Here is a 115,343-nt window from a genome sequence, read left to right on the forward strand (position 1 = left end):
TCAAGCTGTTGATCATCAATACCAGGTTGGAATAACAATAAAAACGAGTCGCCATCTAAGCGCGATATTAACTGTGCTGTTGGAGATAAGCTTTCTAAGCGACTGGCAAACAATACCAACAGATCATCGGCATTGGCAAAGCCAATAATGTTATTCAAATGACGAAAGTTTTTGATGTCTATCATCACTAAGTTGCCATGCATTTTGCTTAGCAGCTGACTAAGGAGCTGTTTAGCTGCTACGCGGTTATACAAGCCTGTGAGGTTATCGTGCTGTGACTGGTACACTAAGTCATTTTTGCGTGACTCAATATTTTCACGCATTATCGATAGGGTGTTGGCTAATACTTGTAACTCTGCGGGAGCACCTTTAATTGGCGGAGGATTTTCGCCTTGGCCCACTTTGCGGGCAAAATTAACCAATCCATAAATAGGTTTGGTTAAGCCGCCAGCAAACCAGGCTGCAATCATAAAGGCCAGTAAACAGGTTATCGCGAATACAAGTAACATGTTATTGCGTAAAGCATCGTAATTTTGCTGCCACTTAATATTCGATTGGTGTAATACCGCTAATTGATTATCGCTATTGTTGTCTAATGCAATGGTGGTAGATAAATAGCCCAGTGGTACGTCGTCGCTGACCACATCGATAGTTTGGTCTAATTGATCCATCTGCGCTAAAACATCTTGTTGCTGAGCGGTTGGCAGGGTGGAGACTATTTCAACTCTGTCAGCTGACTGGTTAATGAAACTAATATCGATCCCGGTAATAGTTTTTGCTTGGTCGGCGACGTTTTTATCCATCGCAAAGCCCATACCAACCCAAGCGATTAATGTAGGTGCTTTAACGGGCTGCAAAACAAATTGGTAGCTACTGTGATCATAATTAAAAATTTCGAACGTGGTTGAGCGATTTTTTGTTAATGCAAATAACTCATCAATATTCGCTTTAGTCAGACCTTGTAAACTTGATGACAGCAGGGTTCCCTGCGGAGAGAGTAAAATAGCGGCATCGGCATTAATCCGACGGCCGTGGTTTGCTAAAACGGATGATATTGTATCTTGCTCGCCGGTCGCGACCGCGCGCTTAAAGCCAAAGTCAGCACTTAATAATGACAAACTTTGGTTAAGCTGCTTGTTGCGATTTGACAACATTTCGACAAAAACGTTAGAGCCAATTTTAAGATTTTGAGTTTGTTGTTGGCGGAAATCTCGTTGAGTTGCGCTTAACACAAACAAGGCAGTAGTTAACTGCATTAAAGTTAATATGAGTAAAAATGCAATGATCAATCTGCTGCGAAAACTATTTGGCATGTTGTCCCATCATATGGCTGGCATGATCAGAAGCACCAAATCCGCTAGGTGGCGATGATGGTTTATTTTGGTGTTCTATATCGACACTAAGCGCTAATTGATTAGCGCCATCATTAAGGATAATCGAAGATGATGCTGGTGCAACAATTTGCCAAGGATGCCAAATCTTAACTTGATATTCTCCTGGCGGTACATCCGTTAATTGTATTTCCCCCGACGCATCACTTACCGAGAAATAAGGACTTTTAGCAACGTAAATAAAGGCTTGCATATAGTCATGAATATTACAGCCGATAGCGACTAGACCCGCTTTATCAAAGGTAATCGGATCTGCGGTCGTGCCTACGTATAATTTTAGCTCAAATTGTTTGGCTTCAGAAAATGAATAAACATGGTGTCGAGTACGATCTAAATTAGGAAAATCAACATTTGCCCCTTGTGGCACAGCTAATACAAAAGGGTAAAATACGCGATCTTGTTGACGCATTTCGTAATGGGCTGTAGCAGGCAGTGTTATTTCTGATGTCGAGGTTGCTTCAAGTGGCGCAGTCGAAATAAGTTCTACCACGCTATCACTGAGCATATTACCTTGAGCATCGGTAACATCAACCGTTAAGGTTGCCGCAGTCACTGATGCTGAAATAATATAAGTTAACCAGAGTAAGTATGTAGTAAACCGGAACATTGGCATGTATTCGCCTCATTATTAGACAGTAGAGCGGGTTGCAACATAATGGCTAATCATATGAACAATATGACATCATAACTTAGCATACTCAAAATACATCATTATCACAGTAAAATACGACCATTTGTTTTGCTACAAATTATTAACCGAGGTGTTCATGAAAGTGTATTTATCGATTAGTTTAGTATTGATATCGTTAATATTACTCATTCCCGGTGTAACAGAGCCCATGTTAACGATGACAGGAACGATTGAAAAGTCACAGTTGCTTGATACGGGTAAAGACATGTTAACCCAAAACCTCACCGAAGATTCTCGTGCTAATACCCGTGGAATACTCGATGTTGCGGCCAGTCTGTTTGGCCTAGATACACTTGAGGGAGAGGTGGAGGTGTTTCGCAATAGCCGCAGTATCATAGATACTATAGTGGCTCTGTACCAGTCTCATAATCTAATCGTCGCCATGTTAGTGGGGTTATTTAGTATTGTGATCCCCGCAGTGAAGTTAATCACTATGCTGATATTACTGCTGCCAGTGCCCCAGCGAATCAAACAACAGCTTAACAGTATGATTGGCGCTATCGGCAAATGGTCTATGGCCGATGTTTTTGTGGTTGCTATTATCGTGACCTACATGGCAGGTAATGCTTCAGCCGGTATGGGCGATATGCTTAAGACTCAATCTCAGTTTGAAATCGGTTTCTATTATTTTCTAGGCTACTGTATTTTTTCAATCGCCAGCCAGATGATGATCGACATGACACAAACGCGAAAGTCACAGAGTACCTTTGTTAATATTGACGACTGATGCTGCTGGGTTTTTGGGCTGACGACGATAATATCGACCTTAAAATAAAAAGAGCGTAAATCAGTTTCTTATTATCTTGATGAGTCGTGAATAACACGAAAATAAGTCATTATTGTTTTGGATATTCAAAGTCGTGATATTTCGCGACTTATGTTTTGCAATGGTTATAATGAGCATATGCATTGGTAACCTTAAGATTGACTATGACTGACTCTACAACCACTGACTATATTGGCTCTGATCATTTTCTACCCGAAAATACTCTATTGCTTAATGCCATGACAGAGGGTGTATATGGTTTTGATTTAGCGGGTAATGCTGTATTTATCAATCCCGCGGCAGAACAAATGACCGGCTGGAAAAGTGCCGAATTAATTGGCAGAAATATTCATGACTGTCATCATCATAGTCATGCTGATGGCAGTCATTATCCTCAGCATGATTGCCCCATTTATCGTACCTTACATGATGCTATCCCTCGGCAAGTGACCGACGATGTATTTTGGCGTAAAGATGGCAGCAGCTTTCCAGTGTATTACAGTTCCACCCCAGTATATGATCAGCAACAACTCGTCGGTGTTATCGCGATATTTCGTGATGTAAGCATGCAAAAACATACCGAGCAATCATTGAGACAAGCATTGGCACAAGTGCAGGCCTTGTCAGAACGTTTAGCATCAGAAAATCAATACTTACTCACTGAGCTTCAAGGTCAGCAAGGCGCCTCAGGAATATCGGGTAACAGCCAACCTATCAATCAACTCATTCAACAGATCCACTTAGTCGCAAATACCGACAGTACGGTATTAATTTGTGGTGAAAACGGCACCGGCAAAGAGTTAGTTGCGCGTAACTTACATAGGCTAAGTCATCGTAAAGACCAGCCTATGGTAAGTGTTAACTGCGCCGCATTTTCGACGGCCTTGCTAGAAAGTGAGCTGTTTGGGCATGAAAAAGGCGCATTTACTGGTGCCACAGCGCGTCGCAAAGGCCGATTTGAATTAGCCAATAATGGCACCTTATTTTTAGATGAAATTGCCGAGCTAAGTTTATCGGCACAATCTAAATTGTTGCGAGTGATTCAAGAGCAAAGCTTCGAGCGTGTTGGCAGTAGTGAAACCATTAAGGTTAATATTCGCTTAGTTGCTGCCACTCATCACGATTTAGCCGCACGAGTAGAACAGGGCTTGTTTCGCATGGACTTATATTACCGCCTGAACGTATTTCCAATTACCGTGCCTCCTTTACGAGAGCGCCGTGAAGATATTCCACAATTGGTCAGTGATTTAGTCACATCACTGAGTAAAAAGCTTGGGAAAAAAATCACTAAAGTGAGTGCTAAAGGGCTGAAGAACTTACAGCAATATGCTTGGCCAGGTAACGTGCGTGAGTTACAAAACCTGATTGAGCGAGAAATGATTTTATCGCAAAGTGGCCATTTACTGTTTAATACTTTGCCCGCAGTGGTTGCCCCTCCGTTAGCAATCAGCACGTTAACCATGGCCCAAGCCGAAGCCGCGCATATTATTACGGTATTAAATGCTAGCCATTGGCGTATTTCTGGCCCGTTTGGTGCTGCTGCAATGCTAGATATGCCGGCGAGTACCTTGCGATCTCGGATGAAAAAGTTAGCCATTACGCGCTAATTTTTATTACTCACTTTATTAAGTCACGATATATCGCGTAAAAGATGATATATCGTGATTTTTATTTATGGGATTTTTGTTTTAGTTGTTTAAAATCATGCTGTTAATATAATTATTGAGTTGGCTTAGTCTTTGCTATAACAGGGCAATATTGTGTTATAGGAATATCTTCATGCCTAAATTATCATCTCAAACACCGGCAGTGATTATGCCAGTCGATAACGCTGCCATTTCACAACGGATCCCAGTGGTGCAAATTGCTACGCCGTCGACAAAAATTCATGTTCGAGAACAGAAGGGCGTTTTTCAACGACTGCGTCAGCACAGTAATACTTTACTGATTACGATTTTTTTCCTGATCCCATTTATCAATTACCAAGGCCGGCAAGCCATTCTGTTTGATGTAACCGAACAGCAATTCTTTTTCTTCAATATCACCTTGTGGCCACAAGACTTTACCGTATTAGCATGGTTTTTTATGGCTGCTGCTTTTGGGCTGTTTTTTGTTACTGTTTACTGGGGGCGGGTGTGGTGTGGTTTTTTGTGTCCACAAACCGCGTGGACCTTTATTTACATGTGGGTTGAAGCCAAAGTAGAGGGTAATCATCATCATCGGGCGGCGTTAGATAAAGCCCCATGGTCGTTGAGTAAAGTGCGTAAACGAGTGACTAAGCATGCGGTGTGGATGGTGTTTGCCTTGCTGACCGGCTGCGGATTTATTGGTTACTTTATGCCTGCTCGCGAGTTGTATGTTGATATTTTTAGTGCAAGCAGTGGCTTTTGGACTGGCACATGGGTGTGGTTTTTTGCCATCTGCACTTATTTAAATGCCGGCTGGATGCGTGAAATGATGTGTTTGCATTGCTGTCCTTACTCACGTTTTCAAGCGGTGATGTTTGACGCCAATACTAAAACGGTTAGCTATGATGCTGCTAGAGGTGAGTCTCGTGGGCCACGTAAACGTTCACAAAAAACGGAGCTAGGTGACTGTGTAGACTGTAATTTGTGTGTTGATGTTTGCCCAACTGGGATTGATATTCGTAACGGCTTGCAATACGAATGTATTAACTGTGGTGCCTGTGTTGATGCATGTAATCAGACCATGGAAAAATTTGGTTATGCCGCTAATTTAATCAGCTTTACCAGCGAGAATGCTTTAACAGGACAAGCAAAAGCCAGTTTGTGGTCACTAAAATCTCTCGGTTATGCCAGTGCACTATTAATTATGATTATTCTGATCATTAGCGATTTAAGCCACTTAAGCCATATACAGCTTAATGTGATCCGCGATCGCCAAACCTTGTATCGTCAAGTGGGCGTCGACCAGGTTGAAAACAGCTATCAGCTCAAAATTCGCAATAAAACGCAACAAATGGCTTTTTATCAAATCAGTATCCACAGTGACGATGCTAAAGAGCAAGTATTGCAAATCGTTACCGACAGCTTGATTGCGATAAAACCTGCAGAACAACTGGATTATCCGTTGACCGTCAGTGGTCGCTTAAGTAACCGAGCGAGTGAGAGTACGCAACAAACAGTGCAATTTAGGGTCACCCAAATTCAAAGCTTGGAAAATCCAACGCCAACGGAACCAGCGAACCAGACCTCGCAAACATCACGGTTCTTTTGGCCATAATCTCGTAATCTCTGTATCTCAGTATGACGACATAAAGAGGTGCTGACCTTACTCGATGCTACGCCGCAACATGGTTAAGTAACAAAAAGGCTTGTCGCATTATTAATGGGACAAGCCTTTTTTGCTAAATGGTCGCAGTGTTATCGCGCTAACGTATTAACGCTGATGCAGTGCGTAGTCGCTGCCGTCTTTAGCAGTAAACACTTTACAGTTGCCTTCAGTTGGCTGACAGCCTGTATGGATTAAGCTAATCCATTGCTTGTATGGCGTCGGCAAATTCTTAATTGGAATCGCAACCTGAATGTCTTCAATATTAGCTTGGTCTGTGGTGCCCATTTGTCCTTGGCGGTCGAAGCTAATCTCAACATGGGTATCATTATTCTTTAACACCACTGAAGTCGGTTCACTTTTATGACCCGTCAATGCCACAAATTGACATGGATTTTGTAAACCACACTGAGAACCATCTTTCAAAAATGCTAATAAGTGGGTGTAGTAAACAACATAGCTGCTGACATCTTGGTGTGAGCCTTCGGCTAATGGAAATTGTGCATCCAAAAAGTCTTTTGCATTTGTGCTGCGATCCTGTGGATTGCTCGTTGCCACAAATTGCTCACCAATGAAGCGGTTAAGGTTTTGGGTGGCTGTTGCGCTTGCTTGAGTAGACATATTCATCGCCTTATTCCTCTTCGTGTTGTTGTCGGTCAGAAACCTTTGTCATTATTGTTTATCATTAAGCTCTGTTAGCAGCTTGATTTTTAGTCTATGCTATTTTTACAAACAATTTCACAATAAAAATTTTACAGTGTGAATTATACAAAATGAGAAATGAAAAAAGCCTAATGCGAAAGACCCATTTTTTGGGCACAAAGATAAGAAACTTGCGTAAACGCAATAACTTAACCATGGAAGACTTGTCAGCTCGTTGTGTACGTGTTGATTCAGGTAATTCGCCATCTGTGTCATATTTGTCGATGATCGAACGCGGAAAGCGTGTTCCGAGTGCAGATATGTTGGCGGTAATTGCGGTCGTTTTTCAAAAAGAAGTGGAATGGTTTCTTGATGATGTGCCAGAAGATGAAGCCATTACGCCGGAAAAAGGCAACAAAGGTGGCATTAGTGGTATGCCGCTGGAGCCGAGTTTTTTGTTTTCTAATGACATTCTGCAAATTGCTATTCCTGAAATGTTGTCGCAAACCGGTACCAGTGGCCGCCAGTTTGCTCATTTACTCATCCGCGCGCACCAAGAGCATCATCAAAATCATTTTCCTGATTTAGAGCGCGCCGCCGAAGAGGTCGGCTTAAAACGCATGCCGCTTGCCACTGAAGATATAATCGATATCGCCAAAGGCATGGGCTTAAAAATTAAATGGATCGACCGGGTTCCACAAGAAGTGATCAACGAAATGGGTGTCAGTGCTAAGCAGTTAGTGACTTCATTTTTTGAGCCGCCGGGGACTATTTACATTAGTAATATGTTGAAAAACAGACCCAGTAGATTGCGCTATGATTTGGCCGTGCACATAGGTCATTGTGTATTACACAATAAAGATGGCTTAAAGAGTGTGATGATGTCGGGTCGCCGTGATGACTTTGATGATGCTCTTGTCCCTCAATCCAATACATTGAATGCACAAGATATTTTACATGCATGGCGCGATTTTGAATCAAGCTTCTTTGCCGGTGCTTTATTGTGTCCAAAAGTGCCGTATCGACAGTTACTGGATCGTCATGGCTATGAGATTAGTGTGCATAAGCAATTGCAGGTGTCAGCTTCAGTGGCTATGCGCCGCATGACAGTGGTATCACCTTATCCCCATTGGCATTATTTTGATGCCTATGCGCCGGGTAAGTTAAAAGCTGTGTATCGCGGTAATGGTATTCCTTTGCCTTGGGGCAACATGCGCCTAGTGGAAGATCCTTGTCAGCATTGGGCTGTATTTAGGATGCTTAACGAGCAAGTCGAGGGTACCTCTGCGCAAATATCGATTTTAAATGTTGGTAATGAACCACGTATTTATTGCTGTGAATCGATTAAAGTGGACGACTCGGCGGGCAATGCACATGTGTTATGTGCTGGAATAGATTTAAATCCGGCGATTGAAGCGCAAGGCAAAGACGCTCAGTCGATTGCTCATGATTTGAAACAGGCTTGTGCTACGGGCGGCGGCTCTATCGTTATTCCTAAACACATCCAAAAAGATCTCACCAGTGTGGCAAAAATTCTGAACATTAATTGGATTGAACGTGGGATTAAAAAAGATGCCCAGTTAATTTGTTCGCGTGGTGCCGTTTGTCCGCGTCAGCCAAGTTGTTATGCCGCCGGGCGTAATTTATGTGAAGAAAACCAAGGTTAAGTCGTCCTTGGTGTATGCCGCATCAACATAAGTTGATGCGGCTTCAAGCAACATATGATGTACCTAAAGGGGAAACTGTACCGTCACGCAAAGCCCGCAGTTGTTTACAGGATCTGCTGGGGTTAAGCTAATTTTTGCATCCATCTGCTGCACAATACTCGCCACAATCGCTAAGCCTAAACCTGAGCCATATTCATTACTGCCTAATATGCGATAAAAAGGTTCAAACACTTTTTGAACTTCAGTATTTGCGATACCTGGGCCTGTATCCTTGATGGTCATCTCTATGCCTTGCTCGGTTTCAATAATACTCAAATCAACTTTACCGCCACTAGGTGTATAGCGGATAGCATTGTCGATCAGGTTGTGAATTAAGGTTTTTAAACGGACAGGGTTGGCGTTGAGCTGGGCGTTGCTATCTTGGCTAAAGCCCAAATCAATCTCTTTCGCTTCCACAAGTGGGTATAGCTCTTCAATCACCTCAGTGAATACTGTTTTTAGTGAGGTTTGTTGATGTTGTTGGATGCTGTTGTCTTGTTGACGCGCCATCGATAATAGTTGTTCTAGCAGATGGATACTGCGACTGATCCCAGCTTGTAATGCATTTAGTTTCTGACGCGCATCGTCGGTTAACTCGGTTTGCTGAAGACGTTGAGCCTGCAACGACAGCGCCGTGATAGGCGATCGGAGTTCATGGGCGGCATCGGCAATAAAGCGCTTTTGGCTAGTAATAACCTGGCTGTTTTTGCTGAGTAAGCGATTAATCGCCTCAACAAAGGGCACAATTTCACTCGGCAATTGAGTAGTGGGAATTAACTGTAAATCGTGCTCAGTTTGACGGTCTACATCGTGGGCTAAAATGCTAATTGGACTCAGAATTTTACCTAGAATATAGCCGAGTAATAATAATAAAATCGGAATTAATACTAACAATGGCATTAGGGTATGCAGCGCGGTTTCAAAGGCGATGTTGTCACGAATGGCGGTCTCTTGGGCGACGGCTATTCGCTGCGAGGATGATAAGGTGCGCACAAATACTCGCCATGACTGTGTGGCTAAATTAACCGTGTGAAATCCATCAGTTAAATTGTTCGGCAAGGCTAGGATATTTTTCGCTATAGGATTGCTTGCTGGATTGTCACCCAATAACTGCACCGAAACTTGAAACTCCAACTGATCTTGGCTTAACGGGGTTAGTGTGCTGTCGTTTGGGGTCAGCGAGTAACGGTCAAATAGCACAGCCATTTGTTGCAATACATCATCTTGTAGCTCATGGGCTTCTTCAAAAGCACTGCTAAAAGTAAAGCTGGCAGCAATGATCGCAACAGACAAAATTGCTGCTGAAATCCAATAAGATAATCGCGTTTTTAACGAGTTACGGGGGCATTTTTTGACACCATCCATCCTACACCTCTGACATTTTTAATGGTTTCTGTACCCAGTTTTTTACGCAAACAATGGATTAAAAACTCTACCGCATTGCTTTCTACTTCTTCACCCCAGGCATAAATACGTTCTTCTAAATCACTTTTTGAATGAATTGAACCGGGTCGGATAAGCAATGTTTGCAGTAAAGCGAACTCACGGTTAGACAGTAAGATATTATCTTGATCGAGGGTTTTGGCTTCATGTGTGGCAGGGTTTAGCCACACAATATTATTGGTTAATTCAGGCGTATGCTGGTTGGCATTGCGCCTTGCTACCGCGCGGATGCGAGCCTGTAGTTCGCTCATATCAAAGGGCTTAATGACATAATCATCGGCACCTAAATCGAGCCCTTTGACTCTGTCTTCTAAGCTATCTCTGGCGGTAATAATGATCACCGCCAGAGCGGGGTGCTGAGCTCGAATATATTGCATCACTTGCAAGCCATCCAGCTTAGGTAAGCCAAGGTCGAGCAACACCACATCATATTGCTGGCAACGTAAACTGTGCAGCGCCGCTTCGCCATCGCATATCCAATCAACCGCATAGGCGACATCTTTTAAGGCACTTTGCATGGCATCACCAATCATTTTATCGTCTTCTACTAATAAAATACGCATAGCACCTCAATCGAACACAATGACACACAGTGGAAAGTCTTAATTAATGATTCTTTGTTGCAGCTTGCTGCTTAAATAGCATTAAACACAACACCATACCAAAGAGTAGTGCCGCCGATGCAGTAAAGCGACTAAATTCTAATCCACCATGGCTAATGGGTTTATCTAAAAAGTCACCGACTACAGCACCTAAAGGTCTGGTTAAAATAAAGCTAAGCCAAAACAACAGTGTGCGAGATATTGGGCTCCAAAGATAGGCGGCTAATAATACTAATAGCATACTACCAAAGATAAGCGCGCTGGCATCGTAACCTAAACCGGCGCTATCCACAGTCCAGTCGCCTAAAGCTGTACCTAGGGTTTGTGACAGTAAAATCGTGACCCAATAAAAGCATTCGGTTTTGGTATTGTTTATCGATTGATTAGACAGGCTACCGGCACTGACGTACCAAATTGAAAATGACATGCACAATAAGCTCACCAGTAACAGTGTGCCCCCGGTATAGCCTATGCCTAATGAGCGGTCGGCAAAGTCTGCCATGGTAGTGCCTGCAGTCGTTGTGGCGATAATGGTGGCCCAATAAATACTCGAAGAATAATGTTTACTGCGAATTTGTATTGCTACCGCTATCGCGAATAAACCGATAAAAATAACTGAGCTCACTAAATAGCCGAGGTTAAGCGACATCGATAAAGCATCACCTGCCGTTTCGCCTAAGGTGGTCGCCAGTATTTTAACCAGCCAAAATATTAAGGTGACTTGTGGCACTTTAGCCCGCGCCTGCTGTTGTAGTGTTTCCATATCGATACTCACTTATGTTGATCCATTATTGGCTTTTTTGCTGTTTGGCGCGCACTGAAAGGTAAGCTACAAGTGCAACAATAATCGCTAAAAAAACAATACTGGTGCTGGTGGTGCCAAACCCAAAGCCACCTTTACGAACCGGTTGTGACAATAAATCACCGATAGAGGCACCCAGTGGGCGGGTTAAGATATATGCCAACCAAAAGCACAATACTGCATTGGCTTTGAAGCGATAAAAAGCCACGCTAATGACGGTGATTAAACCACCAAATATCAAAGCCGAAAGGCCGTAGCCAACATTCATGTCTTCAGATACCCAATCACCGACTGCAGTGCCTAAAGCAAAGGTAATGAGAATGGCCAGCCAATAAAATAATTCACGCTTAAGAGTGACAATGGAATGAATCGATAAAGTACGTTCTTTGCTAAACCAGTATGCAAATGTTGCCGCTAATAATAGGCTAAACACCGCAGTCGATACTGGCAAAGGCACATCAAGTTTGTCTGTGAGAATGTCGGTGACTAAGGTGCCAAAAATACTGATAAGTACCACTACACCCCAATAAGCATATGGGCGATAGCGAGTTTGCTTAAGCTGCACCAATAAGGCGACAAGTAATAATATCCCCATGATGATGCTGGTATTAATCATGCCTACATGAAGATGGAAGCTAAGATAATCTGCTGCGGTTTCTCCCACCGTGGTCGACATCATTTTTATTACCCAAAAGATCAGCGTGATTTCGGGCACTTTATTAAGCCAAGTATTTGGTGATAGGTCATTCGGTGTTGTATGAATAGATGATGCTTTGGTTAAAGGTTTCATAAGGACTCCTTATCCAACAGTGAAACTGATTTAGCACTATCTTGCCGCGCAATACTTAGGCCAAACATAGGGCGGTGATATCAATCATAAATATGTTAGCCAGATGAGTTCAACGTTTGGACTGCATTCCAATATCTCTGCTTGGTAACAGATCCCGCTAAAATTTCTACTCATAATTGATAAGTCGATATTTGTTGTTATTTTCAACAAACATTAACAATAGTTCCCGTTTTGGAATTGATTCCATCGATATGATGAAGCGTCAATAATATAAAAAGGGGTGATAACCTATGAGCAATATCGATCTATTAGGGCGCCGTAAGTTTATTGCAGGTCTAGGCATTGCTGCTGGTGCAGCGATGGTAGCACCAGCAATGGCTGTGTCTGAAAAGGCAGAAGGGGTTAAATGGGACAAAGAAGTTGAAATCGTCATTATTGGTTCTGGTTTTGCGGGTTTAGCTGCCGCAATCGAAGCCACCAAACATGGTGCAACAGACGTCCATATATTTGAAAAAATGTCCTATTTTGGCGGTAACTCGGCAATTAACGGTGGGCTTTTCGCCGCACCAGGCACGCCGATGCAAAAGAAAGAAGGCGTTGAAGACTCAGTAGACAAAATGGTTAATGACCAATTATTGTCTGGCCGTGGCATTGCCGATGAAGGGTTATTACGCCATGTCGCATCTCATGCGGTTGAAGCGTTACAAATGACCTTAGATGCGGGTTCTGAATACCATCCTTACTTACAACAACTAGGCGGTCACTCGGTTGCACGTACTTACCAAACCTCAGTAAGTTGTGGTGCTGGTATTACTCAGCCATTGTACAAAGAGTGCAAACGTATTGGTGTAAACACCCACAATCGTTCAAAATTTGAAGGATTCCTCGTCGGTAATAAAGGCGAAGTTGTTGGTGTTAAAATGCGTCAAAACTATCACTTTGGCGAAGACCAGCCTGGTAAGGTTCTCAATATTCGCGCCAAACGTGGTGTGATTATGGCTACTGGTGGCTTTGCGCAAAACGTTGATTTACGTATGGCGCAAGATCCAACCTTAACTGCAGATGTGGGTTGTACCAACGCACCAGGTGCAACAGGCGAGGGAATGTTCGAAATGTTCCGTTTAGGGGCTATCCCTGTGCATTTAGCTCACATTCAATCTGGTCCTTGGGCTTCACCTGATGAAGGTGGCTTTGGTTATGTGTCTAACTATTCAATTTTCAATTTACCTCACTCAATTGCCGTTAGCCGGACAACCGGTAAGCGTTTCATGAATGAGATTGCCGATCGCAAAACACGTGCTGATGCTGAATTAAGTAACCGTGATGAAAAAGGCAATCCTGTACCACCACTGTTGATTTCAAGCTTTAAAGATTCTAAAGCACATCCAAATACCGAAAAAGTGATTAAGTACAATGTCGGCTGGAAGTTTGATTCAGTTGAAGAGTTGGCAACACACTTTGGTGTGCCTTTAGCGGGCTTAACAGCACAAATCGCTGAATACAATGGCTATGTAAAAACGGGTGAAGATAAGCAATTTGGTAAAGATATGACCTTGGCGAAAAATAAAATGATCGAAGCGCCATTTACTGTCGTTCGCTTGTGGCCAAAAGTGCATTACTGCCAAGGCGGTGTAAAAGTAAACACCAAAGCCGAAGTAACAGATAGTTTTACTGGTAAGTCTATTACTGGCCTTTATGCCGCTGGTGAAGTGTGTGGTGGTATTCATGGTGTTAGTCGTCTAGGGAGTTGTTCTATTCCAGAATGTATGGTGATGGGTATGACTGCAGCTAGAAGTCTCATGAAAGTTTAATTAGACCAGTGAACAAGAGGAATCATTAATGAAAAACTTTAATATTATACTTGGGCTGGTACTACTTGGATTAACCAGTTTATCAGTACAGTCAGCAGAGATCCGTGACTATCATAAAGAGGTTATCGGTAAAGACTGTAAAACCTGTCATGACAATGGCATCAAGCAGTTTCCATCTGATCAATCCTGTTTGCAGTGTCATGATGTTGATGACTTAGCAAAGAAAACCGCCCGAAGTGAAGAAGACAAGTGGCAGAACCCACACAATAACCTTCACTATGGCAAAGATGTACCTTGCCAAGAGTGTCATGGCGAACATACACCTAAAAAACCATTATGCAGTAACTGTCATACGTTTAAGTTTGATAAGCATAAAGGCTAAACTAATTTAAATTTATATTAGTTCAATAAGCCACATATTAAGTATTTAATGTGTGGCTTTTATGTTTTTATAATTAGTATTCTATTAATTTTTATATATTTAGCGTTTTATTAATTTAGACTTTTAATAATTAGGTTTTGTTTAACGAGTTTGTGTTGTTAATGACTTAAGTTAATGTGTGGCATTAACTTTGGTTTTGGTAAATATATTTGTTGTAAATAGGTTGAATGTAAGTTTTTGGAATTAATTCCATAGTTAATATCTTGCTGACGTTAATAATAAAGCAAGAGAGATGTGATGAAGTATAATACGCTATTAATCATGATGATGTTGTCTAGCTCAGCTATGGCAGGTGAGTTACCTAGCTTTTTAGATTCTAATGATATTAACAATGCAGAGTTTGCCTGTTTAGGAGAGGAACCTCAGTACGATAAAAATGATCAAAAATATGTCGATATTTTATGGAATGAAACCCTGCAATACTTACAATCTTACGCGGTAGCATTAACCAATAGTGAAAACGGCCCTTGCTTAAATTCAGATCAAGCAATGTACGATTCTACTGAAGGTGGTAAGAATATGTGCATTATGGATCGCACAGACATGAAGCTATTAGTTAAAAACATTTATCAAGTTATCAATAATCCAGACAAAGCTAAAAAGTGTTTTGGTGCACGCCAAGACGTCGATTGGATATACAGCCCTGGTGGCCAATTAGCCCAAAACTCCCCCGTAGCGAAATGGCTTAAACGCACAACATTTGAGACCTTTTTTGATACTAAAGTGACTAATAAAGAAGTCCGTAAACTTGGTAAACAGTTTACTAAAAACTTTACCAAAATGGTGACGGGTGATGAAGTGAAGATGCCCTCAGCGTTCCCAACAGATATTAGTGCCAATGCATTACCTAACTTATGGGCTGCTGCAGGTTGGTACCCAATGTATGCCGAAGAAAGTAAGCGTAATGATAAAAACTTCAACAACATACGTGGTGGTTATGCCTATGCCGAAATTTTTGGTCACTGGGGACTATTACGCATAGACGAAATTAACGGAGAAAAGGTTGGTGCAGAAGTCGGTATGACAGTGCAATCAGTTGACACTTTATACCCATATCATAACCATGCAATATCTGAAATTTATTACAATATGCGAGTGCCTGCGTGTGCGAATGAATTTAAGAGTTTTGCAGTGCGCGAAGATTCACCGTTAATTAACACTGTTAAAGAAGACGACAAAGTCAGACAAGTTCAGTTTGATGCAGGCCAACACAATGGGCAGACCATGTGGCTGTCAGGCAGTGCTGTTATCGATCCACTCATGTATTTTCATCAAAACACTATTCATGCCTTTGAAGTCGATGGCAGCTGTGAAGCTAAACCACAAGAGCGCGCAATCGTATCTGTTTGGGCAAGAAGCAATGCAAACGACAAGCGTAATGATTATGGCACCACATTGCTTTGTGAGTCAGCTAATAAACCCGGTACACCCGCTCATAAAGATGAAGTTATTCAATGTGACTTAACAAAAATTAAATGGTAACTGCCAAATTATTAATTATCGAATTAGGAATACAATAAAATGAAATTATTAAAGTTATCTTTATTATCTTCTTTAGTATCACTGAGTATGGTTTCTTGTTACTCAATAGCACAAGATGTTGAAGATGGAATTAACGTTTCCGGTACGTTAAGAGCTAATTATTCATATAAACAATATAGTGATAGTTCTAAAGATAAATCAGGTGATTTAACTTTTGAAATGGCGTCAGTTAAATTCAACGGCAAATTAGATGATTGGGGTTTATCTTCTGAATATCGATTTTATGATGGTTGGGAGGCATTAAGGTATGGCTATGCTTTTTATGATTACTCACCAGAGTGGCAAGTTCAAATTGGTATAAATCAAGTGCCATTTGGTAACCCGGGTTTTATTTCAAATAGTTTTTGGTTTGGCGTACCGTATTATTTAGGTTTTGAAGACGACTATGATGCAGGTATTAAAACTGTTTATTCAAATAATGGTTGGGGGACTGAGTTTGCATTTTATAAAGGCGCTGAATATGGTGCCAGTCGTAATGAACGATATTCAACAGACTTATATTCTGGTCAGGTCAACGGTACCGACTATTACAATGAAGAAACTAACCAATTAAACTTACGTCAAACCTATGCTATGGAGTATGAAGGCGGTAAAACCGTGGTCGGTGCTTCGGTCGAGGTGGGGCAAATTTATAATAGTAATACGGGTAATAATGGTGATAGATATGCCGTCGCCTTACATCTTGACAGTAGTTATAAAGGTTGGGCGTTGCAGTTACAGGCAATGCAATATGAGTACAATGCAGCAGATGCGTTAGACGATAACAAGCTTGCGGTATCGGCTTATAATTGGCAATACGAAATTGCGTCTAAAGCGCAAGCTTATAGCATAAACATTGCTAAAACGATCACTACCAGCTGGGGCAGTGCAAAAATCTATAATGACTTTGGCGTGGTAACCCCCGATGTTGACAATGAAGACTACGATAGCAGCTACCAAAATGTTACTGGGGTTGCGTTATCTTCCGGACCAACATACACCATGATTGATTTTATTATGGGTAAGAATATGTATGCCTCTACGCTTGATAATGGCCATGTTGGCCTACCTGAAATCGGCGACAGCTGGGATCATCGTATTAATATCAATTTTGGTTACTATTTTTAATTGCTAGTTGATTCGTTAGATAGTCACGTTTCACTTTTATCTCTTAAATGCCAATCCTTGGATTGGTATTTTTCTATTTCCACTAACACTAACCGCTGTCTTTTATTACATCATTAGCAAAAAATGGTTAATAAAACTGCTAATAAAACTCATCTTATGCCTTTCAGTAGCGTTAATTGATCCAGGTCTACATTCGGCCAAGCTCAACAGAGTAATATCGCGATCTTTAAAGTAGCAATCGCTGCTATTTCATTGACGTATTTTGGTTTGAATAGAGTTAACACTATGATGATAATAGAAATAATAATTGTGCTTGGGTCTATTTACCTTGGTGCAAGAATGGGCAGTATAGGGATAGGTTTTGCTGGCGGCGTAGGGGTATTAATTCTTACCGTCGGTTTAGGATTAACACCTGGTGCGATCCCTATCGACGTGATGCTGATTATTATGTCAGTGATCACCGCGATTGCTGCGATGCAAGAGGCAGGAGGAATGGAGTATTTGGTGTCAATAGCGGAGAAACTACTGCGTAAACACCCTAAGCACATCACATTTTTAGCGCCAATGGTAACGTATTTTATGACCTTATTTGCCGGAACGGGCCACACTGCATTCTCGACATTACCAGTTATAGCCGAAGTCGCCAAAGAGCAGGGCATACGACCATCTCGGCCTCTATCTATCGCAGTTGTCGCCTCGCAAGTTGCCATCACGGCCTCTCCTATTTCTGCCGCAGTGGTGTTTTTCTCGGGTATTTTAGAACCGTTCGGGGTGGATTATTTAGTGCTATTAGCCGTATGCATCCCTTCAACCTTTATTGCTTGTTTAATTGGTGCCGCTGTTGCCTCGATGCTCGGTAAACCGTTAGCGCAAGACCCCATTTATCAACAGCGTTTAGCCAGCGGACTCGTCAATATTCGGGGTGAAACCCAAGTCACTTTGCAACCTGGCGCTAGAAGGTCGGTGGCTATTTTTCTAGTCGCGATAGTGGCGGTAATGTCTTACGCCACAGCCATTTCTGACAAAGTGGGCTTAATTGTGAACCCAGTGCTGTCGCGCGATGTGGCGATTATGTTGTTTATGCTATCTGCCGCAGCGGCGATCACTTGGTTTTGCCGTTTAGATGCCAGCAAGATTTCTAATGCATCAACGTTTAAGTCGGGCATGTCAGCGTGTATTTGTGTGTTGGGCGTAGCTTGGTTGGGTGACACCTTTGTGTCTAATCATATTGACGAGATAAAAGCGGTTGCGGGAACCTTGCTTCAAAGTCAGCCATGGTTATTATCGGTGGCATTATTTTTTGCTTCTATGTTGCTCTATTCTCAAGGTGCGACCACTAAAGCGTTAATGCCAGCTGCATTGGCAATTGGGGTGAGTCCATTAACGGCAGTTGCTTCGTTTGCGGCGGTGAGTGCGTTATTTGTATTACCGACTTATCCGACGTTATTGGCGGCGGTAGAAATGGATGACACTGGCTCCACTCGTATTGGCAAGGCGGTGTTTAACCACCCATTTTTAATCCCAGGCGTAGTGACCATAGTATCGAGTGTGTTATTGGCCTTTTTGTTTGGCAGCTTGATTCTGTAACCTCACAGTATGCGGCTTGGTATAGTAGTGATGTTAGTTGATTTGATAGCCTTTATGCTCAACATTGGCTTTTATTAAATTAATTAATTGCAAGGTCGCATAGGTTTGAGTCTCTGGGTTGAGGTAAAGTGATTCGTTAAACATCGGCAGTGGCGGTAAGCCATGTTCAAGTGGATCTAAAATTTGCATTTTATCGTTTATTCTAAATTCGGCTACCGGTGCAATCACAAGATCATTTTCGACCGCCATCGATAACGCTTGTGGGGATGGTGTTGACAGTAATACCCTTATCGGACGCATAGATAATTGATGATTGGCGAATACTTGTGCTCGAATAGGGCAGTTTTCTGGGTATAAGCCCACGGGGATGGTTTTGTTTTTATGGGCGTTACCGTTAGCTGCTGCGGCCCAATGAAAGCGGCGCGTAAATAACAGTTCGCCGTTGACGGGGGCTTGCCAGTGAGTTGCGACTATCACGTCAAACTCGCCTTGATGGAGTCGTTTATATAAATTGCCACTTACATCGGTATCGATAACTAATTCAATATTGGTAAATTCACGAATAAACTCTAATAAGCAGCTGCTTAGGTAGCACTTGATAAAATCGGTTGGCACACCAAGGCGGATCACTTCGCGATTTTGACAATCTTTTAACTCATCAAGTGCCTGTAAGTTAAGTTGCATCATTTTATAGGCATAGCTCAGCAAGGTTTCACCTGACTCGGTCAAGGTGACGCCTTTGTTGTCCCTAATCAGCAAAGTTTGACCGACACTTTCTTCAAGCTTTTTAACTTGTAGGCTCAACGTTGATTGGGTTCGGCAAATTTTATCAGCCGCTTTTGACAAGTTGCCACATTCAGCAACAGCGATAAAACTTTCAAGTAAGTCAATTTTTAACATGGGCTATTGAGTAAGTTCATAGTGGTATAAGTATTACTCAATTTAGGCTATCCACAAAGCTTGCTATAGTGTAACTGTGAGGTGTTAATGGTTATTTAATTAAAATATCTTGGAGTAAGGAATGGGTAGCTGGGAGGATCGTGGGAACTACTTGATTGAAGTGTCACAACGTTGTTTAAAAGGCCATAAAACCTTTGATTTATGCCGCTCGCATCTAGTTCAAGCCAGCCAGATATCCAAGGGCACTATTTATAATCACTTTACCTCAGAGGCCGATTTAATTGTGGCCGTAGCCAGTGCAGATTATCGTCATTGGTTAATTCAAGCCGAACAAGATACACAGCAATATAGTGATCCCTATTTACGGTTTATTTTTCATCATTGCCAACGTTTGTACCGTATTTTATCAGAACAATCATTTGTTATTGCTAGAGTGATCCCCAACGAGTCAATACTAATACAAGCCAGCGATTATTATCGTGCCCGTTTTGAGCGAGTACTTAAACAATATCAACAATGGAATGCACAAACCCTGACAGAGATTGGTGAGGTTGGTGGCTTTAATCGTGGTGAGTTGCTTTGTGACTATTTACGCGGTGCTATGATCAACAGTGACGATGCACAAAAGCATCCCGACGATGCTGAAATGTACTACCAGTTTAGTTTTGCCATGACCCAGCTCATGGGCCATTCACACAAACGCATGCCCACGATTAATACATTCTTGCAGTGGCTAGCCGGTAAACCCGCATAAATAATTTATCTTCGCTCTTGAACTCTAAATGCCATGCACGGCATGGATCCCTTAACTTCAGTTAACGGCTTGCTCTGGAGCGCATTTGGCCAGCTTGGGACAATTATTAATCGCAGTCATTTAAGCGTTTTCTAAACTAAAATCGATAATGGCCCACCTACCTATCTACTCACACAATCGTGTTTTAGTACATCAGTAAAATATGGCGATGCTATGTTTACAACAGCATGAACCTGAGCTCCTAAATGCTAGAGAGTAGCAGATAAAAATCATGTCGCCTTGAGCCCACGCCAACACTGAATGTACTTTTTAAGTGTTTGTATTTATTGTTTTTATATTTTTTGACACGGTTGATATTTGTTGTTAGGTTAGTCGTGTTAGTTGATACCTTGTTATAAATAGCGTTATCACCAAGCTAACACTCATAGTATTTGGCAAACTAATTGAAAAGTTAGGACGCAAAGCTTCCGGTCTAAGGTGGTAAATTAATTTTTACGAAACTAAGATAGCGGAGTTGCCGCAGAGCTCAGGTTCTGCGTGAAACGAACAGCCGTTTTTTTAACGCTGTTGTTTGCCAAAATACCACTTTGATATTGATATCGAGGCCTATCACTTATTTTTAAGTAATAGGTAACCAATGGAGTGCATTTAAGTGGCAAATCTTCCTGTTTTACCTCATGTTTCTAAATTAAGCCTACTCGCAGCCTCACTCATGGCTGCAAATTCTTTCGTCAGTCTGTCTGTTGAAGCGCATGGTTATGTGCTATCGCCAGAGTCACGCTCATACGCTTGTAAAACTGGCAATAATGCAAGCTGTGGCGCCGTTCAGTGGGAGCCACAAAGTGTTGAAGGGCCTTCGGGATTCCCTGAATTAGGCCCTGAAGATGGTAAGTTAGCGAGCGCTGCAAATGGTGCCTTTTCTCCTCTAGATGTTCAGAGTCCGGTCCGTTGGTCTAAAACGGATATCAACGCCGGATGGCAGCAATTTACTTGGCAGTTTACCGCTAACCATGTCACCCGTAACTGGCGCTATTATATTACTCGCCAGGGGTGGGACCAAAACCAAGCCTTAAGCCGCGCGAGTTTCGATTTAGAGCCTTTTTGTGTGGTCGATGGTGGCATGGTTCAGCCACCTAAATTAGTTACTCATGACTGTTATGTGCCAGAGGGACTAAGTGGTTACCACGTTATTTTAGCCGTATGGCAAGTCGGTGACACCAGCAATAGTTTCTATAATGCTATTGATGTCAATTTGAGTTCAGGCCCGGGAATCCCTAACGAATGGCAAGATGTGGGTGACATTAATCCGTCACTGGATCTCAAGGCTGGTGACAAAGTGATGACCAGGGTATTTGATGCTAATGGCGAGCAGCTCTCTAAGCAAACCACGATTACAATTACCGATGCGACTCAAGGTGATAAACAGAATTGGCCTTTCCTTCTTGCCAGCACTATTAATGCGCAGCAATCACAACTCAAAGCAGGACAAAAGAATGCTGCTGGCAGTATCATGCCGGTTTACGGTAAAAATGATATTTTTACCCTAACTGACTCAGGTATTGAGCGTGTCGAAGTCGAGTTTGATTTAGCGCCTGCCCCAGGGAATCAACTCGATGTGACCTCGCTTGCTGATGCAATTCAAATCAACGATGGTGCGGCTCAAGTGAGTTTTGATGTGACAACCAATTCCGCTATGCAAGTGTCAGCTTATTTATTTAATCATGATGGCGTTGCATCTGGATTTGTGAGTCAAGCGGTTAATAATACCAATGCGAGTTTAGTGCTGGAGGTTGTAGCACCTAAAGTTGGCCATTATCACTTACAAGTTAAAGGTGAACCTCAGCAAGGGGATGTCATCCAGCAGAACTTTGATGTGTTTTTAAAGGATGAGCTACCAGTACCAGAAGCCGACTTCGTGTTTCCAGCTGAAGTGACGCGTTATGTTACCGGTACTAAGGTTTTGCAGCCTAAGACAGGTAAGGTTTATCAATGTAAACCTTTCCCATACGGCGGCTACTGTATGCAGTGGTCAGCTTCTGCTACCAGTTATGAGCCGGGCGTAGGAGCCTCTTGGGCGGTAGCATGGACTGAATTGTAAAATCGGAACATCATATTAAGAGATTCAAATAGGTTTAAAGCTCTTTTTTAGGTTTAAATAAAGATAAAAAAACCGTGAATATCGATTAAGGAGTTCACGGTTTTTTATTGATTATCAGTAGCTTATCTCATGGTAACAAATTCTTCAGCACCCGTTGGGTGTATTGCTACTACTGAGTCAAAATCTGCTTTAGTCGCGCCCATTTTCATGGCCACGCCAAAGCCTTGTAGTATTTCGTCCATACCAAAGCCGATACCGTGAATACCAACGACGACTTCATTATCACCTGCACACACTAGCTTCATTTTACAGGCTTGGCGATGTGCGGTTACTGCAGAGTACATTGAAGTAAATGTCGAGGTATAAACCTTAATATTGTCTTGGCCATATTTTTCAGCCGCTTCAGGCTCTGTTAAGCCCATAGTACCTATGGGTGGATGGCTAAAGACTACAGTAGGAATTAAGCTGTAATCCATTTTTGCATCGGGCATGTTACCGAATAAACGCTCTGACAATAAACGACCCGCTTTAACGGCAACAGGGGTTAATTCAACACCACCTGCCATAATGTCGCCAACACAATAAATCCCTTTTGCGGTAGTATTTTGTTGTTCATCAGTAATGACGTAGCCTTTTGCATCTAACTGCACGTCGGTATTTTCTAGACCGATATTACCCGTTGATGGTGAGCGGCCAATGGCCCAAATTAAGCAATCAACTGTTAAGCTTTCGCCATTTTCTAATTCTAAGGTGACACTGCCATCGACATTCTTACTGACCGACTTAGGTACACTATGGGTGTGCAGCGTTGGACCATCAGCGGCCATAGCATCGACTAATGCATCCGCTAGAATAGGATCGAAGTTGCGAAGTGGAGCATGCTTACGCACCAATAAATGTGTCTCGCTACCTAGGGCATGTAATACCCCGGCAACTTCAACCGCAATATAACCCGCACCTACCACAGCAACGCGTTTAGGTTGCTCGCGTAAAGCGAAGAAACCGTCTGAGTCGATACCGTATTCGGCGCCTGGAATATCAGGAATCGTCGGTGCACCACCAGTAGCAACCATAATATGGTCGGCTGTGTAATGCTCACCATTGACTTCAATGGTGTTGTTATTGACGAAGCGGCCATAGCCGTCTAATAAGGTCACGTTATTGTTGGCAAAACCACGGCCATAGGCATCATGAATGCGCCTAATATATGCTTCACGGCTATCAACTAGAGTGTTCCAATCGAATTTGTTGACGGTAACGTCAAAACCATAGTCTTTGGCGTAAAGGTTAAGTGCTTCGGCAATATGAGCGCCATACCACATGACTTTTTTGGGGACACAACCAAGGTTTACGCAAGTGCCGCCAACCTGATTTGCTTCAATAATTAATACTTTTGCGCCACGCATTGCTGCACGGTTTGCAGAGGCAATACCACCACTGCCTGCGCCAAGCGCGATATAGTCAAAATGTTGAGCCATGATGATCTCCACTACGGTTAATGCGTCCATTGTAGGGGGGATTGTGTTTGCAATCTAGTCGTTAGCTCAATGCTTTATGCTAAATGAGTCAGCGTTTATGTTGGCACTCCCCTCGGTCAACGTCATTGGGGCCAGTAGTTGCGCACTTAAGACAGGTCCATTCGCTTTTTCTAATATCAATTTCATCTTGATAATGACTAAATTGACTGTTTTGATTTTGTCTTTGTTGTTTGGTTAAGTGCTTTATACGGTTATTTAGCCAACGACAGCTAGGATCGTCCACAACATTGATGCCAGCTTGGCGTGATGAGGTATTGGTTTGTTGGTTGGCTTTAATAAGCCTTTGTAGGCTAGGTTTGAGGTAGATTTCATCGGCGCGATATTCTAATGCTGAGCGGGTGTCGCTGGGTAAGCTAATCGTATTACCTTGGCTATCACTGGCAGATTGTAGTGGTAAGTTTTTGGCGTTGTCATTAGTGAGTGATACGGCTTTATTCGTCGATGCTTGAGTTAACTCACTGAGTTCTCCAGCATATAATATTGGAGCACTTAATAAGGTTATCCATTGCACGACACATAAGGTGGCGAATTGCACTTGGCGGGTAAACATATGCGTTCCTTGCATAGCTTAATCTTGGTCATTAAGTGTAGTCGCAGATGATTAAATTGCGAGCCTAATGCTTCAAAACGTCCAGCCTATGTGCACGCCAGTATAGGTTGTATCTAGACTGCCTTGATGATTTTCGGTACGGGCTTGCAGCTTGATGTCCTCTAGAGCAATAGTGCGGCTAAGTTGTGCTGAGACCGTTAGGTTAGCTGTTAATTGGTACAGTGCTTCTAAACCAAATTGCACATGGTTAGCGCCATTGTGTTGTTCGCTGCTGTACTGAAAATCAACGCCATGTACTAAATAGGGGGTTAATGTGAGCCGCTCGTTAATATCCCATGGACTGTGTAAACTGAGCTCCACAAAGTAGCCCGCCGCTTCAGTGGCAAACGTGTAGTTAATGGTTGGTACCAGCCAGCGAATACCGTTATAGGTTAATGAACTGAAAAATTCATTGTCAGATGTGCGTTCAGCGCCATAACACTCTACGCGCTGATAACCCAGGGAGAGATCAACTTCATCATGAAGTTGGAGGGTGTATTCTAGACCTGCATTCCATTCAATATAGTGAACTTGAGTCGCGCGTCCAGCAATGGCAAAAGCGACTAAGTTATCTTGTGCAACACTGGCGACACCCCAAACAATCCCACCGTTGGCTAAGTTATTGCGTCCTTGGCTAATATAATGATCATTCCAGGCAACATCGAACGCCATTATTGGCTGGTCTTCCGCCATGGTAAGCGCGGATGTTAAGGGAAACGTTATTACAATAAAGAGAGCAACCCAAAAATAGCAGACACAATGCTTCTGACTTGGCAGGTAACAATCAAAGGGCATATTTATCTTGCTCATAGTTACAATGTTGCTAGAGAGATATTGATGCCGCGTATGTTAGCCTTTTTAAAAATTAATTAAATGATAATAAGTCTTATTTGAGACTTCTGTTCAATATTAGATATTTTGCTCAAGTAGCAAATTAAAGTGGGAGCTTGGTCATTCTATTCCCTTGATAAATCGGTTAAGCAGAAAGCATATGCTGTAATGGATCTGCGAGAGTACCCTCGAAAATGGGCAATGGAAATATCATCGGGTGTATTAGAAATGCTGGTTATATTTGTTAGGATAAATTGCTCCAATGCTTGAAAATGGCATTATTTAACCCAATATAAGCTAAATACTCACGCGAAATATTTCGAGGAATCTTTATGAGCAATCCATTGCTAAGTGGCGCAGAATTACCAGAATTTTCAAAAATCAAACCTGAACACATTCAGCCTGCTGTTGAGCAAGCGATTGCCAAATGTCGTGAAACCATTGATGAGCTATTAGCTAAAAATAGCTCATACACTTGGGATAATCTAATTGCACCCCTTGAAGAAATCGATGATCAATTAAGTAAAGCATGGTCACCTGTGTCGCACATGAACTCAGTGATCAGTAGTGATGAATTACGCGATGCACACGATGCTTGCTTGCCGCTTTTGTCTGATTACGGCACTTATGTTGGTCAACATCAGGGCTTGTACGAAGCGTACAAATCGATCCATCAATCTGCTGAATTTACTGCGTTAACCCAAGCGCAAAAAATGGTCATAGAGCAAAGCTTACTCGATTTTGAATTGTCTGGTATCGGCTTAGACGATAACCAAAAAGCACGTTATGGTGAGATTGTTAAACGTTTATCTGAGTTAACTAGTCACTTTTCGAATCAACTGTTAGATGCTACCGAAGCGTGGACCAAGTTGATTACTGACCAAGCCGATTTAGCCGGTTTACCGGAATCAGCGATTTCAGCTGCCAAAGCAATGGCGGATGCCAAAGAGCTAAAAGGTTGGTTATTCACACTTGATTTCCCGTCTTATTTACCTGTGATGACCTACAGCGAAAATCGTGAGTTACGTGAAGAATGTTACCGTGCATTTGTGACTCGTGCGTCTGATCAAGGCCCTAATGCTGGTGAGTTTGATAACACCAACAATATGAATGAAATCGTCGCACTGCGTCACGAGTTAGCTAATTTACTCGGCTTTGCTAGCTACGCTGATAAATCATTAGCCACTAAAATGGCAGAAAATCCAGCGCAAGTACTGGGCTTTTTAAATGAATTAGGCGAGCGTTCTAAAGATCAGGCAGCCACTGAATTAGCCGAGCTACGTGCGTTTGCTAAAGAGCATTATGACGTGAGCGAAATGGCATCATGGGACTTAAGTTTTTACGCTGAAAAACTGCAACAGCATAAATACCAAGTGTCACAAGAAATATTACGCCCGTACTTCCCTGAAGATAAAGTCTTGTCAGGTTTATTTTATACTGTAAACCGTTTATTTGGTTTAACCATTAGTGAGCAGAAAGGTGTCGACACTTGGCATAAAGACGTGCGTTTTTTTGATATTTTTGATGATCAAAAACACCACCGCGGTAGCTTCTATTTAGATTTATATGCTCGCAGCGGTAAGCGTGGCGGCGCATGGATGGATGATTGTCGCGGTCGCCGTATGACCTCTACGGGTTTGCAAAAACCGGTAGCGTATTTAACTTGTAACTTTAATGGCCCAGTGGATGGCAAACCGGCATTATTTACCCATGATGAAGTAACCACTTTGTTCCATGAGTTTGGCCACGGCATTCACCATATGCTCACCAAGGTAGATATTGGTGGCGTGTCTGGTATCAATGGTGTGCCTTGGGATGCAGTAGAGTTACCAAGCCAGTTTATGGAGAACTGGTGCTGGCAAGAAGAGGCGTTAGCGGAAATTTCTGGTCATTATGAAACTGGTGAACCATTACCAAAAGCCTTGCTGGATAAAATGCTAGCAGCTAAAAACTTCCAGTCTGGCATGATGATGGTGCGCCAACTTGAGTTTTCATTATTTGACTTTAGAATGCATCACGAATTTGACCCAGCAAAAGGTGTCGATATTCAAGGCATTTTAGACCAAGTACGCAGCCAGATTGCGGTATTAACCCCACCAAGCTTTAATCGTTTTCAGCATGGTTTTGCTCACATTTTTGCTGGTGGTTACGCGGCAGGTTACTATAGTTATAAATGGGCCGAAGTACTCTCCGCTGATGCTTTTTCGCGTTTTGAAGCCGAAGGTATTTTTAATGCTGACACTGGTAGAAGCTTTTTAAACAACATTCTTGAGATGGGCGGCAGTGAAGAGCCGATGGCGTTATTTAAACGCTTTATGGGCCGCGAACCAAACACTGATGCGTTATTGCGTCACAGTGGTATTGCGGTGTAATTGGATGGATTCAAACATAAGAGGTACTTAACTCGTGCCTCTTATTAACTGACTAATTAATTTGGCGACATCTTTTTAGTTTTAAACTGTGTATAACGATTGTTTTGGTTTTATTCACAGCATATTTAAGGTTGTAAATTTATCATTAAACTCCCATGGATCCAGAACATTGACAACCACACCCAACGCTATATTTTTCGAGTTAACTCCCGGAAAAATTGTTGATTTACAGATCGACCATCCCGTTAAATTGCGTCTTAAAGCAATGTTGGTCGGGTACGATCTAGGTCAATATATTATCCTCAAGCATCCAGCTCCTCAGAATATGAGTAACTACAGTGATGTGCTTGTGGAAGGTAATGTTGTGGTGGTTCGTTATTTATTGGAGGGCCAGCAAGGCGAGTGTTATGCATTTCGATCGACAATTAGAAATATCACTAAAATCCCTGAAAAATTTATCTTCTTAAGTTATCCCGCTAAAATAGAAAACCGTCAGCTTCGCACTCATCAACGTTTTGTGACTCATATACCTGCATCTATTGTCACAAGAGACGATGATGATGTAAAAAAAATATCCCAATTAAAAGGCATTATTTCGGATATTTCTGCCAAAGGCTGTGGTTTTGTATTCAAAACTGATAACTCGAAAGTTAAAGTTAATCCGAAAGATATTTTCATCATTATGCGTTCACCCAACGATACTGAAATAACCATTCCCGCGAAGGTGTGCAATAGTCGCTTTGAGAACGGAAAAGTTAACGTAGGTATTCAATTTGCAGAGGATGATGAACAAGTTAGGGCCATATTGAATCAGCTTTCTATTGAGTTATAAGCTAGAGTCTTGGGCATAATCATTTCGTTAACGTCAGTGTTGGAGCATAAGCGGCTCTTAAGCTGGTCCTTGTTATGGACTCACAATTAATCGCAACTTGCTTATTCTGGTTTTCGCTCTTGAAGCACTTCTTTAAAGGCGAACATAGCGTTTAATGCCGCAGGAAAACCAGCATATACTGACATTTGTAATAATACTTCTTTTACTTCCTCTTCGCTGCAACCGACATTTAAAGCCGCACTCAGATGAACCTTGAGCTGAGGTTTACAATTACCTAATGCGGTCAGTGCGGCAACAGTGGCTATTTCTCGCGACTTTACATCCAAACCGGGTCGGGTATATATATCGCCAAACGGATATTCAATGGTAAATCGAGCTAAGTCGGGGCAAATATCTTGTAGGCTTTCGATAACATTATGACCTGCTTCACCGTCAATTTTGGACAACTGTTCCAGACCTAAAGTGAATCTTGAATTTGACATTGATGTACTCCTATTGATAAGTAGAAGTCACACCGTACAAGTTAGAGTTAACTCTAAGTCAACTGACTTTATTAGCTTTATACAAATTAATTTTGTTTTCTAGCGCCAGTAAATGTTGTTGCTGGCGTTCAATGTGAGCTTGCAACTGGTCTTTGTGATGCTCAAGTAGTTGTTGGCGATCTAACACTGTACTTTGCCCTAATGCTCGCAATTGGGCGTATTCTTGAATTTTTACTAAAGGCATGCCAGTGTCTTTCAGGCGTTTGATAAACGTAATCCAGGCTAAGTCTTTAGCTGTGTAGACTCGATGGCCACTGCTGTTTCGCTGAATCTTGTTGAGTAAACCGACTTTTTCATAATATCGCAGCGTATAAGAAGATAATCCGGCTAACGTCGAAAATGCTTTCATGTTCATCATTTATTTTTTACCCTGAAAATGGCTACATTCAGCATTATTATTGACCTAAAGGCGGTTGCCATAATTCGACTTTATTACCTTCAGGATCGATCACCCACGCAAACTTGCCAAATTCAGACTCATCTATCTTATCGAGGACGTTACAGCCTTCAGTTTTTAGGGCTGCGACGACAGCTTTGAGGTCTTCAACTCGGTAATTGATCATAAATGGGGCTTGGCTTGGGGAAAATTGGTCGCTTTTCTCTGAACTCACCGCCCAGATAGTCGTTCCACCTACGGGCTTGTTATTTGAGTCGCTCCAAGAGAAAGTCGTGCCGCCCCATTCCTGAACATCAATGCCGAGATGACGCTTGTACCAAGCTTGTAATGCAGGTGCATCTTTTGCTTTAAAAAATATGCCGCCGATACCTGTGACTCGTTTCATGTGAACCTCCCATGTACCATGTTTAGAGATGTCTTTGTGTTACCTAGTGATGTATTTTACATTCCATTATTGGCTTACAGTATGATGTAGCTAAGGCGTCTATTAATCTTTTTAGCTCGTTGAGTTATGTTGTTTTTTTACTTTCGTTATGATCTCGGCATGCTCTGGTTTAATGGGCATGACTTTTACTAGGCTAACATTGCTACTGCCAGTGTTCCCCGTTGGTACGCCTTTTATTGCAGTGAATAAAACCGCCCCAATGATACGAATCATTTGACCTATGGCTTCATTCATATCACGCTGTTTTATTGCCCAACGCAGCATTAAATAGTGCACTTTTACATGCCAATAGGTTGATTCCTGCCCAAGCACGTGAGCATTCTCAAGGTAAACAAATGAATCTGCAACATTACCTAAATGGTCGGATTGATCTGCTTTAGATAACTGCTCTTGCACGTAAGGAGTGATATTTTTGGTATAACTATTCAATGTTACCTCTCCGATTTATTATCCTCAGTTGAATTTTCGTCGTTATTTTTTGAACTTCAGAGTACAACCAGTTAAAAAGTTGAGCAAAAAAATAATAAAGCGCTGTCATTAGGGCGGCATAAATACCGATATCAACGATACGGGGTAAGTCAGATAACCCGGTAAAATTATCTTCCAACGAATATGTCACAAAACTGACTACACTAATTGAGCAGATTAGCGTTAAGTACAGCGAGAGTGTGCTAGTGGTATTCCATTTACTCTTGAGCGTCCTTTATTTCATGTTGGCTAACTCTCAAGGGTAGCCGTGAGCAATATATTTTGAGGTTATTTATCCTGCTTTTTTCAGTCAGCAATGTAAAGTGTTGCATAGCGTAAACATACTCGTTGAGTTCAAATGTGAGATGTGCGGTGGTAGTCATTGGGGTGAGGGGGAGAGGTTATGGATGGCAAATAATAAGTCATACAAGGATTAACTCATAAGGCCTTATTTTCTATAATCTTCATGATTTCAAGCATAAAAAAAGAGGTGCTTAGCACCTCTTAATCTTGTTATTTCATCTTCATTCACTGCAGATAAGTTTGCTTATGAATGACGTATTAGTAACATATTATGCCAGTTTTAAATCGTACTGGTTGCGGTACATCACCATGTCTTCGATGGTGAGTACAGGCATGTTGTGCTTAAGGCCAAAGGCGATAATTTCTGGTGTTTTGGCCATGCTGCCATCTTCGTTGGCCAGTTCGCATAATACGCCAGCTGGCATTAAGCCTGCCATTTGCATTAAGTCGACGGTGCCTTCGGTATGACCACGACGAGACATTACTCCGCCAGCGCGAGCACGTAATGGGAATACGTGTCCAGGATGAGCCAAGTCTGATGCTTTGGCATCGCGGTTTGCCGCAGTTTTAATGGTGGTAACACGATCTTGAGCGGAAACGCCAGTGGTCACTCCATGCTTTGCTTCAATGGAGATGGTAAACGCAGTTTGGTTGGCGCTGTTGTTATTGATAACCATTGGCGGCAATTGTAACTTGTTGGCGTGTTCGTCGGTTAAGCATAAACACACAATCCCGCTGCATTCACGGATCATTAATGCCATTTGGGCTGTGGTTAAGTGCTCGACAGAATAAATAATGTCGCCTTCATTTTCGCGGTCTTCATCATCGAGTAGTAATACACCTCGGCCTTCTCTAAGCGCTGCTAATGCATTTTCTACACGGGTGATTGGTTCGCCAAATTCGGCAAGTAGTGATAACTGATTCATGGTTGTACTCCTAAAATGACCAGAATCAGGGCTTGTAAAGAGGGATCTAAATCCAAAACAAATTGCATCAATAGCCTAGGCTAATTGATGTATCTCTATTCTCTCTCATCCGGACTATAACCGTCGGCTCTGGACTGTTAGACATTACTCATGAGTAAATACCTAAGTCACCAGATCTGCTGACCTCGACGAATCGAGCGCTCGCGGGCTCACTTTTTCAAGTATACCGCCGGTGGGGAATTGCGCCCCGCCCTGAGAATTAAAAACAATATGTGTGTGTTAAACATCTAAGCTCAGACTGCTGGCTCAGCAAAACACGCAACTATGTTAATCAGTTAAGATTAAGATGAAAAGGGGTATCGGTCTCATTAATGTAATAAAGCATTACTAATGCTTATTTTACAGCGCAGCAATACCTAGGTTCAGTTATCTTAATCACTGGATGCAAATATCTATTGTTTACTGAGTTGAACGAGCTTGCTCACTGGTATGACCTTTGTTAGCCTGATGCGTTTATATCAGGAGTCACAGTTAATGAATTTGTATTTTCGTTTTATTTGGTTGTTTATATGGCGGATAGGGCATTGTAAACGCATCGGTTTTTTAGGTACTAGCCGGATTGATTATCGTGTGTTGCCTTTAGATTGTGACATCAATTTACACCTGACTAATTCCCGCTATCCAGCCTTTATGGATCTAGCCCGCACTTATTTGATAGCCGAAATGGGCTTGATGAAGGCATTTTTAAAAAACAGATGGTTACCCATTGTGAATGCTGCTGAGTTTACTTATATCCGCGATATTAAGCCATTTGAAAAATTTACCATAAACACCAAAATTGTCGGCTGGGATGAAAAGTATTTTTATATTGAGCATCGGATGCACACCGTGCGCGGCTTACATTGTATTGCTCATGTACGCGGTGTATTTATGTGTCGGGGTAAACAAGTGCCGATAGAAACCTTAATTGCGGCGGCCGGTTTCACTGGCGATGTGCCAGAGATGCCAGCGGAAGTGGTTAAGTGGAAACAGTTTTTACAGCTTAAAAAACAACGTAATATTTAATTATCACTATGTGAATAACATTCTAAAGTAAACTGGATGGTACAAGATTACGTACCAGTGATGAGTGTTTATATAATTGATATTGTAGTGAGGGTGAAGCGTGGCAAGGTTAGAAAAATTCAGCGATATTTGGGCTCGAGCCTGTGAGCGTAAAGGCGGACCTGCGGTAGTGAAGTCGATGTTACCGGATACTCTCGATATTGACGAAATCAGCCAATATACTGATGCTCAATTGCTGTCTGTGATGAGCAAGCGGGTGTTTCAAAGTGGATTTGTGTGGCGAGTGGTTGATAACAAATGGCCTGCCTATGAGAAAGCTTTTTTTGGTTTTGAGCCGATGAAGGTACTGATGCTTTCACCCGATCAAATTCAACAGCGTGCAACCGACCCTGAGCTTATTCGTCATCAAAAGAAAACACAGGCGATTGTTGATAATGCCTATATGATCCAACACATTAACCAAGAGCATGGAAGTTTTGCGGAGTTTATTGCTCATTGGCCAAGCGATGATATTACCGGTTTATGGCAAGTGCTTAAAAAGCGCGGCACTCGTTTAGGCGGTAATACTGGGCCCTATTTTTTACGGGCAATTGGTAAAGATACCTTTTTATTAAGCCAAGATGTTCAAGCCTATTTAACTGGCCATAACGTGGTTGATGCTGGCTTTACATCGCAAACTGCTTTACGCCAAACCCAAGCGGCTTTTAATCATTGGCAACAAGAGTCGGGCATGAGCTTGGCGCAAATTAGCCGGACGATTTCATTGGGCGTGGGCGATAATCGCGTTTAATTTTTCATGCTTTAAACGATGCGGTTAAACCTTATAACGACATAAAAACATGGCAGTAATATTGGCGGCAATCTGTTGTTTTTGTTCGTCGTTCAGTGGCTCTTCAACTTGAAAGATTAATGGCCAAAAACATTGGCCTTTTATCAAACTCTGCAATTCTGCTTGCGCTTGCTCGACATCTGTCACGCTTAATCGCTCATCTTGCGTGGCCGCTTTAATCCAACGTAAAATGGCATTCTCTTCTTTGATCACTTTTTGTAATTCTTGCTGCATTTCAGTGGTATAGAACAAATGACCAATTAACATACGCGACACTTCAATGTGTTCTTTTGATTGTAAGTAGTCCATATCGTCACGTACTAACTGCTGTAATTGTGCTTCTAAAGGTTGATGCGCGTCATACGCTACAGTGGGTTGAGATAATGCTTGCTCCCACAAATCAGTCATTAAAGTCATGACTAACGCTTCTTTAGTCGCAAAGTGATTATAGACTGTTCGTTTAGACACCCCAGCCACTTCGGCTAACTTATCCATACTGGTAGCCGTAACCCCTAATGATTTAAAGGTTGTTCTGGCGGCCTCTATAATCGCAGCACGTTTTAATTGGCTACGTGTTTGTTTTTCTGAGTTCATTGGTTTCATCTAAGCGATCTTATTGTAATATTTTACACTGAGCAGTTTACTTTTCAACAATGGATTATTAAACTACACTGTGTAGTTTACTTTTTGAAGCAATAGTTAAAAATAGTTGCAGATTTAAGGGTGATAAACACTATCATTATGTTCCTCAAACTTTTAATCAGACTGCTTTGAGCTATTGGTGGTGGCAGAGGATCATCTTAGTCAGCCACAAAGGGCATTGAAATTAAATCGCCTGATGGCATGTAAGGCTAATAGCACAAGATATTGTTTAACAGTGGCTATTTTAATGGCTTTTACAAATTGATGACTCTTTTTGGCTGTTTGACTCAGCATGTTTGCTATGGGCGCCTATAATAAATTACCACGCGATATCCAGATGTTGTCATTGCCATGCTCACAGACTCATATTGATGTTAACGCTAAGGTGATAAAGTCAGTAAAATAGCCAGTTTAATTTACCATTACATGATTGGTTTGAGTCTTTTGGGCGTATCAGTCAATTAACTAAATATAATATGAGCTTGCTGACTTTTAATGATGCTCAAATGGTTGGCTAATTATCAAGCTGGCGAGTAATGCTGGCTATAGTATGCTTGCAGCATAAAAGATTGATGGTTTAAATAAGCTTGTCATCAACAACCACTAGGTTAGTGTATTACTGGTGAACATTGGTGCGGTTGTTAACCCACAAATTGATCCTGCTGAGATGTTAATAAATAGTGTTAATAATGAAATAATTGATCGAGCTTGTTTTATTACTCACTCGAATAGCACAATTTGTTAACTTTTTAAGTATATATAACGTAAGCTTATTATTTATTTACAATTTATTCGCATCAGCTAAGTTGTTTGAATTTTATACCTATGCGATAAAGTACACAGAAAATTTTAAAGTTTAATATTAGCTATTTTCAAATCGGCTACTCAAGATCGAGTGGCGCATATTGAAAATAAATTGGAGTAGGAGCACTCATGCACAAAGCATTGAAAGTCGCCGCAGTTATTTCTGCTGCATTATGGATTACCGCTTGTGGTAAAGGGGATGAAAATGCCCAGTCACAACAACCGCGACCACCTACACCTGTTGGCGTGATGACCGTTGAAGCGATTTCGCAAGCGATTCAAGTTGAGCTACCTGGCCGCAGTCGTGCGTATTTAGAAGCCGAAGTACGACCGCAAGTCACAGGTATTATCACTAAACGTGCCTTTACTGAAGGGACTGAAGTTAAGCAAGGTCAATCACTGTATCAAATTGACGCCGCAACCTATAAAGCAGCACTGGTAAGTGCGCAAGCCGATCTTGCGAGTGCCAATGCTGGTTTAGCTTCCGCTAAAGCCAAAGCCGCGCGTTATGACAAGTTAGTTAAAACCAATGCGATCAGTAAGCAAGATTTTGACGAGACTGAAGCTGCATATAAAGAAGCACAAGCTGCGGTTGTGGTTGCTAAAGCCGCGATTAATACTGCGACAATTAACACTGAATATACTGAAGTTAAAGCACCGATTTCTGGTCGTATTGGCAAATCATCAGTGACTGCCGGCGCCTTGGTGACGGCAAACCAAAGCAATACGTTAGCGACAATTCAACAGCTTGATCCCATTAATATCGACATAGTGCAGTCAAGTGCGCAGCTGTTACGTTTAAAAGCTAACTTACGTTCTGGGCAGTTACTGGAAAGTGAAAATGCTAAAGTAACCTTAATCCTTGAAGATGGTAGCACCTACGAACAACAAGGCATTCTTCAATTTGCTGAAGTTAACGTTGATGAAACGACTGGCTCAGTAACCCTTCGCGCTGAGTTTCCTAACCCAGACGGAATACTGTTACCGGGTATGTATGTTCGTGCATTGCTCAATGCTGGCCAAGATCCACAAGCGATTTTAGTGCCACAACGTGCCATTACACGTAACTCTAAAGGTGAAGCTGTCGCAATGATAGTTAATCAAGACAGTAATGTTGAAATGCGCGTGGTAAAAACAGCTGAAGTGATTGGTAATCAATGGCGCATCGTTGATGGTTTGTCTGTTGGCGATAAATTAATTGTCGAAGGATTACAAAAAATTCGTCCTGGTGCACCTGTTTCAGCTCAGGCGTTAACGGCTGACCAACCACAAAAATAGGGAATCATTATGGCTCGCTTTTTTATTGATCGCCCTATTTTTGCTTGGGTGATTGCATTATTAATTATGCTCGCGGGTGTGTTAGCCATTAAAGGCTTGCCCATTGCACAGTATCCGAGTATTGCACCGCCAACAGTGGTGATCAGTGCTTTCTATCCAGGTGCTTCGGCTAAAACCATGGAAGACACGGTTACTCAGGTGATTGAGCAGCGCATGACCGGGCTGGATCACTTACGTTATATCTCATCGACCAGTGACAGTTTTGGTAATGCGAAGATTACCCTGACGTTTAATGCTGAGGCCGATCCTGATATTGCTCAAGTACAAGTTCAGAATAAGCTGCAAGCGGCTACTCCGTTATTACCCACTGAAGTTCAGCAACAAGGTGTACAAGTTAACAAGTCCAGCTCGGGCTTTTTAATGGTGCTTGGCTTTGTGTCTGCTGATGGTTCAATGGGGAAAAGCGATATTGCCGATTATGTTGCTGCCAACGTACAAGACCCAATGAGCCGTGTACCTGGTGTGGGTGAACTGACACTTTTTGGTGCGCAGTACGCAATGCGTATTTGGTTAGACCCGCTTAAGTTAACCCAATACAAACTAACCAGTATTGATGTCATTGCTGCAATACGTGAGCAAAATGCTCAGATATCAGCGGGTCAATTAGGTGGTGCGCCTTCGGTTGCGGGTCAAGAGCTTAACGCGACGGTATCAGCACAAAGCCGCTTACAAACACCAGAGCAGTTTAAGAAAATTATTGTTAAATCTGATTCGTCGGGCGCCAACGTTTTTCTAGCCGATGTTGCCAGAGTGGAATTAGGCGCAGAAAGCTACGCGGTAGACTCATATTATAATGGTAAACCCGCATCTGGTTTAGCGTTTAAATTAGCCACCGGTGCGAATGCGTTAGACACTGCAGAGGGTATTAAAGCCAAAGTTAATGAGATGAAAGAGTTTTTCCCTCAAGGGCTTGAGGTGGTTTATCCCTATGATACAACGCCGTTCGTTGAGCAATCAATCGAAGGTGTGGTGCATACATTGATAGAAGCCATAGTGTTGGTGTTCTTGATCATGTACCTGTTTTTACAAAATTTTAGAGCAACACTTATTCCAACAATCGCTGTACCTGTGGTGTTATTAGGAACATTTGCTGTGTTATCTGCAGCCGGTTTTACCATTAATACCTTAACCATGTTTGCTATGGTATTGGCGATTGGTTTACTAGTAGATGATGCGATTGTTGTGGTTGAAAACGTTGAACGCGTAATGTCTGAAGAAGGCTTAAGTCCGCTTGAGGCAACCCGAAAATCAATGGATCAAATTACCAGTGCCTTAGTCGGTATCGGTTTGACCTTGTCGGCGGTGTTCGTTCCAATGGCATTTATGTCTGGCTCTACCGGGGTCATTTATCGTCAGTTCTCTATTACTATTGTTTCAGCGATGGCTTTATCGGTGTTTGTCGCCATCGTGTTAACGCCGGCATTATGTGCCACCATGTTAAAACCGATCGAAAAAGGTCATTCCTACGCAGATACTGGGTTCTTTGGCTGGTTTAACCGTAAGTTTGATGCAATGACATCGCGTTATGAATCAAGTGTCGGCAGTATTCTTAAGCGTTCTTTTAGAGTTATGCTGATTTATGTTGGTTTAGTTATTGCTGTGGGTTGGATTTTCTTACGTATGCCAACGGCATTCTTACCCGATGAAGACCAAGGTATCTTGTTTACACAAGCGATTTTGCCAACTAACTCCACCCAAGAAAGCACGGTTAAGGTATTAAAAGACGTTTCTAATTATTATCTTACTGAAGAAAAAGACATTGTGAGATCAGTCTTTACTGTTTCAGGTTTCAGTTTTGCTGGTTCTGGGCAAAATATGGGACTTGCGTTTGTGGGTTTAAAAGATTGGTCTGAACGTGAAGCACCGGGTGAAGATGTTAAATCATTGGCAGGACGAGCCATGGGTCACTTTGCGCAAATTAAAGAGGCGTTAGTGTTTGCCTTTGTGCCGCCATCAGTGATTGAGCTTGGTACTGCAAATGGTTTTGATGTCTACCTGAAAGACCTAAATGGTCAAGGACACGCCAAGTTAATTGAAGCGCGTAATCAATTATTAGGCATGGCTTCACAAAACTCGAATCTTGTTGGGGTGCGTCCAAATGGTCAGGAAGATGCGCCGATATACAAAATTAATATTGATCACGCTAAATTGCGTGCTTTAGATATTGATATTAATAGCGTCAACAGCGTGCTGGGTACCGCATGGGGCGGGTCATATGTGAATGACTTTATTGACCGTGGCCGAGTTAAAAAGGTTTATGTTCAGGGGGACGCTAAATATCGTATGCAACCCGGTGATTTAGACTCTTGGTATGTACGTAACAATAATGGTGAAATGGTACCGTTTTCGGCATTTGCATCGGGTACTTGGGAATTTGGCTCACCACAATTACAGCGCTTTAACGGTGTCCCCGCAGTCAATATTCAAGGCTCAACAGCACCGGGTTATAGTACTGGTGACGCGATGGATGCATTAGAGGAGATGGCCAAGCAGCTTCCTCCAGGGTACGGCTTAGAGTGGAATGGTTTGTCGTACGAAGAACGTTTGTCGGGTAATCAAGCACCTAGTTTGTATGCTTTATCTATCCTAATTGTGTTCTTAGTATTGGCTGCACTGTATGAAAGCTGGTCAGTGCCTTTATCGGTGATTTTAGTGGTACCACTGGGGATTATTGGGGCGCTATTGGCAATGAATGGTCGCGGTTTACCTAACGACGTATTCTTCCAAGTCGGTCTGTTAACCACGGTGGGCCTGGCGACTAAAAACGCCATTCTAATTGTCGAGTTTGCCAAGGAATATTACGAAAAAGGATCTGGGCTAATTGAGGCAACATTACATGCGGTACGTGTGCGTTTACGCCCAATTCTAATGACTTCATTAGCATTTGGTTTAGGTGTTGTGCCATTAGCGATTAGTTCTGGAGTTGGCTCTGGTAGTCAAAATGCCATCGGTACTGCGGTATTGGGCGGTATGATGACCTCCACCTTCTTAGGTATCTTCTTTGTGCCGTTATTCTTTGTGGTGGTTGAGCGCATTTTTAGTAAGCGTGAAAAACCAACGGAAGAGGAAGATGAAAAAGTCGATAACGATAGAAAAAATATTTAATTTTTTACATTATTGATTGTAAAAAGCCCAGTTTAGCTGGGCTTTTTTATGACTATTGTTTTTGAAAAGATGCAGAGAGTGAAAACTGACTCAAAAGGTATTAAGTCGGCATTATTAAACGGTTTTTTGGTTTATATTCAATAGAAAACTGAAAATGTGTTTAAAAAACACTCTGGTTAAAATTGTATTAGGTATTTGATAAAGTTAGCTATTTAATTGTAAATGGTACGGTTTTAGGTCACATATGTGCAGATTTGTTGTGTTATAGTCAAAATGTTAATTAAAACAGCTTATTAACATCTATTCGTGCTTTACTGATACTTTAATGGTTATTTTTTAGCTAAGCTATCATCGATAAAGATGAACTTTTGATTAAATTATGATTATGATAGTGAATAACAATAATAAAGGATGTCACCATGCAGGCGCTATTTATTAGCCTCACTTTAGCCGCTATTCTGGCTTATCTTTGGTATGCCAGTTTACTTAAAAAGCGCACTTCAGCCATTGAAGCGCTGAAAGTGATCGACGCAAAAATTGATAAAAGATTAATGTTGTTCACTGAACTGTGCCAGGAAAAAAAGTCGTATCAACACCCCCTAACTGATGATCAACAAGCTCAATTGTTGCAACTTAAACAAATGCAGCCCCAACATGATTGGGAACAACCCATAGAAGAATCAAACGTAGCGGGCGGCTCCTTGTCGGTATCTATTGCTGCGTGGCAACAGATTGATCAAGGTTTAGAGGCGTTATTATCAACGGTAAATAAAGACAAACTGTGTGCTGACCAGCTTGCCGAGTATTTACAGTTAGAACTCGATTTTGTCCATGCAGAGGATTTTTACCGCAAAGCCGTCGACGAGTTAAACAGCGGTGTTAAAATTTTTCCTGGATCTGCTGTGGCTAAATTTGCGCGTATCGCGCCGATGCCAATATTCGATCAAGTGCAGGACTAACCCAATGATATGGGGTAATCGACAGACGCTATTGGGTATCATGGGATTGTTGGCTTGCGCTGGTTTACACATGCAGGTGCAAGCCAAACAAGTGATTTATCCCGCCGTAGAAGAAGTTGACAAGCCACAACTCAAAGCTAAGTACTTGCCTGAACAAGCTGCAGTTAAAAAACAGTTATCGTTACAACCTACACCCGTTGCAGAAAACACCGCTCCGGCATCAGAAATGGATAAGATGACGAGTCGAAGCAAGGTTGATTCAATCAAAGATCCATTGTCATTAACAGCAGGCTATGTCGATGAAAAACCGCAGCCGCGCACCTTAACGAATGACTACCCGTTAAAGCCGTCGGCCAGTGTACCGAGTAAGCAGCGCATTAAGGCGAGTTATTCCGACAATGGTATCGTGAGTGATTTAGGCGTTGAAAAACGTAAAGTTTACCAATATAAGCAAACTAATGGCGTGATGGTATTTAGCGATGTACAACCGCAGGGTGATGACTACCAAGTGCTGTTGTATGAATGTTTTGCATGTCGTGTCGACTCGGTTATCGATTGGTATAAAATTCCATTATTTACTTCACCTTTTGCTGCCGATGTTGCTTTAGCAGCGCGCCAATATCAGCTGGATCCTGCACTTATTAGGGCCGTTATTCATGCTGAGTCGGCTTTCAAAATGGGTGCACTATCAAAAGCGGGTGCCAAAGGCTTGATGCAGTTAATGCCAGCGACCGCTAGCGATATGGGCGTTGATGATCCTTTTAATGCTCAGCAAAATATTCGCGGTGGCAGTCGTTATCTTGCACAGTTACTCAGCCAATTCAACGGCGACATTGACCTTGCGTGTGCAGCATACAATGCTGGCCCGACTACTGTGATGCAATACCGCGGCATACCGCCCTATCCTGAAACACAAGCTTATGTAAAGCGTGTAAAAATATTATTAAAACGCTATCAAAAGGCATTAGCCAGTTAATTTAAGGTAATTATTAATGAATCATTTACTTGATAAACTTCACTCCAAGCGTATCCCGTTCCGTCGCACTCAGGGCTATGGCCTTGCTAGTATGGCCGGATTACTGATATTGGGCGCTGTAGCTGTCCCCGCCGTTGCTGCCGATAAATCATCAGCTGCGCCATCGCAAGAAGATGTGCGTTTATACGACATCGCTACTGCACCACAAGCCCAGCGGATTGAGCAAGATATTCGCACTTTAGTCGGTTTCGGAACCCGCCATACCTTGTCTGATACTCAATCTGATACCCAGGGTATTGGTGCTGCAAGACGTTGGATTGAAGCTGAATTTAATCGTATATCTAAAGAGTGTGGCGGCTGTTTAGAAGTGGTGACTGTGGCTGATACCGTTCAAGGTAAACGAATTGCGAACCCAACCGAAGTGGTTAATGTTATTGCTATTCAACGTGGTCAAACAGATCCTAAGCGCGTAGTGATGATGAGCGGTGATATTGATTCACGTGTCAGTGATGTATTAGATGCCAGCTCAATTTCTCCTGGCGCTAATGACAATGCGTCGGGGGTTGCGGGAGCGCTAGAAGCTGCTCGTGTATTATCAAAATATCAATTTAACGGCACTATCGTTTATGCTGCGTTGTCGGGCGAAGAGCAAGGCCTGTATGGCGGTAATATTTTAGCTGACTATGCTAAAGCGCAAAATTGGCAGGTTCAAGCAGTATTAAATAATGACATGATTGGCAATATATCAGGCATTAATGGCGTGGTGAATAACAGTAGTGTGCGGGTCTTTTCTGAAGGTGTACGTATTGCCGAAACCGCAGATGAAGCCAAAGAACGCTATTTTAGTGGCGGCGAAAATGATTCTGCTTCACGTAATTTAGCCCGTAAAATTAAATCGTTAGCAGACCAGTACATGACTAATTTAGAGGTGATGTTAGTGTATCGCCTCGACCGTTTTGGTCGTGGTGGACATCATTTACCGTTTAATCAGGCTGGCTTGCCTGCCGTAAGGATTATGGAAACCAACGAGAACTATAACCGTCAGCATCAAGATATTCGCGTTGAAGATGGCATTGCGTATGGTGATGTGATTGAAGGTGTCGATTTTGACTTTACAGCCAAATTGACTGCACTTAATGCACTGAGCTTAGCGTCTCAAGCGTGGGCACCAGCACCGCCAACCAAGGTTACCATTGCAGGGCAAGTATCACCGAGTACCACCTTAAGTTGGGCAAAAAGTGATGATAAAACTGTTGTTGGATATCGCGTCTATTGGCGTTTAACCACAGTGCCACAATGGACTCAAAGTCGCTATGTCGGCAAGGTTAATCAGTTCACGTTGGATAATATGGTTATCGATAATTACTTATATGGCGTGGCCAGCGTTGCCGCGAATGGCAATGTCAGCCCAGTGGTTTTTCCGGGTGCAGCAGGTGCATTCTTTAAATAACGCTCAGTAACAGCTTTGAAGATAACCAACAAAAATGCCCAAACCGTTGCTGCGGTTTGGGCATTTTCTATTATCTACTATCAGTAATCAGTAATCAGTAATCAGTAATCACATTGCACTGCAACATAAAGCCTGCAGAGGCTAAATTATTCACCGACTTCCCACTTCACAGTCGTATGGCCATCGGCATGACCTAGATTTAATAACGGCGTTAAATAATCTTAGCCACTAAATCATTAATCATTTACACGCCACAGCAACATAAAGCCTGCAGAGGCTAAATTATTCGCCGACTTCCCATTTCACAGTCGTATGGCCATCGGCATGACCTAATAATGGGGTTAAATAATCTAATGCTTCTTTAGCTAATACATCTAATTGCCAAGGTGGGTTAATGACCCATAAGCCAGCAGCTGTCATGCCAAACTCGTCACTGTCAGCGCTAACGGCTTGCTCAATACGCAACTGTTTTTTAATTCCGCTGTTTTTTAGCAAGGTTAACATAGCTTCTGTTTGCTCACGTTTTACCACTGGATACCATAAAACAAATGTTCCAGTCGCAAAACGTTTATGAGCTTTAATAATGGTTTCAGCCACATCCTGATAGTCAGTTTTCATTTCATAGCTGGGATCAATTAATATGACTCCACGGCGCTCTAATGGAGGAACCGCGGCAATTAATCCTTTTAAACCATCGCCTCGAATGACTTTTACTTGCTTGTCGTCAATGAAATAATTTTCCAGTAACTCGTGGTCAGTAACATGCAGTTCGTGCAATACCATACGATCTTGTGGACGCAGTTCGACATCGACAATCGCAGGTGAACCAGGGTAAACCGTTAATTCACCATCAAATTCAGCGTTAAAGTGCTTTACTGTCTCAACGTAATCAGCCAATGCAGTAGGTAAATTTGCGTGGTCCCATAATTTAGCCACGCCGTCTAAATACTCGCCCGTTTTCTGAGCAAATTCATCGGTCAATGAGTAGGCGCCGGCACCTGCATGAGTATCGATATACACATAAGGTTTATCTTTTTTCTGCATCGCTTTTAATACTTGAATAAGCATTGAGTGCTTAAGCACATCGGCATAATTGCCTGCATGATAACCGTGGCGATAACTGAGCATGGGCATTTCCATTTACTAAATGAGACAGCAAAAACTGTGTAATAACGACATTATAAGTTTTCTAGCGCGCGAGGTATAGGTGTTCACTGGTGATGGCTTTTGGCATAATGGCGTAGTTTCTTATATTGGCATGGTAATCATCTTGTTGCAGACACCTATCTTCTTTAATCAGCAGTATCCTTCATTAGTCGATATTGCCCAGCGCTGGCAGCTTGTGTGGGACCAGCATGCTGCTTTTGAATTGCGCTTTGAGCAAAACTGCCTAAGTTTGCATAAACGAGATGAGCCTAAACTAGACGGCATTAGTGTTGATTTTGTTTCTGGTGCGGTTGCTCATCGGCGTAAGTTTGGTGGCGGGCGAGGTCAATCTATCGCCAAAGCGGTTGGATTAAAACAAGGCTTAACGCCAACGGTTGTGGATGGAACTGCCGGCTTAGGCCGTGATGCATTTGTATTGGCCAGCCTAGGTTGTAAAGTCATTATGGTTGAACGAAACCCCGTGGTTGCCGCGCTACTCGAAGACGGTTTACGCCGCGCGTATGATGATGCTGAAATTGGCCAATGGATGCATGAGCGTATGAGCTTGTTCCATGGTTCTAGCCTCAATGCATTAGCCGATGCGGTGAAAACGAGCACTAACGTCAGCGAGATTGATGTGGTTTACCTTGATCCCATGTACCCACACCGTGAAAAGTCAGCGCTGGTAAAAAAAGAAATGCGAGTATTCCAAACCTTAGTTGGGGCTGATCTTGATGCCGATGGATTACTGGCACCTGCTATCGCATTAGCCACCAAGCGTGTTGTTGTAAAACGCCCTGATTACGCTGAGGATTTAGACGGTGTAAAGCCACATTCTGTGATTGAAACTAAAAAAAATCGCTTCGATTTATACATCAAATCCGCGATGAAATAGCATCAAGTCGAGCATCGAATATTAGTGTTTTAGGTTATTACTATTGGCTTTAGATTACGAATCTTGATTTTGTTGAGTCTTTGAGGAAAGCTAACTGGCTTTTACCTCAAAAGACTCATTCAAATGTCGTTGGAACTCGGCAGGATATTCTTGCTTAGCAATATGCCTGCACTAGCCTAATAAAACATGGTTACAAAATAAAGGTGGCGACTTTGTTACTCAAATCTGTCGCACGGTCTTTGAGCATTGTCGCTTGGTCTAAATGAGTCATCGCCGATGAGGTGATCTCATCGGTGACATCTTTTATCGCAACAGTATTCTTAGTTATTTCGTTCGTCACCTGTGTTTGCTCTTCTGCTGCTATGGCTATTTGACCCGCCATATCAGAAATCATATTGACCGCTTCAGTGATTTCTTCCAGAGCGTTTGCCGCAGCGTTAACATCATCAACACTGTTATTGGCTAATGTTTTACTACTGTCCATCAAGCAAACTGCTTGTTTGGTTGTGCTTTGTAAGGTTTCGATAGTGGTATAAATCTCTGCCGTTGAGTCTTGAGTCCGACGAGATAATACTCGTACTTCATCAGCCACTACGGCAAAACCACGACCTTGTTCACCCGCACGAGCAGCCTCAATGGCTGCATTTAATGCCAATAAGTTAGTTTGCTCAGCAATCCCTTGAATTGTTGTCAAAATGCTAGAGATGGCTTGTGCATGTAGGCTTAATTTACCAATGACGGTAGTGGTTTCATCTATTTCTGATGCCAACGAATTAATGGTCGTGCGAGTTTTATCAACTAAACCTTTACCTTGAATACTGCTTTGGGTTGACTGTTGTGCCGCCGCAGCAGTACTTTCAGCATTGGCTGCAATTTCATGGGTTGCGCATGACATTTCCGTCACTGCAGTCGCAACCATTGCGACTTCTTGCTGTTGGCGTTGTAGCTCATCAACACTTGTTTGATTTGTACGTAAACTCTGCTCTGCATCTAAATGCAGTTCGTGCGCCAGATGACGAATATGGCTGATCAGCTGATGTTGACTACTCACAAAGCGGTTAAAGTTATCGGCTAGCACCCCGACTTCATCCTGACTGTCGACAGTGATGCGTTGGGTTAAATCACCATTGCCGTCAGCGATGCGGGATAATGCTTGTGATACACGGCTTAATGGTGCAAGTAACAGGCTTAATAACCATGAAATTGATAACACACTGATAATCAGTACTAATACAGCCAATCCTAGTTGGGTAAACATTAAACTGGCAAGTGGTGCTTCTAGGGTTTGTTGGTCGAGTACAAAAACCAGTTGCCAATCAGTATTCGGTATCTCTTCGCTCCAGAGTAATTTATCTCTGCCTTCAGTATCAAAATAGACAGGTACTAATTTGCCTGTTTGACGACTTGATTGGATCAATTGACTGCTTAACTTATTATCAATAGACGTAATTTTGCCCATCAATTTATTTGCGTCTTTATAAGCAATCACAGTGCCGTCTTTATGCATCATGATGGCATAACCATTGGCTGGCAGGGACATGCTGTTGACGCTATCGACTAAGCTAGCAATTGAAACATCGCCAGCAACTACGCCATTGTTGGTCGGTTTAGCGATAGTGACGACCAATACATTAAAGGCGACATCTACGTAAGGTTTGGTAATAATTGTTTTACGTGCTTGTTGTGATTGATGGTACCAAGGACGCGATCTAGGATCATAGCCGGTACGATCAATACTCGGGTCTGAATCAATCATTATGCCATTATTATTACCGAAATAGGTTAGCTGAAAATCGCCGGAGATTTTTGCTTGTTGCAAAGCATTAAGCGTATCACCTTCGACCTTAGTGGCAACTGAGCTGATGATCCGTTTACGATCAGCCAACCATCCTTCAATTAGTTTTGCCTGTTGTTTACCAGATTCACTTACCTGATTAACACTACTTTGCAGTAACGAGCTTTTTTGGGTTGAATAGCTGTGCCACGATAATAGTCCAATGACAACCGCAAGGGCGAGGACAACCGATAGTAATATCTTTTGCTTTAGTGAATATGACTTCATATGGGATGTTAATACTGTTTATTTAAATTGAGATACGAAAATAAATACAGCTTTGTGGTTGCTGAATTTAGAATATGAATTGAGATAAGGGAGAGTCATCTCAATCTTGCTTTTATTTTCGCACACATAATAAAGCAACAAAATTAAAATCAATGTATAACAATATTAATGTCGCTTTTGTCATGTTTATAAAATATTCACTGATTCTGAATGTTAATTTTTAATTTAAAATTCTATTAATGTAAATATAAAAAAGACATATAAATCCAACTTGTATTTTTTTTGTTTAAAGTATTCACATCTAGTGTATTTATACTAAAAAGGCTTTAAATCTGTTTATCAGGATAGATTGATATTTATCCATTACTGTAGCTTGCGGTCATAAGCATACTGTTACATATTGCTATTAATCGCTAAGTTTAGCAAAAGCTACTAATTGCTGAACACAGCACAGTCTCTACCTTGTCCCTTTGCGAGATAAAGTGCCTCGTCTGCGCGTTGAAGCCAAGTATCAGCCGTTGTACCCGGTACCCATGGGGCAACGCCAAATGACACGGTTATTTCTTTGCCATCTGGTGTTTTCAACTCTTGCTTAATCGCCGTTTTAAGATTATCAATAAACACATGTTGATCACTCATATTGGGAATTAATAATACAAACTCTTCGCCCCCGAACCGATAAAGTCGATCGTATTTACCAATATGTGAGGTGGTGATAGTTACAAAATCTTTTAGTACTTGGTCTCCAACAGCATGGCCGAACTTGTCATTGACTGTTTTAAAGTAATCTAAATCTAGAATAGCCAATAATTGCTCAATACCATTATTTTCTGCATTAGATAAAGCCGCTTTTATATCTGAGCTCATGGCGCGGCGATTAAATGCGCCAGTGAGTTCATCAATAGTGTTGAGCTTTTTTAGTAAGAGAAACTGCTTCACGCCATGACTGGCATGAATAAATGCACTCATTGATAACATCAAGATTGTTATAACAAAGGAGTTTAATGAAATTGTATTAAAAATATCAGACATGGCCACCATAGCAACGCCAGCGACGAAATTAATACATAAGGCCTCAAGCGGTCTGACCAGAATAAAAGTACTTGCGAAGACAGGATAAACCCACAAAAAACTGTCGATTCCATTCGCTATCACTATGGCTACAACACCGGTATTAATAAATACCGCTGCTATTGCGCTTACTATGCGGATTTTTTTAGAGAAATATGCATAAGCGACCAATGCGACTATGCCTAGTATGAGCGTTATATCAATACCAGCAGCAATAAAGTTACCATCGAGGTAACGTATTACTACAAATGGAAAAACACCCATTATAGCCACAGTACCCAGTAGCAAAAATAATGACAGTTGATATTTTTGCTGTAGTTGATTGATCATAATGCTCTCGCAGTAAAATGAATGATTATTCTTATCAGGCTACATATTACCAAGTGGAAACCTTTTTTACTTGAAAATATGTCAGCAGCAATCTGTTTACATAAAAATGCTATCCAATTGAGATTCAATGCTGATGCCTAGATACATGTCTGTTTCTGTCACTTTACTGTTCGGTGAGGTTAGCAACGTCATTGGGAATGATATAACCAAGCTAGGCCACACTCAGCTGTTAACGATAATTTAAGGCGATAATAAATGAGCAGGGGGTATTCAAATTATTCTGCTTTAGTGATTTAGAAAACTGATTATTAAGCCTATATTTGAGCGGTTGCTCGCTAACTATTATCGATATTGTCTATCAGAATGCTTGTTCTATATTGTCGGTATAAATACCACCTGAATGTCATCTGGGCGGTATTTGGCCACAATTAAATTACAGCTATGAATAATAGTTAAAATGGATGATTATCGTTTATTCAAGCCGACATTTTGAGCATAATCGTGCAGAGTGAAATCGGATAAAGACTTTTATAGTGACGAATAAACTTGCGCTAAAGCGGCAAATGTTTAGTGAAAAAATACCGTCTACTTCAATCTGAAATAGCCGGTATTTTTTACTTCTCGTTTAAGGTTATTTACTCATAGTTTGCTACTAGGTTTACCCCCGAATAGTTAGTATAACCTCTTAGCATCACATGATAAGTCGTTTCAACCGTTGGGGTGAAAGAACAGCTTTCATTGTTACCATTTTTGTAAGGACGACAATCAAAACTGCCTGTGGTCGGTTGTGTGCCGGCTTTGACGTATATATCGGCATCACCGCTACCACCACTCATGGTCACATTGAGAGTGTTATTAGCTGGTACGACGACCTTATAAAAGGTTTGTGAACTGCTTGCACCGCTTAATCCTGTTCTTGGAACACCATTAGCAAGACAATCACTGTCTGTACAACTACTTCCGCCACCTAGATTGTAGTCCGCAGTAAGGTTAGCATTAGCGAAGGCTGAGTAACCTTGGATCATAACGTACCATTTACCAGCAGCAGGATTAGTGAAGTCGCAGCTTTCATTATTACCATTTTGAAATGGACGACATTGATAGCTGTTAATGGTCGGTTTAACCCCTTGGCTGACATACATATCGGTATCACCAGAACCACCTGCTAAGGTAACCGCAAGGCTGGTTGCATTGGTTGGCACATCAATGAAATAGTAACTTGTTGAGCCCTGACCCCCGCTTGTTGCAATAGCTTGACCATCAAGAAGTTCAGTATCAGAAGGCGGCGGAGGACAGTTATCACCACAACCACCATCGCCATCCAGTGAGAACAGCAGTGAATTTGGCGATCCAGTTTTTGCATCAGATACCTTACCGCTACTTGCTCTTGTCGCCAGCAAGTTAGTCACTTGTGTTGGAGTCATACTGGGGGTTTCATTAAGATATAGCGCAGCAACCCCCGCAACATGTGGCGCGGCCATTGAAGTACCACTAATGGTGTTAGTTGCACTGTTTGAAGTGTACCAAGCCGAGGTGATGCTTGAGCCTGGGGCATAAATATCAAGACAAGTACCATAGTTTGAAAAGCTTGAGCGTGAATCGGAGCTGGTTGTTGATCCTACAGTAATCGCATCGGCGGCACGAGCTGGAGAGTAATTACAAGCATTGCTATTGTCATTACCTGCAGCAACCACAAAACTAATCCCTGCAGCAACCGCAGCATTAACGGCATCATCTGTTGCTTGTGATGCACCACCACCTAGGCTCATGTTGGCTACAGAAGGACCAGAGGCATTATTTTTGACCCAATTAATGCCTGCAATCACTCCAGAGTTACTGCCTGAACCACTACAACTGAGTACCCGTACCCCAACAATATTGACATTTTTTGCTACCCCATAGCTGGCACCACCGATTGTGCCCGCAACATGAGTACCATGGCCATTACAGTCTGTGGTATCTGAGTCGTTATCGATAAAGTCATATCCACTGGTGGCTCGTCCACCAAATTCATTATGGCTATTGAGTACCCCTGTATCGATAATATAGGCGGTGACCCCCGTACCATCATAATCGTAATGGTAGTTGTTATCGAAAGGCAGATCTCGCTGATCTATTCTGTCTAAGCCCCACGTTGGACTGCCTTGATCGCTACTGGCAGACATAATAGGGGAGATCGACATCATTTGATCTTGTTCTATGTATTTAATTTTAGGGTCATCTTGAAGTTCAGCGATCTGCTTGGCATTGGCTTTAATCAATACGCCATTTAGTGCGTTACCGAAGTTTTTCACCACGCTAATATTGTAATCATTAGCGAGAATGTTGGCTTGTTGAGTGGAAAAATTAGCCAACGCGGATGTATCTTGTAGATTTAAAATACTCGGGGTATTAAAGACCACTATATAGGTATCTTTAATGGCTTTGTTACTGTTCACAGGAAGTAATTGTGCTGCTTGGGATTGCATTGGAAGTGTGCTCAGGGCTGCCAATACTGCGAGGGCTATTTTATGTTTGTGTTCCATACGATTCTCCATTTTTTTTATAGTCTCCATAAACGACGAGACCTCTAAAAAGTAGGATATGCAGCCATATTTTTATTAAAAATGGTTTGATTAGTAAATGACAAACGATTATCAATTGTAACTATTTAGTTACATCTCGAGCTTAAAATACCTTATTAGGATAAACGCGGTAAAAAAAGTCTTAGTACAAAAGTAGGTGGCAACGAAATACTCAAAAAATATCAATAATGACAATGAATTGCATATTAAGGTTTAGTATTCTGATGTTAAATTTTTTAAGTTAGCTTGAAATTTGTCAGCCTTTAGGTTGAGTAAGTTTTTATGCCGTCATACATAAGTTGTAAATGCATCGTTTTGTGAAATCTTTTACACTTAATAACATAACGTCGCCTGCTTACTCTCAAATTTGTCATCCTAAAGTTGTGGACTTAGTGATACTCAGTCGGTAACTTTCAGCCCGAATCATTTTTATCTAGGCTTAACTTATCACTTTGATTTTATATTAAACGGATCGTATAAAAGTTTACTGACTTTATTGAATAACTAACTTATTCAGGAATAACTGCTAAAGAAAAGCTACTCGAATGAGTAGCTTTTTTGTAACGCATTGACTAGGTAAAAGTATAAGGTATTTTAATTATTTAACATGACTTGGTTTGATTTCGAAATATTCAGATTTCTGATTAAACCATCGTAGTCATCATTTTGGATGTCACCGACAGTCATCTGAATATTGCTATTAAGTCCTGATCTTTGTAAATTTTCGGGACGGTTAGCGATATCTTCAGCTGTTAGTGGATATGCTTCACTAGCATCAATATTAAATTGACTCGAATCGATAGCGGTAAACTTACCACTAATAGGCGCACCATGTTGTCTACTAATATTAGCCAATATCCATTCGAAATTGTTTTTACTGTTTGCGGAGTTAACTGCAGTAGGCCAATCCCATACACCGTAACCGTTAATATCCTGATGAAGATATTGATCAACTAAGGCTTCTGGCCCATTAAGATTATTCGCATTCGCTCCACCAAAAGTATAAGGGAAGTTAGGTCTATTTGTCGGATGATCAATATGCGCATTACCACCCCATTTTAAGAAATTCTCATATTTTATATCGTACATCATGAATAAACTGGAGGTATAAGGAACATCTGCCTTCTGTTTAAATAGGGTGATTGATATATAACGTTTACTACGAGGCGGCATCATTGCTCGATATTGTGCTTGGCTAGAAATCGTTGTACTTTTGCCGTCGGTTTCACTCCAGCCTTGGCTTGCAGAAAATTCTGCACTGATTTCAGAACTCGCTCCGCCAATTCCAGGAATACCCACTTCGTATTTATTGGTGACACCAATTTTTTCAGAGAAGGAGAAATTATCAGTTTTTGCCCAACTGGTGGTGTAGTCATAATTTAGGGTGGCTACACCGGTATCTTCGGTGTCTCCCCAGTTATAAATCACCACGGGAGCAGTATAAATAGCTTCGCGATCATAAACTTGAGCAGAACCTAACCGTAAGTCTTGAGGGTTAGTTACAAAATGTATATTTTGTAAATTAACCTTCAAACGCTCACTTGAGCGGTAGCCGCCAGCATGTGGATCATTGCTATTATAGCGTGCTTTGAGACTATACTCGTTGCCCGATTCTCTTCTTACTTCTATATCCTGACCAACATACTGTGATGCGGTACCACCAGCCCAAGCATACCCAAGGTGATGACCTAGGGAGAATAGTGAGCTGATAAACGATGGGTTAGAAATAACATCATTTTTAAGTGAATCAAGATCAGGGGCGGCGTGCTCTACCATAGACAGTTTTGGAATAGTATTAGGGATAGCAGCTTCCACAAAGTAAGAGGTTGCTCCTAAAGCAGTTAAACAGGATAAGGTTAATATTTTTATATTTGATTTTGTTCTCATGATTATTCCTTTATTTTAATTAAAAGTGTCCTTCATTGAGCGCGCAAATAGATATTATATGTACTCAGGAAACATATAATTAATCATTACTACTATGCGCATTTAAAAGCTAACACTTTTATATTTTTTAAACAAAATAAAAATATATTAAATCTAAAGTTGTTTTGTTATTGTTAAATTTGTTAATTAGTGTGGTTTTTAAATTGATTCCGGTTTATTTTAATAGTGTATTTACTTTATTTTTAATGATTTATTTACGCTGTAATTAGTATGTTTAATTTAAAGTAAGTTTTATTCTATATTAAATAATACGGCGTGCTTAATATCTTAGGTAATATAATCGATTTAACTCATTAAACAATATGATGTGTTATATGAATTTAATAGCATGGCATACTTAATATGTTAATTTTCATGGTTTACTTATCTATTTTAAGAGAAGGCTATAGTAGTAGCATAATTAGGGTAATATATTGATAGGTTTTCTAATATTATCTAAATAAGTCTTTTATTATTTATCTTCGTTTAGTGACTAAAATTTATAAGAGTATACATTGCCGTCGAAAATCGTAGCGACGATAGCTAATAGGTCACTGCGAATTATAATAATCCAATACCTTGCCCTAAAATACCTACCACATTAATAAACAGCTTGATCCACACAGCCATAACCGCTGAGCTAGCAACCTAATGTTATTCGCTGTCACTTTCAACACAGTTATCTGGCTGACAATGCTGATGTGCTAAGGTTATAAACGCCTTCGCCGCCGCGGTTTGGTAGGCTCCTTTTCGCTGGAGCAATACTGCTGTACGTTGCAGTAAAGAGGGGGTTAGGGTGATAGCGACGAGTTCATCTCGCTCGCCAGTAATGTTTGACGGCAGTAAAGTGGCAAGCTGAGTATTGCGCACAATTTCAATAACTGCACTGAGTGAGTTAGCCTCCATCAACACCTTTGGTTGTACTTGATGCTGACGGCAATAACGTTCAATTTGTTCACGGGTAGCAAATTCATTACTTAATAATACCATTGACTGCTGGTCTAATATTCGCAGATTAACGACTGACTCTTGCGCAAGAGGGTGATCTTTTCTCACGACTAATGCCAAGGTTTCTACCAGAAGAGTCTGCGATTCAATATCCGCAGAATGCACATTTTCAAATGCGATACCGACATCAAATTCGTCGTCCAGCAATCGCTGTTCCATTTGCTCCTGTGACATTTCCTTCATGCTCAGTGTCACCTTGGGGTAACGCTCATGAAATACTTTTATCAAAGGACCGATAAGGTAGGTCGTAAAGGTTGGTGTAATAGCAATACGCAGTTCTCCACTACTGAGGTTTTTCACATCATTAATCGCTCGCTTGCCTTCTTGTAGATCCTGGAGGGCGTTACGCGCATAGCGGGCATACATTTCTCCAGCATCTGTTAGACGTACGCTGCGTCCTGAACGATCAAATAGCTGGCAACCTAATTGTTCTTCTAATTGTTTAATCTGCTGAGATAACGCCGGTTGTGAAACATACAGTGAAGTTGCAGCCCGAGTGAAGCTGCGATATTCCGCCACCGCGAGAAAATAGTTGATGTGTCGTAATAGCATATGCGATCCGATGTATAAGTATTGCTTATCGATATCATAATAAACCAGTATTTTACCTTATTCTAGTGTGGGCGTAGCATTCACTGTATTGCAAGGCAGAGGTCACTATGATGAAAAATATTATTGAAGGTTTTTTAAAGTTTAAAACTGACGTATTCCCCGAACGTGCAGAGATGTTCAAGAGTTTGGCTACCAGCCAACATCCACGCACATTATTCATTTCTTGCTCGGACAGTCGCTTAGTGCCTGAGTTGGTGACCCAGCATGAACCGGGTGGCCTGTTTGTTATTCGTAACGCCGGTAATATTGTACCGTCTTATGGGCCTGAACCCGGCGGTGTTTCGGCATCGGTGGAGTACGCCGTAACCGCATTGCAAGTCACCGACGTTGTTATCTGTGGACATTCTGATTGTGGAGCGATGACCGCGATTGCCACCTGCAAGTGTATGGATCACATGCCTGCGGTGGGCAGTTGGCTGCGCTATGCCGACTCTGCTCGTATCGTCAATGAAGCCCGCCAGCACACAAGTGAACGCGCACGGATTGAAGCTATGGTGCGAGAAAATGTCATCGCCCAGCTTGATAATATTAGAACGCATCCCTCGGTCCGCCTCGCGTTAGGAGAAGGCCGTCTGGCTTTGCACGGCTGGGTCTACGATATCGAGTCAGGCAGTATTGATGCCTTGGACTACCACACCAATACTTTCGTTTCCCTTGCGGACTATCCTGATGTCCGCGCAACCCACACACAGCTAAAGGTTGCTGTGTAAATAAAACACAATAGAGGTATTATTATGATCCAATCACAAATTAGCCATACTGCTCGCCAAGCATTAACCGATCTCATTATTGCAGCCAAAGCAGAAAAGAATCTTTCATTTGAACAAATCGCCCAGGGTACTGGCTTAAGTGATGTATTCGTTACAGCGGCTTTGCTAGGTCAGCAGCCTTTGCCAGCCGACGCCGCTAAGCAAGTTGGCGAAACGCTTGGTCTTGATGCTAGTGCGATTACGTTGCTGCAAGCTATCCCATTACGCGGCAGTGTTGAAAATAGTATCCCTACAGATCCGACGATTTATCGTTTCTACGAGATGATGCAAGTATACGGTACGACCTTAAAATCCTTAGTGCACGAACAGTTCGGTGATGGGATAATCAGCGCAATCAATTTTAAAATGGATATCAAGAAGGTTGAAGATCCTGAAGGTGGCTCGCGCGCAGTGATTACCCTTGATGGTAAATTCTTACCCTACAAGCCTTTTTAAAACCAAATCATTTCACCATAGTCGGCACTTAGTGCCGATTATTTTTTTCACCAATAGGATTATCCATTACTCATGAGTGAAGATCATACTACCGCTGCACGCCAGTCGGTATTATCCATGTTGTGGCCGATGCTCATTATTGCTGGGATGGCAATCAATTTACGGCCGACACTTACCGCCATAGGCCCTTTGCTGGACGACATTACTGCCACTACCGGTTTAGGCTTACAAGCCGCATCCTTACTTACAGTGTTACCTATGTTATGCATGGGAATATTTGCCTTATTGCTACCTTGGTTAGGCAGATTGTTTAGCGAGAGTGTGTGGATAACAGCAGGCCTTGTTGCAATTGCTTTGGCGAGTTTTTGGCGTTTATGGCTCAACGATAGCGGCGCGCTGATTGCCAGTGCATTGCTGGCGGGTACAGGCATCGCAATTGTGCAGGCGATACTCCCTGGTTTAGTTAAACGCTGGTATCCACAACGTGTGCCACTAGCAATGGGAGGATATTCTGCCTCACTTATGGCTGGTGGAGGTATAGCCGCAGTCATTAGCCCGCTAGTGGCGAACCATCAAGGTCATTGGCAATCTGGGCTTGGTATTTGGCTAATACCGGCCTTGATAGCACTGTTATTGTGGTGGATAAGACCTAGAGAAAATCTACATATTAGCGACAATAGCGTTAAGATTAATTTTTTTACTAATCGCCGTGCATGGTTACTGGCATGCTACTTTGGGCTGGCTAACGGCGGTTACGCCTGCATGATTGCATGGTTACCAAGTTATGCTCAGGAATTAGGTTGGAGCGCCCAAGATAGCGGTGAACTCATTGGGATTATGACGATATTTCAGGTAATTGGTGCTCTGGCAGCTCCGGCATTATCTGCTGGTCGTCTTGATAGACGTCCTTGGTTATTTTTTGCGGTCGGTATTCAACTAGTTGGATTTTGCGGATTAATGTTAGCGCCTGAGTTAATGTTAACCTCATGGGTTGCAATGATCGGCTACGGCCTTGGCGGCTGCTTTGCGCTGACTCTGACCGTAACGCTTGACCACTTATCTTCACCTAAGCTGGCCGGAGCATTAACCGCTTTTGTCCAAGGTGTTGGTTTTATCGTGACAGCGGTTATCCCTTACATCGCAGGAGCTCTTCGCCAATGGAGCGGCAGTTTTCAAACTTCCTGGCTTATGGTGATAGTGACCCTTACATTTATGTTTTTGGTTACCATAACGTTTTCGCCTAGCAGATATGCTAAGGCAATGAATTTAACCGCCGCTTAAAGGCTTATGGTTAGAGTTACATACTACAGGGAGGCTTTGAGCGCGCCAATTAAAGCTGCTGAGCTTGGGCAGAGCGATGCTCAATATGCTTTGGGGACACGATTAATTGCCAACCAAGATCAAGCTGAGGGTGATAAATGGATAAAACAAAGTGCTGAATTAGGCAATAAAAAAGCGCGTAAATATCTCAACCGCAGTCTGTAATATTTGCTAATCACATAACGGCTATAACGATGTTGCAATAGCCGCTTGGTGATTTTTTATCCACTAACTGACTTGCTTAAGGTGGTGTTTCTGCCACCACCTAAACCGCATAAAGCACACAATACGCCTGCAATCGCACATAACCATAACGGAACATCCCAACTGCCGGTTGCAGTGTGTAGCGCGCCTGCGACCATAGGTCCAACGGCTGCCAGTAAATAGCCGACACTTTGTGACATACCAGAAAGTGATGCGGCTTGGTGCGGGTTATCGGTGCGCAAACTAATAAACGACAATCCTAAAATAAAACAAGCCCCAGAGCAAAAGCCCAGCATTAGTGTCCACACAAAAGCAAAGTGAGGCATATACAGCAGACCAAGGGCACTGAGCGCACTGAGTAGCGCCAGAATAAAGCTCAGCGCACTTTGATCTTTTAACTTAGCCAGTAACGGAATTAATACTAAGCCTGGCAGTGCTGTCGCAATTTGAAAAGCGCCATGATACGCCCCGGCTTCAACGGCTGAGTGGCCAGTATCAGTCAGTATGCTTGGCAACCAAGTAATAATGATGTAATTCAGAAATGAGTTTAGGCCTAATAACAAACTAATTTGCCAGGCTAAAAGATAACGCCAAACACTTTTTGAGGCAGCCGATTGATGTGCCCAATAGCTTGGTTTAGTGTGTTTACCCAGCTGAGCTGTCCAGACGATTAAGCTGGCAATTGTGATGATGGCTGCCGAGCCCAAAGCAAATTGCCAGCCTAAACCATTGAGTTGGCTAAGGGGAAATACCAAGGTTGAAAACCCACCAGATGTGACTCCCATAGTCAGCACGTACGCTGAGGTCATCAGTGCTACTTTCGTGGCAAAATCACGTTTAATCAGACTGGGTAATAACACGTTGGCAATCGCGATTCCGACACCAATAATAGCCGTACCGATAAAGAGCATGGTTGAGGAGTCGATAAACCGAGCGGCAATACCTAAGAAGATCAAGATTAACGCGGTAAATAATGCGTGTTCTAAACCTTGTTTTCTGGCAAACACAGCCGCCATTGGTGAAATAACGGCAAAGGCAATTAACGGCAATGTAGTTAAAAAGCCTGCTTGCGATCCGGTCAGGCCAAAGTGACTAATAACTTGCTCCAGTACTGGGGCAATCCCAGTAAAAGGCGCGCGTAAATTTGCCGCAATAAGCAAAATGCCCAGCACAAGTAATATGCCAGAGAAGCGCGATTTCGTTTTGTTATGTAAGATAGCTGAAGTCATACCGTGTTTTTGTTTTTAGCGTCAATAATGGTCGCTAGTATAAAGATTTGCCGGACGTTATAATTTAGAAATAGTGACATTTAATGATTGAAAACTGACAAAACGATGTTTGATGCAATTGGCTGGGATGAAATCAAGAATTTTGAAGATATGCCGCAAGCTATTATCGCCAAAATTGAGCATACCTGTGCCAGCCACGAAATTCCGTTACACACTCACCCTAAAGGGCAGTTGATTTTAGCTTTACATGGTTATGTCACCTGTGAGGTGTCTGCAAAAATGTGGATGGTGCCAACCCATAGTGCCATTTGGATCCCGGCAAATAAAGTCCACAGTAACCGCGCATCAGACAACGCCCAGTTATGTCACTTATTTATTGACAATACCATGTTCAAAATGCCGCTCAATACTTGTACTTTGGCGATTACGCCCTTAGTAAAAGAGCTGATGTGTGAGCTTGCAGGGCGTGATCAGCATTATGATTTATCCAGTAACACGGCACGATTAGCGCAGGTTTTATTGGATCAACTGATTGAGATGCCTATTCAGAATTTAGATGTTGCCTTGTCTAAACATGTTGTTATTCAGGCGATGAGTCAACAATTGATAAGCCAACCTAGCGACAGAAAAACACTACCACAATGGGCCGAACAATTTGCATTAACCGAGCGTACATTGGCGCGGCTGATCAAAAAAGAAACCGGTATGACATTTGGAAAGTGGCGCACCCAAATTCATATTATTACCTCACTGCAAGCGCTGTCAGATAAGCACAGTGTGCAGCATGTTTCTGAGTTATTAGGCTATGAGTCGGTCAGTGCTTTTATTACCATGTTTAAAAAAGTCATGAAAAAATCACCAATGAAGTACATGAGCGAATTAAAGGCTTACTAGCCTCAATCTAGGCTTATCAAACAAGCAACGCGGCTGCAATTTATTGGTGATGTTTTAGCATAAAATGGTATTTGAATAACGGATAAAAAAGCCCCAACATTTGTGTTGAGGCTGTGTTTTATATAGCCGTTTGGTATGCGATGAATTTGCTCGTTGAGCTGACAATACTCATCTTAGCAATCTTGCTTGATTAGAAGGTATAACCAACATCTAAGCTAAGTGAACGACCTGCCGCGGCAACTCGTCCAGCGGGAGAAACATCTAAGCCTCTAAAGTAATACTGGTTATCAAATAGATTGTTAACCGATAAACCGACTTTTAAGCCGTGATTATCTTGTTTAAAAAACTCAGTGCCAATATTAAAGTTAACCACGGTATAAGCAGGCACTTCGCCTGCTGTGCCTGAAACATTTTCTTCTACTGTGTTAGCCAGATCAGAAAATGACTTACTGTAGTAGAACGCCATCAAGCCTAAATCTATCTCGTTGATGCTATACATGGCACTGGCAGACAGTTGATGTTTAGACACATATGCTAATTCGTTCCCCGCAAATTCGCCGTCAAGTTGTTCGGTATCTAAATAATTATAGCTGCCACTTAATATCAAATCTGGAAGAGCCATTGGTGAATATGTGCCTTCTAGTTCAATACCTTGGTTACGCGTTTGGCCAATATTAACAAACATTCTGATATCGTTGTCGTATTCAATTTTATTTTCAAAATCGATACGGTATGCCGCAATACTTAGGTTACTTCTTGGTGTGGGGGTAAAGCGCACACCGGCTTCATAGTTCCAAGATAGCTCTGACTCCAGAGTTTGATCTTTAGGCCATAACTGTGAAATTTGTGGTGTTCTAAGTGAACGTTGCGCATTGGTATAAGCAAACCAATTTGAACTGAATTCATAACCTAAGGTGATCCCAGGTAGCCATTCGGTAACATGGTTATCTTGGCTATAGTCTTGACCAAGATTGCTAAAGGTCATATGAACATCTTCATATCTCAGGCCTGGGGTAATCGATAATGTATCATCAAAAAAGCCCAGTTTGTTGCTGACATAGTAAGCCATGGCATTGGTATCCATCTGCCAGTCACGTGGTCGAGTTGCGACTTGTGACGATTTGTCTATGTGGTTAAGTTGATAACTAATGTCTTCATTAACGTAACGTACACCAGCAATAATATGCTGACTGATATCGCCATCAATAAGAAGACTTGTCGTGGGTTCGATACCAAACACGGTAAAGTCTCGTGGGGAGTTACGCAAATGAGTGGCTTCTTGTGTGGTATCACTCCAACTTGTTCCTAGATTGCCGTCGGTGTCTTGGCTAGCATCATAAAAGTCCCACTGGAAATTACGTGAGCTTTTATTACCAAATACGCTGAGATCAACTTCACCATAGTCGATGATGCTCGAATCATCGAGAACATGATTGTATTTTAATGCGATCCGTTTAGTGTCTGCGTTAAATTCATCATTAGGACGTAATGATTGCTCTCGATCGGCTTCATAGGCTGGTGTGTTCAGTGCACCTGGTAGTTCAGAAAATGCATCGTAGTATTGTAATGTCGCATCTAAGCTATTTTGCTCATCGATATTCCATACGGTTTTTAACATCAGGTTTTTAATATCGGTTTCTGAGTGTTCACGAAACGATTCACCCTTGGTTATGTTGCCATCAAAACGCATCGAAAAGTCATCATTAACGGCACCGCCAGTACTAATGTTGGTATCAAATAGGTTACGGCTGTCACCAAAGAAGGTCATCCGTTCATTGACGCTGGTTTCCCAGTCAGTTGGGATCGACTTTGAAATAAGATTAATGACTCCACCGACGTTATTCGGGCCATATTGGATTGATGCGCCACCGCGAGCAACATCGATTCTATCGATCATAAATAAGGTTGCCGGGAATAATGACTGTCCAGTATGGCCATATGGCGCCAGTGTCATTGGAATGCCATCCAGTAATACTTGAGCGTAGCCGCTGCGGCTGCTGTCTAAGCCACGTACAGAGATATTAGGCAGAATACCGGTTCCGGTTTCATCCTTAATTTTGATCCCCGGGACTTGTTGTAATGCGGTATCGATTGATCGTGCCGCCGTTCGTGATATTTGATCCGCTGTAATGATAGAGCGGTTACCGGTATAGGTTTTTAAATCTGCTACTTCAGAATTGCCTAGCAGGCTGCCCGTTACCACAATCACTTCAGGCTTGGTTTTAGGCTGACTTTTGTCAGCAAACGCTGAAGAACTGGCAAGACTGGCAGTGATTGCGACAGCAATGGTGGTCAAAGTAAATCTGGTTTTTTCAGTTAACATGCATATTCCCTATGTATCATTTAGTCTGTTTTAATGTGTCAAGTTGGTGCTTAAACGTTTTGAAAATCATGCCGCGGTCTTCACCGATTAAAAATGCTTTTGTGCCTTTTTCATGCCAGCTCGCTTGTTGTTCTGGAGTGCGAGGAATGGCGCAAAAGGTGACATTTTGGGCTTGGCAAAGGTGGGCCATTTTATGGATTTGGGCTTGAACATCGGCGTGGGTAATTTGTGTGCCATAACCTAGAGATAAGCTGAGATCTAATGCGCCTTCGATAATCATATCGACTTGCGCTAGCTTGACGATGTCAGGTAATGCCGCCATGCCATTGATGCATTCAATCATCAGACACACCACCACTTTTCGATTCGCTAAATCGATATAGTCTTGGAGGGCAAGGGTGCCAAAACCGGTATTACGTCCTCCCGAAATACCTCGTGTACCCAAGGGGGGATATTTAGCGGCTGCAATCGCATTGTTTGCCATTGCCAGGCTAGATACTCTCGACACCACAATTCCAGCCGCTCCAGCATCTAAAACTCTACCTATGGTTGCGGCGTTGTCGTCTGGCACTCTGACTAGCAGTGGCAGCCCTGAGCAATTTGCTGCACGAATGCAGTGTGCCAAAGTGTCATCTGAGATAAGCACATGCTCAGTATCTAGAACGGCAAAATCAAATCCTGCATAAGCAAACATTTCACATATGACTGGAGAGGGAACTGAATTTAAGATCCCAAAAACCGTTTCTTGGTTGCTTAGTTTTGATTTGAGCGAGTGGAAGAACAGCATAATGGTCAAAATATTTTTTTGTTAATGATTTCGATAATTATTCTCATTTGCGTTTGCCGGGTCAAGTAGTTTATGACGACTTGCTTACGATGCCGTTACACAATTTCCTGCTTTAGTAATATTTTTCCTTATTTTCCAATTAGTTTAAGCCAAGTAGTCATTTTTTATTAATGTCATTGTCGAATGTAAATTTTATTTAAGTAGTAATGATTATCATTTACATTGTTTCGGTGCAGCGAGAATCCTCATCCTAGTTACCGTGATTGAGGACCATATTGCCGTTAAATAGCGTTAGTATTTTTTGAGTATAGGAATGTAAGTTATGCAACCTAAATTAGTTTTGATTACACATGTGGAAAATCGAGCTGTGGTGGAAGGTTTTGTACCAGCAGCACTCAATTTAGGCTACGAAATATGGTTACTGACCGATCATGGTTTAGCACATAAACAATATTTTGTCGGCCAAACACAGTCTCCAGATCATATTATCGAATGTGATGTATTCAACCCTCTTGCCATTATCGATTGCTTACATACTTTAGGTGTTTCACCCGATATCGTTTTTTCTAATAGTGATCACTTGCAAACATCAACTGCGATGGTGGCTGATTATTTTGCCTGCGCAGCGAAAAATTGGCATGTGTGTTACCAAGCTAAAAATAAAGCGGCGATGCGCGCTAAGTTATTGGCGCTTGGTTTACCCAGCACATGGGCTTTTAGTTGGTCTGTAGGGCATGACTTACCTAGTAATATGCCCTTTCCTTTAGTCGCGAAACCTCGTGAAGGTGTTGCGAGTATGGGAGTGGCTTTATGCCAAAATACTGAAGAATTAATGGCATATGCGGCCAATATCGGTTGTTCAGAGAGTGTGATTTTGCTTGAGTCTTATTTGCAAGGGCCACTATTTACATTAGAAACCCTAGGCGATGGCCAGACCTTGCATGCCATAGGTGGGTTTGATGTGTCTTTATCGCCCCCGCCTTATTTTATTGAAACCCAAGCCTGTTGGAATGGGGCAATTTGCACGCAATATCGTCAACAAGCATTGGCTCAGATTAGCGCTTTTGGGATTAATTTTGGGGTGTGCCACAGTGAATTTATATTGACAGACAGCGGACCGGTTTTAGTTGAAATGAATTACCGTAGTATCGGCGATGGCCGCGAGTTTCTTCTTAATGATGTGCTTAATTTTAACTGGTTTGAAACGATTTTATTAGTCCACGCAGGTAAGGAGTTAGCTGAATTAGATACCGACACCAGTGATGCCTTAATCCGCTATTTCCCGGCTAACGAAGAGGGCAGTCTTAGTGCGTGTCCCTTGCCATTAGCGGTGGATCATTTAACCCATCATGCACACTATTTGCCTATTAAGTCGATAGGCGATGAAATTCGACTCAGTCATTCCAATAAAGATTACCTTGGCGTGCTTACGGTTTGGGGGCGGGATTTTTTGAGTCTTCAGGCCACGGCTGATGTGTTATCGCAGGATTTAACCTGGGAGTTTAACTAATGACCACGGATAAACAGTATATCGGCCAACGTATTATCGATGCCTGCCTCAGAGAAAATGTCTGTGAACTGATGTCTAAAGGCGAGATTGTTGCGGCAATACCGCCAGCATTGAACCGACACTGGCCCGACGCTATGCCTGCCGCTTGGCTTAAGGTCAGTCATTTTTCGCAGCGAGTTATCTATGTGCCAGTGATCGCCAGTCAATATATGCAGCCATGGCGAGCCGTCTCTGATACTTGGCTAAGCCACAAGCTGACTAACAAAAATGATACCCCATTGTACCAACAAGGTTATCGAGCTTGGCTTACGGAATTGGCCGCAGATTTACCGCCAGAATCTAACGCCCTGTTCCTCGACTATATTGCAGAAGCGGACTGTGCGGTATCCCATAGGGCGCTTTGTCGACAAGCATTTAACGCTCGGAAAGAGGCATTAAGTGTCCCATTGAGCACCATGAAAGATTGGCATAAAAGTATGCTGTTTAGCGATCAGGTCGCATCGTATTTAGACCATCCTTATTATCCAACCGCACGAGCCAAAGTCGGTTTTGACTCTCAAGCGATGACATTATTTGCACCAGAGTTTGCCGCCCAATTTGAGCTTTATTGGTTAGCGATTTCTAAAGAGTTAGTGACGTTAACCTCGTTAGTGCCAGAGTGTTGGCCAAGTATGACTGAGGTTGGACTCGATGAGTCGCTCACAGACACACATTGTTTATTTCCGTTACATCCGTTAACGGCTCTCAGTTTGGATGTCTTGCCAGAGGGAGTGCTTCTTGCTCCTCAATCGGCGCTTACGGTGCAGGCCAGTTTATCCGTCCGAACATTAGCTGTGGTCAATACTCCAGGCGTGCATATTAAGGTGCCATTATTGATGGCGACCTTAGGGGCTAAGAATATTCGCTCCATAAAACCGAGTACTTTATATGACGGACATTGGTTTGAACGCACGTTGACAGCATTGGCGCAACGCGATGGTGTATTAGGTGAGAGCATTGAGCATGTGGATGAACAACATGGTGGTCACTTAGGCGACCATAAATTGTTTGCTTATATTGTGCGTCGTTATCCACCAACCATGCAAGATAAGCAGTTAGTTCCAGTTGCTGCACTTGCCAGTGTCATGCCTGACGGACGCCTATATTTAGCGCATTTAGCGGATCGATATTACCAAGGCCATTGGGATGTTTGGTTTAGCCAATATTTACAGCTTATGCTCAAGGTGCATTTACGTTTGTGGTTAAAGTATGGCATCGCATTAGAGTCAAACCAGCAAAATGCTATTTTGGCCTATCATCAAGATTCACGCTTATCCTTAGTGATGAAAGACAATGACTCAGCCAGATTGCTGGTGAGTCGTTATCAAGCGAGTTTGTCAAAAGCCGAAGCGCTTGAACATGATGCAGCACAACTTATCGATCGCAGGATCATAGTTAATGATGATCAAGCCTTAGCACAAATGTTTACCACGATTACCTTGCAGCTTGATATAGCCGCCATTATTGAAGCGATTGCCGAAGCGGGAATGGCACCAGCATGGCAGCTTTATCGTCAATTGCGTGATTGCTTAATCGACCAATTAGCGTCGCTCCAGGCGCAGGGAATAGAGACTGACTATGCTCGGAATTATTTGCTAAATCAGCCCATGCTGCCAGTTAAATACCTGCTTTGCTCTGGCAGCTTGCTGAGTAAAGCGCAATCAGGCGCGACCGATGTCAATAAATTTTATGGCCAAAGTGCGCCAAACTTTTTACGTGCTTCGCGAGAGCAATCTCAGCTTGAACAGCACGATGAAGACGTTTTTGCATTGGGTGAGGCCGTAGTATGAGAGTGATTTCAGTTGTACTGTTTTGTCACTTTCTCACGGCATTTACTGCTCTGGGCATGCCTCTTTTTCTCCCTCGGATGCTGGCGAGTTTAGGGGGAGATGAATCAGGTTATCTGGTGGGGCTAATGTTTATTGTGCCGACGATCTGCACCGCATTATCGGCACCTTGGTGGGGCAAGTTTGCCGATAGGTATGGCAAGAAGACTTCATTGTTGCGGGCTCAAATCGGTTTAGTGTTGGGGTTCTTGTTATCCGGTTTTGCTGATTCCGTATCTATGTTTGCTATCGGCTTAGTCGTACAAGGGATCAGTGGCGGTACGCTTGCAGCATCGAATGCTTATTTGAGTCGCTTTTATCAAGGTAAGGCTTTAGCTAATAACCTTAATCTGACTCAAAGTTCTGCACGATTAGCTTTAGTGAGTGCACCAATCATCTTAGGTCTATTTACTCATATTGATGATCCATTAATGATTTATCGTGTGCTGGCATTACTGCCTTTGCTGGCATTGTTTATTTGCATCGGCTTACCAAAAGATGACGTGGTCGTCAGTCAGGCTGTTGTGGCTATATCAATCATTGCCCCACCGGCAAGCGCTCAGAGTCAGACCTTCTATAAGGTACTTTGGTTACAGTTTTTCTTCTGTTTTGCCATGGTTGTGACCTTTCCCTACTTTCTGCCATACAGTGAACAGCTGGGCATTGAGGGTGATGCATTAAGTGGTTTTTACTATAGCCTGCCACACCTTATCTATTTGTTATTGGCCTTTAATATTAAATCCATAACCTTGTCTGCTAAGTCGCAAACTCAACTTGGACTCGTCCTGTTTGCGGGGGCGTGTTTAGGGCAATTTTTATTGCATAACAGCACTGGCTTATGGGCTCTGCGGGTTTTGTTTGGATTAGGTATGGTGCTTATTTTCAATGGTCTGCATCTCATTGTCAGCCGCAGTATTGAGCAAGGTAGCGCCGGACTTTCCTTTGGTCGTTTCGATGCTTGGGGCAAATGGGCCGGTGTGATTGCGGGGATTGGTGCGAGCAGCGTGACTCAAGTAGCCGGGTTGCAGTTTCCTTTTTTACTCGCAGCATTGAGCTGTGGTTGTGCACTAGTAGGGCTTAAGTTTTTTTACAAGGAGGTAGAGCAACATGTTTATGCAATCCAAGAGTGATATTAAGCCAGTGCAGGCTAAATATAGCCTGCAGATTTACCGCGAACAGGCCGAATTTAATGCAATAAGCTGTTTGCTTAATTGCTACTTACGCGAGTTTGCCATTGTACGTCAAGAGGTTGATTTTGATGATACTCATCCAGATTGCCCACTTTCCTTGTCGCAGTGTTTAACGCGCGACCAGCAAAAAGTTCGTCTCAAGCTTCCTGAGTCGAATGCCACATTGCTGTTCGTTGCCGACAGAGTGAGCTTGCTTGGTCGAATTCGTTTTACCCCTCAGCTCTATTTAAAAAAGTTAGGCTGTGTTTGGCAACTCAGTAGTGCTGAACAGATAACACAACTGCTGTTAGCGCACCTGGCCAAGATCACCTGTACTGAGTTTAATCATGAGTTATTAGCCCAAATAGGCAACAGTATTGCGGTAACCCAAGCATTCTTGCAGCGGTTATCGCAGCAGGCTCCCACTGAAAATCAGCTGTTAAGCTATGCTGGCGCGGGGCTTATTGCCTCTGAGCAAAGCTTGCTTTGGGGGCATGCTATGCATCCGACCCCAAAAAGTCGTCATGGTGTGGCGTTCGATGACATGTTGGCTTGTTCGCCAGAGATTAAGGCTAATTTTTGCTTATATTGGTTTAAAGTTGATCCCAGTTTGGTTAAGCAGTTGTACTGCACCGAAGTAAAACCGATGGACTGGATTAACAAAATAAAGCCACAGAAAGCTTGCTTATACCCTTGTCACCCCTGGGAAGTTAACACCATCTTTGAGCAGCCGTTAGTGCGCAAAGCCATCGCCGCAGGCTTAATTGAACCCTTAGGACAAATCGGCACAGAGGTGTATCCAACCTCATCGGTAAGAACCACTTATTTACCCGACATTAATCAGTTTATGAAGTTTTCTATTCATGTCCGCTTAACCAATTGCGTGCGTAAAAATGCTTGGTATGAACTTGAAAGTGCAGTGATCTTAAGCAAAATCTTGATGACAGTGGCCGCAGAGGCCCGTATGCATTGCCCGCATTTTACTTTGATGGCAGAGCCGGGTGCCAGCACATTAGATTTAAGCGGATTGCTGGATGAAGACGAGGATATGCACAGCAATCGGGCCCAAAGTCTTATGGTGTCGGAGTGTTTCGGTATTCTCTACCGTGAGGGTATAGAAAATCACTTGCTTGAACGATATAAGCCATTGATGGCTGGTGCATTATTTGCTTGGGATCATCAAGGCAAGAGTGTGTGCGAAATGCGCCTTATGGCACTATCTAAGCACAGACATCAAACTTATCAGCAAACCGTTATTCAATGGTTTAGCGCCTATGTTGACGTGTTACTCCCCGGGATATTTTACTTTTTCTTTAAGCGAGGCGTGGCATTTGAACCTCATTTACAAAACACAGTCGTAGGGTTTGAAGAGGGAATACCAGCCTATATTTGGCTGCGAGATCTTGAAGGAACCAAACTCGTGCCTGAGTTTTGGCCGAGCGAGTCGCTTGAAGGATTATCACAAGAAGCCAAGGCTTCTGTTTACTACAGCCGAGACCAGGGCTGGAACCGAATAGCTTATTGCAGCTTGATTAATAATGTCAGCGAAGCAATATTTCATTTAGCTGCTGGCAGCCAGCAATTAGAAGCTAAATTGTGGCAGGTCGTCGCCAATGTGATACGTCAGTGGCAGCACATCGAAGGTGAGCAACCTGAGCTTGCAGGTTTATTACAAGGTGATCCGATTCCCTCAAAAAATAACTTGAGTACCCGTCTATTTATGCAGGCCGATCGATTATCGGGTTATACCCGCTTGCCTAATCCAATGGTTCATCGTCGAGATGATAACGCAGAGGCAACGACATCCGAGCCAGTCGACATTGCAGCATCAGAGATAGCCACATCCCAACTACTGCCTGGAGTTTATTGTGGATAAAATCATTAATGCGATTTCGACTTTAACGTCACAACAAGATCCGCACGCTCCTTTGTGTGCTTATATTTACGATCTCGAACAACTTAAGTCCCATGCCAATGCGATGGTAAAAGCGTTACCGAGTAATTGTGAACTTTACTATGCCGCTAAAGCTAACCCTGAAGCCGAAGTATTGGCTGCATTAGCACCGATAGTGCATGGTTTTGAAGCGGCTTCAGGTGGCGAGCTTAATTGGTTGCATCAATGTCAGCCGCAGATGCCGTTGATTTTCGGTGGCCCAGGTAAATTAATATCAGAGCTCTCTCAGGCAATCGATCTAAAGGTTGATGCTATTCATGTTGAGAGTCTGACCGAGCTGCGACGTATTATTGCCCTTTGTCTGCAAAAACAATGTCACTGTCGCATCTTATTACGGATGAATATTGCATTAGAGGGCATTGCCGAAACTCGTCTCACGATGGGCGGTAAACCCACGCCATTTGGTATCGACGTGAGTGAACTCGATGCCGCCATGGATCTTTTACGTGACCAGCCCAAATTATCCGGCATACCTTTAGTCGAGCTGGTGGGCTTTCATTTTCATTTAATGTCACATCAGTTGGATGTTGAGCGTCATCTGGCTTTGATGGCATTGTATTTTTCAACCTTTAAAACATGGTGCCATCAATATGGTTTGCGTTTACCGTTACTGAATGTCGGCGGCGGTATAGGCATTAATTATGCCGATCCTCAGCAAGTATTCGACTGGTCGTCTTTTTGTGTTGGACTGGCTCATTTGATTGCCGAGTTGAACATGGAAGAGGTGAAGATTAGGTTTGAGTGTGGCCGATTTGTCAGCGCCGCAATGGGATACTATGTCATGCAAGTATTAGACATTAAACACAATCATGGTCAATGGTTTGCCATTGGTCATGGTGGTACTCATCACTTTAGAACTCCAGCAGCCCAAGATCATAACCATCCTTTTTTTGTACTGAACCAAGATGGATTGTCGGCGCATAAGAGACAGCGTGTTGACACTGAATTGGCTTTGGATGCATCGATAACGCCGGTGCTGAGCAATCAGCTGGTGACGCTTGTTGGGCAACTGTGTACTCCTAAAGATGTGCTGGCAAAACAGCAGTATGTTAAATCACTAGGCGTGGGTGATTACCTAGTATTTACTCATGCAGGTGCGTATGCATGGAATATCTCACATCAACACTTTTTGATGCATGCCGCGCCTAGGCGGTTATTTATGTAAACAAGATACCCGTTCAGGCTATGTTATTTTCGGTTACGGTAACTAGCCTAAACGGGTCAATGGCACGGCGATGAGTTAATCGATTGGATAGTAGATTAAGGCTTGATTAACTCAGGATGATTAACAAACACGGTTAAGCGTTTTTGTTCATTCGGGGTAAATTGCTGTTGTTGATATTGTGCTAAAGCTTGTTGCTGTTCAGTGTCTGGCAAATGGGCTATTTGTTGTTGATAATTCTGATACAAGGTCACTTTATTTTGCCAATCTAGATTAGTTTTTTGAGTTGCTTGTACTCGTTCAAGCACTTCTTGGCTCATGTCTGCGTTTATCCCTGTAATTAGGTCGCTGTGTGGTGATGTGCCCTCTAAATAAGCGCTGATATCATTGGCCATCAGTGTTGGTGTAATGGCTCGGCGTTCTTCTTCATCCAGTTGGCTGATTTGATGCGCGAGTAACTCCGCTTTTTGTTCTCTGGTCAAACTGCTATCTTGTCGAATTTTCAGCCGCTCAAATGCTTGTTGATCATATTTGTTGTCCTTGGCAAAAAATGCATCTATTTCGAGTGCCGAAAAATAGCGTTGCTGCAATAGATGGGCCTGCTCGATAAAATCAAATGTCATGGTTAAATCAATATCGCCGTCTATTGCAGGACTGGCATCTTTTAAAGAAGCTATCGCGATTTTATAGTCACGGTAACGCTGAAACAATGCTGCAAGTTTAGCGTGCGCAGCGTCACTAAGGTCAAGTTTACTGGCTAATGTAGACAGTAGGTTTTCCAGTGCGGTTGCTTTATCTTGATGCTGCAAAATAATGTCGTCAAAATCCCAGCGTAGTGCTTGAGATAACCGCAGTGGCTGACCTAATGTGTCTTTGCCAATAGGCGCAGTTATCACTGTAGTTTCTGGTGTGAATAATGTTGAGTTAGACTCAAAGGTAGGTAATTTATTAGAGGCCAATAGCTCTGCTTGGTGTTTATGCATCAATGATGCGGTCAATAGCACGATAAAAAGGGCGAGCAAAAGTATGCCCACCCATAATCGTGGATTTTGAGCGAGTGAAAATCCACTTTTCATCTTGTTTATAAACCTAATTGCTGTAAACGATTAAGATGCTGGCGATATAAGGTTTCTGGATTAGTTTCAAACCAACTAACTAGCCCCAAGGTTTGGTTTACTTCATCTAAGTGGTTCATTTTATAATTGTCTTTAATCACTTTACCTAGATGAGAACTACAGCCAGAGACAAGGCCGTCGTTAGGTTCACCAAAAACTAAGCTGGTTAAGCTCAGTGGGTAATCCGATGGATCAACAACATGCGTTAATGGGCTGGTACCTGACCAAGAAAAATAATACACACCATTGTTTGCTCGTTGTTGGCCCTGACCACAATATTGGCTCGGAATACCTTCAGGATAAGCTTGGTTAAATGCAATAGAGCCCCGGGTGGTGAGTGATGTCAGCGCTGCGATGCTATCTGTCGGTAGGCCGTTATTGCCTGATATGCCAGAAATAATACCGGCTAACAAATTAATACCTTGTTGCGCCAGATATTCTGTATTGGAGTTTGCGGGAATGATCCCACGTGCTAAGTCGGCCACACGGCTACCCCAGTTAACACCACCAATTGACGTTACCGAAGCCACCATTTCTGGACTGACACTGGCGACATAGCGAATTGTTGGACCGCCATGGCTATGGCCAATCAAGTTAACTTTTTTTGCCCCTGTTTGTGCTAGTACGGCTTGAACAAAAGTACGTAACTGCTCCCCTCTGACTTCGCTTGAGTTGGCGGGTGACACGCTAGCAACAAAAACTTGAGCGCCTTGCTGACGTAAGGTTTGCGGTATTCTGTAAAAATAATCTACCCCCCAAATATCATCAAAACCAAATAAACCGTGAACGAGCACCACAGGGTATTTTGTTCCTTGAGCATAGGCTTGCTGTGGCGCAAGTGACAATAGCGAAATACCGGCTAAAAATAATGCGCTAAGTGTTGCGGATTTAACCTGAGATACCTTTATTAATATTTTTAACACACTGGTTTTCATCATTTATCCTCCCCAAAGGTGCAATGATGTATTGCATAAAATGTTTAAGTCTTGTTGGATCCCGATTCTATGTAATGCTTGATCGAGTAAATTAGTATTAACGTATGTTTAACAACTAAACAAGGGTTAACATTTGTACAGCCGGGCAAGGGAGCCCAGGTTTTTTGCTGTTTAAAACAAGGCTATGGGTTGGTTCCTATGTGTCATCTTCATTATTGATGTTTTTAATACGACAGTATGCTAGGGTTACTTTTTTTGATAATTCGAAATAAAAATCTAATGAGTATGCAGGCATTTTTGAGGCGGCAATATTCGATGGGATTAACAAACCCCAGTCTTATGTTGTGAAGTAATAAGGGCTATTTTTGCGAAACCTCGCACTTTATCGCTGATAAATGAATGAATTGGCTAAGCTATCGCTCTGCTGTATCGGGCCTTAGAATAAAAACGCAGCCTATATGGCTGCGCTTAATCATTTACCTATAATGGCTAATACCTACTGGCACGATGCGCCATATAGCTCACTTGCCCAGCCGCTATTATCAATAAAAGGATTACGATTTTTCTGCCATTCGAATATACGGTTATTTCGGCGGCGTTCCCAGTCACTGACGGGATCTTGCTGGTGCCAACTTAACAAGGTACACAGATCGCCCAATAACGCAGCGCCAGTATTGGTTGTGCCATTTGCGATGCTTAAATCAGGCGTGCCGCTGTTATCATTGCCTTCATAACGCACATCCATATAAAAGATCATTCGCGCCACATCGCCTTTCACTTCATCCATTGGCTCGAAGCTATCAGCATCGGTATGGTTGCCTGGTGCTTCTGATATTTCGCTGCCACCCACATCAAAATCTTTGTTACCACGGCTGCTGTTAACAGAGACATCGGCTGGTCGAAGATGATGTAAATCTGTATAGGCATACTGACTGCTGTCAGGAAATCCATGACTTTTAGCCCAAACATGTTCACGATTCCATGCATCTTGTGAGTTACTCATACCCGCACGATTGGTTTTGGGTTCTGAACGGCCGGTATACAATAAAATGACATTGTTACTATTGGCTGGGTCTTCGTCGGCATAACCCAATCCATCCCATACTTGACTATAACTAAAGCGCGTATGGCCTTTAATTATCTGATTCAGACTCGCTTTAAGTGCTGCACCAGATTGGCCAATGGCAGCAGCATAGTAGGTGTTGAACGAATAACTGCCGTTATCTCCAGCGGATCCGTCTCCCTCACCAGTGCCTGTGCCACCACCCGTATCCGTGTTAACGGTATAATTAAGTACAATGCTGACGCCACTAAAGGCAGCATAAGATTGAAGGTTAATGTAGTAACGTCCTGCAACAGGGTTACTAATAGGGCACTGCTCATTATTACCTGACATATAAGGCGCGCAATCATATTCACTTGATGTCGGTTCGCTACCTTGGCGCACATAAAGATCGGCATCTCCACTGCCGCCGCTCATGGTCACCGTCACTTGAGTGGCATTAGCAGGAAGGTCGGCAAGGTATTTTAGTGTTTGGCCTGTACTGGCAGTTAAATTAGTTTTAGCTTGACCATTACCGAGTTGATTATCGCTAACGCCGCCAGTACCACCACAATTAGTGGTCAGTGAACCTGTGCTTGGTGTCCCTGGGGTATTACTTGCGTTCCAATCGGCTGCTGATTTAGTGTTGAGTACCGTGGTGCGATATAACGACACATCTTGAACATTTAAAGACCACCCAGAAATGCCGCCTTCCCAAGCCACGACATCTATTTCTTGGGCACCTTTATTTAAGCGCACAAAATCGCCAGAGTTACCTAATGCTAAGGGCATCCCAGACAGATCGGGTAACAGATTAAATAAGTTATTAAAACCGGCAGAGTTTGCTGCTACGGTGAAGTACTCTCCAGAGGCTAAACTGCCTTGCAAGTTATAGCTGCTGCCGTTATCGCTAATTTGATATTGGCTCAGGTCGATAACATCACATCCAGCATTAAACAGCTCAACATACTCTTCAGTGCTGTCATTATTCGGTGTGTCATACAGAACTTCACTAATGAGCAAGTTAGCATTTACATTGAATGCTAATCCTGTCAAAAGTGCAGCGATAGATAGTTTTGATATTGTCATTACTCATGTGCTCTTATGTTTATAGTTTTATTCAGCGCTTAAATGAACTGACCCCCAAAGACTTAATTCACCTTGATGAATTAAATCACACTTATAAAGTATGATAATAAACTGTTGTTACAGTTTAAATTCTTTTAAATACAATATTGTAACAATTAGGGTGGGTCAATGAATGGGTCCCATTGTATGGACAACAGTCTTACTTGAGCCTAATGGCTGCAATGTGCAATTGTGGATTACACGGGCGCTGTACTTGATAACGATGGAGGGATGCATGCGTATTCGGATGGATCATTGAGTGCAGGTTTACAGTTATCTATTGCAGTAATATCACTTGTTTTGTCGCATTTCTTGTAGCGAAGCGTCCAAAACAGCTTGAGGATTAAACTTAGATAGACCGTTATTAAGAATCTCTAACCACTTTTTTCCTTGCTGATTATTCTCGAATGCAACATGCAAGCTCTTAGATTCTAATATTTTTTCATTAATTTGCAGCAGATCCGCAATTTCTGCAATTTGAGGGTCTGACTTTAGAAAATCGTACACATTAACGTCAATTATAATCGCGTTAATACGACCCGCCGCGAGTTTCAAGATGTTTTGTTTATCATTTCTTGCGGTTTCAATTTTTTGACTGCCATCTAATATCATCGCATCAATTTCAACCGTATTGAGATAGCCAGTGATGACACCTAAGGTGTAATTATTTAAGTCGCTCACGTTATGCCAAGCTATGGGATCCGTTTTTCGTTCAAGTAACCCTAACGAACTATGTCCTAAAGAGTCAGACAGCAAAAATTCATCTGTGGCCGTATCATATTCAGGAAAGTATCCCGCGGCATAGCCCATCTTCACCATTCTTATTGCCCGATTCCAAGGTAAAACCGTGATCCTAAGTTTATGACCTTCATTGTTTAATGCATGTTCTACTATCTGGCTCGTAATGCCTTTATTGATTAAACGAGATCCCGTGAATGGCGGCCATTCAAGAGTTGAGAGTTCAAGGGTGTCTGATATAGCGTTATAAGACATGACTAACGTGAGTAATGTACTTAAGCATAATATGTTTCGCCTAGCTTTTAACACAGAGATCATGTTTTCCCTTTTATTTCTTATTTTTATTAATCAATACTTTAGAGTATTTTTTTTGGAGTATGCAACACAGTTAACACAAGCATTAGAGTAAAGTATAGACGTGGATATTGACTGGAGTATGAAATATGGCGCAATTAACTATCACAATAATGCATATTTACATTTTATTGGCTAGCCTATATTTCTTTTGGGTATATCATTAGATTTAAATGTTATTGACTTGGTGTGACTTTTTATACTAAAGCAAGTGCAAAATTAAGCCGTTCTGATATCTTTCGCGCCACAGAAGAAGGTGATTGTATGGCAGATATTGTGCAGCAATTACCGCTTTGAAAAATGCACTTTAACGCTTTTTATTTTGGGTTGCCTATCTATGGTTAGCTTACTGAGTTGTCGCACTTCGGTCTCTTCTCACTCTGTAATAAAAGGGCTGACGCGTTTGTCGTTAGCCATTGCCGCAGGGCTTTGTTTTACCCTTGCTGCACAAGAATCAAACTCGTCTACTACTGTCCCTTTATCGCCTAGCGTGACCATACCGCTTCAGACTTACACAGATGAAACGGTGACCGTTAAACCACAAAATACCTTAGATACACAAACTAAAGTGCGTTTTGCGAAAACGGCTAATTTTGATGCCGATTCTGTGGTTAAAATCGCCCGCCGATTATCCCAAATTGCCTATGTGGATCTTAAGGATCCACTGCCAGCTGGTTTAGCTAAAATTTCTTACGATGAATATCGAGATATTCGTTTTAAGCCAGAAGCGTCTATTTGGAAAACCGAAGGCTTACCCTATCAAATGCAATTATTTCATCGGGGCTTTTATTTCCAAGATTTGATTGAAATTGCCTTAGTTGAAGGCAATCAAGCCACTCATTTAGCCTATAACTCAGAATTTTTTAGTGCAGGCGACGTGCTTAGCCAAAAATTACCCACCCAAGATATTGGCTATTCAGGTTTACGTATCCATTATCCGTTGAATAACCCGGCATATTTTGACGAGCTTATGGTATTTCAAGGCGCGAGTTATTTCCGTGCATTGGGTAAAGGTAGCGATTACGGCTTGTCTTCAAGAGGTTTAGCGTTAAATACAGCCGAGCCTGAAGGTGAAGAGTTTCCGATATTTCGCGCTTTTTGGGTTGAACGCCCAAACACCGACAGTAACTTAATCGTGGTACATGCCTTGCTGGACAGTCCTAGCGTAGCAGGGGCATATCGCTTTTCAGTTAGACCGGGCGATAACACCCATATCGATGTGGAAGCGACTTTATTTCCACGAGTGGATTTAGTTAAAGTCGGCTTAGCGCCTAGTACCAGTATGTTTTTACATTCTATGAATGGTCGTCAAAACACCGATGATTTCAGACCTGAAGTGCATGATTCTGATGCGCTATTAATCTTAAATGGTCGCGGTGAGCGTTTATGGCGTCCGCTAGCCAATCCAAAGCAATTGCAGGTGAGTGCTTTTATGGACAACTCGCCGCAAGGGTTTGGTTTAATTCAGCGTGAACGTAGTTTTGATGCCTACCAAGATCTCGAAGCCCATTATGAGCGTCGCCCAAGTTTATGGGTTGAGCCGGTCGGTAATTGGGGCGCGGGTGAGGTGGTGTTAACCGAAATTCCAACTGACTCTGAAATTCATGACAACATCGTCAGCTACTGGAAGCCTAAACAACCTATCGCAGCCGGTAGTGAGTTTCATTTTACCTATCGGTTAATTTGGGGTAACGAGCCTGAAGTTGACGACGGCACCGTGATTGTGGCGCGTACCGCCAGTGGCCGCGCTGAAATCGCTAAAGCCACACCGAGACGTTTGTTCGTTATCGACTATCAAGTAAAAGAAGGTAATAACGATGAAATCCCAGTGGCACAAGTGCAGAGTTCTGCAGGCGTAGTCACCAATGTGGTAGTGTCTCGTCAGCCTAAAACCAACGGCTACCGTTTAGCCTTTGAAATGGACCCACAAGATGCTGAATTGATTGAGCTTCGTGCTGAGCTGAAGTTTACTGGCCCACGTGATGTCGAAACTTGGCTTTATCGTTGGACTCTTTAAATATGAACATGATGCAAGCAGAGGCTGATATTAGCGCCGTCGACCCTATATTGGTCGGTGGTGCTGCCATGCCGCTAGAGCGACCAAGCCCAATGGAAGCGCAAAGTTTACGTGCGTTGTCTGACGGTATGCCACGTAAAAGTATTATTGCCAACGGCGTAAAGTCAGCCACTTTACGTCGCTTGTTAGTGGTTGGCAGCGCCTTTATCATGTCGATAATGGCTATTTACGAGATGGTGTCGGTATTTAATGTCGGCGGAGTAACGCCGCTGGAATACATTGTTTTGGTCTTGTTTGCGGTTAACTTTTGTTGGATTGCTTTGGCATTTAGCGGCGGCATAGCTGGCTTTATTATACTACTCAAAAAACCGTCTACAAAAACTACAGAAAGTATAAAACTGCATACCCGCACCGCAATATTAATGCCGACTTATAACGAGTCACCCGATCGCGTTTTTGCCGCGGTTGAAGTGATGGCCATGGCCTTGGTTGCGTCGGGCGAAAGCCATGCGTTTGATTGGTTTATATTAAGCGACACTACTGACCCTGATATTGCGTTGGCAGAAGAACAGGCATTTTTAATCTTGCGCCAGCAAGTGAGTAAAGATGCGCGGGTGTATTATCGCCGTCGGCGTAAAAATGATGCCCGTAAAGCCGGTAATGTGGCCGATTTTTGCAAACGCTGGGGCGCCAGATACGACCATCTTTTGGTGTTAGATGCTGACAGCTTAATGGAAACCCACACTATCGTCAGTTTGGCGAGACGCATGCAGGCAGACCCTGATGCTGGGCTTATCCAAACCATTCCGTATTTAATCAATGGCAATACCCTAATGGCGCGATTACAGCAATTTGCTGCGCGTATTTATGGCCCGGTTATTGGTACGGGTTTATCTTGGTGGACCCATAAAGAAGGCAACTTTTGGGGCCACAATGCCATCATTCGTACTCAGGCTTTTATGAGTGCCGCTGGTTTGCCCAATCTTGCAGGAAGACCGCCATTTGGTGGTCATATCATGAGCCACGACTTTGTTGAAGCGGCTTTGATTCGACGGGCTGGTTGGAGCGTGGTCATCGCCGCAGATCTTCCTGGCTCTTATGAAGAATGCCCACCGTCTATTGTCGATTTAGCCGTGCGCGACCGCCGTTGGTGCCAAGGTAATTTACAGCACTCGCGAGTGTTGTTTAGTAAAGGATTACATTGGGTGAGCCGTTTACATTTACTCACAGGGATCATGGCGTATTTGTCATCGCCTTTTTGGTTAATGTTGATTTTGTCAGGCTTAATGTTGGCATTACAAGCGCACTTTATTCGCCCCGAGTACTTTACGGATCAATTCTCCTTATTTCCCACTTGGCCGGTGATGGACTCAGACCGTGCACTACGGTTGTTTTATATCACCATGGGCATATTGTTTGGTCCTAAAATTCTTGGGATCATATTGTTACTGAAAAATAGCTCCATGAGTAAGCAGCTCGGTGGCAGAGGTAAAGCCATGATTAGCGTCGTGGTTGAAGTGATATTGTCGGCACTGATTGCGCCGATAATGATGCTGATCCACTGCGGTGCGGTAATGTCTATTTTAGCCGGACGCGACAGCGGTTGGGCACCTCAACGACGTGATGATGGCAGTTTACCCTGGCTAACACTGATTTACCGCCACCGTTGGCACATGTTAATTGGGGCGCTATTAGGTTATGCCGCTGTGCTTGATTCGCTGACCTTGTTAGCTTGGATGAGCCCTGCGTTAATTGGTTTGTGGCTGGCGGTTCCGCTTTCGGCCATGACAGGCTCTGAAGGTTTTGGTTTATGGGTAAAGCGTTTAGCCATACTGGCAACACCTGAAGAAGTGTGTGCCCCCAAGCTAAGTCTAGATTCACAACTACGCCGTAGCGAATACGTTAGCGCCATTGCGCAGCCGTGGACCTTATCAAAACTGCTACAAGACCCAGAGTTAATGGATCTTCATTTAGCCATTATCGATAAAAGGCCTCATCGTTTACCTGGTTCTGCGGTTGAGTCGCTGGAAGCGATTACCCGGGTTAAGGTGCAAGAAGCGCAATGTCAGCACAACATTGCCAGTCTGTTTACCCGTCAAGAATTGGCGTATTTACTGGGCAATCCTTTATTGCTTAAACAGTTACAAAAGTTACCAGAGCAGTATGTCACCGAAGGAATCGTGTCTTTCTGTTAGGTGAGAGTGTGATTTACGGTTGATGTGAAAAAGCCCTGCCGGTTTATATCGACAGGGCTTTTGTGTTTCTGGGGGCTTATATCAACACAGTGCGCACTTAAGCTTACAATGACAATAGATGATTATGTGATCGTTATAGATTGTTAGCTGATTATTTATCAGTCATAATTTTAGTCACTAACGTTAACCCGTGACTTTCATCCGTGACGTTAATCCGTAATCATAATCAATCACTTATCAATGGTGTGCACTTATATAGCTTATGGCTTTTGATCCTTCATCAAGTCCACATAATCCATGCTCACGCAGTCGCGATAGATTGTCGTGGCTGAGGTGTACCTTGCGCCGCAGCCAGCAAGAAGCGGTGGCATCGTCAACCATGACAGCCACCAGTGACAACTTTTTTAATGCGTATGCGATTTTCTTAGGGGCAAGCCTAGGGCAAATGGGTTGGGTAACCGGTTTACCTCAGCTGTTTGGCGCGATAGCACAACTGTTATCAGTGTGGTTAGCGAGTCATTTTAGTCGCCGAAAATTCATTGTTGTGTGTGCAGTATTGCAAGCGGTAGTGGTGTTAGGCATGGGCGCGCTCGCGGCGTTTAGGCCTGAGAATGCGGTGTGGTTATTCATTGGCTTAGCTGTGTTCTATCAAGGGTTTATTAATCTGATTCAGCCACATTGGCGTGCTTGGATGGGCATGATAGTGCCACAGCGTCGTCGCGGCGCCTTTTTTGCTTCGCGCACCCGCTTAACCATGATGGCGTCACTAAGCATATTTTTTGTTGGCGGCGGCATCTTAACCTTAACCGACTCAGTGCAGATGGCATGGCTTGGTTTTAGTTTACTGTTTTCGATTGCGGCTATGGGGCGGTTTGTATCGGCGTGGTTATTGTTGCAAATGCACGACCCAGAACCGAGGGTGGCAAAAGCATCTGGGGTGTTTAAACAAACATTTGGTAATTTTCGTGAAGCCTGGAAAGACAAAACCTTCCGCCATTACAGTTTATTTGTTGCGGGTATGCAGTGTATGGTCGCGATATCAGCACCGTTTTTTGCGGTATATATGCTCGAAGGCTTGCACTTTACCTACTTCGAATTTGTGTTAAGCAGCGTAGCGTCTATTTTGACTCAGTTCATCACCTTGCGCTTTTGGGGGCGCTTTAGCGACCTATATGGCAATCGTCTGGTGATGATCATCACCAGCTGCTTAATTCCCAGTTTGCCGTTGCTGTGGTTATTCTCGGAAAATTATTTATACATTCTTGCCATTCAAGCTTTTTCCGGTTTTGCTTGGAGTGGCTTTACCTTAAGCACTGCTAATTACCTTTACGATATTCGACCCTTTCGCAGTGACTTTGCCATCTATGCCGCCTTACAAGCTGCATTAAGTGCCGGATTTGTGTTTGTGGGAGCCATGGTCGGCGGCTCAATTGCCTCATATTCGGAAGTGTTTTTAGTTTGGTCTGGTTTGGATACTTGGTTAAGCAGCCCAATATTTGTGGTGTTTATCGTATCAACTATCATGCGATCGCTGGTGGCATTGTGGTTTATTCCGCGCTCGGTCGAGCCCAAAATTCGCCCTAGACCTCAATTGCTGACACTGATTTTCCGCATCCGTGGTTTTAATGCCATATCGGGTGTCAGTTTAGATTGGCTAACCGTGGCCAAGAAAAAGCGCGATAAAGAGAAGTAATGACCAGCCTCAAACGGTTGTAAAACCGTGGTTGTTGCGCGAGTGGATCAGAGTGTATTGACGCGCTCACTTTTAATCGATAGCGTTACAGTCGGTAATCAAAAAACTTGCGCTTATCAGGCCCAGAAGCGTTAGCACTAATTTTATTTGGGTGTTTATACTCATCCCAACTGGCCACATTACGGCCCATATTTAACTGTGGAAAGCTCAACTGTGGAAATTCAGTGGTATTTGGCTTAGGTAAACCGATAAATTGCAACAGCGCAGCAAAGCTACCAGTCACACTAATATCAAGAGCAATAAAGTCATCTCGCCCAGTAAAATAGTCCAGCACTTGCTGCTGGTGGCGCAGATAGCAGGCTGTTAAATGGCTATCATCAAACACATCCTCAACCTGCCATATATCAAAGCAATGGTTAAAGCTGCGTTTCATCACCGGATGAAAACGGCCCTTGTCTTTATCTAAATGCACTAGCATTCGGCTGAGTAACATTTGCATCGACGGCAACCACTTATCTAACGGCCTATCTAAATAAACAAACTTAGCGTTGGGAAATAACCTATCTAACTGCTGATAGTCACTAAAACACGGCGCATCAGACACCGCATCGGCCAACATAAACGCCTGCTTAGTAAAGGCTTGGTGGGCAACCGTTAACCCTTGCTCAAGTAAGGCCACACTCACACTGGTTGTGCCGGTACGCGGCAAACCAATAATAAACACTTTACTAGCCAGCTCATTTGCCACAGTGGGTTTAGGCAAAGCGGCTTGTGGTGATATCGATACTTCAGTCAGCTTAGATGTCATTAATTACAGTCGCATTGGGTTATATAAATTAAAGGTTATAGAGACAGTAAACGATTATACCGAAATGCCTGTAAAGGTGTTATCGAGCTTGCTAATGGGAGCCATGAGGCAATTATCCACTCTATTCGCCTCATGTTGCGAGGCGAATAGATTGCTATTTGCCTCATGTTGTAAGTAGAATAGCTGGGTATGTGCATCAATACAGTATTTTAGTCAGCTAAACAGGAGTTACTATGTGGATTTGGCAACAGCAAGAATGGCCAGAGTTTGTATGGGATAATGCTCGTATAAGTGCACTATTGAGGCAAATTCAATTTAATCAGGGTTTGCTGCTGGGTAAAATGGGTTCTGAATCCGCGAGTCAATGGACACTCGATACCATGCTGGCCAATATCGTTCATTCAAGTGCTATTGAAGGAGAAAAGCTTAACGCATTTTCTGTACGTTCCTCTTTGGCGAATAAGCTTGGCGTGAGTGAAGAAAAACCTTATCCCACCACGACGCAAACTGATGGTTTAGCAGATATCACCTTAGATGCGCTACAAAACTGGCAACATCCGCTGAGTTTAACGCGGATTCTAGGTTGGCATTCAATGTTATTTCCAGAAAACCAAACGGGGTTTAATCCTTTTGTTGGCGGTAAGTTACGTGGTAATGAACCTATGCAAGTAGTATCTGGCCGTTTAGACAAACCTACAGTGCATTTTGAAGCGCCTCCACGCAATACACTAGATCTTAACTTAACGCAGTTTTTTGAGTGGTTTAATCAATCGCGAAATCAACCTAATGTCGACCCGCTCGTGCGCGCAGCCATCACCCATTTGTGGTTTGTCACCTTGCACCCGCTTGATGATGGTAACGGACGTATAACGCGTTTACTCACCGACTTAGCACTCGCGCAAGCTGAGCATCGCTCGATTCATTTTTACGCCATGTCAGTTAGTATTCTTGAGCGACGCAAAGCTTATTACGCAATATTAGAGTCTACCCAGCAAGGTGGCTTAGATATCACACCTTGGCTGCTGTGGTTTTTAGACACCTTAAATGATGCTATTCAACACACGCTCAATAGCATTGAGCAAACTACTGCTAAAACCCAATTTTGGCGTCGAGTGAACCAACGCTTACTCACTCCAGCGTTAACCACAGAACAAGTTAAGGTACTTAACCGGCTGCTTGATGGTGATTTTAGTGATGGGATCAGCAGTAGCCAATATCAAAAAGTGGCTAAAGTCAGCCGCGCAACCGCAACCCGTCATTTAGCGCAATTAGTCGAACAACAGTGTTTGGTCAAAACTGGCGCGGGCGGTAGAAGCACAAGGTATGTGTTGGTGCGCTAATTTAATCGTTTTTTTGTAAGCATTTTATTGATAAATAATATTATTCTTAGTCGTAATATGCACTTATTGCTATGGTATATTCTTAGTGTTTTCACTTTCAAAAGGCCTATCCGACGTGGAACAAGTTGGTATTTATGAAAAGCTTATTACTCAGCTGATAGATAAAAGCATTAATCGTGATGTGTTCTATTTAGGTGAACGGCCATTAGAGAGCGCTGAGGCTAGTGTTTGGCTGTCGAGGTTTTTGACCAAGATAATGGAGTGTGCCATTGGTGCAATCCCCAGCGGAGACAATCAACTTACCGAGCAAATCAGCTTGGCAAATAAGTTAGTGCTTTGGTTAAAAGATCATGTTCAAGATGATCAATTGATCACTGAAAACTTGCTCGATAGTAAAGGCCGTATATTGACGGCACTATTTGATAAAACAAATCCTATAGCTACAGACTTCCCAGCGTTTACTAAAGCTATCTACCCGCTAACAGGGTTAAGCCAAAGCGAGCTTTTTTGTGGTAGCAATGCCGGAATTTCTTTAGATACCGAATTAAAGCGCGAGATCCGCTCAGCAGACAAAATTTATTGGTTAGTGTCTTTTATTAAGTGGGCTGGCATTCGCATTTTTAAAAATGAACTTGAAGAGTTCACTCGAAGCGGCAAAACGCTGCGGATCATTACGACATCTTATATGGGGGCGACCGATGCTAAAGCAGTCGAGTTTTTAGCTAGCCTTCCTAACACAGAAGTTAAGTTGAGTTACAACACCAAGCGAGAGCGCTTGCATGCGAAATCTTATTTATTTCTGCGTGATACAGGATTTCACACTGGATATATCGGTTCATCCAACTTGTCCCATTCTGCGCTGACTAGTGGTCTTGAGTGGAATTTAAAAATAACCACCCAAGAAATCCCCCACATTATCGATAAATCCCTCAACACCTTTGAATCATATTGGCAATCAAGTGAATTTGAATCGTTTAATGGCGATATCAAAGCTAAAAACAAGCTTCATGAAGCATTACGTGAGGCTAAAGGTAGTTATACCGAAAGCAGCACCTTTCATTTTGATATCAAACCCTTTGCACATCAGCGAGAAATTCTTGAGCAGTTAAATGTTGAGCGTAGTATTCATCAGCGGTATAAAAATCTAGTCGTTGCGGCAACCGGCACCGGTAAAACGCTTATTTCAGCGTTTGATTTTTCACGTTTTTATAAACAGCATCCAGAAGCTAATTTCTTATTTGTGGCTCATCGACAAGAGATCCTTAAGCAAGCTTTATCTGCCTATCGTGGAGTATTGAAGAATAATCAGTTTGGTGAATTGTGGGTTGCTGAGCACAAACCTAATAGCTACCAGCATTTGTTTGCTTCGATACAAAGCTTAAATTTACAATTATCAAGTTTACCGCTCACCGCTGATTTCTATGATTATATTGTGATAGATGAAGTACATCATATTGCCGCTAATAGTTATCGAGGTTTGTTAGAACATTTCTCACCCAAGATTTTATTGGGGTTAACTGCCACACCAGAGCGCCATGACGGGCAAAATATTCTCGATGATTTTTGTGGGGTTATAGCCGCAGAAATTCGTTTGCCTGAAGCCATCAATCAGCGCTATTTATGCCCTTTTCAGTATTTTGCAATTGATGATGATACCGACCTTCGTAACATTAAATGGCATCAAGGGCGATATGATATCGCAGAGCTAAGCCATCTTTATACTCATAATGAACAGCGAGTTGCTCGCATTATTAGCAGCCTTAATGACACAGTCACTGACATTGGTCAGATAAAAGCTTTGGCGTTTTGTGTCAGTAAAGAACATGCAGAATACATGGCAAAGAAGTTTAACTTAGCCGGTATTAGCGCAGATATTCTTACGAGTGATAATAGTCATGAGAGGCAACAAAAACGCCAAAGTTTAATCAGCGGTCATGTGAACATTTTATGTGTTGTGGATATTTTTAATGAAGGTGTCGATATTCCAGACGTCGATACGCTTTTGTTTTTACGTCCAACAGAAAGCTTAACTATCTTTTTACAGCAATTAGGTCGTGGGTTGCGGTTAACTGATGACAAACAGTGCTGTACCGTATTAGATTTTGTGGGTAATTCACGTGATGAATATGACTTTTCGCAAAAGTTTAGGGCGCTGGTTGGTAAAACGAATCAATCGATTAAAGACGAGATCAACAATGACTTCCCGCATTTGCCATTAGGGTGTCGGATTGAGTTAGAAGAGCAGACTCAGGCAATGATTTTGCGAAATATTAGCCGTGCAACCATGAATGCTAGCAGGTTGCGACAGCTCATTAATAATTTTCAGCACCAAAGTACATTAACCTTAACCTTGGCTCATTTTTTACGCTTTAACCCGAATGTTAATTTAGAGGATATCTATAAGCTAAAAATGAGCTGGCTAGAACTCGTTGATAGTGAAAATAAAAATCAAATTAATGAGCCAAATTTAGATGTTAGTCTGGCTAAAGCGTACTATCGTGCGATAAATAATCACTTGCTCGGCTGCAGTTCTATCTCATATTTACAGTTTTTAAAGCAGTTAATTATTGATAACTTCAGTTTTGAAGAAAATGATGCTACCCAGTGCCAATTTGCACTAATGTGCCATTACAATTTTTGGGATAAATCCGGTACCGAGCTAGGCTTTACAAACCTTAAGCAAAGCTTAGTTGCGTTGAGGAATACTCAATTACAAGCAGAGCTGCTAGATGTCATATCGTTACTTATCGATCGCATTCATCATCGCGAATTTGAAATGAATATCCCCGCACTAGAAGCCTTAAAAGTGCATTCAAGATATACCAGAGAGCAGATCCTAGCCGCCAGTGGTGCAAGTTCTTTTGAGAGAAAATCAACCGCAAGGGAAGGTGTTTTAGTTCTTAACGATCTTAATGTTGAATTACTTTTTGTTACTTTGAAAAAGTCAGTCAAACAATTTTCATCAACGACTATGTATCATGATTATGCGATTAATGAATCACTATTTCATTGGCAATCTCAAAATAGTGCAAGACCAGAGTATGGCAGGGGCTTAGGCTATATTGAGCAAGCAAAAATGGGTCGTAAGTTAATCTTATTTGTGCGTGAGCAAGCGAAAGATGAGAACGGTCGCACCATGGGCTTTGTTAATTTTGGTGAGGTGGTTTATATGGCTCACACTGGGGCACAACCCATGAATATCACCTGGAAATTAATGACGCCCATACCTGATGCAATGTGGCATGAAGCTGCAAAATTAGCAGTAGGATAAGCCGATCATATCGGTATCGGCAGCTGTTGAAAACAGGATGTTTTCTCCAAGTCACATGGATGGGTTTACTGTGTATCGTTTTAGGAAGTATGTTGATATTTGGGATATTTCGTTTTAATAACTTCAACAGTATTTAAGTCTTATTAACTTAGAGCGAAACTGTTTGGGGTTATTATTTGGGGTGTATTCAGTCATGCTTCATCATTATTGAGGATTATATACTCAAATGTAATCCTGTCGTATCTTATTTAAATTAAAGTGGGTTTAAAAATTATATGTAAATAGTCAGTAAAAAAGGAATTGATGATGTCTATATAAGTCTTCAAATAGAGTTAAAAATCAAACTCTGAGTTTATCGCACCTTAGAAAAATTTGGGGAAGTGAACAAAATGTAAGCGACAAACTATTAAGTGAAGTGGCTGAGGAGTTGAATTCTAACGTTAATATGTGTCAACTCAATACAGAATTAAGAATGTGTCACTTTATTGCTCAAGTGATGCATGAAGTTGGAGGTAAATTCAACTTAGAGGAGAATCTTAATTATAGTGAAATGGCTTTGATATCTACATTCTCACACTATGGACGAACTCCTTCAGATGCAAAAAATCACGCATATAACAGGGCTACTAATAAAAAAGCAGATATCGAAGCAATTGCAAATCATGCATATGCGAACCGAATGGGTAATGGCAGTGTAGAGTCTGGTGACGGCTGGAAATATAGAGGTAGAGGTATGCTTCAATTAACCGGAAAATCCAATTATATTTCAATGAAAACAAAACATAATAACTTGTGGAGTGCAAGTGTCGATTTTGTTGCTAACCCCGATTTATTGCTACAACCCAAGTTTGCAGTAAGATCTGCTCTAATATTCTGGCTTGAACATCAGCTTTATAAAAAAGCAGATATAGGGGCAAGTCGAATGGTTACGGATAGTATAACTAAAGTCATTAATAATAAGACAACAAGTTACAGCGAGCGTCATGATAATTTAACTGATTTATTAAAAAGGAAGGTATTTAAAGATGTTTTTTAATAAAGCTCTCTGTTTTTTTATAGTTTTTTTAACTTCATTTTCACTAAATGCAAATGAGTTCAGATTATCTGAGTGGACTGACCAAGAGTATTTATTACATTCTCCCACAGAAGGAGCTGCTGAAGTAATCATAGACCGCCAGGCGTCAAACGATTTGCAGTTAATTGCTGTTCTACATGTTAGATGCGGAGGAATAGATTTCAGAGTGCCAGTCATTAAGGGGAATTTTGAAACAGGAGTTAGTAGTGCGGAATATTTGGAGTATGTCATCTTTAAATATGAAAATAAGATATATTCACCAATAAAATCAATTAGTTCATACTATGTTATCCCAAGTGATAAAAATGAGTCTGTAAAACCTCATTTTTTAGAGTTTGAAACACAGAATACGACAAGCGGTTTTTGTAAATATATAAATAACAAGAGCGAATATGACAATCCTATTTATATTCAAAGCGATAAGTGACATTTTCTGCATTTTTCGATTCAAATTATAGCTCAAATGCTCACTTTTTTTGTGGGGGATGTTTGGCATTAAATTCAGTTTTGCTTTAAAGCAGACTTGTTCTAGCCTAAATATATTCGCTTTTGCGATTGGTCAAGACCGGATGTTTTCGTCAAGCCCCCATGGATGGGTTTACGGCATGTTGCAGAGGATGATGTGGTTGGCGGGTTAATTCATAAACCCGCTGATAATCGACTTGCTCATTTTTGTTTTGGCCTAAGTAAATTCGGTTTTAATATTTAAGGTCTTAGCGTTTTTAGGTTCTTAATGATTAAAAACAACAATGGCAGCCATATTGGCTGCCATTTTTATTGCTGCTAGTGAGTCACTAGCAGTTTATCACTCTAGTTCTTAGCCCAAAGCTCAAAGCCAAAATGTTCGCTGAGATTAGTTAATAGCCATCGATATAAAGTAACCAACAAATGTGGCGGTTACTACACCAATAAAGCCTGGAATAATAAAGCTGTGGTTGAGTACGTATTTACCAATATGGGTGGTGCCTGTTCTGTCAAAACTAATTGCGGCTAAATCGCTTGGGTAGAATGGGAAAAAGAAGTAGGCATAACACGCGGGCAGCACGCCGATTAATACCGGTGCAGGGATGCCAAGTGAAAAACCTAGTGGCAGCATAATGGTTAATACCGCAGCCTGGCTTTTTAAGAAGATCGATGACACAAACATCGCGATAGCAAATGTCCATGGATACACGCTGACAATGTCGCTTACCGCGCTCACCAAATAGGTTTTATGGTGCTCAATAATGGTGTCACTCATCCATGCGATACCAAAAATGATAATGACCGCTGTCATACCCGCGGTGAACACGTTACTGGTGACAATTTTTTTCGGTGATATATTGGTGGCGAGTAAAATTATCCCACCGACAGACAGCATCATAAACTGAATTGCTACCGACATTTTTACGCCATCTGGCAGTATTTGCTTACTAAACATTGCCACCATGATAACGGCAAAGATACCGAGTAAAAATACTGTTAAGCCTTTCTTTGCCGTTGATTCTGCCTGTGGCGTTTGCACTTCATCCGCTTTGGGATCGGTTAATGATTCACGAAACTCATCATCTGTTAAACGTGCCTGAAACTCTTCATCTTTATCTAAATCTTTACCGCGCTTTAAGCTCCAGGCACACGCCACTAGCAAGCCTGTTAGTGTGGCGGGAATGGTCACCATGAGTACATCAAGTAAGTTAATATCAAGATTGTTATCAACGGCGGTGGCAAGCACTACGGCAGCGGCGGCAGCAATAGGGCTGGCGGTAATGCCCATTTGTGATGCCACAGTTGCCATGGCTAATGGGCGTTCAGGGCGGATACCTTTCTTGTATGAAACATCATAAATAACAGGAAGCAGGGGATAAACGGAGTGGCCAGTGCCGACCAGTACGGTTAACGAATAGGTACACAGTGGGCCTAAAAAAACGATGTGTTCAGGGTGTTTGCGTAACAGCTTTTCAGCAAATTTGACCAACAACTTTAAACCGCCAGTGGCCTCTAATGTTGCAGAGGCTGCGACTACGGCCAGAATAATTAACATGACGCTGACTGGCGGTGAGCCTGGGGCAATGCCAAATACAAAAGCGAGTACTGAAACACCTAACCCGCCCAATAAACCAAAGGCGATTCCGCCGTGGCGAATACCAACAAATATCACCGCTAATAACAGCAGCATGTGTACATAAAACATCGTGTTCTCTCCCCATGTAGGTCGTTATTATTTTTAGCCTTTTGAAGTTATCTCACTCTCTCTTTGAGGTTCGTGATTTAACTCAAGCTATTGAATGGGATGTGAAGATAAATGTTTAAAACGTGAACAACATTCTATACAAGCGCATATATTGTGTTGTGGCACTTCTGTTGGGGAGGGGAAATGGAATTGGCCGTGCAGGTTTTGCTGTCACCAACACTGGTTTTTACGGTCGGCTTTTATATTCACACGGCTAATAAAACGGTCGCGCCGTAAAATGGCCAGTGAATAATAGCTGAGTTAACATTGGTCAGAATTGAACAATTGCGTTAAATATCATTGTTGTATGGATAAATGACTAATGAATTAAGCTATGAAGTTATTTTGAGGATGATTCTTGAAAGCATGCAAAAAAGTTATTCGCCTCATTTTTTGAGGCGAATAACCAAGATCACAATGTTATGTTTGGCTGATGTATAGACACCATTTTTAACTCGATAATCTAATTGGTTAATCTTGAAATTTAGCTACTAGCCGCAATCCATCAGGATCAGGCGTGTTGTCATTTGGCACCCATTGACTTAAGCAAGTCGCATCAATTGCGCCTGATACACAGTTATCTGTAAGGGTATTTAAAAACGTTACCAACTGTGTGACTTGTTCGTTGGTTAAATCGAGATTTTCAATCTGGCCTGGTATGCCTGCGATTCTGTCGCTGGCTAATTTATCTAATGCCTCTAGGGTATTTGGCATCAGATCATTACTTTGTATGCCCATTTGACTCACATTATCAGATAAGGCGTAGTTAGTTACTGCTGATTCTACGTTAAGGTGATGACGAACCACAGCTTCCAACGATTGATAAGCTCCACTGTGGCCGTAAGGTGATGTAACTGCGACATTTAATAATGCTGGAGTTCTAAATGCAAACTTATCAGCCTCTTGTTTGGTGACCCTAAAACGACCTAAATCATTAGTGCCAGTGACACCATCGCCTTTGCCTCGACCAATTTGTGGTATTGCTATGTTGTGGTAATTCTCATCGGTAAAGAAATCGCCGCTGTGGCAACTGGCACAATTGGCACCGCCATCTGCTGAAGTGGCAAAAAATAACTTCGCCCCTTTCTTAGCATCTAAGCTTATAGCGTCATCTTCACCTTTTACAAACGAATTCCAAGGGCTATCGACAAATACTTGAGAACGCTCATATTCACCAATAGCATTGAATATATTTGCTTGAGTAATGAGTTCTTCAGCTGTGCCATTTTCATCTTGTAAACCAACTCTAAATGCCTTTAACCATTCATTGGTAGGCAGATCATCGTTATCTCCGCGAAGTCGTGTTACTAAATAATCACGGATCCCCTCGTTATTTAGTGCACCTTTTTTGTGTCCTTTCATCTCTTCATTGGACGTCACAGGGAAGCTAGCTTGACTAGCTGCTAAATTAATCGCTTTAAGGTCTGGAGTGCTACTATTCGGTGAATCTGGAGTCAAAATTTGGGTGCCAGTGCCATTAGTACCAATATTACCTTCAATACTTTCGATACGGCCATCGTGAAATATTGCCTTGTCATATAAACCAATATTAAAAGTTGTTGGTGCATTGCGTGGCACAGTTGGTCCACCATCAAATGCGGTTCCAGCAGAACTGTGTTCACGGCCAGATCCTAATAGCAGTGGTTCGACAGATTCAACACCTATTGATAATGCCAGTTCATCTCCGCCGCCTAATACCGGGTGATGGCAACTCACGCATGCGACATCCATTTCACCACTCAATGCTTGGCTGAAAAATAATTGCATTCCAAGTGTCACAATTGGAGAGTCGACTTGTGGCAAATCGCGTCCTACTGCAGGTTCACCCGTTAAGGATTGCACCTCAATTATACTTCGTAAATCTGTGGTTAATTTTATACTTTCAATGGCAACAGGGTCTTGTGCTGTATCTTTACAGCCCACAAGCAACAATCCACAAATAAGGGCAACAAATGAGAGCGTAAATTTAGTAGACATACTTTTCCTTTAACTTAGCAATGTGCATTGGAATTCGTACGTGAGTATGGCCCTATTTAACATTTACGCATCATTTATTTAACTATTTGTTATCATTGTGGGTAGGTATTATTAATTAGTAGAGTAAAAGCCAGACCATTTCGATTCATTTGAGTGGCCAGCGTTAGCATGGATGATTATTACTTTAAAAATCCATTGAGGCGCACTGTATTGGAGCATTACTGCTAGTGCGACATCAGCAGCCAGCCTCTGATGTTAAAAGATCATTATCTGATAAGGCTTTGGAAGGTGTAGTAAAAGGCGGTAAGTCAAATATGTCGAGAAGCCCCCCGTGATCACAGTGAAGTCACGGGGGGAAGTTACTATTGTTTAATTGCCTGATGTTCGACCATTTGGTTGTAGCTAAAGCCAGTGATTTGATTTTTATTATTACGGGTAAATTTAAGAATTAAATCTTGATGCTGCTTTATAACATATCCGTCAATGAGTAACTTATCACCCTCTATGCTGAGCAGTTTAGATGTAAAACCATTCTCTTCTTTGGGGATTGGTGAGGAGTTTTGAATGCCTTTAATTTTTCCATCTTTATCGAAAAAGACCGACATATCTACAATGCCTTTTTCAAAAATTAGTCGCTGCTGGATCTCATCATTATCAATACTTTTTGAAAAGCTATAGTGATTTTCTAAAGCGCCAAGTTCTGCTTCTAATTGCTGCCAAAACCCTTGAAAAACATCGAGCGGTGCAGAGGCCATTTGTTCATCAAAAATTTCAGCTAATTTAGTTAACTCATTGGTATTAAGCAGGTTAAATAATTTTGTGGCTGTGTCAGTGAGTTGATCTGGTGGTAGGTGAGTCACTTGCGCTAAGTTATATAATGTCCAATTTTTTAAGCCAATGGTGTTAATTTTCAAAGTATTATCTTTGAGTGTTATCGCTATTTGATGGTCATCATCAAACGCATAACGGCCTACATATTGCTGTAAATCTAGGGTGTTATTGCTTACTAAAGACACTATATCGGGCGTTTTATGGGCTAACAAAATCCCTGAAACTTGTTGAATAATTTTTTTTCTCATATCAATTGAGAGGTCAATATTACTAACATTATGTACATGATTCATATATATAATAATGGTTATATTTTGCTCTGGAAGGTAAATAAAATCTGCTACTGTGCCTGCAGTTGCACCATCATGGCGATAGGCTTTTTGACCCCATAATGTTGTCATTTCCATGCCATAACCATAAAACTCATTATTTCTTCTCAAATCCACAGGGTTAGAGAGTAAATAATCAAACTTCTTGTCTTTGAATATTTTATGGGCATTCATTGCATCTACCCATTTGAACAAATCTCCTGTGGTTGAATAAAGGCTTGCTGCACCGACTAACCAACTGTTGTCTATTTTAGTGGTGTGTACTTTGTCGGAACCTATGCCGCTATAGCTCTCGACTAACAGCGGGCTATTGTCAGGTCTGGATGCACTAGTATTTTTCATGCCAGCAGGTTCGAAAAGGTAGGTTTTTAGGTAATCAGCGTAAGTTTTTCCTGATGCTCGCTCAATAATGTCAGCTAATAAAATATAGCCAGTATTGGTGTATTCATAACGGCTGCCTGGTTCAAATGAGTTAGGCAGATCTTTAAAGCTATCAATTAATGATTTCTTTGTTACAGGTAAGGTTTTCTCGTGCATGAGTGGATCATTATCACCGTCAATACCTTTACCCGTATCCATAGGATCTGGAATACCGGCAGTATGAGTTAACAGTTGGTAAATAGTCGCTTTTTGACCCACTTCATTTTGATAATAGGGTAGGTATGTCGCTATGGGGTCTGCTAATGATAATTTACCTTGTTGGGCTAATAATAATATGGCGCTAGCGGTAAATTGCTTTGAAATTGAACCTATTGCAAATACTTTATCACTATCATTGTTAACTTCAGTTTTTACATTCGCGGATCCATAACCCCGGCTATAAATAATTTTATCGTCTTTTTTAATCGTTATTGCACCATTAAAACGACCAAGTTGCTCATATGAAGCCATTAATTTTGAAATTTCGGTTACGTCATATTCATTTTCGTTAGCTTGGACATGGCTTATTAAACCCAAGGTTAGAATTATAATGGCTATATTTTTAATATTCATTTGATCACCTAAAACCCATACTATGTACATTGCATTGCTAGGTAGTCTAGTTCAATAAATTATACATAGCAATACAATGTACGTAGTTAAATTTATTTGGCATAGTAATCATGGAGTTTAGATGATATGTTCATCAAGTGACCTAGGTTATCTTCGATTAATAACAACATTTTTAAAGTAATACCGAACAGAAATTGCAATGGTATGTATATCGTTTTACTATGTAGGCATGATTAAATTATTAAAGATAACTGTGCCATGCTTTCTGATCAGATCATTGACCGATGGTTGCCTCAATTTCGTAAAGGTTTACTAGAATTTATTATCTTATTAAAGTTAAAACAAAACATGAGTTATGGTTACGAAATAGCGTCGGAGATTAAAAATCTTACTTCAATAGAAGTCGCCGAAGGAACGCTTTATCCGTTACTTAACCGTTTAAAGCGTGATGGATTAGTTCAAACAGAATGGAAAACAGCCGAGGTTGGTACACCACGTAAGTATTACCAAATTACCGACGCTGGTATTGAGACTTTAGATAAAATGAAAGTAATTTGGACTAATACGCATAGCTCAGTGCTAAAAATGGTGATGCAATCATGACACATCAATTTCCTATTAAAAGTGAAACATCTAAAAAATTATGGAGTAACTTTGAGCGCGAACTTAATCACAAGTTAGCACCTTTATCGGTAAGTGAAAAAGATGATATTAAGATGGAAATTTTAAGCCATCTATATGAGTCAGCTTTAAATGATGGCGCTGAAAGTGAAGAAAAAAGAATTATTAATGCTATTGACCGTTTAGGTGAGCCTGATTTATACCTGACACCATTAATTTCAGATATTTTGCATGCGCAAAGTGTCGCTAAAGGGCACCCCAAAGCGATATTAAAAAGCTTATTACAAATTACTCAAAAAAGCTTATTACACTTGTCTTTAACTGCTATTTTTGGCTTTGGATATTTTATTTCATTTATCTTTTTTATTATGGGAATAATGCATATATTCAACCCTGAAGTTGGCATTTGGCTGGATAATAATGGTGGGTTGCTATCACTCTCTTTTTCTCATCAAGATAATGCAACTCAATGGCTGCCTGCGCAGTTTTCATTTATCGCCATTTTAGCTAGTGTTTTTGCCTATTGGGGTTTAAGTAAACTATTGTATCTGTTGTTTTTTAAACCTAAGGTTAATAAACAGAGCTCCTATTAGTGCGCCTGCGCGTTTTTCAACGCTATTATCTAAAAACAAAACCTTTAAGTGATTAATTTTAATCGGCTGTAGCTTAAGCATTGGTCATCAACACGTAGAAAAATGAGGTGAAGGTAAAGTGTCATCTAAAGTGCGTTGCGATCAAACTTTTTGGTTGTAGCGCCAACGGAAGGACAAGTAGGGGAAAATGCTTCCCAGATTTATTTGTAGTGCAGATCCTAGTTTAATTTAGTCACCAATTTTGACGTAACAATAGTAAACCATCAAACTCCTGCAAAAACATAAAACCCAGCAAATGCTGGGTTTTATTGGTCATTTTTAGCCTGTTAAAACAGGCTAAAAATTTATTCTACGTTCTGGATCTGCTCGCGCATTTGCTCAATCAATACTTTTAATTCTACAGCGGCAGAAGTGATTTCTGCACTGATTGATTTAGACGCTAGGGTGTTTGATTCGCGGTTAAACTCTTGCATCATAAAGTCTAAACGGCGACCTTCGCTGCCACCTTTTTTAAGAATGCGGCGAGCTTCTGCTACGTGAGCTTCAAGACGGTCCATTTCTTCGGCGACATCTTGCTTTTGCGCCAATAACACCATTTCTTGTTCGATACGGGCTGGATCTAATTCGCCTGCGATATCGGCTAAGCGGTTAGTCAGTTTGTCGCGTTGATACTGCATGACGGTTGGCATGTGGTCACGCACAACCTTTACTTGTTCCATTACACCGTCTAAACGGGTAAGTAACATGTCTTTAATGGCTTCACCTTCACGGCCGCGCGCTTCGATAAACTGATCGATAGCACTGTCAAACGCGATCATTAAATCGGCACCGATGCTATCCATATCTTGTTCTGCAGCGGACAGCACGCCAGGCCAACGCAGCACATCAGTTAAGCTGAGTTCACCTTGTCCTGCTTCTTGTTTTAACCAGTTTGCAGCACTTAACAACTGCTTTGCTAGCGCTTGGTTCAGCTGTAATTCATTACTGCTGTTGTCGGCAAGTTCATAACGTAAATTAACTTCGATTTTGCCACGATTCAGGCGTTTACGTAAGCGGTCACGTAAGACAGGTTCAAAGCTGCGAAACTGCTCAGGTAGGCGCAGGTAGGTTTCTAGGTAGCGCTGGTTGACTGAGCGGATTTCCCATGAGGCGGTGCCCCATTGTGCTTTGTGCTCGATACGAGCGTAGGCTGTCATGCTTTGGATCATGGAGTGTCCTGTTATGTTATTACGCGAATGTGGAGTGATTATAGCCGTTTTAGCCAACCGGATTAAAGGATTAGTCGATAGATTTGTGGCTTATCGCTGCTTAGCATGGCATCTAACGGCGTGAAGCTCTATAATATGGGCTCAAATCTGATATGAATTCGACTACAGGACTTTTCATGCGCCCAAGTAACCGTACACCAGCTCAAACTCGCCCTATCACTATTACGCGTTCTTTTACTGCACATGCTGAAGGCTCTGTTTTAGTTGAGTTTGGCGACACAAAAGTATTATGTACTGCCAGTTTCACTGAAGGCGTTCCGCGTTTTCTTAAAGGCCAAGGCCAAGGTTGGGTAACTGCTGAATATGGTATGTTACCGCGTTCAACTCATAGCCGTATGGACCGTGAAGCAGCTCGTGGTAAGCAGTCTGGCCGTACCCAAGAAATTCAACGTTTAATTGGCCGTGCATTACGTGCCGCTGTAGACATGAAGTTGTTAGGTGAAAACACCATCGTTATCGATTGTGACGTTATTCAAGCTGATGGTGGTACGCGTACTGCGGCTATTACTGGAGCTTGTGTCGCATTAGTTGATGCACTTAATTGGGCTCGTGGTAAAGGCATTATTAAAGCTAACCCACTTAAGTTTTTAATTGCTGCTGTTAGTGTGGGCATTTATAAAGGCGAAGCGATCAGTGATTTAGAATACATTGAAGACAGCGCTGCAGAAACTGACATGAACGTTGTGATGACTGAAACGGGTAAAATTATTGAAATTCAAGGTACTGCAGAAGGCGAGCCATTTAGCCATGAAGAGTTACTTGAGTTGTTAGTGTTAGCTAAAAACAGTATTCGCGAAATTGTCGATGTGCAAAAAGCTGCGTTAAGTTAATATGCTGTTGAAAAATGAGGACCGATTACGGTCCTTTTTTTTAGTCTAAAATTTGATGAAAGAGGAATAACCGTGAAAGCCTATCAACGCGAATTTATTGAGTTTGCTTTAGCCCGCCAAGTATTACGTTTTGGTGAGTTTACCCTTAAATCTGGCCGTACGAGCCCGTACTTTTTTAATGCCGGATTATTCAACACGGGTAAAGACTTAGCGCGTTTAGGCCGCTTTTATGCTGCGGCGTTAATGGATTCGGGTATTGAATTCGATTTGTTATTTGGCCCAGCGTATAAAGGTATTCCGATTGCGACTACTACGGCTGTTGCCTTGTGTGATCATCACGATGTGGATATTCCTTATTGCTTTAACCGTAAAGAAGCCAAAACCCACGGCGAAGGTGGCAGTTTGGTGGGCAGCGAGCTAAAAGGCAAAGTGATGTTGGTGGACGATGTGATCACTGCTGGTACGGCTATTCGTGAATCGATGGAGATTATTAATGCCCACAATGCCCAACTTGCGGGCGTGTTGATTGCACTTGATCGCCAAGAGAAAGGCAAAGGCGAGTTGTCGGCGATTCAAGAAGTTGAACGCGATTTTGGCTGCCAGATTGTGTCGATAATTACGCTTGCTGATTTAATCAGTTACTTATCTGAAAAGCCGGGTATGGAAGCAGAACTTGCTTCAGTTAGCGCTTATCGTGAGCAATACGGGATTTAGTCTTTTTAACCATGAATACAAAAACGCAGCCCCTAGATTATTAAATTAGGTGGCTGCGTTTTTATTGGCGTTGTGTTTACACACATTATTTTACTTGGTGTAAAAACTCGGCGCGGGTTGCAGGGTTTGATTTAAAAATACCACCCAATGCAGTGGTCGTGGTCGAGCTGGTTGAGTCCATTACGCCGCGAGATTTTACGCAGTAATGTACCGCATCCATTTTTACTGCTACGTCTTTGGTTTCAAGTAATGTTTGCAGCGCCACTAACACTTGTTGGGTTAGGCGCTCTTGCACTTGTGGGCGCTGGGCAAAAAATCGCACGATACGATTGATTTTAGACAAGCCAATAATTTTGCTACGGGGCAAATAGGCCACAGTGGCAAAGCCATCAATGGTCACTAGGTGATGTTCGCAGGTGCTGGTAAGACTGATGTCTTGTACGCGGACCATTTCATCAACACCCATTTTGTTTTCGATAACCGTGATCTTAGGGAAGTTTTCGTAATCAAGCCCTGAGAAAATTTCGTCGACATACATTTTAGCAATGCGGCGTGGAGTATCAGCCAAGCTGTCGTCGGTTAAGTCGAGTGACATTAAGGTCAAAATTTCACGCATATGGTGTTCAATTTTGACTTTACGTTGTTCAGGCGTGGAAGTTTTTGGCAACATCGGGGTTTCTAGCCCACGGTCTTTTAGTGCTGCTTGTACTTTTATTGCGGCTTCACTGAGTGCCATATATCCTCCAACTACTCAATATCACTGTTTATATGAGTGTACGTTAATACCCACTTGGGTGCCCGTTAAGGGACGAGGAGAATAACGCGATTTGCGCTAAATTAATACTACGGGTAACAAAAAAGCCGACCCTTTTAGTCAGGTATCGGCCTTTTGTGGTTAAACGTTTAAGTTATAACTACTTTACGTTTAGGTTTTCTTTGATGAATTTGAGTGTGATTTCGTAATATTTTGCTCGGTTTTCGGCGTTAAAAAAACCATGGCCTTCCTTTTTCCATATCTCTTTTTGGAATGGGTAGTTGGCTTGATTTAACGCTTTTTCCATTGCTTCAAATTGCTCAATAGGCGCGCGCTCATCTTCTTCACCATGAATTAATAACACTTTTGCTTTCAGTTTATTAACATTGTGAGTTGGCGACATTTCACGAAGGCGTTGGATATCAGTACCTAACACTTCTTCCAAGTATGCTTCTCCTCCATAAGATTCAGGAACATCACCGGTTTTATACATTTGTTCTAAATCATAAACACCGGCAACGCCTACTGCGCATTTGAACATATCTGGCGCGAGCATTGGGCTCATTAGCGCTGAGTATCCACCAAAACTGCCGCCAGAAATACACACTCTATCTTTGTCGGCATAACCCTGATCGATAACATATTGGGTCGCATCGATAATATCGTATTGAATTTTGCTTCCCCAAGCCAAGTAGCCTGATTCTTCAAATGCTTTACCGTACCCACCCGAACCGCGGAAGTTAACTTGTAATACGGCAATGCCATTTTGTGCTAATAGCTGGTTTTCAGAGTTGAATACCCACAAGTCGCGCGGGCCATGTGGGCCGCCATGGGGGTTAACCACTAGAGGCATGTTTTTATGCTCTTTTATGCCACGAGGTAGGGTTAAATAACCATGAATCGTCACACCATCACGGTTAGTAAAGCTGATGGGACGTACTTCAGACATGTCGCTAGGGTCTAGCGCAGCATTTTCAGCGAACAAGAATTTAAGTTTGAGTTTTTTACGGTCAAATAAATAATAGTCACCAGAGTTTCTGTCATTCATTGCCATAACAATAAGGGTATTACCGTCAATAGTTTCACTGACGATACGAATACGGTGATCAGGAATTGCAGCCATTAGCTGTTGCAATGCTTTGGCTTTGGCACTCTCAGTGTCGACAAATTGATACTCAGGATATCCGTTTTCAAACTCTACCGCGTAAAGGGTGTTTGTTTGGTCACTTACCCATGTCATAAATGGATCGACAACATCATGTTGGATGATTTTTTTATGTTTAGCTGTAGCGAGTTCGACTTCATAGATAGCGCTAGTCGCGCCTTCACCATGAGCAATAGCATAAATCGATTTGTTGTCTTCGGTGAACGAAAGAGGGTAGAAATCGGTTAGTCCGCCTTTAATTCTCTCAGCATCAACCCATTCATCATTTTCATAGTAGAAGAGTTGATCATTGTTTTTCTTGTCTCTGGCAAAACTAAAGCGCACGTTTTCATTGTTATCAACTAAGAAACCTGCATTTGCGACCGGTGATGTGGTAAGGCGTTTTCGTTTACCTGAGTAAACATCGACGCGATAAACTTCTGTATATGTATAATTCTGCTTATTCCAAGGGTAAGCCATTACAAGGATATCGTCTTTATCATCCTTTAAAGTATCTAATACGAATGCAGTCGCTTGAATCCCCCCATTACTTTTTATTTTTGTACTTGCTGATGTATCACTGTTGTAACCAAATAGGTATTTTGATTTGCTGCCGTCAAAATTGACTGCCAATAGTTCACCGTAGTAATCGGACACTTCACGTTGAGCATGTTTATAGAGTTTTTGTAACACAACCCTTTCTTCATTGACCCAATAATAACTGCCCACTTCTTCATCGCCACTGAATTTAACCGCATACGTTGGCTTCATCGATTCAAGGTTAAGGATGAGCAAAGTGCGTTTTTCATCTTCGATTAGGATCACACCAAGGTGCTTACCATCGGGTGAAATTTTAACGCCAGAAAACTCTGAATCAGCACTAAAGTCTTTAATTTGTGGAGCAGCAAAAGTGTGGGTGGTAAATAGAACGAGCAAACAACATGTGAGGTATAAAATGCGCAGCATAAATACAGTCCGTGTAATTAATGTTAAAAATGTAACGGTATTGTATTTTATCTGAGTTTTTGGGGCAAGAGTTGTCGACTAATTATTCAGCAGAATTAGGTGGATATAGGTTTTAATTGATTTAACATCTAGGGCTACATGTTAACAGCATACAGCCCTAAAGACGGTTAACTTCTCAACAACTGTTGCTGAATAAAGGTCCACTGTTCATCAAAGTGTTGGGTTGGCTTTTGTTTAAATTCACTGCGGACAAATTGTGAAATTCTGCCTTCAGCAAAGGCGAGTAACAAGTTAGCCAGAATGGCTTCATCGATATTAAAGCCTACGCCTTCACGTAAGGTTTTTTCTCGTAGAATTTGTTTGATTTGGGTTTCTATTTTTGCAAAAAGCACATCGATACGACTGCGTAAACGTTCGTTTTCACCCAACAACGCATCGCCATTTAATACTCGCGAGATCCCTGGGTTACGTTCAGAAAATACCAATAATAAGTGCAGCACTAATTGGCAGCGAACCATAGTGTCTTTTTCTTCGTCCATGATGATGTTTAAACGCGATAATATAGCATCTTCAATAAACTCAATTAAGCCTTCGAACATCCGTGCTTTGCTAGGAAAGTGTCGATAGAGTGCGGCTTCAGATACACCCACTTCTGCGGCCAGTTTGGCGGTAGTTATACGTTGACCAGGGCTGGTTTCAAGCATTTGTGCTAAGCATTGTAAAATATGCTCACGGCGATTTATTTTAGGGCTTTCAGCCATTATCTGTTCCTTGGCTCAGTGACTACTTGAAAAGGTTATTTGGTGCCTGAGTGACCAAATCCGCCTTCTCCACGATCTGAGCTATTAAACTCATCCACTAGGGTAAATGCTGCCTGTACAACGGGTACAAACATCAATTGGGCTAAACGGTCGCCTATTTCGAGTGTGAATGGTTTATCACTTCGGTTCCAACATGACACCATTAATTGCCCTTGATAATCGGAGTCTATTAATCCGACTAAATTGCCTAAAACGATACCATGCTTGTGGCCCATGCCTGAGCGCGGCAAAATTACCGCCGCAAGGCTGGGGTCGGCAACATGAATAGCGATACCGGTTGGAATTAATACCGTTTGACCAGGTTCAATCACCATAGTCGCGTCGGTCATGGCGCGTAAGTCCATGCCTGCACTACCTGAAGTTGCGTAGCCGGGTAATGGAAATTCACTGCCAATACGCGAGTCGATAATTTTTAGTTCAATGGGTGTTTTCATGATTTTTTTAGTTGTTGTTTTATCAATGTAAGTAATTGGCGCGCTAGAGTCAGTTTATCTGTTGCCGGCAGTTGTTGGCTGCCATCTTGCCAGAATACCTGTAGTGCATTGCTATCGGCATTAAAGCCTAAGCCTTGAATAGAAACATCGTTGGCGGCAATCATATCAAGCTTTTTGCGCTGTAGTTTGCCGCGAGCGTATTGTTCGACATCGTTTGTTTCTGCAGCAAAACCGACCGTAAAAGGTCGGATAGCGTGCTGAGCTACCGCGGCTAAGATATCAGGATTTCGTACCAGCGCAAGTTGCATTTGTTCAGCCGATTTTTTGATTTTTTGATCCGCGACAGCAGCAATTCGATAATCAGCCACAGCCGCGCAGCCGATAAAAATATCATGTTGTTCAACTTGGCCCATTACAGCTTCGAGCATCTGCTGCGCTGAATCAACATCAATACGCGTGACACCTGGAGGCGTGGCTAAATTGACTGGACCAGAGACTAATGTCACCTTGGCGCCCATTTCAGCCGCTGCTTGCGCTAATGCATAACCCATTTTCCCTGAGCTGTGATTCGATATATATCGCACTGGATCTATGGCTTCACGTGTTGGGCCCGCAGTTATAAGCACGTTATGGCCGCAGAGTGATTTAGGGCCAAAAAATTGCACTAATTGTTCTGCCATCGCAGTGGGTTCTTGCATTCTGCCTGGGCCGACTTCACCACAGGCTTGATTACCAGATGCTGGCTGCCAGATGATGAGGCCTTTACGGGCTAAATTGGCTAGGTTTTCTTGAGTGGTGATGTTTTGGTACATCTGTTGATTCATTGCTGGGCATACAATAACAGGCGCACTGGTGGCTAAACAGGTGGTGGTTAGTAAGTCATTCGCCATACCTGCATTGATACGTGCAATTAAATTAGCTGTAGCAGGTGCTAATAGAACAACGTCAGCCCAACGAGCGAGTTCGATATGACCCATAGCCGCTTCTGCTGCGGGATCGAGTAAATCAGAGGCTACTGGGTTGCCAGAGAGCGCTTGTATGGTCAATGGGGTAATAAACTCCATGGCGCTTTGGGTCATAATGACACGTACGTCTGCGCCACGCTCTTTCAAGCGGCGAATAAGGTCTGCACTTTTGTAAGCGGCAATACCGCCACCAATTCCGAGTAATACTTTTTTATTTGTCAGCATGATGCACATTATCCGACTCAAATCTAATTTCGGCTAACAATATCACAAACCTGTGACAAGTTACGTAGATCCAATCTCAAAAATATCGACCATACTGTGTAATTGATTCGAACTCTTTTTGAAAATGACAGTGACCGCTTATTGATGCTGTGATGGGTGATTGTTTTGTGACTAGAGTCGATTGAGTACGCGAAGTGTAATGCCACATTGAATATAAGGGACATTCATGGGAATTAAAGATTGGCCACAAGGAGAAGGGCCGCGAGAAAAATTATTGCTCAAGGGTGCAGGGCATCTTTCGGATGCAGAATTGCTCGCGGTAATATTACGTAATGGTCTGGCAGGTCAAAATGCGGTGGATTTAGCCCGAAACATGATTCATCAGTTTGGTGGTTTGCGCAGTTTATTGAGTGCACCTAAAAGCCAAGTCTGTAAATTAGCCGGTGTTGGACCGGTAAAATATGCTCAATTACAGGCTGCAGCGGAAATTTCTAAGCGAATTGCGCATGAAAATCTACAAAGAGGACAAATTTTGATAAATCCTGATTTAACTCGGGACTATTTAATGAGACAATTGGCAGACCGATCCTATGAAGTGTTCGCCTTACTATTGTTGGATACCCAACATAGAGTCATTCAATTTGTAGAATTATTTCGTGGCACCATCGATTCTGCTTCTGTTTATCCTCGCGAGGTTGTAAGCCTTGTTTTGGAGAAAAAAGCGGCAGCGGTAATTGTGTGTCACAATCACCCGTCTGGCATTGCTGAGCCAAGTCAGGCAGATCGGCGAATAACTGAGCGAATAAAAAATGCATTGGCAACCATAGATGTTTCTTTGTTAGATCATATGGTTGTAGGTGATCAGGAGATAGTCTCCTTTGCCGAGCGAGGGTGGATTGTATAAACACTGCTTGATCTTATATGGTCAATCGTGTATAAAATGCGCCCTCTTTGTGCCTCGGGCGACGGCCATACGAGGCACATTAATGCTCGAGCGTTAAAAATTTGTTTTGGAGAAGATTGACATGTCAAGAGTATGCCAAGTAACTGGCAAGAAGCCAATGGTTGGTAACAACCGTTCGCACGCAAAAAATTCGACTCGTCGTCGTTTTTTACCTAACCTACAAAACCACCGTTTTTGGTTAGAAGAAGAAAAGCGTTTCGTGCAATTACGTGTATCTACTAAAGGTATCCGTATTATCGACAAGAAAGGTATCGAAGTGATTGTTAAAGAACTTCGTGCCCGTGGCGAGAAGGTATAATAGAAAATGGCTAAATCTAAAGGTAATCGTGAGAAGATCAAATTAGTATCTACTGCTAAAACTGGTCACTTCTACACTACTGAAAAGAACAAGCGTAACATGCCTGAAAAAATGGAAATCAAGAAATTTGATCCAGTCATTCGTCAGCACGTTATGTACAAAGAAGCTAAAATCAAGTAATTGATTTTTGATTCTTAAAAAAGCCCCTTAATTGGGGCTTTTTTTATGGCCGTTTGAAAATAGTCTATACTAAACTGTTGCATAAGCAGGTGAACTCAAATGGTGACTAAGCTGCTGAGTTGTCAGTACTGCGTAGTTGTTACTATGTGTGGTGCATGATTAATCTTATGGCATTGAATCAAGCTCTGTGGTCATTATTATTATGTGATGATGTTTGAGGATTGTTATTAAAGTTTAATGTAATGTTATAAATATATGCGTAAAGTATTATTCACAGTAAAAATAAGCTAACTTTTTGGCTGTAATGATTTTTTCATATAAATTTGAGACACTCTGTTTTACTTTAAGTGAAATAAAATGCTTTAAAAGTGAATTAAAATGCAATACCATTCCCTTTTGGCACTACAAATCATTGTGTGACATTTTTTGTCATAATCATTAATGCACATCAAATTTATACCGAGGTGAATTTGCCCGTGAGAACCACAGAATTAGTTGATGGATTTCGTCATTCTGCTCCTTATGTTAATGCGCATAGAGGTAAAACTTTTGTCGTCATGTTGGGTGGCGAAGCATTAGCGCATCCACAATTCCGCGGTATTTTGAATGATGTGGCTTTGTTGCACTCGCTTGGGATTGAGGTGGTATTAGTCTATGGTGCAAGACCACAGATAGATGCCGGCTTAAAGGCTGCTGGAATTGAGCCTGCATACCATAATGGTATTCGTATTACTGATGATGAAACCTTAAAGATTATCAAGCAGGTTGCGGGGGCAACGCAATTTGATATTACCGCTAGGCTGTCGATGAGCTTAGGTAATACGCCAATGCAGAATGCACAAATTAACTTAGTCAGTGGTAATTTTGTTATTGCGCAACCGCTGGGTGTTGATGACGGTGTCGACTTTTGTTTAAGTGGCAAAGTACGTCGTATTGATGCACAAGGGTTACGCCGCCAATTAGATAACAACGGTATTGTATTAATGGGGCCGATTGCGGCTTCTGTTACTGGTGAAAGCTTTAACCTGACCGCTGAAGAGGTGGCGACCCAAGTCGCGATTAAGTTAAAGGCGGATAAGATTATTGGTTTTAGTGATAGCCACGGTATTTTAGGCGCAAATGGCGAAGTGATTGCCGAACTTATGCCAGATGATATCGAAGAAATGCTCAAGACAATGTCTGAGGATGATCATACTTCAGTGGGGACTATCGCTTTCTTAAAAGCCAGTGTTGAAGCGTGCCGCCGAGGCGTACCACGTTGTCATTTAGTGAGTTATTTAGAAGATGGCGCCTTGTTACAAGAGTTATTCTCGCGCGAAGGCATAGGTACGCAAATTGTTACTCAAAGTGCTGAGCGTTTACGCCGCGCAACCATTAGCGATATCGGTGGCATTTTAAACCTGATTCGACCTTTAGAAGAGCAAGGTATCTTGGTACGTCGCTCTCGTGAGCAACTTGAAATGGAAATAGAGCAATTTATGCTTGTTGAGCGTGACAATTTAGTCATCGGCTGCGCGGCACTGTATCCATTTGAAGAAGATAATGCCGGTGAGTTTGCCTGTCTTGTGGTGCACCCTGATTATCGTGATGCAGACCGTGGTAGCTTGTTACTCAATAATATTATTGGTCAGGCACGTGTGCGCGGTTATTCCCGTTTATTTGCGTTAACCACTCGCAGCATTCATTGGTTTTTAGAGCATGGCTTTAGTATTGTCGATGTTGAAGAACTCCCGAACAAGAAAAAGCAGCTTTATAACTATCAACGTCGCTCGAAGATCCTTGCTTTAGATTTATAGTGTCGACGATAGGATAAACAGCTCAAAAAAATGCCGGATAAATCCGGCATTTTTTTGATTCAATTTTGTACATTGCTAATATGATTAACTCGTTACGTTAAGCCATTCAATCAATCTGTTTTGCATTAGCCGTGTTCAGCATGCTCAATTTAAATGGCTATCAATGGCCTATTATGCTTGGGCTTTTGCTACAGTATTACGTCGTTGACGTTGCAGTAGCATATCGCCGATAAAGATAATCAATGCCCCCCAAATAAAGCCAAAGGTAATACCTTTCTCAATATCAAACGGTTCATTAAATAATTTCACCGCCAAGATAAACATGATGCTGGGGCCAATATATTGAAAGAAACCCAAAATTGAAAAGGGAATTCTGACCGCCGCTCCAGCAAAACATAGTAATGGGATAGTGGTAATAATGCCGGCAGCGACTAAAAGTAAATTGAGGTCGAGAGTGTTGGCCAGCATGCTTGTTGTCGAGCTGTCTAAAGTGATGAATAGATAACCGAGGGCGATAGGTAATAAGATGGCTGTTTCGACCAATAATCCTGATTTAGCATCGATATTTACTTTTTTTCGTAATAAACCATAAAAGCCGAAGCTGGCAGCCAATGCCAATGATAGCAATGGAATTGATCCAAAAGAGATTAATTGAACCAGTACGCCAATACTGGCTAAACTGACTGCAACCCATTGTAATTTACGCAGACGTTCACCTAAAAATACCATACCAAGCAATACGTTAAAAAGCGGATTGATAAAATATCCCAAACTGGCATCAAGCATATGGTCATTGTTGACCGCCCAGATAAAAATAAGCCAATTAGCTGCAATTAGCACCGAAGTAACAAACAGTACTAAAAGTTGTTTAGGTTGTTTGAGGATTAGGCGTAGACGGCCAAAACCACCAATAAACTGCATCATGATAATCATAAAAATGAATGACCAAATTACACGGTGCATTAATATTTCTGTCGCGGGGACATGATGTAAAAGTTTAAAATACAGTGGTGCGATACCCCAAATGGTGTAAGCGCAAACTGCCAGTAACACTCCTTTACGGTATTCTAAATCAGGCATAGTGAGTCAATAATGGGCAGGAAAATAATAGATGGCGATTGTAGGTCGCCATTTTGGATGACACAAGTGATTAAGCTAATTCTTTTATAAGCTGGTTGTTTGGTACTTATATTGCGCTTATCCCACCATATAAGTACCAGTGCCAAAGGCGATATGAACTCCTTGCTCATTATGTAATTCCATCCGACATACGGATACTCGGTTACCTGAACGGATAACCGCTCCAGTACCAGTGAAGACTTCACCGCGACCTGGACGTAAAAAGTCGACTCGCATATCTATGGTACCTAAGGTGGTTAAACGTTGTTGCAGTTCTTCAAGAGTCCAATCCTCTTTACTCGCTACTAGAGCCGCAAATACTGTTAGCCCGCCGACAACATCAAGCAATGTTGCAGTAACCCCACCATGAAGAATGTTTTGATGAATATTACCAATTAGCTCGGGCTTCATTTTTATTACGACTTCAACCCCATTGATGTCGTAATGTTTAATGTCTAACCCGAGTAGATTATGGAATGGGACATGTTGATCAAAAATATCAGCAACTTGCTGTAAAGCCTGAGTTTGAATAGAGGTGGTCATGAGCAATCCTTGTCGATTTATTATTATTATAGTGAACGTTGGTTTGAAAAACGTACTGTCATAGAGTATTTAATCTAACCCTAAAGTGACCTTGACTCAATCATCTATCTTGTTTGAAAACAGACAAAGGTGTTTTGGTCCAAGACTTCTGTGGCTGAGTGCTTTAAAATGAGAGCCCCTTTAATGATGATGTTGTGTGAATGGATACTCCGATTTCGACCAATATTGCGTCCTCAGATGTGTTGACGACAGAGCAAGATGTACTTGCTGCAAGCTTACAGCAAGTTTTTGGTTATCGTGCCTTTCGTGAAGGGCAGCGAGAAGTCATTGAGCAAAGTTTACAAGGCCAAGATACGCTTGTGATTATGCCTACCGGTGGCGGCAAAAGTATGTGTTATCAATTGCCTGCTATTGTATTGCCTGGTGTGACTATCGTGGTATCGCCGTTAATTTCGTTGATGAAAGACCAAGTCGACAGTTTAATGCAAAGTGGTGTATCCGCCGCCTATCTCAATTCATCTTTACCGCGTGAACAAAGTGCTGAGGTATTACGTAAACTTCATTCTGGCGAGATTAAATTACTGTATGTGTCGCCTGAACGTTTGTTGCGTCCTGATTTTATTGAGCGTCTTCAATCAGTGAATATTTCCATGTTTGCTGTAGATGAAGCGCATTGTATTAGCCAGTGGGGTCATGATTTTAGGCCTGAATACGCTGCATTAGGTCAGTTAAAAGAATATTTTCCTTATTTACCTTTAATGGCCTTAACTGCAACCGCAGATCATGCCACGCGTTTGAGCATTTGCGAGCGCTTAAGGGTAACGCCTTATACTTTATTATCGAGTTTCGATCGGCCTAATATTCGTTATACCGTGGCAGAAAAACTCAATGCAACCAATCAGCTGCGTCAGTTCTTAACCATTCAAAATGGCACCAATGGTATTGTGTATTGCAGTAGTCGTCGCCGAGTAGATGAAGTGGCTGAACGTTTACGCTTGCAAGGGTTTAATGCTCAAGCTTATCACGCCGGATTAAGTCAAGAAGAGCGCAGTAACGTTCAAGATAAATTTCTCAAAGATCAAATTGATATTGTGGTCGCGACGGTTGCTTTTGGTATGGGGATTAATAAATCTAACGTACGCTTTGTGGTGCACTACGATATTCCTAAAAGCATTGAAGCCTATTATCAAGAGACAGGTCGAGCTGGCCGTGATGGTTTAGATGCTGAAGCTTATATGCTGTTTGATCCAGCAGATATAGGCCGAGTCAGGCATTTAATTGAGCAATCTGAACCAGGCCCACAGCAGCAGGTCGAATTTCATAAATTACATACAATGGCTGCATTTGCTGAAGCGCAAACGTGTCGCCGCCAAGTGTTACTAAATTACTTTGATGAAGTCGCCTCTGAGCCTTGTGGTAACTGTGACATTTGTCTGGCACCGCCGAAACGATACGATGGCACTGAAGATGCGCAAAAAGTGCTTTCTTGTATTTACCGTTTGCAGCAACGCTTTGGCATTCACCATGTTATTGAAGTATTACGTGGTTCTAAAGCGGCTAATATTGTCGATAGAGGCCATGATAAATTATCGACGTGGGGTATTGGTAAAGATAAATCAACTGAGTTTTGGCTCAGTGTTATTCGTCAGTTAATCCATTTGGGTTTGATGAGTCAGGATATTACCCGCGGCTCTGCGATTAAGCTCAATCCTGCCGCCAGACCAGTGTTAAAAGCTGAGCTATCGCTCATGTTAGCGGAACCAAGGATTCAATTACTTGATGTTAAGCGGAAGCCTAATTCACGCGCTCCACAGCAATATGATCGTAAATTATTTGCTCGGTTAAAATTATTGCGCCGAGAACTGGCTGAGAAAAATGACATTCCTCCATACCTAGTTTTTAACGATGCCACACTGGCTGAAATGTGCGCCATGCTGCCAACCAGTCCAGGAGAAATGTTGGCGGTAAACGGCATTGGTCAAATAAAGCTTGATCGCTTTGGCGGCGAGTTTTTAGATGAAATCACTGAATATTTGACCCAAGGTTAAGCGGTTAATTTTCGTCATAAGAATAAGACGTTTCCTGGGATTTTATTTTATTCAGTTGATTAATTACCGCTTTTTTTACTAGTACGTCAAAAGTATCGAGTTGTTGTAAACCCGCTATGCCGATATTGACTTTGAGGGCCGTTTTCCATTCGCTGAGGACTTGTTCAATTTGGGTTGCCACTCTTGCGGCCCCGATGGGGGATGTGTGAGGCAGTATGATGATGATTTCATCAGTGTTATGACGAAACAATTTATCTTGCTCTCTGAGAGTATGTTTGAGGCGTGGGATGATAAATGCCAAGTCCATGGTATTTATATGATTGATATTGAGTAGTAATAACGTCAGTTGATAGTGCCCTTGCTTGGCACTATTTAACATATTATCGATACATTGTTGTTGGCTTTCTTCTTGCTCCTCAATATTAAGATGCTTTGGTTTTCTGACTAAAAACAGCACTAGCCCAACGGATAAGAATAAAATAATTAACACTGCAATGGTTAAATTTTGGTTGATATTATTGAGCGGTTTTTCTGGTATTGTGCTGGCTTCACTTTGCGCGGTGATTCTGGCTTTATACTGCATAAAATGAGCATTGTTTAACTTAGCTGCAGCTTGTTTGGCGGCATCAAAACGCTGCACTTGAAACAGGTAAGCGGATTCGAACTGCTTTTGTTCAGCGTAGTATTGACTGATAATTTGGTTAAATTCTTCTAAATCAGAAAATTGTTTAAGTTCAGTTGCTTGTTCAATAATCTCATTAAGTAGCGACAATGCTTGAATATCTTTATGTTGTGCAAAATACACTTTGGCTAAGGTGCGCTTGATGCGCATAACGTAAAGAGGCTCTTGGTATTTTATGAAAAGAGCGATGCTCGAATGTGCGAGTTGTTCAGCAATATCATAATCGCCAACGTATAAATGAATTATTGCAAGTAAGGCATATTGATTTGCTGCATCCCTCTCTGAGCTTATATCTAAATCTTTACTGAAGTTTTCGGCCAAATTTAAATAATACAGCACCTTGGTTTTATCATTTAGCGCAATATGTATAAGTGCTAGATTGATTGTCACTGTGGATTTTATTTTTCCAAAAAAGGAAGTATCTTTATAAGCCGCTTCGGAAAAATGTAGAGCATCTTCATAATCTCCCATAGAGAAAAATACATTAGATATTTCTGATTGTATAAATGATTTGGGCAACAAGTACCAATGCTGAAATTGGTTTTGTGCTTCATCATAAATATCTAACGCAAAACGCAAGTCTTCAATGGCCGAATTATAATTTTCTAGGCTAGTATTTTGTCTACTTCTGGCATAAAGGCTATTTACAATTGCTTGCTTCTCAGAGTAACGCTTGGCTAAACGAAGCGCTTCTTCGGTGAGTTGTTGTTCTTGTAGCGTATTGCCAAGGCTTTGGTGTGCATCGGCTTGGCACTGAATGAAATAAGGGCGAGCGGTATCGTATTTAAACTGTCTGGCCTTCATTTCCCCTTGTTTTGCCAAGGTGATTGCCTGATTAAACTCACCAAATTCCAGCAAATTAAAGCAATGAAGTAGCGTTAAGCGCAGTGCGTTGATATTGGCTAATGGTTGTTGACTATGTTGTTGCTCAAGTGACTCAATGAGTGCTTTTGCTTCCACGGAACGTTGAGAATTAATATTACTGATTACATTGAGCTGCTCACGAACACTCAACTGTTGAGTTTGGCTAATAATGTCGTCGGAGAGTAATAAAGATTGCGATGGTTGTGCTAAGGCTGGTGTTGCGACTAAATGCAGAGTTAGGCCGAAGATTAAAGCAAAAATGCGACTACCATGATATTCAATACTCTTTCTTGATAACGTCATCGTCATATATCAATTTTATATGGGGTACGTGCAGTATACGATTATTTATCATGAGAAACATAAAAATATAATTGATGCAGCCACTTAGGTTGATGTTTATTTGTACTTTGAGAGGTAAGTTCATTAATTGAAAGCAAATCAATATTGGCTGATCACGTCGTTGTTTAACTGTAATGAGGCACTAGTACGCTATCATCTTTTTCACGTTAGTTAAATTAGGGTTGACACAGAAGGCTGGTCGCGTTACATATTAGGTATAGACATAATTGTATGTCGCACAATTAGCATATTTAGTTATTAAAAGTGAATATTAACGGCATGAACACACAATCAACTTTACTCGGACTCCTTCTCCTCTCACGCATACTCTGCGCGGAGTCCTTTGTGTTACATGCAAAATAATTCATTAAGCATACACAAACCCCGCGCTAACAGCCGCGGGGTTTTTTGTTTCTAGCCCTTTTGAAATGTACTAGTTGTGATGTTTACAGTTAGGTAAATATACATGATGGTCGATGGAGAAATTCGATGTCCAATAGAGTCATAATTTTTGATACTACCCTACGTGATGGTGAGCAAGCACTAGCAGCAAGTTTAACCGTTAAAGAAAAGCTGCAAATTGCCTTGGCGCTTGAACGTTTAGGTGTTGATGTGATGGAAGTGGGTTTCCCGGTTTCTTCTCCTGGTGATTTCCACTCGGTGCAGACCATTGCTAAGACCATCAAAAATAGCCGAGTGTGTGCATTGTCTCGTGCACTTGAAAAGGACATTGATGCTGCCGCCCAGGCATTATCGGTTGCCGATCAATTTCGAATTCATACCTTTATTTCAACTTCGACCATTCATGTTGAAAGCAAATTAAAGCGCTCGTTTGACGATGTGCTTGAGATGGCCGTTAATGCGGTAAAGTATGCTAGACGTTTTACTGATGACGTTGAGTTCTCCTGTGAAGATGCCGGCCGAACCCCAATCGATAATTTGTGCCGAATGGTAGAGGCAGCGATTAAAGCGGGTGCTCGTACGATCAATATTCCCGATACAGTGGGTTATACCGTGCCAAGTGAGTTTGGTGGCATTATTCAAACCTTATTTAATCGAGTACCGAATATCGACCAAGCGGTGATTTCGGTTCATTGTCATGATGATTTAGGTTTATCGGTTGCTAATTCTATTGCCGCAGTTGAAATGGGGGCACGCCAAGTAGAATGTACTATCAACGGTATTGGTGAGCGCGCCGGGAACTGTTCGCTAGAAGAAATAGCTATGATTTTAGCGACCCGTAAAGATTTGCTTAATGTTGAGTGTGGTATTAACGCCAAAGAAATTCACCGAACCTCATCGCTCGTCAGTCAATTATGTAATATGCCCATTCAAGCTAATAAAGCTATTGTGGGAACCAATGCGTTTTCTCACTCATCGGGTATTCATCAAGATGGCATGTTAAAAGCTAAAAATACTTACGAAATTATGACGCCAGAAAGCATTGGCTTGAATCGTAACAATATGAACATGACCTCACGCTCTGGCCGCCATGTGATTAAACATCGTATGGAAGAAATGGGTTATCAGCCAAGTGATTATGATATGGATAGCCTGTACGAGCAGTTTTTAACCTTGGCGGATAAAAAAGGTCAGGTATTTGATTACGATCTAGAAGCATTGGTATTTATGGAGTCGCAAGCACAAGACGATGATAAGTATCAGCTACAGCATATGATGGTGCATTCAGATTCGACTGAAGGAGTTGCCACCGCGACAGTGCGTATTGCGGTAGATGGTCAAGATATTACCGAAGCATCGACAGGAAACGGACCAGTCGATGCGGCTTATAATGCCATTGCACGTGCCACTGGTCGTCAGATCAATATTACTAACTATAAATTAAGTGCCAAAGGCGAAGGTCAAAATGCGCTTGGGCAAGTCGATATTACTGCCAAATATAGCGAGCAGATGTTCCACGGTGTTGGTTTAGCCACCGACGTGGTTGAAGCGTCAGCTAAAGCGTTAGTCCATGTGATGAACTTAGTATACCGCGCAGATAAGGTTGCTGATTTTAAACAACAGATCCATAAAGAAAGGGAGTTAGGTAGCGTATGAGTTATCAAATAGCAGTTTTGTCGGGTGATGGTATTGGTCCTGAAGTGATGGCTGAAGCGCGTAAAGTGCTTAGTGCAGTAGAAGCGCGTTTTGGATTAGACATTAACTATACCGAATATGATGTTGGCGGCATTGCCATTGATAACCATGGTTGTCCTTTACCTGACGCTACTTTAAAAGGCTGCGAAGCCGCGGATGCGATTTTATTTGGCAGTGTGGGTGGCCCTAAGTGGGAGCACTTGCCGCCAAATGATCAACCTGAACGCGGCGCATTATTACCGTTACGTGGTCACTTTGAGCTATTTTGTAATTTACGCCCAGCAAAATTACATGACGGCTTAGAGCACATGTCACCTTTGCGTAGTGATATTTCCGCCCGTGGTTTTGATGTTTTGTGTGTGCGTGAGTTAACCGGTGGCATTTATTTTGGTAAACCCAAAGGACGCCAAGGAGAGGGGGAAGATGAGGAAGCCTTCGACACTATGCGTTATAGCCGTCGTGAAATTAGCCGAATTGCCCGTATTGCTTTTGAAGCCGCCCGTGGACGTAAAAACAAGGTCACTTCTGTTGATAAAGCCAATGTGCTGGCTTGCTCAGTATTATGGCGCCAAGTAGTAGAGGAAGTGGCTAAAGATTTTCCTGACGTTACCTTAGAGCACATCTATATTGATAACGCGACTATGCAGTTATTACGTCGTCCAGATGAGTTTGATGTGATGTTATGTTCTAATTTATTTGGTGATATTTTATCTGATGAAATTGCCATGTTAACGGGCTCTATGGGGCTTCTGTCATCAGCCAGCATGAACAGTAGCGGCTTTGGTTTGTTTGAACCAGCGGGGGGCAGTGCGCCTGATATTGCTGGTAAAGGCATTGCGAACCCAGTGGCGCAGATTTTATCTGCCGCATTGATGTTGCGTCATAGCTTAAAGCAAGAAGATGCCGCAAACGCCATTGAACGTGCAGTAACAAAAGCACTAGCAAGTGGTTATTTAACTGGGGAACTGCTTTCTGCCGATAAGCGCAGCGAAGCAAAGTCGACAGCTCAAATG

91 protein-coding genes, 1 pseudogene and 2 riboswitches (2 of these 94 running past the window's edge) are annotated in these 115,343 nt (G+C 42.1%); of the genes and pseudogenes, 49 read left to right on the forward strand and 43 right to left on the reverse strand.

The features are described from left to right. Both H5114_RS13210 and H5114_RS13215 read right to left on the reverse strand, forming a co-directional pair. Nucleotides 1-1,313, reverse strand: partial view of a bifunctional diguanylate cyclase/phosphodiesterase gene (locus H5114_RS13210; RefSeq protein WP_124016715.1) — the 5' portion only. 997 nt of this gene lie to the left of the window's left edge; 1,313 of the gene's 2,310 nt are visible here — the first part of the coding sequence; it begins with the start codon at nucleotides 1,311-1,313; the stop codon falls past the left edge of the window. Next, entirely contained in the window at nucleotides 1,303-2,004 is a 702-nt protein-coding gene (locus tag H5114_RS13215) for a methylamine utilization protein (protein WP_182723174.1), read from the reverse strand. The genes H5114_RS13210 and H5114_RS13215 overlap by 11 nt, the downstream gene beginning before the upstream one ends. Nucleotides 2,005-2,158: 154 nt before the next feature. On the opposite strand from H5114_RS13215, the gene H5114_RS13220 reads away from it, so the two are divergent. From H5114_RS13220 to ccoG, 3 genes are all read left to right on the forward strand, one after another. Beyond that, the gene (locus H5114_RS13220; protein WP_182723175.1) at nucleotides 2,159-2,809 is read left to right on the forward strand and encodes a paraquat-inducible protein A; all 651 of its coding nucleotides are present in this window, start codon (nucleotides 2,159-2,161) and stop codon (nucleotides 2,807-2,809) included. A gap of 203 nt (nucleotides 2,810-3,012) precedes the next feature. Next, nucleotides 3,013-4,455: a sigma-54-dependent Fis family transcriptional regulator gene (locus tag H5114_RS13225; RefSeq protein ID WP_182723176.1), complete on the forward strand. Its 1,443-nt coding sequence runs from the start codon at nucleotides 3,013-3,015 to the stop codon at nucleotides 4,453-4,455. Nucleotides 4,456-4,627: 172 nt separating this feature from the next. Next, on the forward strand, nucleotides 4,628-6,091 hold the full coding sequence (gene ccoG / locus H5114_RS13230; protein WP_182723177.1) for a cytochrome c oxidase accessory protein CcoG: 1,464 nt from the start codon (nucleotides 4,628-4,630) through the stop codon (nucleotides 6,089-6,091). A gap of 156 nt (nucleotides 6,092-6,247) precedes the next feature. On the opposite strand, the gene H5114_RS13235 is transcribed toward ccoG, so the two are convergent. Beyond that, nucleotides 6,248-6,760: a malate synthase gene (locus H5114_RS13235; protein WP_259395295.1), complete on the reverse strand. Its 513-nt coding sequence runs from the start codon at nucleotides 6,758-6,760 to the stop codon at nucleotides 6,248-6,250. A gap of 152 nt (nucleotides 6,761-6,912) precedes the next feature. Between H5114_RS13235 and H5114_RS13240 the strand changes: the two genes are divergently transcribed. After that, nucleotides 6,913-8,448 (forward strand): DUF3612 domain-containing protein, encoded by a 1,536-nt coding sequence (locus H5114_RS13240; RefSeq protein ID WP_124016721.1) that lies wholly within the window; start codon nucleotides 6,913-6,915, stop codon nucleotides 8,446-8,448. 63 nt (nucleotides 8,449-8,511) lie between these two features. Here the strand turns inward: H5114_RS13240 and H5114_RS13245 are convergent, their stop codons facing one another. From H5114_RS13245 to H5114_RS13260, 4 genes are read right to left on the reverse strand one after another with little or no spacing between them, the layout of a single operon-like run. Next, a complete protein-coding gene (locus H5114_RS13245) occupies nucleotides 8,512-9,852 on the reverse strand; it encodes a HAMP domain-containing sensor histidine kinase (protein WP_182723179.1) in 1,341 nt (446 codons plus the stop codon). Beyond that, a complete protein-coding gene (locus tag H5114_RS13250) occupies nucleotides 9,816-10,493 on the reverse strand; it encodes a response regulator transcription factor (protein WP_182698253.1) in 678 nt (225 codons plus the stop codon). The genes H5114_RS13245 and H5114_RS13250 overlap by 37 nt, the downstream gene beginning before the upstream one ends. 43 nt (nucleotides 10,494-10,536) lie before the next feature. After that, a complete protein-coding gene (locus tag H5114_RS13255; protein ID WP_124016724.1) occupies nucleotides 10,537-11,295 on the reverse strand; it encodes a hypothetical protein in 759 nt (252 codons plus the stop codon). Nucleotides 11,296-11,320: 25 nt separating this feature from the next. Beyond that, nucleotides 11,321-12,124: a hypothetical protein gene (locus H5114_RS13260; RefSeq protein ID WP_259395296.1), complete on the reverse strand. Its 804-nt coding sequence runs from the start codon at nucleotides 12,122-12,124 to the stop codon at nucleotides 11,321-11,323. A 290-nt stretch (nucleotides 12,125-12,414) separates the two neighbouring features. Here H5114_RS13260 and H5114_RS13265 point away from each other — a divergent pair, with 290 nt between their 5' ends. The 5 genes from H5114_RS13265 (at nucleotide 12,415) to H5114_RS13285 (ending at nucleotide 18,613) form a co-directional block, all read left to right on the forward strand. Then, nucleotides 12,415-13,935 (forward strand): flavocytochrome c, encoded by a 1,521-nt coding sequence (locus H5114_RS13265; protein WP_182723180.1) that lies wholly within the window; start codon nucleotides 12,415-12,417, stop codon nucleotides 13,933-13,935. Nucleotides 13,936-13,963: 28 nt separating this feature from the next. After that, on the forward strand, nucleotides 13,964-14,317 hold the full coding sequence (locus tag H5114_RS13270; protein WP_124016726.1) for a cytochrome c3 family protein: 354 nt from the start codon (nucleotides 13,964-13,966) through the stop codon (nucleotides 14,315-14,317). 297 nt (nucleotides 14,318-14,614) lie between these two features. Continuing rightward, entirely contained in the window at nucleotides 14,615-15,859 is a 1,245-nt protein-coding gene (locus H5114_RS13275; RefSeq protein WP_182723181.1) for a hypothetical protein, read from the forward strand. Between the two features lie 39 nt (nucleotides 15,860-15,898). Then, nucleotides 15,899-17,026, forward strand: coding sequence for a hypothetical protein (locus tag H5114_RS13280; RefSeq protein WP_124016728.1), 1,128 nt, complete (start codon nucleotides 15,899-15,901; stop codon nucleotides 17,024-17,026). 285 nt (nucleotides 17,027-17,311) lie between these two features. Next, nucleotides 17,312-18,613, forward strand: coding sequence for an anaerobic C4-dicarboxylate transporter (locus H5114_RS13285; protein ID WP_182723182.1), 1,302 nt, complete (start codon nucleotides 17,312-17,314; stop codon nucleotides 18,611-18,613). A 33-nt stretch (nucleotides 18,614-18,646) separates the two neighbouring features. On the opposite strand, the gene H5114_RS13290 is transcribed toward H5114_RS13285, so the two are convergent. Then, nucleotides 18,647-19,513, reverse strand: a complete 867-nt coding sequence (locus H5114_RS13290) for a LysR family transcriptional regulator (RefSeq protein ID WP_182698256.1) — start codon at nucleotides 19,511-19,513, stop codon at nucleotides 18,647-18,649. Between the two features lie 121 nt (nucleotides 19,514-19,634). Between H5114_RS13290 and H5114_RS13295 the strand changes: the two genes are divergently transcribed. Continuing rightward, the gene (locus H5114_RS13295) at nucleotides 19,635-20,267 is read left to right on the forward strand and encodes a TetR/AcrR family transcriptional regulator (protein WP_182698257.1); all 633 of its coding nucleotides are present in this window, start codon (nucleotides 19,635-19,637) and stop codon (nucleotides 20,265-20,267) included. Between the two features lie 423 nt (nucleotides 20,268-20,690). Further along, nucleotides 20,691-20,789: riboswitch (cyclic di-GMP riboswitch) on the forward strand. Nucleotides 20,790-20,919: 130 nt separating this feature from the next. Beyond that, nucleotides 20,920-22,365 (forward strand): N-acetylglucosamine-binding protein GbpA, encoded by a 1,446-nt coding sequence (gene gbpA, locus H5114_RS13300; protein ID WP_182723183.1) that lies wholly within the window; start codon nucleotides 20,920-20,922, stop codon nucleotides 22,363-22,365. A 122-nt stretch (nucleotides 22,366-22,487) separates the two neighbouring features. Here the strand turns inward: gbpA and gorA are convergent, their stop codons facing one another. The 3 genes from gorA to H5114_RS13315 form a co-directional block, all read right to left on the reverse strand. Next, nucleotides 22,488-23,843 carry a glutathione-disulfide reductase gene (gene gorA / locus H5114_RS13305; RefSeq protein ID WP_182723184.1) on the reverse strand — a complete coding sequence of 452 codons (1,356 nt, stop codon included), beginning with the start codon at nucleotides 23,841-23,843 and terminating at the stop codon, nucleotides 22,488-22,490. A gap of 88 nt (nucleotides 23,844-23,931) precedes the next feature. Continuing rightward, nucleotides 23,932-24,453 carry a hypothetical protein gene (locus H5114_RS13310; protein WP_182698260.1) on the reverse strand — a complete coding sequence of 174 codons (522 nt, stop codon included), beginning with the start codon at nucleotides 24,451-24,453 and terminating at the stop codon, nucleotides 23,932-23,934. A 72-nt stretch (nucleotides 24,454-24,525) separates the two neighbouring features. Continuing rightward, nucleotides 24,526-25,185 (reverse strand): hypothetical protein, encoded by a 660-nt coding sequence (locus H5114_RS13315; RefSeq protein ID WP_259395297.1) that lies wholly within the window; start codon nucleotides 25,183-25,185, stop codon nucleotides 24,526-24,528. A 470-nt stretch (nucleotides 25,186-25,655) separates the two neighbouring features. Between H5114_RS13315 and prlC the strand changes: the two genes are divergently transcribed. Together prlC and H5114_RS13325 are read left to right on the forward strand one after the other, a co-directional pair. Further along, nucleotides 25,656-27,695, forward strand: a complete 2,040-nt coding sequence (gene prlC / locus H5114_RS13320) for an oligopeptidase A (protein ID WP_182723185.1) — start codon at nucleotides 25,656-25,658, stop codon at nucleotides 27,693-27,695. A gap of 169 nt (nucleotides 27,696-27,864) precedes the next feature. Next, a complete protein-coding gene (locus tag H5114_RS13325; RefSeq protein WP_259395298.1) occupies nucleotides 27,865-28,527 on the forward strand; it encodes a PilZ domain-containing protein in 663 nt (220 codons plus the stop codon). Nucleotides 28,528-28,628: 101 nt separating this feature from the next. Here the strand turns inward: H5114_RS13325 and H5114_RS13330 are convergent, their stop codons facing one another. The 5 genes from H5114_RS13330 to ribB all read right to left on the reverse strand — a co-directional run bounded on the left by H5114_RS13330 (nucleotide 28,629) and on the right by ribB (nucleotide 31,608). Further along, complete coding sequence (locus tag H5114_RS13330; RefSeq protein WP_182698263.1) at nucleotides 28,629-29,009, reverse strand: carboxymuconolactone decarboxylase family protein; 381 nt, start codon at nucleotides 29,007-29,009, stop codon at nucleotides 28,629-28,631. 58 nt (nucleotides 29,010-29,067) lie between these two features. After that, entirely contained in the window at nucleotides 29,068-29,427 is a 360-nt protein-coding gene (locus tag H5114_RS13335; protein WP_259395299.1) for a MerR family transcriptional regulator, read from the reverse strand. A 37-nt stretch (nucleotides 29,428-29,464) separates the two neighbouring features. Continuing rightward, nucleotides 29,465-29,851, reverse strand: a complete 387-nt coding sequence (locus tag H5114_RS13340; RefSeq protein ID WP_182723186.1) for a VOC family protein — start codon at nucleotides 29,849-29,851, stop codon at nucleotides 29,465-29,467. Nucleotides 29,852-29,962: 111 nt separating this feature from the next. Beyond that, nucleotides 29,963-30,340: a DUF3703 domain-containing protein gene (locus tag H5114_RS13345; protein ID WP_182723187.1), complete on the reverse strand. Its 378-nt coding sequence runs from the start codon at nucleotides 30,338-30,340 to the stop codon at nucleotides 29,963-29,965. A gap of 611 nt (nucleotides 30,341-30,951) precedes the next feature. Further along, a complete protein-coding gene (gene ribB, locus H5114_RS13350; protein WP_011639277.1) occupies nucleotides 30,952-31,608 on the reverse strand; it encodes a 3,4-dihydroxy-2-butanone-4-phosphate synthase in 657 nt (218 codons plus the stop codon). Nucleotides 31,609-31,701: 93 nt separating this feature from the next. Beyond that, nucleotides 31,702-31,872: riboswitch (FMN riboswitch) on the reverse strand. Nucleotides 31,873-32,142: 270 nt separating this feature from the next. Between ribB and H5114_RS13355 the strand changes: the two genes are divergently transcribed. Then, complete coding sequence (locus tag H5114_RS13355; protein WP_182723188.1) at nucleotides 32,143-32,673, forward strand: thioesterase family protein; 531 nt, start codon at nucleotides 32,143-32,145, stop codon at nucleotides 32,671-32,673. A gap of 100 nt (nucleotides 32,674-32,773) precedes the next feature. Beyond that, a complete protein-coding gene (locus H5114_RS13360) occupies nucleotides 32,774-33,463 on the forward strand; it encodes a DNA-3-methyladenine glycosylase I (protein ID WP_124016740.1) in 690 nt (229 codons plus the stop codon). Nucleotides 33,464-33,487: 24 nt separating this feature from the next. Here H5114_RS13360 and H5114_RS13365 read toward each other — a convergent pair whose 3' ends face one another. Beyond that, complete coding sequence (locus H5114_RS13365; protein ID WP_124016741.1) at nucleotides 33,488-34,105, reverse strand: TetR/AcrR family transcriptional regulator C-terminal domain-containing protein; 618 nt, start codon at nucleotides 34,103-34,105, stop codon at nucleotides 33,488-33,490. A gap of 972 nt (nucleotides 34,106-35,077) precedes the next feature. On the opposite strand from H5114_RS13365, the gene H5114_RS13370 reads away from it, so the two are divergent. The 5 genes and pseudogenes from H5114_RS13370 (at nucleotide 35,078) to H5114_RS13390 (ending at nucleotide 42,776) form a co-directional block, all read left to right on the forward strand. After that, complete coding sequence (locus H5114_RS13370; RefSeq protein WP_124016742.1) at nucleotides 35,078-36,226, forward strand: efflux RND transporter periplasmic adaptor subunit; 1,149 nt, start codon at nucleotides 35,078-35,080, stop codon at nucleotides 36,224-36,226. A gap of 9 nt (nucleotides 36,227-36,235) precedes the next feature. Next, a complete protein-coding gene (locus H5114_RS13375) occupies nucleotides 36,236-39,391 on the forward strand; it encodes an efflux RND transporter permease subunit (protein WP_124016743.1) in 3,156 nt (1,051 codons plus the stop codon). Nucleotides 39,392-39,810: 419 nt separating this feature from the next. Then, entirely contained in the window at nucleotides 39,811-40,350 is a 540-nt protein-coding gene (locus H5114_RS13380; RefSeq protein WP_124016744.1) for a hypothetical protein, read from the forward strand. A gap of 352 nt (nucleotides 40,351-40,702) precedes the next feature. After that, a pseudogene (locus H5114_RS13385) lies at nucleotides 40,703-41,326 on the forward strand (lytic transglycosylase domain-containing protein); the annotation flags it as partial. Between the two features lie 91 nt (nucleotides 41,327-41,417). Next, the gene (locus tag H5114_RS13390; RefSeq protein WP_404948353.1) at nucleotides 41,418-42,776 is read left to right on the forward strand and encodes a M28 family peptidase; all 1,359 of its coding nucleotides are present in this window, start codon (nucleotides 41,418-41,420) and stop codon (nucleotides 42,774-42,776) included. Nucleotides 42,777-43,058: 282 nt separating this feature from the next. Here H5114_RS13390 and H5114_RS13395 read toward each other — a convergent pair whose 3' ends face one another. Beyond that, nucleotides 43,059-43,904 carry a 23S rRNA (adenine(2030)-N(6))-methyltransferase RlmJ gene (locus H5114_RS13395; protein WP_124016746.1) on the reverse strand — a complete coding sequence of 282 codons (846 nt, stop codon included), beginning with the start codon at nucleotides 43,902-43,904 and terminating at the stop codon, nucleotides 43,059-43,061. 130 nt (nucleotides 43,905-44,034) lie between these two features. On the opposite strand from H5114_RS13395, the gene H5114_RS13400 reads away from it, so the two are divergent. After that, nucleotides 44,035-44,817, forward strand: a complete 783-nt coding sequence (locus tag H5114_RS13400; protein ID WP_182698301.1) for a class I SAM-dependent methyltransferase — start codon at nucleotides 44,035-44,037, stop codon at nucleotides 44,815-44,817. A 190-nt stretch (nucleotides 44,818-45,007) separates the two neighbouring features. Here H5114_RS13400 and H5114_RS13405 read toward each other — a convergent pair whose 3' ends face one another. The 5 genes from H5114_RS13405 to cynR form a co-directional block, all read right to left on the reverse strand. Beyond that, nucleotides 45,008-46,879, reverse strand: coding sequence for a methyl-accepting chemotaxis protein (locus tag H5114_RS13405; protein WP_182723190.1), 1,872 nt, complete (start codon nucleotides 46,877-46,879; stop codon nucleotides 45,008-45,010). 432 nt (nucleotides 46,880-47,311) lie between these two features. After that, nucleotides 47,312-48,280 carry a GGDEF domain-containing protein gene (locus H5114_RS13410; protein ID WP_182723191.1) on the reverse strand — a complete coding sequence of 323 codons (969 nt, stop codon included), beginning with the start codon at nucleotides 48,278-48,280 and terminating at the stop codon, nucleotides 47,312-47,314. Nucleotides 48,281-48,915: 635 nt separating this feature from the next. After that, nucleotides 48,916-50,805, reverse strand: a complete 1,890-nt coding sequence (locus H5114_RS13415) for a S8 family peptidase (RefSeq protein ID WP_182723192.1) — start codon at nucleotides 50,803-50,805, stop codon at nucleotides 48,916-48,918. A gap of 633 nt (nucleotides 50,806-51,438) precedes the next feature. Next, complete coding sequence (locus H5114_RS13420; RefSeq protein WP_182698271.1) at nucleotides 51,439-52,731, reverse strand: aerolysin family beta-barrel pore-forming toxin; 1,293 nt, start codon at nucleotides 52,729-52,731, stop codon at nucleotides 51,439-51,441. A 693-nt stretch (nucleotides 52,732-53,424) separates the two neighbouring features. After that, nucleotides 53,425-54,330, reverse strand: a complete 906-nt coding sequence (gene cynR, locus H5114_RS13425; protein WP_182723193.1) for a transcriptional regulator CynR — start codon at nucleotides 54,328-54,330, stop codon at nucleotides 53,425-53,427. Nucleotides 54,331-54,437: 107 nt separating this feature from the next. On the opposite strand from cynR, the gene H5114_RS13430 reads away from it, so the two are divergent. The 4 genes from H5114_RS13430 to H5114_RS13445 all read left to right on the forward strand — a co-directional run bounded on the left by H5114_RS13430 (nucleotide 54,438) and on the right by H5114_RS13445 (nucleotide 57,080). Further along, nucleotides 54,438-55,100 carry a carbonic anhydrase gene (locus H5114_RS13430; protein WP_273698276.1) on the forward strand — a complete coding sequence of 221 codons (663 nt, stop codon included), beginning with the start codon at nucleotides 54,438-54,440 and terminating at the stop codon, nucleotides 55,098-55,100. A 24-nt stretch (nucleotides 55,101-55,124) separates the two neighbouring features. Next, nucleotides 55,125-55,595 (forward strand): cyanase, encoded by a 471-nt coding sequence (gene cynS / locus H5114_RS13435; RefSeq protein WP_182698273.1) that lies wholly within the window; start codon nucleotides 55,125-55,127, stop codon nucleotides 55,593-55,595. Nucleotides 55,596-55,667: 72 nt separating this feature from the next. After that, nucleotides 55,668-56,876 (forward strand): CynX/NimT family MFS transporter, encoded by a 1,209-nt coding sequence (locus H5114_RS13440; RefSeq protein ID WP_182723194.1) that lies wholly within the window; start codon nucleotides 55,668-55,670, stop codon nucleotides 56,874-56,876. Between the two features lie 36 nt (nucleotides 56,877-56,912). Then, nucleotides 56,913-57,080, forward strand: a complete 168-nt coding sequence (locus H5114_RS13445) for a hypothetical protein (protein ID WP_182723195.1) — start codon at nucleotides 56,913-56,915, stop codon at nucleotides 57,078-57,080. Nucleotides 57,081-57,136: 56 nt separating this feature from the next. Here H5114_RS13445 and H5114_RS13450 read toward each other — a convergent pair whose 3' ends face one another. Next, nucleotides 57,137-58,336, reverse strand: coding sequence for an MFS transporter (locus H5114_RS13450; protein ID WP_310736395.1), 1,200 nt, complete (start codon nucleotides 58,334-58,336; stop codon nucleotides 57,137-57,139). A gap of 117 nt (nucleotides 58,337-58,453) precedes the next feature. On the opposite strand from H5114_RS13450, the gene H5114_RS13455 reads away from it, so the two are divergent. Then, a complete protein-coding gene (locus H5114_RS13455; protein ID WP_182723197.1) occupies nucleotides 58,454-59,242 on the forward strand; it encodes a helix-turn-helix domain-containing protein in 789 nt (262 codons plus the stop codon). Nucleotides 59,243-59,432: 190 nt separating this feature from the next. Here H5114_RS13455 and H5114_RS13460 read toward each other — a convergent pair whose 3' ends face one another. Then, entirely contained in the window at nucleotides 59,433-61,565 is a 2,133-nt protein-coding gene (locus tag H5114_RS13460) for a TonB-dependent siderophore receptor (protein WP_182723198.1), read from the reverse strand. Between the two features lie 16 nt (nucleotides 61,566-61,581). Further along, entirely contained in the window at nucleotides 61,582-62,352 is a 771-nt protein-coding gene (locus H5114_RS13465; protein ID WP_182723228.1) for an HpcH/HpaI aldolase/citrate lyase family protein, read from the reverse strand. A 322-nt stretch (nucleotides 62,353-62,674) separates the two neighbouring features. Between H5114_RS13465 and H5114_RS13470 the strand changes: the two genes are divergently transcribed. The 5 genes from H5114_RS13470 to H5114_RS13490 are packed head-to-tail and all read left to right on the forward strand — an operon-like array spanning nucleotide 62,675 to nucleotide 70,015. After that, a complete protein-coding gene (locus H5114_RS13470) occupies nucleotides 62,675-63,862 on the forward strand; it encodes an acetyl-CoA carboxylase biotin carboxylase subunit family protein (RefSeq protein ID WP_182723199.1) in 1,188 nt (395 codons plus the stop codon). Then, on the forward strand, nucleotides 63,862-65,691 hold the full coding sequence (locus H5114_RS13475; RefSeq protein ID WP_182723200.1) for an IucA/IucC family protein: 1,830 nt from the start codon (nucleotides 63,862-63,864) through the stop codon (nucleotides 65,689-65,691). The genes H5114_RS13470 and H5114_RS13475 overlap by 1 nt, the downstream gene beginning before the upstream one ends. Further along, a complete protein-coding gene (locus H5114_RS13480; RefSeq protein WP_182723201.1) occupies nucleotides 65,688-66,857 on the forward strand; it encodes an MFS transporter in 1,170 nt (389 codons plus the stop codon). The genes H5114_RS13475 and H5114_RS13480 overlap by 4 nt, the downstream gene beginning before the upstream one ends. Next, nucleotides 66,835-68,772 carry an IucA/IucC family siderophore biosynthesis protein gene (locus H5114_RS13485; RefSeq protein WP_182723202.1) on the forward strand — a complete coding sequence of 646 codons (1,938 nt, stop codon included), beginning with the start codon at nucleotides 66,835-66,837 and terminating at the stop codon, nucleotides 68,770-68,772. Before H5114_RS13480 ends, H5114_RS13485 begins: the two co-directional genes overlap by 23 nt. Then, complete coding sequence (locus tag H5114_RS13490) at nucleotides 68,765-70,015, forward strand: type III PLP-dependent enzyme (RefSeq protein WP_220492565.1); 1,251 nt, start codon at nucleotides 68,765-68,767, stop codon at nucleotides 70,013-70,015. The genes H5114_RS13485 and H5114_RS13490 overlap by 8 nt, the downstream gene beginning before the upstream one ends. 95 nt (nucleotides 70,016-70,110) lie before the next feature. On the opposite strand, the gene H5114_RS13495 is transcribed toward H5114_RS13490, so the two are convergent. The 4 genes from H5114_RS13495 to H5114_RS13510 all read right to left on the reverse strand — a co-directional run bounded on the left by H5114_RS13495 (nucleotide 70,111) and on the right by H5114_RS13510 (nucleotide 75,288). Continuing rightward, nucleotides 70,111-71,088: a lipase chaperone family protein gene (locus tag H5114_RS13495; protein ID WP_182723203.1), complete on the reverse strand. Its 978-nt coding sequence runs from the start codon at nucleotides 71,086-71,088 to the stop codon at nucleotides 70,111-70,113. Between the two features lie 5 nt (nucleotides 71,089-71,093). Further along, entirely contained in the window at nucleotides 71,094-72,065 is a 972-nt protein-coding gene (locus H5114_RS13500; RefSeq protein WP_220492567.1) for a triacylglycerol lipase, read from the reverse strand. Nucleotides 72,066-72,558: 493 nt separating this feature from the next. Beyond that, the gene (locus H5114_RS13505; RefSeq protein ID WP_182723204.1) at nucleotides 72,559-74,193 is read right to left on the reverse strand and encodes an endonuclease; all 1,635 of its coding nucleotides are present in this window, start codon (nucleotides 74,191-74,193) and stop codon (nucleotides 72,559-72,561) included. 330 nt (nucleotides 74,194-74,523) lie between these two features. Beyond that, nucleotides 74,524-75,288: an ABC transporter substrate-binding protein gene (locus tag H5114_RS13510; protein ID WP_182723205.1), complete on the reverse strand. Its 765-nt coding sequence runs from the start codon at nucleotides 75,286-75,288 to the stop codon at nucleotides 74,524-74,526. Nucleotides 75,289-75,661: 373 nt separating this feature from the next. Here H5114_RS13510 and H5114_RS13515 point away from each other — a divergent pair, with 373 nt between their 5' ends. From H5114_RS13515 to H5114_RS13525, 3 genes are all read left to right on the forward strand, one after another. Beyond that, nucleotides 75,662-77,341 carry a glucan biosynthesis protein G gene (locus H5114_RS13515; RefSeq protein ID WP_182723206.1) on the forward strand — a complete coding sequence of 560 codons (1,680 nt, stop codon included), beginning with the start codon at nucleotides 75,662-75,664 and terminating at the stop codon, nucleotides 77,339-77,341. A gap of 11 nt (nucleotides 77,342-77,352) precedes the next feature. Continuing rightward, on the forward strand, nucleotides 77,353-79,536 hold the full coding sequence (mdoH, locus tag H5114_RS13520; RefSeq protein ID WP_404948354.1) for a glucans biosynthesis glucosyltransferase MdoH: 2,184 nt from the start codon (nucleotides 77,353-77,355) through the stop codon (nucleotides 79,534-79,536). Between the two features lie 262 nt (nucleotides 79,537-79,798). Further along, nucleotides 79,799-81,229 carry an MFS transporter gene (locus tag H5114_RS13525; RefSeq protein WP_182723207.1) on the forward strand — a complete coding sequence of 477 codons (1,431 nt, stop codon included), beginning with the start codon at nucleotides 79,799-79,801 and terminating at the stop codon, nucleotides 81,227-81,229. Between the two features lie 85 nt (nucleotides 81,230-81,314). Here H5114_RS13525 and H5114_RS13530 read toward each other — a convergent pair whose 3' ends face one another. Further along, entirely contained in the window at nucleotides 81,315-82,037 is a 723-nt protein-coding gene (locus H5114_RS13530; RefSeq protein WP_182723208.1) for a sulfotransferase family protein, read from the reverse strand. A 233-nt stretch (nucleotides 82,038-82,270) separates the two neighbouring features. Here H5114_RS13530 and H5114_RS13535 point away from each other — a divergent pair, with 233 nt between their 5' ends. From H5114_RS13535 to H5114_RS13550, 4 genes are all read left to right on the forward strand, one after another. Continuing rightward, the gene (locus H5114_RS13535; protein WP_182723209.1) at nucleotides 82,271-83,377 is read left to right on the forward strand and encodes a Fic family protein; all 1,107 of its coding nucleotides are present in this window, start codon (nucleotides 82,271-82,273) and stop codon (nucleotides 83,375-83,377) included. 115 nt (nucleotides 83,378-83,492) lie between these two features. Next, nucleotides 83,493-86,648 (forward strand): DUF3427 domain-containing protein, encoded by a 3,156-nt coding sequence (locus H5114_RS13540; RefSeq protein ID WP_182723232.1) that lies wholly within the window; start codon nucleotides 83,493-83,495, stop codon nucleotides 86,646-86,648. 427 nt (nucleotides 86,649-87,075) lie between these two features. Continuing rightward, nucleotides 87,076-87,684: a glycoside hydrolase family 19 protein gene (locus H5114_RS13545; RefSeq protein WP_182723210.1), complete on the forward strand. Its 609-nt coding sequence runs from the start codon at nucleotides 87,076-87,078 to the stop codon at nucleotides 87,682-87,684. Continuing rightward, complete coding sequence (locus tag H5114_RS13550) at nucleotides 87,674-88,150, forward strand: hypothetical protein (RefSeq protein ID WP_182723211.1); 477 nt, start codon at nucleotides 87,674-87,676, stop codon at nucleotides 88,148-88,150. Before H5114_RS13545 ends, H5114_RS13550 begins: the two co-directional genes overlap by 11 nt. 426 nt (nucleotides 88,151-88,576) lie before the next feature. Here H5114_RS13550 and H5114_RS13555 read toward each other — a convergent pair whose 3' ends face one another. From H5114_RS13555 to H5114_RS13565, 3 genes are all read right to left on the reverse strand, one after another. Then, nucleotides 88,577-89,893, reverse strand: a complete 1,317-nt coding sequence (locus tag H5114_RS13555; RefSeq protein WP_182723212.1) for an anaerobic C4-dicarboxylate transporter — start codon at nucleotides 89,891-89,893, stop codon at nucleotides 88,577-88,579. Between the two features lie 510 nt (nucleotides 89,894-90,403). Next, nucleotides 90,404-91,909, reverse strand: coding sequence for a cytochrome-c peroxidase (locus tag H5114_RS13560; protein WP_182723213.1), 1,506 nt, complete (start codon nucleotides 91,907-91,909; stop codon nucleotides 90,404-90,406). Between the two features lie 362 nt (nucleotides 91,910-92,271). Then, a complete protein-coding gene (locus H5114_RS13565; RefSeq protein ID WP_165870196.1) occupies nucleotides 92,272-94,062 on the reverse strand; it encodes a serine hydrolase in 1,791 nt (596 codons plus the stop codon). 258 nt (nucleotides 94,063-94,320) lie between these two features. Here H5114_RS13565 and H5114_RS13570 point away from each other — a divergent pair, with 258 nt between their 5' ends. Continuing rightward, nucleotides 94,321-94,665 carry a PadR family transcriptional regulator gene (locus tag H5114_RS13570; protein ID WP_124018348.1) on the forward strand — a complete coding sequence of 115 codons (345 nt, stop codon included), beginning with the start codon at nucleotides 94,321-94,323 and terminating at the stop codon, nucleotides 94,663-94,665. Beyond that, nucleotides 94,662-95,276 carry a hypothetical protein gene (locus tag H5114_RS13575; protein ID WP_124018349.1) on the forward strand — a complete coding sequence of 205 codons (615 nt, stop codon included), beginning with the start codon at nucleotides 94,662-94,664 and terminating at the stop codon, nucleotides 95,274-95,276. The genes H5114_RS13570 and H5114_RS13575 overlap by 4 nt, the downstream gene beginning before the upstream one ends. Nucleotides 95,277-95,620: 344 nt before the next feature. Here H5114_RS13575 and H5114_RS13580 read toward each other — a convergent pair whose 3' ends face one another. Continuing rightward, complete coding sequence (locus H5114_RS13580; protein WP_124018350.1) at nucleotides 95,621-96,484, reverse strand: YicC/YloC family endoribonuclease; 864 nt, start codon at nucleotides 96,482-96,484, stop codon at nucleotides 95,621-95,623. A 176-nt stretch (nucleotides 96,485-96,660) separates the two neighbouring features. Here H5114_RS13580 and rph point away from each other — a divergent pair, with 176 nt between their 5' ends. Together rph and pyrE are read left to right on the forward strand one after the other, a co-directional pair. Next, nucleotides 96,661-97,374, forward strand: a complete 714-nt coding sequence (rph, locus tag H5114_RS13585) for a ribonuclease PH (RefSeq protein ID WP_011639245.1) — start codon at nucleotides 96,661-96,663, stop codon at nucleotides 97,372-97,374. 72 nt (nucleotides 97,375-97,446) lie between these two features. Beyond that, on the forward strand, nucleotides 97,447-98,088 hold the full coding sequence (gene pyrE / locus H5114_RS13590) for an orotate phosphoribosyltransferase (protein WP_124018351.1): 642 nt from the start codon (nucleotides 97,447-97,449) through the stop codon (nucleotides 98,086-98,088). A gap of 85 nt (nucleotides 98,089-98,173) precedes the next feature. Here pyrE and folE read toward each other — a convergent pair whose 3' ends face one another. The 5 genes from folE to coaBC all read right to left on the reverse strand — a co-directional run bounded on the left by folE (nucleotide 98,174) and on the right by coaBC (nucleotide 103,406). Then, nucleotides 98,174-98,824, reverse strand: coding sequence for a GTP cyclohydrolase I FolE (gene folE / locus H5114_RS13595; RefSeq protein ID WP_124018352.1), 651 nt, complete (start codon nucleotides 98,822-98,824; stop codon nucleotides 98,174-98,176). A gap of 178 nt (nucleotides 98,825-99,002) precedes the next feature. After that, complete coding sequence (locus H5114_RS13600) at nucleotides 99,003-100,952, reverse strand: S9 family peptidase (RefSeq protein WP_182723214.1); 1,950 nt, start codon at nucleotides 100,950-100,952, stop codon at nucleotides 99,003-99,005. Nucleotides 100,953-101,119: 167 nt separating this feature from the next. After that, a complete protein-coding gene (slmA, locus tag H5114_RS13605; RefSeq protein WP_182698906.1) occupies nucleotides 101,120-101,713 on the reverse strand; it encodes a nucleoid occlusion factor SlmA in 594 nt (197 codons plus the stop codon). A 35-nt stretch (nucleotides 101,714-101,748) separates the two neighbouring features. After that, nucleotides 101,749-102,207, reverse strand: a complete 459-nt coding sequence (gene dut, locus H5114_RS13610; RefSeq protein WP_182723215.1) for a dUTP diphosphatase — start codon at nucleotides 102,205-102,207, stop codon at nucleotides 101,749-101,751. Further along, nucleotides 102,204-103,406, reverse strand: a complete 1,203-nt coding sequence (gene coaBC, locus H5114_RS13615) for a bifunctional phosphopantothenoylcysteine decarboxylase/phosphopantothenate--cysteine ligase CoaBC (RefSeq protein WP_220492568.1) — start codon at nucleotides 103,404-103,406, stop codon at nucleotides 102,204-102,206. Before coaBC ends, dut begins: the two co-directional genes overlap by 4 nt. A 217-nt stretch (nucleotides 103,407-103,623) precedes the next feature. Here coaBC and radC point away from each other — a divergent pair, with 217 nt between their 5' ends. From radC to argA, 4 genes are all read left to right on the forward strand, one after another. Next, complete coding sequence (gene radC / locus H5114_RS13620; RefSeq protein ID WP_182723216.1) at nucleotides 103,624-104,301, forward strand: DNA repair protein RadC; 678 nt, start codon at nucleotides 103,624-103,626, stop codon at nucleotides 104,299-104,301. Between the two features lie 121 nt (nucleotides 104,302-104,422). After that, complete coding sequence (gene rpmB / locus H5114_RS13625; RefSeq protein ID WP_011639236.1) at nucleotides 104,423-104,659, forward strand: 50S ribosomal protein L28; 237 nt, start codon at nucleotides 104,423-104,425, stop codon at nucleotides 104,657-104,659. A 6-nt stretch (nucleotides 104,660-104,665) separates the two neighbouring features. Then, on the forward strand, nucleotides 104,666-104,839 hold the full coding sequence (gene rpmG / locus H5114_RS13630) for a 50S ribosomal protein L33 (protein ID WP_124018357.1): 174 nt from the start codon (nucleotides 104,666-104,668) through the stop codon (nucleotides 104,837-104,839). Nucleotides 104,840-105,315: 476 nt separating this feature from the next. Next, entirely contained in the window at nucleotides 105,316-106,635 is a 1,320-nt protein-coding gene (gene argA / locus H5114_RS13635; RefSeq protein WP_124018358.1) for an amino-acid N-acetyltransferase, read from the forward strand. A 171-nt stretch (nucleotides 106,636-106,806) separates the two neighbouring features. Here the strand turns inward: argA and rarD are convergent, their stop codons facing one another. Then, nucleotides 106,807-107,715: an EamA family transporter RarD gene (gene rarD / locus H5114_RS13640; RefSeq protein WP_182723217.1), complete on the reverse strand. Its 909-nt coding sequence runs from the start codon at nucleotides 107,713-107,715 to the stop codon at nucleotides 106,807-106,809. 117 nt (nucleotides 107,716-107,832) lie between these two features. Then, on the reverse strand, nucleotides 107,833-108,297 hold the full coding sequence (locus tag H5114_RS13645; RefSeq protein ID WP_124018360.1) for a thioesterase family protein: 465 nt from the start codon (nucleotides 108,295-108,297) through the stop codon (nucleotides 107,833-107,835). Between the two features lie 200 nt (nucleotides 108,298-108,497). Here H5114_RS13645 and recQ point away from each other — a divergent pair, with 200 nt between their 5' ends. Next, entirely contained in the window at nucleotides 108,498-110,345 is a 1,848-nt protein-coding gene (gene recQ / locus H5114_RS13650) for a DNA helicase RecQ (protein ID WP_165870194.1), read from the forward strand. Between the two features lie 4 nt (nucleotides 110,346-110,349). Here recQ and H5114_RS13655 read toward each other — a convergent pair whose 3' ends face one another. Beyond that, entirely contained in the window at nucleotides 110,350-112,194 is a 1,845-nt protein-coding gene (locus tag H5114_RS13655; protein ID WP_182723218.1) for a diguanylate cyclase domain-containing protein, read from the reverse strand. A gap of 528 nt (nucleotides 112,195-112,722) precedes the next feature. Between H5114_RS13655 and leuA the strand changes: the two genes are divergently transcribed. Continuing rightward, a complete protein-coding gene (leuA, locus tag H5114_RS13660) occupies nucleotides 112,723-114,291 on the forward strand; it encodes a 2-isopropylmalate synthase (protein WP_124018362.1) in 1,569 nt (522 codons plus the stop codon). Next, nucleotides 114,288-115,343 carry the 5' portion of a 3-isopropylmalate dehydrogenase gene (leuB, locus tag H5114_RS13665; protein WP_182723219.1) on the forward strand. The gene runs 39 nt beyond the window's last position, so the window shows 1,056 of its 1,095 coding nt (coding positions 1-1,056); it begins with the start codon at nucleotides 114,288-114,290; its stop codon lies off the right edge, out of view. The genes leuA and leuB overlap by 4 nt, the downstream gene beginning before the upstream one ends.

This window comes from Shewanella sp. SR43-8 (assembly GCF_014163775.1).
In the GTDB taxonomy this organism is placed as follows: Bacteria; Pseudomonadota; Gammaproteobacteria; order Enterobacterales; family Shewanellaceae; genus Shewanella; species Shewanella vesiculosa.

Excerpts from the sequence above, each read along its gene's own strand:
- H5114_RS13215 (WP_182723174.1), bottom strand. The coding sequence starts at position 2,004 with ATGCCAATGTTCCGGTTTACTACATACTTACTCTGGTTAACTTATATT.
- H5114_RS13220 (WP_182723175.1), top strand. The coding sequence starts at position 2,159 with ATGAAAGTGTATTTATCGATTAGTTTAGTATTGATATCGTTAATATTA.
- H5114_RS13225 (WP_182723176.1), top strand. The coding sequence starts at position 3,013 with ATGACTGACTCTACAACCACTGACTATATTGGCTCTGATCATTTTCTA.
- ccoG (WP_182723177.1), top strand. The coding sequence starts at position 4,628 with ATGCCTAAATTATCATCTCAAACACCGGCAGTGATTATGCCAGTCGAT.
- H5114_RS13235 (WP_259395295.1), bottom strand. The coding sequence starts at position 6,760 with ATGTCTACTCAAGCAAGCGCAACAGCCACCCAAAACCTTAACCGCTTC.
- H5114_RS13240 (WP_124016721.1), top strand. The coding sequence starts at position 6,913 with ATGAGAAATGAAAAAAGCCTAATGCGAAAGACCCATTTTTTGGGCACA.
- H5114_RS13245 (WP_182723179.1), bottom strand. The coding sequence starts at position 9,852 with ATGGATGGTGTCAAAAAATGCCCCCGTAACTCGTTAAAAACGCGATTA.
- H5114_RS13250 (WP_182698253.1), bottom strand. The coding sequence starts at position 10,493 with ATGCGTATTTTATTAGTAGAAGACGATAAAATGATTGGTGATGCCATG.
- H5114_RS13255 (WP_124016724.1), bottom strand. The coding sequence starts at position 11,295 with ATGGAAACACTACAACAGCAGGCGCGGGCTAAAGTGCCACAAGTCACC.
- H5114_RS13260 (WP_259395296.1), bottom strand. The coding sequence starts at position 12,124 with ATGAAACCTTTAACCAAAGCATCATCTATTCATACAACACCGAATGAC.
- H5114_RS13265 (WP_182723180.1), top strand. The coding sequence starts at position 12,415 with ATGAGCAATATCGATCTATTAGGGCGCCGTAAGTTTATTGCAGGTCTA.
- H5114_RS13270 (WP_124016726.1), top strand. The coding sequence starts at position 13,964 with ATGAAAAACTTTAATATTATACTTGGGCTGGTACTACTTGGATTAACC.
- H5114_RS13275 (WP_182723181.1), top strand. The coding sequence starts at position 14,615 with ATGAAGTATAATACGCTATTAATCATGATGATGTTGTCTAGCTCAGCT.
- H5114_RS13280 (WP_124016728.1), top strand. The coding sequence starts at position 15,899 with ATGAAATTATTAAAGTTATCTTTATTATCTTCTTTAGTATCACTGAGT.
- H5114_RS13285 (WP_182723182.1), top strand. The coding sequence starts at position 17,312 with ATGATGATAATAGAAATAATAATTGTGCTTGGGTCTATTTACCTTGGT.
- H5114_RS13290 (WP_182698256.1), bottom strand. The coding sequence starts at position 19,513 with ATGTTAAAAATTGACTTACTTGAAAGTTTTATCGCTGTTGCTGAATGT.
- H5114_RS13295 (WP_182698257.1), top strand. The coding sequence starts at position 19,635 with ATGGGTAGCTGGGAGGATCGTGGGAACTACTTGATTGAAGTGTCACAA.
- gorA (WP_182723184.1), bottom strand. The coding sequence starts at position 23,843 with ATGGCTCAACATTTTGACTATATCGCGCTTGGCGCAGGCAGTGGTGGT.
- H5114_RS13310 (WP_182698260.1), bottom strand. The coding sequence starts at position 24,453 with ATGTTTACCCGCCAAGTGCAATTCGCCACCTTATGTGTCGTGCAATGG.
- H5114_RS13315 (WP_259395297.1), bottom strand. The coding sequence starts at position 25,185 with ATGGCGGAAGACCAGCCAATAATGGCGTTCGATGTTGCCTGGAATGAT.
- prlC (WP_182723185.1), top strand. The coding sequence starts at position 25,656 with ATGAGCAATCCATTGCTAAGTGGCGCAGAATTACCAGAATTTTCAAAA.
- H5114_RS13330 (WP_182698263.1), bottom strand. The coding sequence starts at position 29,009 with ATGTCAAATTCAAGATTCACTTTAGGTCTGGAACAGTTGTCCAAAATT.
- H5114_RS13335 (WP_259395299.1), bottom strand. The coding sequence starts at position 29,427 with ATGATGAACATGAAAGCATTTTCGACGTTAGCCGGATTATCTTCTTAT.
- H5114_RS13340 (WP_182723186.1), bottom strand. The coding sequence starts at position 29,851 with ATGAAACGAGTCACAGGTATCGGCGGCATATTTTTTAAAGCAAAAGAT.
- ribB (WP_011639277.1), bottom strand. The coding sequence starts at position 31,608 with ATGAATCAGTTATCACTACTTGCCGAATTTGGCGAACCAATCACCCGT.
- H5114_RS13355 (WP_182723188.1), top strand. The coding sequence starts at position 32,143 with ATGAATTTGTATTTTCGTTTTATTTGGTTGTTTATATGGCGGATAGGG.
- H5114_RS13365 (WP_124016741.1), bottom strand. The coding sequence starts at position 34,105 with ATGAAACCAATGAACTCAGAAAAACAAACACGTAGCCAATTAAAACGT.
- H5114_RS13370 (WP_124016742.1), top strand. The coding sequence starts at position 35,078 with ATGCACAAAGCATTGAAAGTCGCCGCAGTTATTTCTGCTGCATTATGG.
- H5114_RS13375 (WP_124016743.1), top strand. The coding sequence starts at position 36,236 with ATGGCTCGCTTTTTTATTGATCGCCCTATTTTTGCTTGGGTGATTGCA.
- H5114_RS13380 (WP_124016744.1), top strand. The coding sequence starts at position 39,811 with ATGCAGGCGCTATTTATTAGCCTCACTTTAGCCGCTATTCTGGCTTAT.
- H5114_RS13390 (WP_404948353.1), top strand. The coding sequence starts at position 41,418 with ATGGCCGGATTACTGATATTGGGCGCTGTAGCTGTCCCCGCCGTTGCT.
- H5114_RS13395 (WP_124016746.1), bottom strand. The coding sequence starts at position 43,904 with ATGCTCAGTTATCGCCACGGTTATCATGCAGGCAATTATGCCGATGTG.
- H5114_RS13400 (WP_182698301.1), top strand. The coding sequence starts at position 44,035 with ATGGTAATCATCTTGTTGCAGACACCTATCTTCTTTAATCAGCAGTAT.
- H5114_RS13405 (WP_182723190.1), bottom strand. The coding sequence starts at position 46,879 with ATGAAGTCATATTCACTAAAGCAAAAGATATTACTATCGGTTGTCCTC.
- H5114_RS13410 (WP_182723191.1), bottom strand. The coding sequence starts at position 48,280 with ATGATCAATCAACTACAGCAAAAATATCAACTGTCATTATTTTTGCTA.
- H5114_RS13415 (WP_182723192.1), bottom strand. The coding sequence starts at position 50,805 with ATGGAACACAAACATAAAATAGCCCTCGCAGTATTGGCAGCCCTGAGC.
- H5114_RS13420 (WP_182698271.1), bottom strand. The coding sequence starts at position 52,731 with ATGAGAACAAAATCAAATATAAAAATATTAACCTTATCCTGTTTAACT.
- cynR (WP_182723193.1), bottom strand. The coding sequence starts at position 54,330 with ATGCTATTACGACACATCAACTATTTTCTCGCGGTGGCGGAATATCGC.
- H5114_RS13430 (WP_273698276.1), top strand. The coding sequence starts at position 54,438 with ATGATGAAAAATATTATTGAAGGTTTTTTAAAGTTTAAAACTGACGTA.
- cynS (WP_182698273.1), top strand. The coding sequence starts at position 55,125 with ATGATCCAATCACAAATTAGCCATACTGCTCGCCAAGCATTAACCGAT.
- H5114_RS13440 (WP_182723194.1), top strand. The coding sequence starts at position 55,668 with ATGAGTGAAGATCATACTACCGCTGCACGCCAGTCGGTATTATCCATG.
- H5114_RS13455 (WP_182723197.1), top strand. The coding sequence starts at position 58,454 with ATGTTTGATGCAATTGGCTGGGATGAAATCAAGAATTTTGAAGATATG.
- H5114_RS13460 (WP_182723198.1), bottom strand. The coding sequence starts at position 61,565 with ATGTTAACTGAAAAAACCAGATTTACTTTGACCACCATTGCTGTCGCA.
- H5114_RS13465 (WP_182723228.1), bottom strand. The coding sequence starts at position 62,352 with ATGCTGTTCTTCCACTCGCTCAAATCAAAACTAAGCAACCAAGAAACG.
- H5114_RS13470 (WP_182723199.1), top strand. The coding sequence starts at position 62,675 with ATGCAACCTAAATTAGTTTTGATTACACATGTGGAAAATCGAGCTGTG.
- H5114_RS13475 (WP_182723200.1), top strand. The coding sequence starts at position 63,862 with ATGACCACGGATAAACAGTATATCGGCCAACGTATTATCGATGCCTGC.
- H5114_RS13480 (WP_182723201.1), top strand. The coding sequence starts at position 65,688 with ATGAGAGTGATTTCAGTTGTACTGTTTTGTCACTTTCTCACGGCATTT.
- H5114_RS13485 (WP_182723202.1), top strand. The coding sequence starts at position 66,835 with ATGTTTATGCAATCCAAGAGTGATATTAAGCCAGTGCAGGCTAAATAT.
- H5114_RS13495 (WP_182723203.1), bottom strand. The coding sequence starts at position 71,088 with ATGAAAAGTGGATTTTCACTCGCTCAAAATCCACGATTATGGGTGGGC.
- H5114_RS13500 (WP_220492567.1), bottom strand. The coding sequence starts at position 72,065 with ATGATGAAAACCAGTGTGTTAAAAATATTAATAAAGGTATCTCAGGTT.
- H5114_RS13505 (WP_182723204.1), bottom strand. The coding sequence starts at position 74,193 with ATGACAATATCAAAACTATCTATCGCTGCACTTTTGACAGGATTAGCA.
- H5114_RS13510 (WP_182723205.1), bottom strand. The coding sequence starts at position 75,288 with ATGATCTCTGTGTTAAAAGCTAGGCGAAACATATTATGCTTAAGTACA.
- H5114_RS13515 (WP_182723206.1), top strand. The coding sequence starts at position 75,662 with ATGGTTAGCTTACTGAGTTGTCGCACTTCGGTCTCTTCTCACTCTGTA.
- mdoH (WP_404948354.1), top strand. The coding sequence starts at position 77,353 with ATGCAAGCAGAGGCTGATATTAGCGCCGTCGACCCTATATTGGTCGGT.
- H5114_RS13525 (WP_182723207.1), top strand. The coding sequence starts at position 79,799 with ATGGCTTTTGATCCTTCATCAAGTCCACATAATCCATGCTCACGCAGT.
- H5114_RS13530 (WP_182723208.1), bottom strand. The coding sequence starts at position 82,037 with ATGACATCTAAGCTGACTGAAGTATCGATATCACCACAAGCCGCTTTG.
- H5114_RS13535 (WP_182723209.1), top strand. The coding sequence starts at position 82,271 with ATGTGGATTTGGCAACAGCAAGAATGGCCAGAGTTTGTATGGGATAAT.
- H5114_RS13550 (WP_182723211.1), top strand. The coding sequence starts at position 87,674 with ATGTTTTTTAATAAAGCTCTCTGTTTTTTTATAGTTTTTTTAACTTCA.
- H5114_RS13555 (WP_182723212.1), bottom strand. The coding sequence starts at position 89,893 with ATGTTTTATGTACACATGCTGCTGTTATTAGCGGTGATATTTGTTGGT.
- H5114_RS13560 (WP_182723213.1), bottom strand. The coding sequence starts at position 91,909 with ATGTCTACTAAATTTACGCTCTCATTTGTTGCCCTTATTTGTGGATTG.
- H5114_RS13565 (WP_165870196.1), bottom strand. The coding sequence starts at position 94,062 with ATGAATATTAAAAATATAGCCATTATAATTCTAACCTTGGGTTTAATA.
- H5114_RS13570 (WP_124018348.1), top strand. The coding sequence starts at position 94,321 with ATGCTTTCTGATCAGATCATTGACCGATGGTTGCCTCAATTTCGTAAA.
- H5114_RS13575 (WP_124018349.1), top strand. The coding sequence starts at position 94,662 with ATGACACATCAATTTCCTATTAAAAGTGAAACATCTAAAAAATTATGG.
- H5114_RS13580 (WP_124018350.1), bottom strand. The coding sequence starts at position 96,484 with ATGATCCAAAGCATGACAGCCTACGCTCGTATCGAGCACAAAGCACAA.
- rph (WP_011639245.1), top strand. The coding sequence starts at position 96,661 with ATGCGCCCAAGTAACCGTACACCAGCTCAAACTCGCCCTATCACTATT.
- folE (WP_124018352.1), bottom strand. The coding sequence starts at position 98,824 with ATGGCACTCAGTGAAGCCGCAATAAAAGTACAAGCAGCACTAAAAGAC.
- H5114_RS13600 (WP_182723214.1), bottom strand. The coding sequence starts at position 100,952 with ATGCTGCGCATTTTATACCTCACATGTTGTTTGCTCGTTCTATTTACC.
- slmA (WP_182698906.1), bottom strand. The coding sequence starts at position 101,713 with ATGGCTGAAAGCCCTAAAATAAATCGCCGTGAGCATATTTTACAATGC.
- dut (WP_182723215.1), bottom strand. The coding sequence starts at position 102,207 with ATGAAAACACCCATTGAACTAAAAATTATCGACTCGCGTATTGGCAGT.
- coaBC (WP_220492568.1), bottom strand. The coding sequence starts at position 103,406 with ATGTGCATCATGCTGACAAATAAAAAAGTATTACTCGGAATTGGTGGC.
- radC (WP_182723216.1), top strand. The coding sequence starts at position 103,624 with ATGGGAATTAAAGATTGGCCACAAGGAGAAGGGCCGCGAGAAAAATTA.
- rpmB (WP_011639236.1), top strand. The coding sequence starts at position 104,423 with ATGTCAAGAGTATGCCAAGTAACTGGCAAGAAGCCAATGGTTGGTAAC.
- rpmG (WP_124018357.1), top strand. The coding sequence starts at position 104,666 with ATGGCTAAATCTAAAGGTAATCGTGAGAAGATCAAATTAGTATCTACT.
- rarD (WP_182723217.1), bottom strand. The coding sequence starts at position 107,715 with ATGCCTGATTTAGAATACCGTAAAGGAGTGTTACTGGCAGTTTGCGCT.
- H5114_RS13645 (WP_124018360.1), bottom strand. The coding sequence starts at position 108,297 with ATGACCACCTCTATTCAAACTCAGGCTTTACAGCAAGTTGCTGATATT.
- recQ (WP_165870194.1), top strand. The coding sequence starts at position 108,498 with ATGGATACTCCGATTTCGACCAATATTGCGTCCTCAGATGTGTTGACG.
- H5114_RS13655 (WP_182723218.1), bottom strand. The coding sequence starts at position 112,194 with ATGACGTTATCAAGAAAGAGTATTGAATATCATGGTAGTCGCATTTTT.
- leuA (WP_124018362.1), top strand. The coding sequence starts at position 112,723 with ATGTCCAATAGAGTCATAATTTTTGATACTACCCTACGTGATGGTGAG.